The sequence below is a fragment of the Rhabdaerophilum sp. SD176 genome (assembly GCF_030143245.1).
Taxonomy (GTDB): Bacteria; Pseudomonadota; Alphaproteobacteria; order Rhizobiales; family Beijerinckiaceae; genus Rhabdaerophilum.
The window spans coordinates 172,008-286,004 of the sequence record NZ_JARJNS010000006.1 but is presented as its reverse complement, the minus strand read 5'-3'; the positions used below and the strand labels follow the sequence as shown (position 1 = coordinate 286,004).

Below are 113,997 nucleotides of genomic sequence, written 5' to 3'. Positions count from 1 at the left end.
AACAGCACCACGGCCACGACAGCAATTGCCTCCATCAGCACCGTTTTGAGGTTGCGGATAGAAGTCTCGATGAAATTCGCCTGCCGGAACAGGATATTGTCTACCTTTACACCCGTTGGCAGTGCTTTTGACAAATCACGCAACGCGGATTCAAGCTCCGCCGTCAGGCGCAAGGTATCCACATCCGGCTGCTTCTCGATGGAGAGCACCACGGCAGGCTTGCCCATAAAGCCGGCATCCCCGCGCTTGAGCCGCGCGCCATAGCCAACCTCGGCCACCTGATCGAGCCGGATGGGCGCATCGCGGCTGACCCCGACCACCAATGCGGCGAGATCCTCCAGCTTCAGCGTGCGGCCAACATTGCGGATCAGGAATTCGCGTGAATACTGGTCAGCGAAGCCGCCGCCAGTATTGGTGCCGAACGCCGCCAGCGACCGCTCGATCTGCTCCAGCGTGATGCCGAGGGCACGCATCGCGGCCGGGTTGGGTGCCACCCGGTACTGCCGCACCTCGCCACCCATCGGGATGACCTGCGCAACCCCGGGAATGGTCAATAGCCGTGGTCGGATATTGAATTCGGCGATTTCCCGCATCTCCATCGGCGAAACCGAATCCGGCCCGGTCAATGCGACCATCAGCACCTGCCCCATGATGGAGGAAATTGGCCCCATCTGTGGCGTAACATTCGCCGGGAGCCGATCCCGCACCAGCGCCAGCCGCTCGGAAATCTGCTGCCGGTTGCGGTAGATCTCGGTGCCCCAGTCAAATTCGACATAGACGATCGACAACCCAACGCCGGAAACCGAACGGACGCGCGTCACGCCCGGCACGCCGTTCATCTGCGTTTCGATCGGGAAGGTGACCAGTTGCTCGACCTCGGGTGGTGCGAGGCCCTCCGCCTCGGTCATGATCGTCACGGTCGGCTTGTTGAGGTCCGGCAGCACGTCGACCGGCAGCCGTGTCATGACGAATGCACCATAGAGCATCAGGACGCCGGCAAAGGCGAGGACGAGCAGGCGGTTCCGGAGCGATTGGGTGACGAGGAAGGAGAACATCGGCTCAACGCACCTGATGCAGCAATTCGGCGCCGGTCGTCACGATGCGCTTGCCCGGTTCCAGTCCGGACAGGACGATCACCCGCTCGGCATCCAGCGGCTCCACGCGCACCTCGCGCGGGACAAAGCGCTCCGGATTGGATTGCTCGTAGACCAGCATTGTGCCGTTGGCAGCCCGGATGACGCTGGCGCGCGGAACGGAAATCCCTTCCTGCTGCCGTCCGGTCGCCACGTTGACCGTGACCAGTTGGCCGAGCCGCAGCCCGGCTTCCCGGGCGAGGATCGAGAAATGGAGTGGCACGGCCTGGTTCCGATCGGACAGGCCGGCCCCCTCGAAGGCGAGGGAGAGGGCTCGCCCGTCCGGGAGGATAGCACTGCCGCGGTCCCCGGCCACAACGCCGGCGTAGCTCAACGCCTCGACCCACAGCCGATCGGGGTCGACGATCTGGAACAGGATCGAATTGGGATCGGCCATCTGCCCGGCCACGACATTCGCAGCGGCAAGCACGCCATCCACCGGCGCGACGAGCGGCTCGGGCTCGCGCTGGATGCGCTCCACAGCCTGACGGCGGGCCTGCAGCCCGGCCAGCTCAAGCTCGGCATCCTCGACCTGCGCCCGCGTCACCGTGCCGGCCGTGACCTGGCGAAAGCGCTCGAGCCGCCGGGAGACAAGTGTCACCTGCTGTTCCAGTTCGCGGATTTGCTGCGCCTGGCTGGCAAGATCTGCCGTTGAAATCGCAGGTTGGACGAAGGCCAGGACTTCGCCAGCCTTTACCGGCGTGCCAAGTCGCTTGAAGCCTCCGGGCGGCGCCGAGATCCGCCCCGCGACCGAGGCCTGGACAACGCCGCTTGCATTGGGATCCGGCACGATCCGCCCCGGCAGCGTGATAGCTTGGGGATGTGTGTCTTTTGTCATCTTCTGGTTGGCCAGCCCGAGAATGCGCTGGCTCGGCTTGGGCACGAAGACGGCGCCATCGGGCAGGCGCTGCGCGAGATCAGTCGCACCCGGCTTCGGCTTGCCAGGCTCATCGTTCGGAACCGAGAGCGCGGCCGTCAGAACATCAATTTCGCTGCCCACCGTGATGGTGGCGATCAGATCATGGCTGCCGGGCATGGCTGCGAACGGCGCCTCGATCTGATAGCTGCCTCCGCCCAGCCGCTGGGCCTTTTGCGGCCCGACGGGGGTATCAATCTCGATCTCGGCATCCGCCACAGGGCGGTTGCCGAGGAAACGGTCGAGATGCAGGGTGAGTTTGCCATCGCGCAGCACGCCCACCAGCTCAAACGCCTCGCTGGACGCCTCGAAACGCGGCGCGATGCTGGCTGAAACTGGCGGCGGGGGTGCACCATGGTCATGGCCTTCATGGGCTTGCGAAGCCTGCAACCACGCCACGGCCACTGCAAGGCCGAGCCCGATCCGCCAGAACCCACCTGCCATGCCCGTCACCAACCCGAAATGCCGCTTCATGCCTGTCGCTATGCAGGCTGGCTGGTTCAGGCGAATTGCGCGTTTGTTGCAGAATGTTTCAACGCCCCGACGTTGCGTGGCATGGTAAATCAACAGTTACCATCAGGCCGCCCTCAGGCCGGTTGGCGAGCGTAATCCGCCCGCCATGTCCTTCCACCACATCACGGGCGATGGACAGGCCCAGTCCAAATCCCCCGGTCTCGCGGGAGCGCGAGGTTTCCAGCCGCGCGAAGGGTTCGAACATGTCCGCCATCCGGTCCTCCGGTATGCCGGGGCCTGTATCAGCGATAAGGACCGTGACGGCATCCCCATGCGCATCGATCCTGATCTCCGCGAGGTCGCCATATTTGATGGCGTTGTCGATCAGGTTGCCGAAGGCGCGCTTGAGCGCCAGTGGCCGGCCCTCGATCACGGCCGATGGAGCAGGCCAGAGACGGGCCACTGCGCCCCGATCCGTCGCATCATCCGTCAGGGTTGCCAGCAGGGCAACAAGGTCAAGGGGCCGGGTCTCCTCATCCCGCCTGTCGCCACGCAGATGCGCCAGGGTCTGGTCCAGCATGCGTTCCATGTCATGGATATCCGCCACGAGCCCCTCGGCTTGCTGCCGGTCAGCCAGCACTTCCGCGCGGAGCCGCATGCGGGTCAACGGCGTCTTCAGGTCATGCGAAACCGCCGCAAGGGTCTGCGTCCGCGTTTCAACCAGCTTACGGATACGGGCCTGCATCTCATTGAACGCCACGGCGGCGTCGCGGATTTCCTGTGGTCCGGTTTCCGGCACCTCCACCCGGTCCGTGCCGTGATAAAGCTGGCGGGCCGCCGCCGCGAAGCGCCGCAGCGGCGTCGTCATCCAGCCAATCACCAGCACGGAAATCATCACCACGCCCAGCGCCATCAGGCTGGTGGAAACCCAGGTGCCATGGCTGGTCTGCGGTCGCGCATCCGGGGCAAATACCGTGATGTTGATCCAGCTGTCATCGGGAATTCTGAGCGAGATCAGCGCAAGATGCGGGTCTGTCTCCGACTTGCGGTTGGCACCAATCAATATGTCGCCATCCGTCAGATCAGGGCCCTGTTCGCGCAACCGCACCCGGAGGCCCTGCCAGACATCCGCGCCCGGCCCGCCCGGCCGAGCGTGCTCGGTCGCGCTCCAATGCGCCTCGACCGGCCCGCCGGATAGTTCATGTGCCACGCTTTCGCGCTCGCCCGGTGCAACCCGCATCACGGAACGGCGGATCGTCAAGAGCCTGTCCGCCAGCCGGCTTTCATTGGCCAGGCTCATCTCAAGATTGAGGGCATGCTGATAGGCATAAAGACTGGCGACATGGACAATCCCGACGCCGATCAGCATCAGCAACACGGTGCGAGCCGCGAGCGTATCGAGCCAGCGGATCATGCCCGCGTGACCTTGGGCACGAAGAGATAACCTGCACCGCGAACGGTCCGGATCATCGGATGGCTGGTCTCATCCGGTTCGATTTTCTTGCGCAGGCGGCTGACCTGCACATCAATCGCCCGATCGAATACCGCATCAGGCTGGCTGCGTGCTGCCTCGAGCAGTTGTTCTCGCGTCAGCACGCGGTTGGGTGCTTCGAGAAAGGCCAGCAGAAGGTCGAATTCACCCGTCGAGAGATCGACCATCACGCCTGCCGGGTCAGTCAGTTCGCGCCGGTCGAGTGAAAGGGTCCAGCCGTCAAACCGGTAGTTCCGGGTGGGTGCCGTGCCTCCGGCGACAACAGGGCCTGCGCCGGTCCGGCGCAGCACGGCCCTGATCCGGGCGAGCAATTCCCTGGGGTTGAACGGCTTGGTGACATAATCGTCGGCACCAATTTCCAGCCCGACAATCCGGTCGGTCTCGTCCGCCCGGGCCGTCAGCATGATGACCGGCATGGAAGAACGCTGCCGCAGCACCCGGCAAAGATCCAGCCCATCCTGCCCCGGCAGCATCAGGTCAAGAATGGCAAGGTTGTGCGGCCGCTGCTCGAGCTGGCGCTGCATCTCCACGCCGTCGCGCGCCGTGGTCACGGCAAAACCATGGCTCTGGAGAAACGTGGCCAGCAACGTACGAATGTCGCGGTCATCATCGACAATGAGGATCGACGCCAAACCTTTGTCCTGGTCCATCGAAACGAAGCTCCATCCCGGCCGGGCAATCCTTGTCCCTGATGTCTTGGCAGAAAGTGGCGGTACACGGCAAGAAACAGGGTGGCCCTGACGGACAACGCTTGCCATGGGCATTCTCAAAGGAAAACCGGCTTGGTGCTGATGGGGAAGGCGGCTGGCCGGACCGGATGAGCAACGCCCGCATTTTCCGCTACGTCAAGACAAGCCCGTAGAGCATCTGCCTCGCAGCAATCCGGAACTTCCCGTCATTCAACACGCCAGAGGGCAAGACTGCGAAGAGACTTTCTCGGATGACGGGGCATGGTCCGAGTTGGGGCCGATTATCTGCCCTCGGATTTGCCGTCGATGGTCCGGCAGATCGCGTTCAGGAACGGAATGCTCGGTCTCTGGAGTGGCAATCATTTTGTCATCTATTGTCGAGGCGGCCGCGTGCCGCAGCCCGGTATCGTGTCCTTGGGGCAGGTGCAGGGTGACATCTCGATTTTTGATCGCCCGGGACCTGTTACGATATGGATCGAATGCAGCGAGTAAACGCATTCCCAGCAGCACAGTTATCCATCCCCGATGGGCCTGGGAATTCATGCCGGGGACGGATATCCGCTTTCGGAGATCTTTATCCCAACGATGGATGACTGCTTTGGCGGCGCGAAGGGGTCGATAGCGAGGCTCTCTGACCGCTTGGACTCTGCCATCAACCAGAATTTGTCGCTGAAAGCTTGCTCACTGCCCGGCTCGCAGCCTCCAGGATGTCATCGGAAAGAGGTCCCTCAGGAACAGCCCGCGACAGCAGGATTCCGCCTGTGCCGAGCACGAGTAGGGTGATTGCCTGCTGCCGCCGCTCCTCGGCCGTGGGGCCGGGGCAGCCCTCGGACAAGGCCATGATCGCCGTTTCGACCTCGGCAGCATAGGCCGATCGTAACTCTTCATCGCTTCGCGCGACATCTGCACTGAGGCTCGGCAGAACGCATCCGTCGGCGACCTGATCCCGGTGCTGCTTGGACAAATACTGGAGGGCAAAGACACGAGCCCAACCGGGCCCGGTGGAGCGACAGCGCTCGATCCCTGCTTTCAAACGCGCCAGGCCAGCGCTCACCACGGCAGCGAAGACTTCGGCCTTCGATGAGAAATGAGCGTAGATCGCCCCCGATGTCTGTCCTGCCTCGCGCGCCAGGGCATCAATCCCCACGCCCGCCAGCCCATCGACCCTTAAACGTCGCCCGGCCGCATTCACGATCACGGCCCGCGCCGCCGCCCTCTGATCATCGGTCATCCGCATCGTCAACCTCCATCAAGAACGATCGTTATCTTTTCTCTTGATAGATAGCGATCGTTATTTATAATGGCGACACCCTCAAAGATGGAGCTCAACGATGTCGACTGCCCCAACTTATTTGCCCAGGCCGGTTTGGCGCGAGCCCGCTCTCGTTTTCGCTGCCGTCTCTGGCCTCGCGTTTGTCATCCTCGGCATGCGGGCTGTGCTGATCCCCATGACCACATCCAGCGGCTTCGGCCTGCCAGCACTTGGCGCGTATGATGCATTGTGGGTGCAGGTCTATGGCAGCCGGACGATGATGCTCGGCTTGCTGGCCATCACTCTTGCAGCACTTCGTGCTGTCGTTCCGCTGGTTTTCATGTTCACGATCGGGGCAACCTTGCCCTTCTTCGACATGGCCCTGATCACGAGCCAGAGCGGACCGGGCCCAATCCTCTTCCGCCATGCTGGCTTTGTCGTCTGGCTTGGCCTGGGCGCTTTTCTGCTCTGGCGTATGCAACGCCAGCGCCAGCGTCCTGCAGCGACCCGCTCGAATAAATCGTAACGAAAATTCTCTCCCGAAGGTTCCTCCGCTTCACGTGGAGCGCGGTCTTCGCACAAGAGGGCAAGCGTATTGTTCGCCGCGGTGCTTTGAACCTGCGCTTGCTCCTTTCACACATTTCGATCCCTTTTCCGGGAGCATGGAGCACTACGAAATGAATCGCCTGAATGGCCTGGACGCTCTGAGTGTCCGGTTTCGGCGGAGCTTACCAGGCATGCCAATAGCGGTTTTGGCGCCGCAAAGCCGGCGACCCGGGAACGAATTGGACAGGTGACGGCTGGCTTTCTGCAATGCCTGAATTTGATGTCCACAAAACCTGCAGCAAGCCAGAAAGCACCTCCCGGTCTGTTGACGCGGTATCTGCCGTCTTTCGGTATCGTTCAAGGCGCCAAATTGTGCTAACTCGCCGTCCAACAATCAAAGGAGTGCAACTGTGAGCGAGCCAACCGTGTCCGAGGCAACCGACAGGATCTATGCATCGCTCCAGTCAAACAATGCCGACATCGACCTTCATATTGCGACCCTCAAGGCAGCGCTAAAACGGGAGGGCGTGAAGGAGGCCGTGTTCGATCCGGCCAGGCTGGTTCAGAACAACCGTTCTGGCCGCAAGCTGATGCAGGCTTACTTTCGGCAGCGCGGTGTGAGCGTAACGTTTTCCGCCGAGTAGAGCTGCCCCGGTGCGGCCCTAGAGCTCACGCCCGCTTCTGGGCAATGGCCATTGTGACGCAAATGACCGCACTGGCGGGTGAAGCTGTCGTTCACAGACTGCCGGTCTGCTGCGTCGACTTGCCGATGAGATACGCGCGCACGGCCCCGTCCTCCGTCAAGCCGATGGCCCGCGAGAAGGCCGTTGCTGTGCCTTGCGGGTCGGCGCCCAGCTGCTGCAGCAATTGCGCCTTGAGGGCCCAGAATGGCTGGTACTCCATCGTCAACACTTCCGGCAGTTGAGCCAGTTCACGAAGGCCCGCTTCTGGGCCATGCACGTCGGCTGCGGCTGCTGCCAGCCCCACAAGATTGCCGATCGTGGGAGCCTTTTGCGCCAATAAACCATGCAGCGTCCATATCGGCAGCCGCAAATCCGCACCCGTCAGGCGCGATTGCACCAGCGCCGACTGGATCGCCGCCTCCAGCTGGAATCGCCCTGGCTGCTTGAGCCCGCCGGCCACGCGCAACCTGTCCTCTGCCTCGCGCGCCATCGACAGAGTCCAAAGTGCTGTATCCTGATCGGCCAGCGGCACATAGCGCCCGTCCACCCGCCGCGCGGCGCTGCGGCTTTCGCAAAACAGCATCAGCGCCAGAAGGCCCAGCGCCTCGGCGTCTGCTGGCCGCAGCTCTACCAGCACCCGCGCCAGCCAGATCGCTTCTTCGGTCAGCCCCTTGCGCGTGCGGTCATCGCTGCCTGTGCTGTCCCAGCCCTGCCCATACGCGGCGTAGATCGCCTCGAGCACATCGCCCATGCGCTCTTCGAGTTCGTTTTCTTCCGGCACCTCAAAGGCAATCCCGGTGTCCTTGATGCGCGCTTTGGCCCGGCTCAGCCGCCGTGCCATCGCGTCGGGCGAAACAAGGAATGACGAGGCGATCCGCTCCGCCGTCAGCCCCAGCACGGTTTGCAGCATCAGCGGCGTGCGGGCGGCAGGATCAATTGCCGGGTGGCCGCATACAAACATCAATTCCAGCCGCTTGTCGGCAATTGCGGGGGTTTCCTCGCTCTCGGTCGGTGCCAGCACCAGCAGGCTGCTCATCGTCTTCTCGCGGGTTTTCGACGCGCGTACGCCATCGCGCAGGCGGTTGCGCGCCGCGACCATCAGCCAGGCATCGGGGTTGGCTGGCACGCCTTGTACAGGCCAGATGTCGAGCGCCCGGGAAAACGCCTCGGCCAGAGCATCTTCGGCTGCGGCCACATCCCGCCATTGCCGGGCGAGATATGCGAGGAGGCGGCCATAGGAGGTGCGGGCCGCATTTTCCGCCGCCCGCTGACCCTGTTCGTGAAGACTGCCGTCCACCGTTTAGCGCTGGGTTGGCAAATGCAAAACGGGGCGCACTTCCACGGCCCCGTGGGAGGCGGCAGGGCAGCGCGCCGCCCACGACAATGCCGCATCAAGATCGGGGACATCGATCACGACATAACCGCCGAGCTGTTCCTTGGTCGCTGCCACCGGCCCATCCTGCACCATGCGTTTGCCGCCTTCCAGCCGCACCGTGGTTGCCGTTGCAGGCGGCATGAGCGGGTCCCCCTTGAGGACGATGCCGGACCCGTACAGGGCACCGACATAGGCGTTCCAGGCGTCCCAATAGGGGCCGGTACGTTCGACATGGTCGCGCTGGGCGGCGATTTCGGCCTCGTTCTCAAAAAACATGAGCATATACTGCATGTCGTTGTCCCTATCCTTTGTTGTCGAGGCGGCTCATCCGTCTCTGCAACACTGACGCGGCTAGAGTTGGCATTCGGACAGAGTTTAAAACATTTTCGGCGAACTGGCCTTTTGCCGGTTTTGTGGACACCCAGATTGGGGGCTATTTCACTCTCACCCAAGCCAACATTCAAGGAACATCGCGCCGCCGCACCCATCGGGTGGCGCCAGCTTTGCGCGGCCTGACCCATGCCGGGGTGGGGGACATTCCGAGACTTTTTTGGTGAGTCTGACAGCACCCTGAGGGGTTCACCTCGAAGCGCGCGACTCTCTACCCAATCGATAGCGATGGGGGCGTCGAAGCATGGACCGCAAGTTTTCCTCTGACAGTGCCATCGGCCGAGCCGCAAACTGAAGCGATCCCGAGGATTGATGCACTTGATACGACACGAGGCCGCCTCACGGCATCGTGCATGAGCTGCGATCCAGCATCGGCTGGCCAAATCAGCGCTGACGCACCATGCTTCTGATATCATGCGCCAGATTGTAATCGTCTCATGTCTTTGGGTGGCTCAGAGCCTTTCGCCCGCTCAAGCCGAGCCCGTCAATTTCGGCCCTCTTCTGGCGGGACAGGGTTGGAAGACCTTGAATTTCCGGGGGCTGAATCCGGTTGATTTTCGCGCCGAGGGGCCAGGCCGCCTTGCCATCCGCGCGGAAGGGGCCGCCAGTGTCATCTGGCGTGAACTGGATGAAAGCCTATGGGCCAAGAGGCAAGCAAAATGGCGCTGGAAGGTCGATCAATCCGTACCCGCGACGAATCTGGCAACCAAAGGCACAGACGATCGCGCTATCGCGCTCTATTTCGTATTTGCAAAGGACGAAGCCAGCGCGCGGAGCGCCAAGGGTGCGACTTCGCTCAGTTCGGCGATGTGGTGGTCATCCGGCGCGGCACTGGTCTACGTTTGGGGTGGTAGCGGAACGCGCGGACAGGTAGTCGCGAGCCCGCATATGGGCGCCTCGGGCAAGCTTGTCCTGCGACAGCCCGGCGGCATCACGAATTCCTCGTTCCTCTCTGAAACTGCTGATCTTGCTGCTGATTTTCGTCGCGCGTTCGGGCGGGATCCGGGGCCTCTGGTGGGCATAGCCGTTTCCTCCGATTCCGATGACACCAAGGGCATCAATCTTGCAGCCTTGGAGGCGCTCTCGATAGAGTGAGGTTTGCTGTCTGAATCGCCCACGGTTTTCTAGACCCGATGAATATCCAGTGTCGGTGTGTCTCCTCAAGACCGTGAATGTCCGGGATGGCGGCGCGAAGCGGCCAGCAACCCCGTTGGCGGTCGTACCGAGGCAGGAATCCACTTGGGAAAAGCCCCGGAACGGTGCAAACTAACCGGGCCAGCGCCGAAAGGGTGAAGGTCCTGGAACAAGAACCCGTATCGGCTGCGAAAACTGGCCGCCGGCCTCGCAAGCGTGGCAGGCCTCGAGAAGAAGCTGGCTCAAGCCGCGTTGGCTACGCTGTCCGGCCCTGAATCCGCGAATTGTGTCGCAATGCGCTCGAACTGGGGCTCAGCCATGAGGAAGGCTGCCACGACCTGCGGATCGAACTGGGACCCGGCGCCATCGACCAGGATCTTGCGGGCTTCCGCATGGGGCATTGCGGGCTTGTAGATCCGCTCACTGCGCAGCGCATCATAAACATCGGCAAGCGCCATGACACGCCCGGCGAGGGGAATTTCCGCGCCTTTCAGGCCGAATGGATAGCCCGCGCCATTCCAGTGTTCATGATGACCTGCAATGACATCGCGGGCGACGGCGAGAAAGGGCGTGACGCCGACATCAGCAATCACCTTGTCGATCACCGCAAGGCCGTGGCTGACATGGGTCTTCATGACCTCGTACTCTTCCGGCGTGAGGCGACCTGGCTTGTGCAGGATGGCATCCGACACCGCAACCTTGCCGATGTCGTGAAGGGGTGCCGCGCTGACGATATCGGCAATCGCGGAGGGTGTGAGCACCGCTGAGAATTCCGGATGCTGCGCCAATTGGCTGCACAGGGTGCCGACATAGCGCTGGGTGCGCTGAAGATGGGCACCGGTTTCGTTGTCGCGCGCCCCCGCAAGGCCGATCAGGGCCTTGATGATGGCGTCGTTGGTCCGCGTTGTCATGTCATGCGCCCTGTCGAGTTCATCGAGCAGGTAGTTGATCTCCGCCGAGACAAACCCGATCTCGTCCCGGGTGCCGATGCGGGCCCGGCGGCGTGCGCGGCCCTCCCGCGCGTCACCAAGGGTCTGCACCTGTTCGGAAACAGCCGTGGCAAGCAGTTTTTCGACGCCACGTGCCGAGTTGGCCACGTAGCAGGTGATGATAGCGAAAACGAAGGCGAATTCGATCGCCAGACGACGGAAGCCCTCGGCGTCGTTGACCGTGCCATCTTCAATCCCGCGCAGCACCAGCAAGGTGATGACGCCGATGATCAGGGCCGCGACGAGGCTGAAACTCAATCCAAGACGAACCGCGAAGGGCGAACGCGGCTTGCCCGAAAAGGATGGCATTCCACCTTCCTCGAAACGGATCCGTGTCTGGACGAAGGCCTGATCGACGCCGGCAAAAACGCCGATGGTCACGAAACCCAGCATGGCTTTAAGGCCGCTTCCCGCAGGGAAACCGTGCAAAACCGTATTGATGATGCCGATGACCGCGCCGCCGGCGATGAAAGCGCTCAGTTCTCCCGCAAAGGCGAGTTTTGGCCGCATTTCGGCCGGGCGCCTCGAGACATGCTCCGCAACGATGCAGCGGAGCCCCCATTGCCCGACCAGCACAGGCAGCAGGGTTGCCACCCATGCCGAGACCGCAAGGCCATTGATGAAATTGCAGACGCTATAGCCGTAAATTGTAATGAAGATCGCGGACAGGACATGATGAACCGCCGAGCGCGCAGCGCCAGGTCGCCTCCAAAATTCAGCCATGCTTCGTCCTCCTCACGTCAGGAATAGAGGCATCGAATTGAAGTCACATTAATGCGTTGTTCCGAGCGCCCGATCGGCGATGTCTGGACGTCACATTTCGGTGGCTGGCAGGAGGCCGCCTGTTTTCCCTGCCATCGCGGTGGCTGTCGCCCCTTCGAGGCGTCCGATCAGGGCGAGTTCTGACCTCAGCCTCTCCGGGCTCATCTCCTCGATCGGCAGGTTGACGAAAGCGGCGACGCGCGCACTCAACTGTCGGTAGGCATTGCGAAAGGCCTCCCGCCGCTCGGCCTCGCTTGTGCCTGCTTCCAGCGGGTCGGCGATACCCCAATGGGCAACAAGCGGGTGTCCGGGCCAGTTCGGGCATTTCTCGCCGGCGGCCGTGTCACAGACAGTGATGACGAAATCCATGCCGGGGGCTCCGGCCTCGGCGAAGACTTGCCACGTCTTCGAATGCAGGCCGGTCGTGTCATAGCCAAGACTCCCGAGAAGGCGAATCGCCTCGGGATCGACAATGCCCCTGGGCTGGGATCCGGCAGAATAGGCCCGGATGCGCCCTCGGCCCTCATGGTTGATCAGGGCCTCGGCCATGATGGAGCGGGCCGAATTGTGGGTGCACAGGACGAGGACCGAATATCGGGGTCCGCCATCTGCCCTTTCCCGGAGTGCAGGAACGGTCATGGACTGCCCCTGCACATCGACCGGGGCTAGGCATTTGCCCAACTCGGCAAGCATGCTCCCGGTTGCCGCGCGATCAATGGCATAGACGATCCGGCGTCCATCCTTCCGCGACCGGACGAGACCTGCACTTTCGAGTTGGGCCAGATGGGTCGAGAGCGTGTTGTGTGGAACCGCGATCAGCCTGGCGATATCTCCGGCGCCGAGACCAAAAGGCTCATGGCGCGCTAGCAGTCGAAGGACAGCGAAGCGGGATGGTTGGGCGACGGCCTGGAGTTTTTCGACAAGAAGGTCGGGGTCGAACGGTGCTGATGCCATGCCTCGAGCTATCTCCCTCGCTGCCGATCCGGTCAACCCTGCCTGGACAGAACAGGATCGAGCCTGAGCAGGCCGTTTGGATTCTATCATTTCGATCATCGTCGACAAATCGAAATATGTAATCTAGAAGTGGGACTGCAACGCTTGTGCGCGATGGGCGGGTGACCCCAAGGGTTCCGTCAGGGCAAGCGGCGACACGGACATGGACAGGGAAGGGGCTTCCGATGAGAGTAGGCATCAATGGCATGGGACGCATTGGCCGGCTGGCGCTCCGGGCAGCGTTCGGAAGTGCCCGCAGGCCGGCGGATGATCCGCGCAGGGCAAACCGGCTCGACATTGTTCATGTCAACGAGGTCAAGGGGGGCGTTGCAGCAACGGCCCACCTGCTTGAGTTCGATTCGATGCAAGGCCGCTGGCATGCCGGCATATCGGCAGATGGCGAGGCCTCTCTGCGCATCGAGGATCGGGCGGTCCGGTTCACCGAACACAAGACCTCGGCAGAGATTCCCTGGGGTGAACTGGGCGTGGACCTTGTGCTGGAATGCACCGGCAAGTTCCTCGACCGCAAGTCGATTGAGGGGCACCTCCAGCGCGGGGCCAAGCGGGTCATCGTCGCCGCGCCGGTCAAGGTGGACGGCGTCCTCAACATCGTCGTGGGGGTGAACGAGGGGCTCTATGATCCGGCCCGCCATGACATCGTGACCGCGGCCTCCTGCACGACGAATTGCCTGGCGCCGGTGGTGAAGGTGCTTCATGGGGAGATCGGCATCCGGCACGGGCAGATCACGACGATCCATGATCCCACCAACACCAATGTTGTCGTGGATGCGCCGCACAAGGATCTTCGCCGCGCGCGGTCGGCAATGCTGTCGCTCCAGCCCACGACCACGGGCAGTGCCACGGCCATCGGCCTGATTTACCCGGAACTCAAGGGCAAGCTTGACGGCCATGCCGTCCGGGCGCCCGTTCTCAATGCCTCGCTGACGGATTGCGTGTTCGAGATGGCACGCCCGGTCACGGCGGAAGAGGTGAACGCCCTGTTCCGCGCAGCCGCCGCCGGGCCGCTTGCCGGCATTCTCGGGTTCGAAGGCCGGCCGCTGGTGTCGATCGACTACCAGGGCGACACGCGATCGGCGATTGTCGATGGCCTGTCGACGCTGGTCACCAACGGGACCATGCTCAAGGTCTATGCCTGGTACGATAACGAGATGGGCTATGCCTGCCGGATGGTCGATCTCGCCTGTCATCTCGAAGCCACGGGGCTCTGAGATGCAATCGCCAGCGACCGCCCCGAAATCTGCCGGTTTGCGCAATTATGCCATCGTCACGGCAGCCTATTGGGGCTTCACGCTGACCGACGGTGCCTTGCGGATGCTGGTGCTGTTCACCTTCTTCAAGCTGGGATACTCGCCCTTCACGCTCGCCTTCCTGTTCCTGCTCTATGAGGCAGCAGGGATCCTTGCGAACATGATCGGCGGGTGGCTGGCTGCCCGATACGGCATCAAGCGGATGCTGGTCATCGGGCTGACGACCCAGATCCTTGGATTTCTGACGCTCTCCGCCATGCAGCCGGGCTGGACCTCGGCCTTCCTGGTGACATGGGTGGTTCTGGCGCAAGGAATCTGTGGGGTTGCGAAGGACCTGACCAAGACAGCCTCCAAATCCGCGATCAAGCTGACCGAGGCCGAAGCCAAGGGGCAGGGTGAGGGCCGGCTCTTCAAATGGGTGGCATGGTTCACCGGCTCCAAGAATGCCATGAAGGGCTTCGGCTTCTTCCTTGGCGGCGTGCTGCTGGAGGCGTTCGGCTTTTCGCCGGCGCTCTGGCTGATGTCGGGTGCCCTGGGGCTCATCCTCGCGGGCGTTGTGCTTTCGCTTCCCGCCTTGCAGGGCAAGGCCAAGGCGAGCAAGAGCGCCCGCGAATTGTTCGGCAAGAGCCGCGGCGTCAACCTGCTTGCCCTGGCCCGGATCGGCCTGTTCGGCGCCCGTGATGTCTGGTTCGTCGTCGGCGTGCCGGTTTTCCTCTATGCCAATGGCTGGACATTCCCGATGGTCGGGGCGTTCCTCGCGCTCTGGACGATCGGCTATGGCGTGGTTCAGGCGGCAGCGCCTGCCGTCGTCCGGCGTAGCCCGGACGGGCTTTCCCGCGAGGTCCCTGCCGCGCGGCTGTGGTCCTTCCTGCTCCTGCTGGTTCCCGCAGGCCTCACCGCCATCCTTGCGCTGGACCTTGCCCGGCCCGATCTCGTGCTGGTGGTGGGGCTCTGCCTGTTCGGCATGATTTTCGCCGTAAATTCGTCCGTTCACTCCTACCTCATCCTGGCCTATGCCGGATCGGAGAAGGCGGCAGAAGATGTCGGGTTCTACTATGCCGCCAATGCGTTGGGGCGCTTTCTTGGAACGTTGCTGTCGGGATTGCTCTACCAGTTTGGCGGCCTTACAGCCTGCCTGATCGGCTCGACGGTGATGCTGCTGACATGCTGGCTGGCGACCCAGGCTCTGCCCCGGGAGCGATAGAGCAACCGTATCGCATGATGGGCACGCGTCGGCAGCGGTCTCACCGGGCCTGACTAGGGGGAACTACCCGTGCCCATGTCACGGGATTGTCATCATACCTTTGTCTAGGTAACACTTCTTCCAAACGCCTCACAGGAGCCATTCATGAAATTGAACGTCAAAGCAGCTGTGTTTGCCATTTCGATGGTGATGACCAGCGGTGCCTTTGCCTTGGACGCCCGTTTCAAGGACACCGACGGTGACCTGCTGGCGGATATCCCCACGAACCCGGCGGAGCAGATCGACCCTGCAACCCTGATTTTTGCCTACACCCCCGTCGAAGACCCGGCCGTCTATGCCAAGGTCTGGGATGGCTTCCTCCGCCATATGGAGAAGGTGACGGGGAAGAAGGTCCAGTTCTTCCCGGTTCAGTCGAATGCAGCACAGCTTGAAGCCATGCGTGCCGGGCGCCTGCATGTGGCGGGCTTCAATACCGGCTCGAACCCGATCGCCGTGGCCTGTTCCGGGTTCCGGCCTTTCGCCATGATGGCGCGCGCCGACAATTCATTCGGCTACGAGATGGAAATCATCACCTATCCGGGCTCGGGCATCGAGAAGATCGAAGACATCAAGGGCAAGAAACTTGCCTTTACGTCAGAAACGTCCAACTCGGGCTTCAAGGCGCCATCCGCGCTTCTGAAAGCCGAGTTCAAGATGGCGGCGAAGGTCGATTTCGAGCCGGTCTTCTCGGGCAAGCATGACAACTCGATCCTTGGCGTGGCAAACAAGGATTATCCTGCGGCTGCCATCGCGAATTCCGTCATGAAGCGGATGATCCAGCGCAACGTCATCAAGGCCGATCAGGTCAAGACGATCTACAAGTCGCAAACGTTTCCGACCACCGGCTACGGTGTTGTCTATAACCTGAAGCCCGAGCTTCAGGCCAAGATCAAGGAAGCGTTCTTCTCCTTCCCGTGGGAAGGCTCCGATCTCCAGAAGGAATTCTCGAAATCTGGCGAAGCCAAGTTCATCGAGATTACCCACAAGAAGGATTGGGATGTCGTCCGGAAGATCGATGCCGCGCTTGGCGTCACCTATACCTGCAAGTAAGGCACTCCATGAACTGGCCCGCCCGGCGCTTCTGCCGGGCGGTTTTTTATGATGGGGCAGAACCGGACGTGCTGACGATCACCAATCTCGAAAAGCGCTACAAGGCCGGGGACCGAGCCCTCAAGGGCGTTTCGATGACGCTGGCGCCCGGCGATATCGTCGGGTTGATCGGACCTTCGGGGGCCGGAAAATCGACACTTATCCGCTGTGTGAACCGGCTGGTTGATCCGACGGCCGGCTCGATCCGTCTGGGGGACATCGATCTCACCACGCTGGACGGCCAGGCCCTTCGCAAGGCCCGCCGCCGGATCGGCATGATCTTTCAGGAATATGCGCTCGTCGAGCGCCTGACCGTCATGGAGAATGTTCTCTCCGGGCGGCTTGGCTATGTCGGTTTCTGGCAGAGCTGGTTCCGGCGTTTTCCGGAAGCCGATATCCAGCGTGCGTTTTCGCTGCTGGAGCGCGTCGGCCTGATCGACCATGTCGACAAGCGTGCCGATGCCCTGTCCGGCGGGCAGCGTCAGCGCGTCGGCATTGCCCGGGCGCTCGCCCAGGATCCGGAACTGCTGCTGATCGATGAGCCCACGGCCAGCCTTGATCCGAAGACGTCACGCCAGGTCATGCGGTTGATCCTCGAGCTCTGCACCGAGCGGAAGCTTGCGGCCATCGTCAACATCCATGACGTCGCTTTGGCCCAGATGTTTCTCCCGAGGATTGTCGGGCTCCGCGCCGGCGAGATCGTCTATGACGGCCCGGCCAGCGGGTTGAATGCCGAAGTGCTGACACGCATCTATGGCGAGGAAGACTGGACAAAGACGTCAAACAGCCAATCCGACGACCTGGACGATGGTTCATTGGCATCACCGGGGGCGTCGGGTCTTGCGGCAATGCCGGTGCCTGTGGCGGGAACGTGATGACCGCCACCACTGGCCCAGCGCGAATCTGGAAGCGCCCACGCCTGGTGGAACAGACCTGGCTGCGTTGGGCCATCATCCTTGCCGTGCTGCTCTATCTCGGGCTGGCTTTCGGCAGTATCGACGTGAACTGGACCCGCGTGTCGGAAGGGCTGGTTCGGGCAGCACGGTTGTTCTCTGGATTTCTCCAGCCTGATTTCACGTCACGATGGGGCGATATCCAGCAGGGCCTTATCGAGAGCCTGACCATGACGGTCTGTGCCACCGTGTTCGGCCTGGTTCTTGCCCTGCCGATCGGCCTCGGTGCCGCCCGCAATATTGCTCCTCTCTGGCTTTACGGACTTTGCCGGGCCATCATCGCTCTGGCGCGCGCCTTTCAGGAGATCATTGTCGCGATCCTGTTTGTCGCGATGTTCGGCTTCGGCACTTTTGCCGGTTTTCTGACGCTGTCTGTCTCCACGATCGGCTTTCTGTCGAAGCTGATTGCCGACGACATCGAGGAGATCGACCCTGCGCAGGTCGAGGCCATCCGGGCCACCGGTGGCGGCTTCTGGCAGGTGATGGATTACGCTGTCGCCTCGCAGGTCATGCCCCGCTTCGTCGGCCTGACCGCCTACAAGGTCGACATCAATTTCCGTGAAAGCTCGGTCATTGGAATCGTGGGCGCCGGCGGCATCGGCGCCACCCTGAACACGGCACTCGATCGCTATGAATTCGATAGCGCCGCCGCGATCCTGCTCATCATCATCGGGATTGTGATGCTCTGCGAATATGCCTCCGGCTGGATCAGGAAGGCGATGGCGTAATGGCGATCCTGATCAACCCCGACGGTACTCGCCATTGGCGCCTGCTGACCCCCGGCCAGCAGCGCTGGCGCTGGGCCGGGTGGCTGGCGCTTGTTGCGCTGACCGTCTTCTGCTGGCGCATCATGACAGCCGACACGATCTGGGCTTTCGTCACGGACGCGCCGCGTCAGGCCCAGGATATCTTCGGGCGGATGCTGCCGCCGCGCTGGATCTATATCAACCAGCTCTGGCAGGCGATCTGGGACACGATCAACATCGCAACCCTCGGTACGCTGATCGCAATCGTGCTGGCGACGCCGCTGGCATTTCTGGCCGCCCGCAACACGACGCCGAGCGTGCTCTTCATTCGCCCGGTCGCATTGTTCATCATCGTCGCGTCCCGCTCGATCAACGCGCTGATCTGGGGGCTGCTGCTGGTCGCGGTGCTGGGCCCCGGTGTCCTCGCCGGCATCATCGCGATTGCCCTGCGCTCGATCGGTTTCATCGGCAAGCTTCTCTATGAGGCCATCGAGGAAATCGACGAGACGCAGGTCGAGGCGATCCGGGCCACGGGCGCCAGCCAGGCGCAGGTCATGGGCTATGGCATCTGGCCGCAGATCCTGCCGGCTTTTGCCACGATCAGCGTGTTCCGCTGGGACATCAATATCCGGGAATCAACCGTCCTCGGCCTTGTCGGTGCGGGCGGGCTCGGGCTCGCCCTTGAGGGGGCGCTCAATACGCTGGCCTGGCCCCAGGTCTCGCTGATCCTGCTGATCATTCTCGTCACGGTCGTCATCAGCGAATGGATCACGGCCAAAGTGCGCAAGGTCATCATCTAGCGATGGTCGATAGCTTGCAGCCGGTTTCTCGGACAGCAGGCCATGATCGTGTTTGTTCCTTCGGGGGAGCATCACGCATCAGTGATGGGCTGATCGCTCTGGGTTACCTGATGCACTCTGGATGCAGCGCGCAGGCCGGTCTAACGTCACGCGCCGGCCATGCACAGCCGGATCGAGGTCCGGGTCAGATCAGGCCCCGCTCGTTGTATCGCCAACCCCCAAAACACGAGGAACTGCCCGTGCTCACCTTCTACTTCAATGGCTCGCCCAATCCGAGCAAGGTTGCCCTTTTCCTTGAGGAAGCCGGGCTTTCCTATGACGCGAAGCCGGTCGACACGCGGCGTGGCGACCAGTTCAAACCGGAATTCCTCGCGATCAACCCGAATGGCAAGGTGCCAGTCATTGTCGATGGCGATGTCACCGTCTTCGACAGCAATGCAATCCTGCTCTACCTCGCCGAGAAGACCGGGAAGTTCCTGCCGCCCGAGACCCCGGCCAATCGCGGGGCATTGCTCTCGTGGCTGATGTTCGTTGCGACCGGAGTCGGGCCCTTCTCTGGGCAGGCCGTTCATTTCAAGCATTTCGCGCCGGAGAAGGTGCCCTATGCGCATGATCGCTACCAATATGAAGCGATGCGGCATTACTCTGTGCTCGACCAGCATCTGGCCAGGCACCGCTATATGGTCGGCGACACCTATACCATCGTCGATATGGATATCTGGGGCTGGGCACGGATGATCCCGTTCATCCTCGGCGATGACGCCTGGGGCAAGTTGCCCAACCTCAAGCGGCTCTTCGACGAAATCGATGCGCGCCCGGCAGCCACAGTAGCGAAGGGGCTGAAGGATCGGCACGCGTTCAAGGCCGAAATGGACGAGGAAGCCCGCAAGATCATGTTCAAGCACCTTGCAAACTGAGATCCAAAGAGAAGCCGCCGGTTCGGCCGAGCGGCTTCCAGCCATTCCCGGCTCGAACTGTAACCGTGCGGGTCGGGCCTCATGTTGTGCTGGCCGGCGCGGACGATGGCGCCGTTGATGAAATCGATCTCCGCCAGCGCGCCTTTCTCAAGGCACTGAAGCATTGAGGCCTTGAATTCGGGCGACAGCCCGGATTGGGCACGATGCCGGACGAAAGACCGCAATCTTCAGCCCGGACATCGACCCGTTCGCCATTGTTCTCGGGGTCCCGCAACCAGCCGTCGAGGGAAAGTCTCCTCGCGTCGATCAGCTTGTGGCTGGTGTTTGCCCCCGGGAGGTCAGGCAGGAAGCCGCTGGTCGTATTCTGCCTTCAGGCGGCTCCAGCTATCCCAGAACGAGGTGACCTTGCGACCGTTGAGCCGCAGCACCAGCGCATCCAGATGCGCATGCCAGCCGGCGCTGACATTGAGCAGAATGGAGCGATCCGGTACGCGGCGGTGGGTCAGCGTCAGCAGGACATCGTCTCCCTGCGGCTCGAGATCGAATACGACGCCGCCCGTGCTGCCCCAGCTGATCGCCAATCGGTAAGGCGCGGCCAATTCGGTGATCGTGCCGGTCATCCGGTGTTCTTCCGAGGTACCATCCGGACGCTGCCCCGGCGGATCGCTCAGTTCCGCATTGCGCCAGATGAACTCGAAGGCGCCACCAGGTTTCAGATCCATATCACCCGACGCCAGCCACTGCTTCCGGAACTCGCTCTTGGTGAGATAATTCCAGATGCGTTCGGCCGGGCCAGGCAGCAATCGCCGGATCGTAAGCGTGGCGGGCTCGGTGAGCATGCCGTAATCGTCCAGAAGCGCGTTTTTGGTCATCTCGGATCTCCATCTCTGGTGTTGGTAACGTTGGCAGCGGCATCCTCTTCCCGCAGCAGGCGCTCGAGGGCATCGAGGCGGCTGGTCCAGAAGCGCTCGTAGAAGCCCAGCCACTGGTGGGCCTGGGCCAGAGGGCCCGGATCAAGACGGCACAGATGCGTGCGTCCCCGGACCTCGCGCCGGATCAGCCCCGCATTCTCCAGCGTCTTGATGTGCTTGGAAGCCGCAGCCAGTGACATGGCATAGGGCTCCGCCAATTGGCTGACCGTCCTTTCGCCATTGGCAAGATCGGCCAGCATGCGGCGGCGGGTTGCATCCCCGAGAGCGTGAAAGACGGCATCCATCGCGTGGCCTCAAAATTCAACTGATTGGTTGAATATCCCGCGGCTGAATAATAGTCAACCATCTGGTTGAGAATTGTGCTGGCACGGATGAGCGCTTGGCGGCACTGTCGAAGGAGAAAGGCGTTATCGGTGGCGTGCATGGCGGCCGGCCGGGCCGCATGAGCAGTGCCATTGTTTCCCGCTGTACCAATCCTTTGCTCGAGATCATGCGCCCTGATGCGACACATCGCGCCAGCGGATGCGAAAGTTTTTGTTCAGCTTGTCGGGCGATAAGCAGCACCGTTTTGATGAATCAAACGTAACAGCAACACCAATAGTTTTCCCTGATCGGGGGCGTGCCCATGGCCCCGGAGAGTATTGTCGATGCGCCTGCCTCGTGTTCCTGCCACCATCGCCCTGGCGAGCCTTGCGGCTTCAGCCTTGCCTGCCGTTGCGCAGCAGATTGACCTCAGAAGCCCCGAAGCGAGGAATGCTCCGCGCACCTGGAATGTCTCGCTTGGCCTCGGTGTCGGTGTGGCGCCGGCCTTTCTGGGCTCGAAGCGGGGGGCGGTCGCCTTCCGGCCGATCGTCTCGATCGGGCGTGGCCTTGGCAGTCGCTGGCTGTCGGTAGCCGATGACAATATCGGCATCGGCTTGATCGAGGGCGACAACTGGCGCGCCGGCGTGGCGGGCAAGCTCCTCTGGGAAAGGCGCGCGTCGGATCATTCCGAATTGCGCGGCCTCGGTAATGTGCGCTTCGGCGGGGAAATCGGCGGCTTCGCCGAATTCTACCCGCTGCCATGGCTGCGTGCCCGCGGCGAGATCCGCCAGGGGCTGTTCGCGCATGATGCGCTGATGGGCGATATCAAGCTCGATGCCTTCACCCGGCTTGGCGAACGCTGGATTGTCTCGGCCGGTCCGCGCATGTCCTTCGTCGGGCGCGATTTCACCCAGACCTATCTCGGGGTCACGGCGCAGCAATCGGCGCAATCGGGCCTGCCGGCTTTCAAGGCGGGCCATGGCCTGCTCTCCTATGGCGCGGCGGCGCAGGTCACCTATCAATGGACGCCCCGCATCGAGACCAGCGCCTTCGTCCAGGCCAGCAGGCTCGCCGGCGATGCTGCGAATTCGCCGCTGGTGAAACAGAAGGGCTCGGCGAACCAGTTCAGCCTTGGTACGAGCGTTCGCTGGACGTTTGATACCGGTTATTGAGGGTGGGCGCTCTGTGGGTTCGGGCAAGGGCGGGCTCTGGATGAAACGGCCGCCCCTCCGCTGTCCTAATGCCAGTGTAGGACGAAAATCGGCGTCCCGCCGATGGGGCAAGCGCCGCAACCTTCGATGACGTAGGGGGCGTTCCCGCGCTCCCCCAGCCTCCCTCGACCATGCAAAGTCCGTGCGCATTTTGTGAAATCTTTATGCATTTGCGTCACCGTTACGTCCTCATCCGGCGAATCTCTTTCCCCACCCGGCGGCCGCACTCATACGGACTGATGTCATGACTCCCGATCACAAGAAGACGGTTCCCTCCAGGAGCATCATGCGGCGCATCGTCCTGATGGCGTCTTTGGCCGTTTTTGTGGTCTTTGCCCTGTTCGCCACGATCATCCGCGAACGCCTTGCCCAGTCGATGCAATCCGAAATCACCCGCAACATCCAGACTGTCGGGGCCCAATCGGCGGAAACGGTGGAGCGCTGGGTCGATGGACGGCTGATCCTGCTCGGCAGCATGGTCGACATGCTCTCGAAAGGGGTCGTCGGCACGGAAGAAGTCCTCGCCAACAAGACCGTGATGAAGGAGTTTTTCCTCGCCTATTTCGGCACGGCCGAAGGGCAGTTCACCATTTCCCCGCCGCGGCAGATGCCTCCGGATTACGATCCGCGCAAGCGGCCGTGGTATGGCAAGGCTGTCGAGGTGCAGGCGCCGGTCGTGACCGAGCCCTATCTCAGCGCCTCCACCGGCAAGCTGATCGTCACCCTGGCTGAGCCCGTCCGGAAGGCTGATCGCATTTTCGGCGTGGCCGGCGGCGACCTTGAGGTCAGCGCGCTGGTCAAGATGATGGCCGATCTCGATTTCGGTGGCATGGGGCAGGGCTTCATCGTCAGCCGCGATGGCAAGATCCTGGTCCATCCCGAAGCGGCGCGCATCGGCAAGCCGGTTTCGGATATCATCACTGGCGATGTGAATGTCACGGCTGCGGGCGTGAAGGAGGCGATAATCGGCAAGGACCGCATGTTCGTCTCCTATCTGCCGATCCGCCTGCGCGACCGGACGGACTGGTATGTCGCAGTGGCCATCGATGCCGACAAGGCGCTTCGCAGCGTGCGCGAACTGCAATACATCGCCATGGGCGCTTCGCTCATTGCGGCGCTTGTCATGGTTGCGGTGCTGCTGGTGCTCCTCCGGCATACGGTGGCGCAGCCGATCCAGCGCATGACCGCCGCCATGGGCGATCTCGCCGCCGAGAAACTCGAGACGGCGGTGCCGGAACTCGGTCGTGCCGATGAGATCGGCGCGATGGCTGCGGCGGTTGAGGTCTTCAAGACCAATGCGCTGGAGCGCCGCGCGCTGGCGGAGGAGCGCAACCGCGAATTCGCGCAGCGCGAGCAGCGTCTTGACACGATGAACCGCCTGATTTCCGAATTCGAGCAGGGGCTGACACGGTCGATTTCCGCCGTCTCCGGCTCGGCCGGAACGCTGGCGGAAACGGCGCGGACGCTCAATGCCACAGCGGAGGAAAGCACGCTCAATGCAACCACAGTCGCAGCGGCTGCCGAGCAGGCTGCGGCCAATGTCCAGAGCGTGGCGCATGCCTCGGATACGCTGGCCGAGGCGATCGACCGCATCACCCGGATGGTCCTTGCCTCTCGCCAGGTCACGGAACGCGCGACCACCGCGGCTGCGGATACGGACGGCATGGTGCAGAGCCTTGCCGAGACGACCGGGAGCATCAGCCAGATCGTCGGCCTCATCAATTCGATCGCCGACCAGACCAATCTGCTGGCGCTCAACGCGACAATCGAGGCCGCCCGCGCCGGGGATGCCGGACGCGGGTTCGCCGTGGTCGCGACCGAGGTGAAGTCGCTGGCTGCCCAGACCGCGAAGGCGACCGAGGAGATCGCCGCGCAGATCGCCGAGATGCGCACCGCGTCGGATTCGGCGGTGGAGGCCATCCGCAGCATCGCGAGCATCATCGGCGAACTCGGGTCGATTTCGACCCAGATCTCGACTGCCGTGGAGCTTCAGGGCGGCTCGACACGGGAGATCGCGGTCAATGTCGCCGAAGCCGCCAAGGGCACCGACGATGTCTCGGTCAATGTCATGAGCGTGATGCAGGGCGCCGCTACCACGCGGGACAATGCCGCGAAGGTGCGGGGCTCGGCCGACGGGCTGCTCGAGGAGGCTGCTGCCTTGCGCGAGAATGTCGAGAGTTTCATCCGCCAGCTTCGCGCCGCCTAGTCAATCTCCGGGTCGGGAAATCCGGCCGGCGGGTTGGCTGGAGCCACCATGTGCAAGACGACTGTCTCCAGGCGCCTCCGCACGCTCGTCCAGTCCGTAATCCCGGATAACCTCGGCCACGCGCAGCCGGTAGTCCCGGAACACGCCGCTCCGGCCTCTGCCTTGCGTGATGCGATGGGCATGGCTGTTGCGCCATGCCGCCACTGCGGCCTCGTCGCGCCAGAAGGACAGAGAGAGGAGCTTGTCGGGTTCGCCCAGCGACTGGAAACGCTCGATCGTGAGGAAGCCGTCAACCTGGAAAAGCTCGTCGCGCAAGGCGGCGGCGAGATCAAGATAGGTCTGGCGCTCGCCTTCCGCCGGCCAAACCTCGAAGATCACGGCGATCATGGCCGGATCAAGCGCGCATGGGGTTCGGACACCCTTGTGAGGAAGATGCGGTCTTCCCGGCGGATAAATCCTTCCTTGCGTGCGAATTCAAAGGCTTCGCGGCCGGCATCGCTGGCTTTGAGCCGGGCGCGATAGGCCTCGTAGGCGGCGAGGCTTTCGAGGGAATAGACGCCGTAGGCGGTGGTCAGCGAGCCCTCGTGCGGGCCGAAATATCCGACGAGATCGGCTCCGCAGGCCGGGATCGCCTGTCCCCACATCCGGGCATACGTGGCGAACTCGGCCTGCCGGAAGGGCTCGATGTCATAGCGGATGAAGCAGGTTATCATGGCGGGCACTCCGTGTTTCGGGAGTGCCTTGGTAACGCTCTTCGCGGGCCCGATGTTTCGGCGAAGAATGAAGCATTGCTCCGTGCGGACGGGCTAGGATAGGCGCCATGAAGAACGGTCCCGATATCGCTGCCCTCGCGTCGCTGATCGGCGATCCCGCGCGCGCCAACATTCTTGCGGCTCTCATGGGCGGCAGGGCGTTGACAGCGGGGGAATGTGCCGCAGAGGCCGGCATTTCGCCGTCTGCGGCCTCCGGCCATCTGGCGAGGCTGCTCGAAGCGGGCTTGCTGGTCGTCCTCGTGCAAGGGCGTCACCGGTATTTCAACATCGCCGGTCCCGATGTGGCCGAAGCCGTAGAAACGCTGATGGGCCTCGCCGCGCGGGTCGGGCTCAAGCGAACACGCCCGGGCCCGCGTGAAGCCGCCATGCGCCGGGCGCGCTTCTGCTACGATCACCTCGCAGGGAATGCGGCGACCGCTCTTTTCGCGCGGCTGGTCGATCGCGGAATGCTCGTCGCACAAGCCGATGGCCTGGGTCTCTCCGCGAAGGGGCGCCTGCGCTTTCTGGCCGAAGGCATCGACATCGCCGCGCTCGAAGAAAAGCCAAGGCCGCTCTGCCGGGCCTGCCTCGATTGGTCCGAACGCCGGCCCCATCTCGCGGGGAGCCTTGGCGCGGCTATCGCAAGGTTGGCCATCGAAAGAGGCTGGTGTCGGCGCGAGGCCGCATCGCGTGCCGTACACTTCTCGCCCGATGGAGAACGGGCCCTGTTGGCCTTGGGCGCCACCGGCCAAGAAGAGGCCCTCGATGCCGAGGAGCGCGGTGCGGACAGGACACACCACCCGGCCAGGCGAGCATGAATTCGTCAGGCCGCTATTCCCCGTTCATATCCGCTCCGGTCGAATTGCCGGAGGAAATCCTGCACCATCCGGCGGCCTCCGGCGGTTCGCCTCGGCTCTTGAAGCGCACGCATCTGCACGTTCAGCGCCATCAGGTTCTTCGGGGCGATCTCGAGTGCGCGATCAGCATGCCTTGAAAGGGCGTGCCCGAGCGTGACACGAGCAGCGCCTTCAGGGCCTGCGCCGCGGCCTGCTTCGGCTCGAGCGCGAAGGAACGGTCAAGATCGGCGGAGGCCATCGCAGGCCTTGATATGCGCCGGCACATATCAAGTCCGCCCTGCTGGCATCTTCTGCCGGTTCGGATTGTCGGGTCCGGCATGGTCAGATCACTCCGAGGCGCTCTGCAAGACGGGCTGTGCAATGTCGCCTCCGACCGGCGCCTCGTCTGTTCTTGGCTTTCGCCTCGATGATCATTCCGGCAGAAGCGGCGCTCGTCACCTGTGCAGTTGCCGGGGAATGTCTGTCTTGCAAGGCCTGATCGATATCGGGGCAGGGCGCTTCCCGGAATGATCGGGGTCGTCTGACGGCACGCGTCGCTTCAGCGCATCAATGTGAGCAGTTCGTCCGTGGCTTCGCGGAGTTTCTCGAGCAGCAGGGCTTTGCGCGGCGGAGACACGCGCTCGCTGATGGCTGCTATCGAAAGTGCGGCCAGAGGCTGGATCATAGGGTCGCCGACAACCATGCCGAGTGCGCCCATGCCAGGGAGAATATCGCCGGGATTCTGCGCGTACCCGCTTTCGCGCGCTTCCTTCACCCGGCCCGTCAGCCATTCCGGAGAATAGACGGGGTAGGCGGCAAGCAAGCGCGCGTTCTTTGTCATGCTATCCTCGACCAGGGCATCTGGCAGAGCCGCGAGCAAGGCAAGACTGCCGGCGCCAATCCCCAGGGGGCGTCGAGAGCCGACATCCAGCGTGAGCGTGCGGATCGGAAACTCCCCCGTGGCCCGAGCAATGCAGACGGCGCTGAGCCCCTCCCGGATCGAGCAAAAGGCCGTATCTCCGGTCTGTTCGGCAAGTCGATCCAGAAGCGGCTGAACCCGAAACGCCAGTTCCTGCGTCCGGGCATGCTGTGCCATCAGGGTCAGCCTCGATCCAAGCCGGTAGCGGCGGTTTTCCGGATTCTGGAAAACAAACCCCACTTCCACCAGCGCCGCCAGCACGCGATGCGTGGTGCCTTTGCCAAATCCCGCCTGTCGGGCGATCTCGGTCAGCATCATGCCCATGGCTTCGCCGGCAGCGAGGATGGTCAGAAGGCGGGCGGCGCGGTCAATGGTCGTGATTGAGGCGTCCGACGCCGCCTCGTCGTCCTGTTGCTGCGCATCGCTCATCGCCCCGCATACCTCATCTGGCTCAGCGATCCACTCTTTCCTGTTCCTAGCATGGCAGGTCTCTCCTGTCAGGCCTCATGCCAGACACGCTGTTCCGTATTGCGATACAAAAGATTCTGATATACAGAACTTTTGTGAGCCTGATGTCCGCCCTCCGCTGAAACCAAGAGAGCGGCATTCCCCGCAGCTGCATGAGGAACCCGCCGGGACACAGCGACGAAGGCAGGCGTCCGGTGCCGCAAACCGTTCCGCAGCTGCCGGGCCAGGTGCTCGCAACCAGAAACGAACAGGAGGAAAAGACATGATGCGCGATCCATCGAAGACCGGACCAACCCTCGACAGGCGTTCCCTGCTTGGCCTTGCGGCTGCAGCGATTGCGGGCGGCAGCTTCAATGCGCGGGCGCAGGCCGGATATCCTTCCCGCACGCTCACCATCATTGTGCCTTTCGCCGCCGGTGGCGCCACCGACACCCTCGGACGCCTCATGGCCCAGCAACTGTCCTCACAGCTGGGCGTCAGCGTCATTATCGAGAACAAGCCGGGCGCCGGCGGGTCGATTGCGGCCGGCGCGCTGAAGCAGGCGGGGCCCGACGGGCACACCCTGTTTCTGGGAACGGTCAGCACGCACGGGATCAACCCGACCCTGTACAAGGCCTTGCCCTATGACGCCGTGAAGGATTTTGCGCCGATCAGCCGGATTGCCGGCGTGCCAAACGTGCTCGTGGTCTCGCCACGGCGGGTCAAGGCCACCACGGTTGCCGAGCTCGTGGCTGAAGGGAAGGCCCGCAAGGAAGGCCTCACTTTTGCCTCGTCGGGCAATGGCACCTCGGTGCATCTCAGTGGCGAGCTGTTCCGAAGCAAGAGCGGCATCACCATGACGCACGTGCCGTATCGCGGCTCCGGGCCTGCCATGGCGGACCTGGTGGGCGGCGCGGTCGATCTGATGTTCGACAACCTGCCATCCGCCCTTCCGCTCATCCAGTCCGGGACCTTGCGCGCGCTTGGCGTGACCTCTGATGAACGCGCTCCCCAATTGCCTGCGGTTCCGACCCTGCGCGAGGTGGGCTTCCCCGGAATGGGCGGGGAGAGCTGGTTTGCCCTGTTCGCCCTCGCCGGAACGCCGCCTGCGATCATCGAGCGCCTTGCCGGCGAGATCAACGACGCGTTGGCCAGGCCGGCGCTGAACGAACGCTTCGCGGCCCTTGGGATGACGCCGCGCCCGCTGGCCGGGCCAGCACTTCAGGCCTTCATCACCGAAGAGATCCGGCTCTGGGGCGAAGTCGTCCGCGCTTCCGGCGCCTCGGTGCAGTGAACCGAAGCCGCTCTTACCAATCCGGGGCCCATGCCCCCAACGTGATGGAACCTGTTGTGACTGATTTTTCCCCCACTAAAGTGATCCGCTCGATGCAGGGCGGCCGCGCCATTGGCGAAATGTTGAAGCTGCATGAAGTTGGACCGCTCTTCGGCATGGGCGGCTTCCAGTTGCTTCCCTTCTACGAGGCGTGCCGCGCGCTGAAGCTGAAGCATGCGCTCATCAACGATGAACGATGCGGCGCCTTCGCTGCGGATGCCTACGCGCGGGTCACCAACCGTCCGGGTGTCGTGGACGCAACCCTCGGGCCGGGCGCGACAAATCTCGTCACGGCACTGGCGGAATCGCTCAACGCCGGAATTCCGATCATCGCGATCACCGGCAATACCAATCGCGAACATTCCTGGAAGAACATGACCCAGGAGGCGCGTCAGGTCGATATCCTGCGGCCTGTCGTGAAGGAGGTGATCCGCGTCGAGCTGCCCCAGCGCATCCCCGAAGCGGTTCGCCGTGCCTATGCGGTGGCGACATCGGGGCGTCCCGGGCCGGTTCTGATCGATGTTCCGGAGGATGTGGCGCATGCTGAACATGATTACGATGCGGCGGATTTCTGGGTGGATGCCAGCGTTCTGAAGACGCAATCTCGCCGCTCCCTGCCGGATCCTGCGCAGATGGAACGTGCTGTCCAGCGGATGGCAAAAGCCAGCCGGCCACTTCTGCTGGTCGGCGGCGGCATTCACCTCTCGGATGCGCATGAAGCCCTGCGGGCCCTTGCGGAAGGGCAGGGTATCCCGGTCGCCCACACGATGTCAGGCAAGGGCGCCATTGCCTGCACGCATCCGCTTTCCGCCGGCGTGTTCGGTCGCTATTCCCGGATCGCGAATGAACTGGTTGAGAAGAGCGATTGCCTTGTTGTTGTGGGGTGCAAGCTCGGCGAGATTGCCACGCGCCGCTTCGCATTGATTGGTGCCGGGAAGCCGGTGATCCATGTCGATATTCTTGCCGAGGAAATCGGCCGGACAACCCGCACCGATGTGGCTTTGGTGGGCGATGCCCGACTCACTCTCGAGGCCTTCACCGCCGCCCTTGCCGATGGCGGCCAGCGGATGCGGTCTCGTGCCGCTTATGGCGCGGAGGTTCTGGAGCGCATGGCGGCCTGGCGGCAGGGTGCGGCGGATCGCCTCGAATCCGATGAGGCCCCCATCAATATCGGCCGTATTCTGGGCGAATTGAACCGCCTGATGCCGGAAGACGGCGTACTCGTTGCCGACGGTGGCTTCGCCGCCCATTGGGGCGCATTGCTCTTCGATACCAAGAAGGCCGGCCGGCATTTCGTGGCGGATCGCGGCTTTGCTTCGATCGGGTATGGCGTGCCCGGCGGTCTCGGGTGCCAACTTGGTGTCGGCCATCAACGCCGGGTCGTTTCGATGACCGGCGATGGTGGCTTCAACATGACGATGGGCGATCTCGAGACCGCGAAACGGTTGGGGGCCAACTTCGTCACCATTGTCTTCAACAATGCGGCTTCCGGCTATGTGAAGGCCCTGCAGCACGCTGTCTATGGCGAGGGGAATTATCAGTCCTCCGATCTCGTGGAAATGAACTATGCGAACATCGCCAATGCCATGGGTTGCCGGGGCATCCGCGTGGATGACCCCGCAGCCCTGGCCGCCGCCATCACCGAAGGGCTGAACAACATAACCAGCCCCACTGTGATCGATGTCGTCGTCACCCGAGATCCAGCGCGCATGTTGCCCGGTGTCGACAACCGCACATTGCGGGTGCAGGCGGGCGACAGACCGATCTGAACGCAATATCAGAGCGAAATCGGCTGGCCGCTGACGGATGCTGCTGGCAGGGCCATTCAGGGCGCATGCGGTACGGGCCTTCCGGCATCGACGGTGGCCTCTCAAAGAGGTGTTCGGGAAGATCAACGCTGGGCGGAAAGTCACTGCGGTTGCCGGTTCGATCCGCAGCCTTTTCAACTGGAAAAGTTACCGTTCTTCCCGGCCTGGATTCAGGGCTAGGCGGGCCGTCGCACGCGCTGGCTGGCGTGAACATTGCAAGGCCTGATCAATGTCGGGTTCGGGCGTTTTCCGAAGGGCCCTATGGATTTTGTATGATGGTCCCCCCCCGTGACAGTTTTGTCTTACGCAAATGATACCCGGATGTGCTTTATAGTTGAGTTCAAACGGTATCGACGATTGGAGAGACATGATGGCCTCAGCGCTTCCCGTGACACGGCCATGCAATGTTTTGCTGGTCTATCCGCGTTTTGCTGCGGCCTCTTTCTGGAATTTCAGGAAGACCTGCGAAGTCGTTGGTGCCCGTTATCCGGCCATCCCGCTCGGGCTTCTCACGGTGGCGGCGCTGCTGCCGCAGGATTGGACCATCCGCCTTGTTGACTGCAACACCGGCACGCTGACTGACAGCGACATCGATCATGCCGACCTTGTCATGACCGGTGGCATGCTGCCGCAGCAACCCGATACCCTTTCCATTATCAAGCGGTGCAAGGCCCGGGGCAGGCCTGTTGTGGTTGGCGGACCGGATGCAACCTCTTCACCGCAACATTACGGCGAAGCGGACTTTCTGGTGCTGGGTGAGGCGGAGCCTGTCATGGCGGATTTCGTTGCCGCCTGGAACTCGGGCGCCCGCCATGGCATTTTCGAAGCGCAGAAGTTCACCACCGATGTGACCACGAGCCCGGTGCCCCGGTTTGATCTCTTGAACTTTAAACACTATCTCTATGTCGGCGTCCAGTATTCCCGTGGATGTCCATTCAACTGCGAATTCTGTGACATCATCGAGTTGTTCGGGCGCGTCCCCCGCGCCAAGACAACAGAGCAGATGCTCGGCGAACTCGACCGTCTCTACGCGCTTGGCTATCGCGGTCAGGTCGATTTTGTTGATGACAACCTGATTGGCAATAAGAAAGCACTGAAGCTGTTTCTGCCACATTTGATTGAATGGCAAGAAAAGCACGGATTTCCATTCGAATTCTCGACCGAGGCCTCGGTCAACCTGGCTGATGATGATGTCCTGCTGGGTATGCTGCGCGACGCCGGTTTCTACCTGATCTTTGTCGGTATCGAGAGCCCGGATACGGAGACACTCGTCGCGATGCAGAAAAAGCAGAATACGCGTCGCAGCCTGACGGACAGCATCCACAAGATTTATGGCGCCGGGATTTCGGTCACCGCCGGCTTCATTCTTGGTTTCGATACCGAACGCAAAGGCGCTGCAGAGGGGATGATCGCCTGTATCGAGGATGCATCGATCCCTGTCTGCATGGTCGGGCTTCTTTACGCCTTGCCCAACACCCAGCTCACGCGTCGTCTGGAGCAGGAGGGCCGCCTCCATGCCGGGAACGATGTGGCTGTCGAGGACGATTATGGTGATCAGTGCACGTCGGGCCTGAATTTTGAAACCCTGCGCCCCCGCCGCGACATCCTCGTCGATTATCTCTCGGTTCTGGAGCGCATCTATACACCCAGGGCCTATTTCGGCCGCTTGCGTGTTGTAGGCCGCAAGCTGAGGCGGAAAGGATCGGTCCTGCCGCCTTCATTGCCAGCCGCGCTGGCGGATGTCTGGCGCGTGACGCGGATCATCTGGTTCATGACCGCCATGCGCCCCCGTTGGGCCATGCATGTCTGGTGGACCCTGGCGGATTGCGCCATACGGAACCCAACCGCCATCCGGAGCGTGATCTCGATCATGGCACTCTACCTGCACCTCGGCCCCTTTTCACGCGACGTCATGCAAAGCATCCGAGACCAGATCGCACGGATTGATCGCGGCGAGGAGGAAAAGCCTGCGCTTGTCGCGGTTCCCTCCGCGCCGCTGCCTGCCGCGATCCACAAGCCGGCGAAGAAAGTCGCTGCCGGGCATGCGGTGCACTAGCACGAAGGCCGCATCCGGCCCCCTTGCCCCGAGCTGAAAAGGCGAAGGGCGCCTTCCGGGATATTCGTTCCCTGAAGGCGCCCTCACATCTCTGCACAAAGCCGGTCGCAAGCCGCATGTCAGCGGAGGCCAGTGCCCCTCAATTGGCGGTGTAGACGAGTTCGCGCTCGGCACGCGGCGGCAGGAAGGCGCGCGAGAAGATCTCGTCCGGTTTCGGGGTGCGCGTCAGACCATAGCCTTCCACGACGATATCGATGGCGCGGGCCATGCGGTCATCCTTGATGTCGCCGATGCCGATTTCCTTCATTTCCGGGGAAACGATGAGGTTCGTGAAAGAATATTGCAGGCGGCGCTTCTCGATCGCCTCGTTGACGAGGTTGTCGAAATTCATCACGGCCTTCATCGCGACATTCTGGTCCTTCGCGATCTCGATCATCGCCTTGTTGGTGGCGCGGACCAGGCCGGCAACCGCCTTGGGATTTTCCTTGAGCAGCTTCTGGGAAACCATCATCCCGTTGGAATAGAGATCGAGGCCGAAATCGCTGAATGTCAGCCAGTTGAAGTCCTTGTCCGGATCCTGGCGGTTCAGCAGCAGGTTGAAATAGCCGGTGATGTTGAATACCAGGGCGCCGTCGATATCGCCCTTGATCAGCAGCGGCTCCTGCAGGTTGGGCGCCATGTTCGAGATGGCAATCTTGCTGACATCGACATTGTTCTTGCGGGCGAAAACCTGCAGCAGGCGTGTGGTCGGCGTGCCCTGCGCGCCGCCGAGCTTCTTGCCCTCGAGGTCGGACGGCTTGGTGATGCCAGCGGACTTCTTGGAGGAGATCGCGAAGGGCGGGCGGTTCCAAAGCATGTAGACCATCACCGGCGCCTCGCCCGGCTTGGCGGCGGCGTTCTGGATGATGGCATTCACATCGCCGAAGCCGGCATCATAGGCGCCGCCCATGATGCGTGTGATCGTCGCGCCGGAGCCTTCGCCCTGGTCGATCACCACATTCAGCCCCTCGGCCTTGAAGTAGCCCTTGTCGCGCGCAACAAAAAAGGCTGCGTCCGAGCCTTGCGTCTTCCAGCCGAGGGTGAAGCGAATGGTGGTCTCCTGCGCGCTGGCGGCATTGGTCAGGGCAAGGCCGGCAACGAGCAGGGCGGTAAGTGTTTTCATCATGGTCGGGGAACCTCCGGAGATGGGTTGGATCAGGCGGCGGCGAAATCATTCTTCCGGTTGGCCCAGCCGGTGACCCGGCTTTCGATCAACGAGAAGACGACGTAGAGGGCGATGCCCATCCCCGCGAGGATGAACAGCCCGGCGAAAACCATCGGGACATTGAAGTTGGACGAGGCCGTCATCATGACGTTGCCGATGCCGCGGTTCGAGGCGACGGTCTCTGAAAGAACTGTGCCGACAAAGGCATAGGTGACGGCGACCTTCAGCGACGCGAAGAAGAACGGCATCGTCCGGGGCAGGCCGACATTCCAGAGGATGTCCAGCTTGCTGGCGCCGAGCGCCTTCAGCACATCCTCCAGCTCCGGTTCGGTCGTGGCGAGCCCGGTGGCGATATTCACGACGATCGGGAAGAAGCAGATTGACAGGGCCGTCAGCACGGCAGGCACCGTTCCCGAGCCGAACCAGAGCACGAAGATCGGCACCACCGCGACCTTCGGAATGGAAGAAAAGCCGATCAGCAAGGGATAGGCTGTCTCATAGGCCGTGCGCGACACTCCGATCACCGCACCCAGCACAACACCGAGGGCCACGCCGAGGGCGAAACCGATCATGGTTGTCATGAGCGTCTGGAGAATATGCGGCCAGAGGATCGGCATCCGCTGGAACATGGTCGTGAAAACCTGGCTCGGCCGCGGCAGGATCAGGTCAGACATGCCGGAGACAAGGCATGCCACTTCCCACCCGACGAAGAACAGCGCGATGAGCCCGAAGGACCGCCTTCTCTGGCGGTTGATAATCTTCCTCATAGGGATTCTTCCGAAACTGTGGCGCCGCTGCGGGCCTCGACGATCAGGCTGCGCAGGCGCTGGTTGAGCGCCACGAAATCCGGCTCGAAGGTCATGGCAATCGTTCGCGGCCGTGCGAACGGCACGGGTGCGTCATCGACAATGCGGCCGGGCCGCGCGCTCATCACGCAGATGCGCGTACCCAGGAAGGCAGCCTCGCGCAGGTCATGTGTGACCAGCAGGACGGTTGGCTTATGGGCAAGCCACATTTTCTGCATGATCGCCCAGAGTTCCTCGCGCGTGAACTGGTCGAGCGCGCCGAACGGCTCGTCCAGCATCAGCATGCGCGGCTCATGAATCAACGCGCGGCAGAGATTGGCACGCTGAAGCATGCCTCCGGACAATTGCCACGGGAACTTGCCGGCGAAGCCCTTCAGCCCGACCTGCGCCAGCAGGTCATGGGCCTTGTCGCGAAAGGCGCCACGCTTTTCCTTCCGGAACTGCGACCGGAATGGCTCGACGATCTTGAGGGGCAGCATGATGTTCTGCTCGATCGTCAGCCAGGGCAGCATTGTCGGGTTCTGGAAGGCCATCCCGATCCGCAGAGCCCGCGCTGCCACCTCGCGCCCGCCAAGGATGACAACACCCTCCGTTGGCTGGATCAGCCCGCCGACCAGCCGCAGGATGGTCGACTTGCCACAGCCCGAGGGCCCGACCAGTGCGAGGAACTCGCCTTCATGGATGCGGAGGTTGGTTTCCGCGAGGGCGGCGACGCTGTCGCTGGCCTGCCCAAAAGTCACCGAAACCCGCGACAACTCGACAGCGGGGACAGGCCGACCAGCATGAGGATCCGTCAGGTCCTTGGCGGGCAGCACAGCAGGAGGGGCCATCGCGGCAATTATTGTCATGCCAAACTGCATGCAATCGGAATGCCAATCTGCATTCGTTCTGGAGCCTGGTTCAGCGGAAGGCTCCTGACGAAGCATGGATTGCATGCACTGCCCGGAGGAGAGTATGACGGGGCAAACAGAGGCATAGCATCGCCATGGCACCCACGAGGAACAGCAAGCCGGACAAGGCGGCCATCATCTGCCAGGCCTTGCGGCGCGCAATCATCGAACAGGCGCTGAAACCCGGTACGAAGCTGCCGGAAGATGCTCTGGGCGAGCGTTTCGGCGCCAGCCGCACCATCGCCCGCCATGCGCTCGGCCAATTGGCCGCCGAAGGGCTGGTCGAACTCCGGCGCAACCGTATTGCGGTGGTCGCCACGCCGAGCTGGCAAGAGGCGCGGGATACGTTCGACATCCGGATCGAGCTGGAGCGGCTGGTTGTCCGCCAGCTCGCAGGGCAGCTCGATGCCGGCCAGATCGCGCGGCTTCGTGCCCATGTCGATGCAGAGGATGGCGCGCGCGGCGGTCCGGATACGGTGTCGATCCGGCTCGCAACCGAGTTTCACATCCTCCTGGCGGAGATGACCGAGAGCCCGATCCTGATCCGCTATGTCAGCGAAATCTCGTATCGCTGCTGCCTGATCCTCGCCACGTTCAGCCGGCCCCATTCATCGGATTGTGCAATTTCCGAGCATCGTGCCCTGATTGATGCGCTGGAGGCCGGGCGGGTCGATGATGTCATGAACCTCATGCATCACCATCTCGAAGCCGTCGCGGACAGGGCGCTGGTGGCGCCTGCCAAGCCGAGAGGTCGGGACATCATGGATATCCTCGCACCCTATGCGGAGCCTGCTCCGGTTGCGCCGGCAGGCCAGCCGCGCGTGCGCGCCATCATGCGGTGATGTCCATCCGGACGAGGATCCGCTCGGCACTGTCATTCCAGACATCCATCTTCACGATCTGCCCGTCACGCACCACGAATCGATCAACATAGCGGTTGCCTTCAAAGGGTGTGCCGTCATGCCATTCGCCATAGAGCGTTCCGATGCTGTAGACGATTGTTTCCGCCTCGCCCGGGCAGACATCGAAACGGTCCATTCGCTTCTTCACCCAGCGATAGCGCATGGCATTGAAACTTGCCGGTTCGCGCGGGTGCGAGAATTCGCGCCCCCCGGTGAAGGTGATAAGGGTGCCCGGACGCATGAAGATCGCCGCTTTCTCCGGGTCGGGGATCATCGACGCCTCGAGATAGGCGCGGACGATCTCCGCAGGATCGGGTGGGGTCGAGGCAGCAGCGAGCGAAGTGGCGGGCATGGGGATCTCCTGTGAAACGATGCAGGGCGGCATGCAAAATGCATGCAATTCGTGCGGCTGCCTGTTTCAAACTGCATACAGATAAAGCACGCAATGACATCGATCGATAAACTCTTCCGCCATGCTTCCCTCGCGGGCCATGCCGAGCCCATGGATATCGCGGTATCCAGGGGGCAAATCATGGCTATCGAGCGCCGGATCGTCGCGGATGCCCCCGTTGTCGACTTGCAGGGATGCGCTGTCCTTCCTGGCTTTGTCGATACCCATATCCATCTCGACAAGGCCTGCCTGCTGGGGCGGTGCGCGCATATTCATGGCGGGTTGGATGTCGCGATCCGGGCTGTCAGCCAAATGAAGCGCGAGTTCACTCTCGAGGATGTCTATGCCCGTGGCGCGAACGTGCTGGAAAAGGCCATCCAGCATGGAACGACGCGCATGCGGACCCATGTCGAGGTTGACCCCCGGGCCGGCCTGCGGAGCTTCGAAGCCATCCGGGCCCTGAAGCGCGACTATGCCTGGGCGATTGATCTGTCGATTTGCGTTTTCCCCCAGGAGGGCCTCACCAACGATCCAGGAGCGGACGAGCTTCTGGTCGAGGCCCTTGAGAAGGGCGCGGACGCGCTTGGCGGATGCCCCTACACAGACAGTGACCCCGATGCGCAGATGACGCGGCTGTTCGATCTCGCCCGGCGCTTCGATGTCGATCTGGATTTCCACCTCGATTTCGATCTCGATCCGAGCTGGATGCACTTGCCAACGATCTGTCGCCTGACCGAGCGGCAGGGCTGGCAGGGGCGCGTGGCCGTTGGGCATGTGACAAAGCTCTCGATGATGCCCGAGGCCGAGCGCCAGGCTATGGCAAAACGGATGGCGGATTGCGGCGTCGCGCTCACTGTGCTGCCGGCCACGGATCTGTATCTCGCCAGCCAGAAGGGGGTAAACGCACCACCTCGGGGCCTCGCGCCAGCCCATACGCTGCTCGATCTCGGGGTGGTTTGCTCGGTGGCGACAAACAATGTGCTCAACCCTTTCACGCCCTTCGGCGATGTCTCGCTCCTCCGCATGGCGAATTTCTACGCCAATGTCGCGCAGGTGCCGCCGGCACAGTTCGGGCGCTGCATCGACATGGTGACGTCCTTGCCGGCGCAATTGATGAATCTCCCCGATTACGGGGTCGAAGTCGGCAACCCGGCGGATCTCGTCGTGCTCGATGCCCCTGACCTGACTACCGCTCTGGCCGAAATTGCGCCGGCATGGATGGGGTTCCGGCAGGGCCGGATGACCTTCGAGCGCCAGAGACCGCGCCTTTTTCGGCCGTCGTAGAGACGGGTCGCCCGGCCGCTGCCCTGTCGCAGGGAGGGTTCCCCTGCCGATGGCGTATCCCGCTCGGGCGAGGGACCGGGCCGTCATTGCATGACTGGCGCCCCCACCAGCCCATGCCATGTCTGGCACCTGTCTTTCTTTTCGAAAAGGAACGAATTTCTTGCTCTTGCCGCCCATCGCCGGGGCCCCATCTCGGGTCTAGTTGGCGTGGATTGTGCTTGGCTTCAGGGCCGACAGGGGAATTCCATGCTGAATACGCCACGTGCCCGCCGGGGGATGGTCACTTCCCCGCATCATCTCGCCTCCGAAGCCGGCCTGCGCATCCTGCGCGAGGGCGGAAACGCGATCGAGGCGACGATCGCCATGGCGGCTACATTGGCGGTGGTTTATCCGCACATGACCGCGATCGGCGGTGACGGTTTCTGGCTTGTCGCGCAGCCGGGCAAGGCGCCGGTGGCGATCGATGCCTGCGGTGGTGCTGCCGCCGCGGCCACGCCTGAACTCTATGCCGCAAATGGCTTCGATGCCGTGCCGTGGCGTGGCCCCATGGCGGCCAATACCGTGGCCGGCACGATTTCCGGCTGGGGCGAGGCCCATGCCATCTCGGGCGAATGGGGTGGCACGTTGCCGATGAGCCGGCTCGTGGAGGAGGCCGCCTGGCATGCCGAACATGGCTTTGCCGTGACGCGCAGCCAGGAGGAACTCACCGCCGCCAAAGCGCCGGAACTCCTGGCGTCACCGGGCTTTTCCAGCACGTTCATGCCGAGGGGCGCTCCGCCGCGCGAGGGCAGCCTGATGGCCTTCCCGGCGCTGGCGGCAACGTTGAAGCGCATCGGAACCGAAGGGCCGGACAGTTTCTATCGCGGCGCCCTCGCGCGCGATATTGCCGCCGATCTTGCCGCCGTGGGTGCGCCGGTTTCGGCGGAAGATCTCGCCCGCCACCGCGCCAGCCGGCGGGAGGCTCTTTCAGTGCCGGTCAAGGGGGCGTCGCTTTTCAATTTTCCGCCGCCGACTCAAGGGCTTGCCTCGCTGATGATCCTCGCTCTGTTCGACCGGCTGGGCGTGACGGAGGCCGAGGGCTTCGACCACATTCACGGCCTTGTCGAGGCGACGAAGCAGGCCTTCCTTGTGCGCGACCGCATCATCGGCGACCCCGGATCCATGGCCGAAGACCCGGCCCTCTGGCTGCAGGCGGACCGGCTCGATGCGCTGGCCGCACGCATTGACCGGCAGCGCGCTCTCGGCTGGCCGCGCCCGTCCGAGGCTGGCGATACGGTCTGGCTCGGCGCTATTGACGGGCAGGGCAATGCCGCGAGCTTCATCCAGAGCATCTATTTCGAATTCGGCTCGGGTTGCGTGATGCCGCAGACCGGCTTCGTCTGGCAGAATCGCGGCGCGAGCTTCCTGCTCAAGGGCGACGGGCCGCGCCGGATCGGTCCGGGCCGGAAACCCTTCCACACGCTGAACCCGGCCATGGCACGCCTCGATGACGGCCGGCTCATGGTCTACGGCACCATGGGAGGCGAGGGCCAGCCGCAGACACAGAGCGCCCTGTTCACGCGCTACGCGATGTTCGGCCAGGGCCTTCAGGCTGCGATCACCGCGCCGCGCTGGCTGCTCGGCAAGACCTGGGGCGAGAATTCGGTGACGCTGAAACTGGAAAGCCGGTTCGACCCGGATCTCGTCGCCCGGCTTCGCGCCGCCGGCCACGATATCGAATTGCTGGAGCCCTTCACCAGCACGATGGGCCATGCCGGAGCGATTGTCCGCCACCTGGATGGCGTGCTCGAAGGCGCGACCGATCCACGCAGCGATGGCGCAGCATCGGGGTTCTAGCCTCCGGTTGTCCTGCCTGTCTTTCGGCCTTTGGCGCGCCGTGCCGCTTTTTCAGCCATTCATGCTGCGGGAGAGGCAGTCGGGAGGTGGTTCTGCACGAACGGCAGCACAATCCCGCGCTCATTGCTCGATCCCGAGCGTTAGGGGCAGGAAGCGGGATAACAGTTCGGCCGCCTATCCCCCAAAAGCCCGGTTTTCCGCCGCCCAGCCTTGCACGCGGCCCCTTGGCTTTCGCCGCCATGGCGGGCTAGGTTTGGATATTGGGTGCGGACGCAGACGAGGGACGACCACGCATGTCCGGAAAGCATGACCACGATCATGATGATGGCCACCACCATCATGACCACCACCATCACCACGAGCATGGTTCGGAACTGACGCCGTTGGAATTGCGGGTCCGCGCACTGGAATCGCTGCTTGTCGAGAAGGGGTATGTCGATCCTTCCGCGCTCGATGCCATCGTCGAAACCTATGAAACCCGCGTCGGCCCCCGGAACGGCGCGCGGGTTGTCGCGAAAGCCTGGTCAGATCCGGATTATCGCGCGCGCCTTCTGGCGGATGGCACGGCGGCGATTGCCGAACTCGGCTATTCCGGCCGGGGCGGCGAGCATATGGTCGTGAAGGCGAACACCCCGGACGACCATCACATGATCGTCTGCACCTTGTGCTCGTGCTATCCGTGGCCGGTCCTCGGCCTGCCGCCCGTATGGTACAAATCGGCACCGTATCGCTCGCGTGCGGTGATCGATCCGCGCGGCGTGCTCTCGGATTTCGGGTTGAGCCTGCCGGAAGCCACGCGGATCCATGTCTGGGATTCCAACTCCGAACTGCGCTACATCGTGCTGCCGATGCGCCCCGAGGGCACGGACGGCTGGACCGAGGAGCAACTCGCCGGACTGGTCACGCGGGACAGCATGATCGGCACCGGCCTGCCGCTCTCGCCGGGGCTCCGCCCATGAATGGCGTGCATGATCTTGGCGGAATGGGCGGCTTCGGTCCGGTGAACCCGGAACGTGACGAGCCGGTCTTCCATGGAGACTGGGAGAAGCGTGTCCTGGCAATGAGCGTGGCTATGGGGGCGACCGGGGCCTGGAACATCGATATGTCCCGCTTCGCGCGGGAAGACCGCCCGCCCGGTGAATATCTCTCCCTGAGCTACTACGAGATCTGGCTCGCGGGGCTCGAGCGCCTTCTGGTCGAAAAAGGCCTCGCATCGCCGGAGGAAACACATTCCGGGCAGCTCTCTCAACCTGGAATGCCCCTGCCGCGCAAACTCGCGGCGAGCGATGTTGCCCCTGTCCTGCTCCGTGGCGCTCCTGCGGACAGGCCCGTCGCCGTTGCGCCCCGTTTCGCCTGCGGGGACCGGATTGTGACCAGTCTTGCCAATCCCCCGGGGCATACGCGGCTGCCGCGTTATGCACGCGGGCGGATCGGTACCATAACCGACCACCATGGCGCGCATGTCTTTCCCGATATCCGCGCCCATGGCGGCGAGGATGGCGCCATGCACATGTACACCGTCACCTTCGAGGCCAGCGATCTCTGGGGGGAAACAACCTCTGCCGCCACCGTCTCGCTGAATTGCTGGGAGAGTTATCTGGAGCTTGCGCCATGACGACCGCCAGATCGCTTACGCCTGAGGATGAGCCGGTCTTTTCCGCCCCGTGGCAGGCCCAGGCTTTCGCCATGACGCTGGCGCTTCACGAGCGTGGCGCCTTCACCTGGGACGAGTGGGCCACCCGTCTCGGCGCGACCCTTGCCAATGCCGGTCCTGCAGATGACGGCTCTCGCTACTACGAGCATTGGCTCGCCACATTGGAAACACTCGTGGCCGAAAAGGGCGTCGCATCCTGGGCGGAACTCGATGACCGTCGCGAAGCATGGGACCGCGCCGCGCGCGCAACGCCGCATGGCGAACCGATCGAGCTCGGTCGTGAGGCAAGAGACCACAGCGAGGCCTGATCCCCTTTGGACGGGCGTGCACTGACGCTTCGGCCTGGAAGGTAGCGGCTCTTCCCTTGACTGTGCCGAGCAACCCCTATCGGCACCGGTCGCGATCCATTTCAGCGCGCGTCATGCGGCAGGCAAAAGCATTCCGGAAATTTTCGATCCCCCGGAATCGGTCATGGATGAATTTCTGGAAATCGACGGGAAATAAATATTGCTCAGAATGAATGTAAAATCGCTTGTCACGGCCTGATAAAATCTGTAGGAGCGTTTATCGATATTTGCTCGGCCGGTCTTTGTTTTCTGCCGCTTCGGCGTGCTTCCGACGAACTCCTCCCTTTCGAAAATCGCACCCCGACGCACAATCGTGCGAGCGGAATTCTATTGCCAAGAAGGAGGGTTTCTCATGACCACCGGCACAGTGAAATGGTTCAATGCCACCAAGGGTTTCGGCTTCATCCAGCCGGATGATGGCAGCGCGGACGTGTTCGTCCATATTTCGGCAGTCGAACGCGCCGGCATGCATGGCCTAAACGAAGGCCAGAAGATTTCTTTCGAAACCATGCGTGACAATCGTTCGGGCAAGCTGGCGGCCGACCGCCTCGCCGCCGCCTAACGATTTCGTTCCCGCCGGCGCCCTTGGGGAGCTGGATCAGGAGCGAACGAATTTGAAGGCCGGGCACCAGCCCGGCCTTTTTGTTTCCCGCCGGCTTCGCATTGGCGCCCGGCTCACTGGACATTGGCCGGAATGCAGGCCGGTTTGCCCCTGCGGTGTTTTGACCGCACGGGCTTGATTGATGCCGCGCAGGTCGTACACTCGTCTCGCTCATGGAAATGACGATCCTTGGCAAACAGGGGCGCTTCATGGGTGGGGATGCTTCCATGGTCTTGCCTCCGTTCATCGCGGCAGAACTGCTCTCGGAAATCGATGTGCCGTCGACGCATGAGCGGCTGGCTTCGATCATTCACACCAACATCGTGCCGCGCCTGATCGAGCGGCATACCCGCCCTGCCGGGGGCGATACCGTTGCTGCGCGGAACCCCTCTGCCGGCGATATCGCAAAGCTGGCGCACCTTGTCCTGGATCCGAACATCCAGCTTTCATCGGATTTCATCCGCCATCTGGAGCAGGCAGGCCATTCGGTCGAAGACTTGTTCGTCACCTTGCTCGAGCCGGCCGCCCGTTGCCTCGGAACCATGTGGGACAATGACGAATGCAGCTTCGTCGACGTGACCTACGGTGTGGCGCGGTTGCAGCAATTGCTCGCCTTGGGCAGCCACTCCCATTCGGTTCCCGAGTTCAGCCAGAAGCGTACCGTGTTCATGGTCACGCTTGCCGATGAAAAGCATTCGCTCGGGATCACGATGGTTGAAACCTTCCTCCATGCGGGTGGATGGGCGGTTACCCCGCTCCATCGCGCGTCGGTCGAGCAGGTTGAGGCGATGGTTTCGCAAGAATGGTTCGCGGTTGCCGGCCTGACGATTGGCTCAACCAGCCAGCTTCCACAGCTGGTCTCCACAATCCGGGCGATCCGGTCGCAATCCTGCAACCCCGCCATCGGCATCATGGTCGGCGGTCCGCCCTTTGCGGGACATCCCGAAATCGTCGCTGAAGTCGGTGCTGATGCTACGGCAATCAATGCGCCGGCGGCCGTTCTCGTGGCGCAAAGGCTGTTCGACATTGGCGCCGCCCGCAACTGGCAGGCGCATTCCACCGGGGCCACCCGCCGGATGCAGCCAGCCTGATGTGACGCGCCAAGTTGGGGCCAACCTCCAGAGCGTCGCGTGCACGCGGCTTCGAAGGCTTTCCGGGCAGGGGCGAGAGCGGCGCTGGTCGCCTCGTGCAGATCAACACCGGGAGGGTGGTTCATGCCTGGGTTGAGCATCCACGCCCAAGCGTATATTCATGACGTGACGCGATTCATGAGTATATGTCCGAGCGCAGGCATGGAATGGGTGGGTACGCCAGGTGAAAAGCACAGACGTCAAAGTGCTCGAACCAACTCGGGGGGTGTTCCGGGTTCTGGGCGAAGCCTTTCCGCTGGGTATTCCTGTCGAGTTCTGGGATGGCAGCACGATCCTGCTCGGGCCGACTTTGCGCCATCCCACACTCCGTCTGCACCTGCGCGATCCCGGTTTTCTGCCAAGCCTGCTGCGCCGTCCGCGGCTCGATACGCTGCTCAAGGGCTATGCCATCGGTGCGGTTGATCTGAGCGGCGGTACCTTTATCGATCTCGCTGCCCTGCGGCCTTCGGAAAAGCCGAAGGCGGTCATCAGGCGTATGGGGCTGATGCGGTTGATCCGGGCCGCGCTGCCCCTTGCTTTCGGCAAGGGCATGCGGCCCGGCAGCGGGTTTGACGGACAGGGGCGCCCGTTGGCGCTGAACGCGGCGAAGGCGAATGCCGTCGACATTCCATTCCACTACGATCTGTCCAACGAATTCTATCAGCTCTTTCTCGATGAGCGAATGGTCTATACCTGCGCCTACTTCGCCGAATGGCACGACAATATCGAGCGGGCGCAGCTGGACAAGATCGACATGATTTGCCGCAAGCTGCGGCTCCGGCCCGGCGAGACGCTGCTCGATATCGGCTGCGGCTGGGGCGCCCTGTTGATTCACGCCGCGCGGGAATACGGCGTAAAGGGTCACGGCGTCACGCTCTCCCCGGCGCAGATCGAGGAAGGACGCCGGCGCGTCACTGCTGCCGGGCTGGACCACCTCGTCACGCTAGAACTGAAGCCTTACGAGGAGATGACCGGCAGTTTCGACAAGATTGCCTCGATCGGCATGTACGAGCATGTCGGGTTCAAGGCCCATGCGACCTATTTCAGCGCAGTCCATCGGCTGCTCAAGCCGGGGGGGCTCTATCTGCACCATGCGATTACCCGACGTGGGCGCCGGAGCGACCGTGCCTTCCACCGGATGCGGCCGGAATACAAGGCCATGACCTCCTACATCTTCCCCGGCGGTGAGGTTGATCATATCGGGCATTCGACGACGATGCTGGAAGCCCATGGCTTCGAAGTCCACGATATCGAGGGGTGGCGGCCGCATTATGCGCGCACCTGTGCCCTTTGGTGCCAGAGGCTGCATGCGCGGCGTGCCGAGGCCGAGGCGATGATCGGACCGGAGCGGACGCGGATCTGGCTGGCCTATCTCGCAGGGGTGAGCCTGGCGTTTTCCCGCGGGTCACTCAGCCTGTTCCAGACCCTGGCCTCGCGGAAGACGCGCGAAGGCGATACCCTGTCCATCAATGTGCCGCCCAGCCGGGCCGATCTCTATCGATGATGCCGGGACCATGAGCGCTCTGCGCGCGACGTACAAGTCCGCTTCGCGGCGGAGCCGCTTGACGGGTCGCCTTTCGGCCCGCATCGGGAAGGCATGAACACGCCCCCGACTATCCTCGTTTTCATCGATGCCGATGCCTGCCCGGTCAAGGACGAGGTCTACAAGGTCGCGGGCCGCCATGGCGTCAGGACATTCGTGGTCTCCAACAGCTACATGCAGCTTCCGCGTGATCCGCTCATCGAGCGGGTAGTCGTAGGCGCGGGGCTTGATGTCGCCGACGACTATATCGCCGAACGCGCCCGACGCGGCATTGTCGTGATCACGGCGGATGTTCCGCTGGCGGCGCGGTGCATCAAGGCCGGGGCGGATGTCATCGCGCCGAATGGCCGCGCCCATTCCGAGCAATCGATCAGGATGGCGCTGGCAACGCGCAACCTCATGGATGATTTGCGCTCCACCGGGCAGGTCACAGGCGGGCCGCGTCCCTTCTCGAAACAGGACCGCTCGACTTTCCTGTCCGCGCTTGATCTGGCGATCGTGCGGCTGAAGCGGGCCGGTCTGAAACCAGAGGCCTGAGCCGGGGCGCGACTGCGCGGGGGAGGGCAGTTGGCCAGGAATGGCTGGGCAAAGGCGTTGTAGCCCGGAATCGCCGTGATCGTTCGATCAGCAACGAGTTCACACTTGAATATATATAAAAACATGAATATGTATGTGACATCGACTGACCCCAAGGAGATTTCCATGCAGGTTGAAAACGCAGTCATGGCCTTTGCCGGCCTCATGATCATGGCTTCCGTCGCGCTGGCCCATTTCGTCTCGCCCTGGTTCTTGCTGTTGACCGTCTTTGTCGGCGCGAACCTGTTCCAGACGGCCTTTACCGGCTTCTGCCCGGCGGCGATCATCCTGAAGAAGCTTGGCTTGAAGGCCGGCAGCGTCTTCCGCTGAACAAGGATCAGGAGCACATGCCGGTCGGTCCTTTTCTCCTCCGTGTTTTGCTGTTCTGCCTCGCCGCGGCTCCCGCCATGGCGGCCGAGCTGGAACTGGCGCCTCAGCGCATCATCGAAACGAAAGCGGTGGTCGGGCGGATCGAGGCGCGGGACGTCATTCCGGCGCGCCCGCGCATCGGCGGAACTTTGGTGCTCCTGTCCGTCTCGGAAGGGGATCGCATTGTCGAGGGGCAATCCATCGCAACCGTGATCGATGACAAGCTGGCGCTGCAATTGCGCGCGGCCGAGGCTCGGATCCGCGCGCTTGCCTCCGAACAGGCCAATGTGCAGGCCGAATACGAGCGTGCCCGAACGTTGCTCGAGCGTGGCGCGGGCACGCAGCAGCGGGTCGATTCCCTGCGCACGCAGCAGGACATCATCCGGAACCAGATCACTGCGGCAGAGGCCGACAAGGCCGTCATCGTCCAGCAGGCCTCGGAGGGTGAGGTGCTCGCGCCTGTAGCCGGACGGGTGCTGAAAGTGCCCGTGACGCGCGGCGCCGTGGTGATGCCCGGCGAACAGGTGGCCCTGATCGCCGGCGGCGGCTTTTTCCTGCGGCTCGCCTTGCCTGAACGCCATGCCGCGCAATTGCGCCTTGGCGCTGCCGTGCCGATCACCCTCGAAGGCGGTTCCCGCACCGAGGGCAAGCTGGTCAAGATTTTCCCGCAGATCGAGAATGGCCGTGTGATCGCGGATGTGGAACTCGCAAGCATCGGGGACTTCTTTGTCGGCGCGCGCGTTCTGGCGGATGTGCCCGTCGGCGAGCGCATGGCGCTTCTGGTGCCCAGGGCCGCTGTGAATACCCGCTCTGGCCTTGACTTCATTTCTGTGAAGGGCCCGAACGGCCTGCGGCAGGTGCTGGTGGTTCTCGGGCAGGAAATCCCCGGCAGCCGCGTTGAGGTTCTGACAGGCCTGGAGGCCGGTGACCGGGTGGTGACGCCGTGACGCCCGCTTCTCCCGGCCTTGCAGGCTTTCTCACCCGCGCGTTCATCGCATCGCCGCTCACGCCACTTTTCCTGGTGGCGGCCCTGGCGCTGGGGCTCGTGGCATTGGGCGCTCTCCCGCGCGAGGAAGAGCCGCAGATCTCGGTGCCGATGGTGGATATCCATCTGCGCGCAGAAGGGCTTTCCGCAGAAGATGCCGTGAAGCTCGTGACGGAGCCGCTCGAAACCATCGTCAAGTCGATCGCCGGCGTGGAGCATGTCTACAGCCAGACCCGCGACAATGGCGCAATGGTCACGGCCCGCTTTCTCGTCGGAACGCCGTCGGATGCCGCGATCCTGCGGGTTCACGAAAAGATCCGCGCCAATATGGACCGGATTCCCGTTGGCATTCCCGAGCCATTGGTTGTCGGGCGGGGTATCGATGATGTGGCGATCGTGGTCCTCACGCTCACGCCGAAGCCCGAGGCCGCGCATCGCTGGACGCCGAATGACCTCTCGCGAGTGATGCGCGAGGTACGCGTGGAGATTGCCCGCGTCGAGAATGTCGGGCTCACCTATCTCGTGGGCGAACAGCCCGAGGAAATCCGCATCGCACCAGATCCGGAGCGGCTGGCGAAAGCAGGCCTGACCCTTCAGGCGCTGGCGGCAAAGATCGAAGGCGCGAACCGCGCCTTTCCCGCCGGGCAAATCCGCGACAAGGGCCAGCAGATCGCGCTGATGGCCGGGCAGACCCTCGCTTCGATCGAGGAGATCGGCAACCTCACCATCACGACCCGCGATGGCCGCCCGGTCTATCTGCGCGATGTCGCCGACGTTTCGCTCGCCACCGATACCAAGGAAGCGCGTGTAGCCCATCTCGCCCGGAAGGCCGATGGCAGCTTCGAGCGCGCGCCAGCCGTTTCGCTCGCCATTGCAAAGCGCGCGGGCGCCAATGCGGTGACGATCGCACATGCGGTGATTGCGTCCGCCGAAAAGCTGAAAGGCAATGTCATTCCGGCGGATCTTTCGCTCCATATCACGCGTGATTATGGCGAAACGGCCAAGGAGAAGGCCGATGAACTGCTCTTCCATCTCGGGCTCGCAACGCTCTCCATCGTTGCGCTCGTCTGGTTCGCCATCGGCCGGCGCGAGGCGATGGTCGTGGCGATCGTCATCCCGGTCACGATCCTGCTGACGCTCTTCGCTGCCTGGATCATGGGCTACACGCTGAACCGGGTGAGCCTGTTCGCGCTCATCTTCTCCATCGGCATCCTCGTTGATGACGCGATTGTCGTGATCGAGAATATCGCGCGCCACTGGGCGATGGGTGATGGCCGCTCCCGCGCGGAAGCGGCGGTGGATGCCGTGGCCGAGGTGGGCAATCCCACGATTGTCGCCACGCTGACCGTGGTTGCAGCGCTGCTGCCTATGCTCTTCGTGTCCGGGCTGATGGGCCCCTATATGAGCCCGATCCCTGCCAATGCCTCGGCGGCGATGATCTTCTCGTTCTTTGTCGCAGTGATGGTCACGCCATGGCTGATGATGAAGCTTGGCGCTTCCCATCATGCGCCCGCTGGCGAGGGCCATGCGGAGGGCGGCCGGCTGGGCGCGCTGTACACCGCAATGGCCACACCCATCCTGGCGACGAAACGCAAGGCGTGGATTTTCCTGCTGATGGTTGGTGTCGCGACCCTCGGTTCGCTGGCCTTGTTCTACACCCAGCATGTGACCGTGAAACTGCTGCCCTTCGACGACAAGCCCGAACTCGCCGTGCAGCTTGATCTGCCCCGCGGCGCCTCGGTGGAGGAGACGGACCGCGTTCTCCAGCGGATTGCCGAGGCCATCCGGCCGGTTGCCGAGGTGGAGAGCCTGCAAAGCCATGCCGGCACTGCCGCGCCCTTCAATTTCAACGGCCTCGTGCGCCATGCCTACCTGCGCACCGAGCCGCAGATGGGCGACCTTCAGGTGAACCTGAAGGCAAAATCCGCTCGCACCCGGGCTAGCCATGCCATTGCGCTTGAGCTGCGCCAGCGTCTTGCGCAGGCCGGCCTGCCGGATGGCGCGCGGGTCAAGGTGGTTGAACCCCCGCCCGGACCGCCGGTGCTCGCCACCCTGCTTGCCGAGATCTACGGCCCCGATCCCGAAACGCGCCGCGCCGTGGCCACCAAGCTGCGCGATATCTTCCGGAGCGTGCCCTTCATTGTCGATATCGATGACAGCTTCGGCATCCGCGCCGAGCAGAAGCGCCTTGCCATCGCGGAGGATCAGCTCGAATTCTTCAAGGTCGAGCAACGCGACATCTACGAAACCATCCGCCTGTATTTCGGCGGTCAGGTCGTGGGGTATTCCCATCGCGGGCAGGGCAGGCAGCCCATTCCGATCCGGCTCGGGTTATCGAAGGGAAGCATGGTGCTGGATGAGCGCGCGCTCGCCATTCCCGTGCCGGCGAACCTCCTGCCCGGTGATCGCTCGACCGTGGAACTCGGCGATGTCACGCGCATCGTGAGCGAGAAGGCCTCCTTCCCGATCTTCCGGCGCAATGGCCGCCCGGCCGAGATGGTAACAGCGGAACTCGCCGGCGCGTTCGAGGCCCCGCTCTATGGCATGCTTGCCGTGCAGCGGGCGATGGACAAGGCCGATTGGGGCACCCTGCCGAAACCGGTAATCCGCCTCAACGGCCAGCCGGATGACCTGTCGAAGACCACGCTCCTCTGGGAAGGCGAGTGGGAGGTCACCTGGGTGACGTTCCGCGACATGGGCGCGGCCTTCGCCGTGGCCTTGCTGGGCATCTATATTCTCGTGGTTGCCCAGTTCGGCTCCTTCAAGGTTCCGCTGGTGATCCTCACGCCGATCCCGCTGACCTTCATCGGCATTCTCTTTGGGCACTGGGCTTTCGGCGCACCGTTCTCGGCCACCTCGATGATCGGCTTCATCGCCCTGGCCGGGATTATCGTCCGGAACTCCATCCTGCTGGTGGATTTCATCCGCCACGCAAGACGTCCCGATACTCTGCTGGTGAAAACGCTGATCGAGGCCGGTGCAATCCGTTTCAAGCCGATCCTGCTTACCGCTCTGGCGGCGATGATCGGGGCGATCACCATCCTGACAGACCCGATCTTCCAGGGCCTTGCGATCTCGCTGCTCTTCGGGCTCGCCTCGTCGACCCTGCTGACGGTGCTGGTCATCCCCGCGATCTATCTCGTGCTGCGAGGCCCGAAAGCGGCCTGAGGGGAGCTTTCCACTCAAGGCGGTACAACCGGGCTGACCATGACGGGAGAACAAGACCGGCATGGTCCGCGTCCAAGTTCAAGAGTGGAGGGTGGCCTTTAGCTGAAGGGAAGACCCGCATACGGTGAGTTTGCCGCGATCTGCCATCGAGCGTAGCACACGATAGAGCGCTTCATGCGACAGCCCCATTTCTGACGCCCAGCTCTTTTTCGACTGGGACAGGATCAGCTCTCCGTGGATTCCCTCGGTCTCGATGAAATGGATGATCCGATCTTCGGCGGAACGGAGGGACAGGCGTTCGGCATGGGCGCGAACCCTCCGCAATTCCCGACCAAGATGCCGGATCCAGACAGTCTGAACCTCGGGCCGGGTGATCGCGGTGCGGAACAGGCCAATCGGTACTGCCTGAACGCGGGTGGTCATCGCAGCAACGCCGTCGCAATGATAGGCTTTCTGGTCATGGCTCGCTTCAGCCAGAAATCCGGACCGCGTGCGCTGGTAGACAATCTCGCTGCCCATGGACGATGTGCGGACAAGGCGTGCCTCGCCCGATTGCACCCAGAACATGAAACGCGGCGCGTCCCCGCGTGAAAAGAGCCGCTCGCCCTTGGCAAAGATCCGCTCAATGCCGTTCATCGTCGAGGTCTCGAGAATGGTGGTGAGCAGGCTGGCGGATTCCACGGACACTCCTATCCAATATGATCGGGATCATACTGACGAGCGGCGATCCTGGCTATTGACATGTGGCTTCATGGAGACTTGCCAATATGCGTCTGGGTTACGCTCTCGTCCTGTCCGGCCTTCTGATCGCGGGACCGACCGCCGGTCAGCCCGCTCATTCCGGCGCAAGCACCCACGGTCCGCCGGGCAAGGCAGCCGAGCCGATGGGCAGCTTTCAGGTCCGGGCCTATGGTGCGTTCCGACTCTTCATGCAGAAGCAGGACTATTCCCCCAAGGTCAGCCTCGGCGAGGCCAAGGCCATGGGCCTGACGGATGGCGTCGGCGCGGTTTCCGGGCTTCGTGGCGAGATCAGCCTTATCGATGGTCTCGCCATTGTGTCCTATGGCGGCGGCTGCAAGGGGCAATGCCCGCTACCCCATCTCGAGACGGCTGCCCTTCTTGGTACGGGGCAGGTCAGGAACTGGCACGCCCCGATCCGCTTCCCGGAGCGGATGGCCGGAAAATCGCTGGAGGAGTTCATCAGCACCCAAGCCAGGGCGAAGGGCATCGACCTGGACAAGCCCTTCCCGTTGCGCCTGAAGGGTATGCTTGTTGACGTTGCCATGCACGTGATCGAGGCGCCGAATGATGGCTTCACAGGGCATGGTTCGAAGGTCCACATGGCCAGGCAGGATGAGTTCAGCCATGCGCAGATTGCGGGTGATGTCGTCGGGATTTATGCGCCCTCGACGATGCATGGTGTTCTGACCCACCCCGGTGAATTGTTCCATTTCCATTGGATCGACGTGGCCCGCACCCGGACAGCCCATCTCGATGCCTTTGGCATGGAAAAGGGTGCAGAACTGCTCTTGCCCAAGGACTGACCTGTCCAATCCTCAACCGGGGCCGACCTCTCAGGGCACCCTGTTCGCGCAATGTCGACTGCTCCGCACAGGACTACGACCCTGACGACTGCCTGTTCGGATGGATCATCCGTGACCGGTTTCGTCGTCAGCTGCGTCCGACGCAATGGACTGTTGCGGAGCTGGTTTGGCACATTCCGGGCAGCACCAGCAGTAAATGCCCGGCTTTCAGCCAAGCCAGCCCTTGATGGAGGCGGTGATGGCCTCGGTGGAGATGCCATAGCGGTCATGCAGGGTCGGCAGCGCCCCCGCTCCGAGGAATTCGTCCGGCAGGGCGATATGGCGGAAGGTCGGGTGGATGCCCGACAGCATCAGGTCCCGCGCGATCGCTTCGCCGAGACCGCCGATCTCCGTATGGTTCTCGGCCACGACCACAAGGCGGCCGGACTTCGCGGCTTCGCGGCGGATTGTCTCGACATCCAGCGGCTTGATGGTCGGGCAATGCAGCACACCGAGGCTGATATTGTCGCTGTCGAGCAGCTTTGCGGCTTCCAGCGCCCGCATCGTGAGAATGCCGGAGGAAATCACAAGGACATCACGCCCTTCACGGATGACCTTGGCCTTGCCCAGTTCGAAGCGGTAATCGTACGCGTCCAGCACCAGCGGCACGTTCCCCCGCAGCAGGCGCATATAGGCCGGGCCCTTGTGGGCGGCGATGGCGGCGGTTGCCTGCTCGGTATCCAGGGCATCGCAGGGATCGACCACCACCATGTTCGGCATGGCCCGGAACAGGGCGAGGTCTTCGGCGGCCTGGTGGCTCGGTCCATAGCCGGAAGTGAGCCCGGGCAAGGCCGCGACGATCTTCACGTCGCGGTCTTCCTCGGCGATGGTCTGGTGGATGAAGTCATAGGCGCGGCGCGAGGCAAACACGGCATAGGTGGTCGCAAACGGCGTGAACCCTTCCGAGGCCAGCCCGCCGGCGGCACCGAAGAGCAGCTGTTCCGCCATGCCCATCTGGTAGAACCGGTCCGGATAGGCCTTCGCGAAAATATGCAGGTCCGTGTATTTGCCGAGATCGGCCGTCATCCCCACGATATCAGGGCGGGCTCCGGCGAGTTCGACCAGCGCATGCCCGAACGGGGCCGGCTTGGTGGCCTGGCCTTCGGCGGCAATCGAGGCGATCATTGCCGAGGTGGTCAGGCGCGGCTTGCCGGGTGCCGGGGGCGTGAATTTCGGTTTCATGCCGTCCTCCCGGCGTCCAGCGCCTGCAGGGCAAGTTGCCATTCATGGGGATCGACGCGGATGAAGTGGCTCTTGTCGCGCGTTTCGAGGAAGGGTACGCCCTTGCCCATCAGCGTATCTGCGATGATCATGCGGGGCTGCGGACCCTGATGGGCTTTCGCCGCGTCGAAGGCCGCCACCACCGCACCGAGATCATTCCCGTCAATCCGCTGGGTGAACCAGCCGAACGCCTCGAGCTTTTCCATGAGGGGCTCGAAACCCATCATCTGTGTCGAGGGACCGTCGGCCTGCATGTTGTTGATGTCGACAATCGCGATCAGGTTATCGAGCCTGTGATGGGCTGCCGACAGGATGGCCTCCCAGACCGAGCCCTCATCCAGTTCGCCATCCGAGAACAGGGTATAGACAAAGCTTGACGAGCCCTTGCGCTTAAGGCCCAGGCATTTCCCGACCGCTATGGACAGGCCGATGCCGAGCGAGCCGCCGGACATTTCCATGCCCGGTGTATATTGCGCCATGCCGCTCATTGGCAGGCGGCTGTCATCCGAGCCGTAGGTTTCCAGTTCGCTCTCGGGGATGATTCCGGCCTCGATCAATGCAGCGTAGAGCGCGATTGCATAATGGCCGTTGGACAGCAGGAAGCGGTCGCGCCCTTCCCATTCCGGTTCCTCCGGCCGATAGCGCATCGCATGAAAATAGGCGACGGCGAGCACATCCGCGATGTCCAGTGCCTGCGCGATATAGCCCTGACCCTGTACCTCGCCCATCAGCACCGCGTTGCGGCGGATGTGATAGGCCCGGTCGGCCAGCGACTTGTTGGGCAGCTCAGCCATGGATCACCTTGTCTGGGTTGGCATCGATGACCGTGCCGGTGACGGCGACGGAATGTCCATCAAGGTGCATGGTGCGTTTCCCTTGCCGATCCCGCTTCTGGCGCAGGATATCCTTGCCAGTCAGGAAACCGCGATTGGCCCGTCTTTACAAACGGTGATTTTTCATTTTGACATGAAAATCATTCAAGTATCTAGCGGAAGCTTCAGGAATTCTCTTCAAATATTAGGCCGGAAACGCCTGCTTTCCAATGGCTCTTCGGCATTCGGCCCAACACGTGAGCAGGGATCAATCGTGATGCTCAGCAGGATTTCACTTCCGGCCCTTCGCATCTTCGAGGCCGTTGCCCGTCGGGGATCCCACAAGGCCGCTGCGGCCGAGTTGAACCTGTCCCAGAGCGCCATTTCCCATGCGATCAAGTCTCTCGAACAGTCGATGAATGTCCAGCTTCTGGAAAAGGCGGGACGAAACGTTCGACTGACAGTGAGCGGCGAAGTCTTCATGCGCCACGTCATCGCGGCTTTCGACGAACTCAGGCGCGGGTTCGACATGGTCGCCACGCGACAGGGCAAGCGGGTCCTGCGCCTTCACTCGGCCCCGTCCATTGCCTATGCCTGGCTTGCGCCGCGGCTGCCGCAATTTCTGGCGGCGCATCCGGGCATCGAGGTCCGGTTGTCGGCCGGCGCCGATTATTCCCGCTTCACGACAGATGATTTCGATGCCGATATCGTCTACGGCCCGGTTCACGCGCCGGGCGTGGTCGCCATTCCGCTGGTGAGCGAGACTGTCACGCCGCTTTGTTCACCGGAAATCGCCAGCCGGATCAACGCGCCCCGTGATCTGCTGGAATGCAACCTCATCCTGAGTGACAACAAGCAGGTCCGTTGGCCGCATTGGTTTGATGCCAATGGCCTGAACCCGGCGCTGAATCACACGCTCCGGTTTGACAGGAGTTTCCTCGCGCTCGCCGTGGCCGCCGACGGGCTCGGCGTGGCCCTTGAATCGACCTTGCTGGCCAGCAGGGAACTGGCGAGCGGCCGCCTCGTCGCGCCTTTGGCCGGAAAATCCGTCGACATCACCTATGTCGGTCACACGCTCGTCTATCCACGCGAGACGCGGCAGGGCAGCCTGCTCAAGATCTTTTCGGGCTGGCTGGCAACCGAACTGGCGCTGCCCGGCTAGGGAGCACGGCGCCCGGCAGTCTCGCGGAAAGGTCGTTGGGTTGCCGGGCACCATGTCAGATCGGGCCCATGACCGAGCCGGACAGCGCGCGCCAGCCCAGCCCGATCGCCCCGCACAAGGCGAGCGTCGGGATCATCCCGAGCCTGAACCGGAACAGCGCGAGCATGGCAACCAAAGACACGAAGGCCGCGGCAGGATCGAGGCTGGCAGCCTCCGGCCAGGGCATGTCGAGCGGGCCGGCCCGGAGCGTTGCGACTTTCCCGAACAGGGTATGCAGCCCGAACCAGATCGCGAGATTGAGGATCACGCCGACGACCGCTGCGGTCACCGCACTCAGGGCACCGGAAAGGGCCCGGTTGCCGGCGAGGCGCTCGATATGGGGGGCGCCAAGGAAGATCCAGAGAAAGCAGGGCACAAAAGTGACCCAGGTCGTCAGCGTTGCTCCCATCACGCCTGCCATGAGCGGCGACAGCGTTCCGGGGTCGCGAAACGCTGCGAGAAAGCCGACATAGACGAGGACGAGGATCAACGGGCCCGGCGTCGTTTCCGCCAGCGCAAGCCCGTCCAGCATTTCGCCAGGCTTGAGCCATTGATAGGTCTCGACCGCCTGCTGTGCCACATAGGCCAGCACGGCATAGGCGCCGCCGAAGGTCACGACAGCCATGGTCGAGAAGAAGGTGGCGATCGGCGTGAAGACGGTCTTCCATCCCAGAATCAGGCCCAGCAGCAGGACCGGGGCAACCCAGAGCGCGCCGCAGAGGACGATCACCGTGAGGGCACGTTTCAGGCCGAGATCCGTCGCGGGTGCCCTCGCGGCGAGACCATCCACGATACCGCCATCGCTTTTGCCGCCATGGCCCTGCGCCATGAAGATGTCCGGGCGGAAGCGCGCGCCGAGCCAGCCCGCAAGCGCTGCTGCGGCGATAATGACCGGAAACGGCAAGCGGAAAGCAAAGATCGCCACGAAGGCAAGCACAGCGATCGCCAACATCACCCGATTTTTCAGAGCCCGCTTGCCGACCCGGATCACCGCCTCGATAACCACCGCCAGCACAGCGGCTTTCAGTCCGAAGAACAGCGCGCCGAGCCATGCAGTCTCCTGATAGAGCGCATAGGCCGTCGAAAGCGCAAGAATGACACAGAACCCGGGCAGGACGAACAGGGTTCCGGCGACGATGCCGCCACGCACGCCGTGCAGCAGCCAGCCGATATAAGTCGCCAGCTGCTGTGCCTCGGGCCCGGGCAACAACATGCAGTAGTTGAGTGCATGGAGAAAGCGGGCTTCCGAGATCCAACGCTTCTCCTCGACGAGCATGCGGTGCATCAGGGCGATCTGCCCGGCAGGGCCTCCGAAGCTCAACAGTCCGATCCTGATCCAGACAGCGAGTGCTTCATGGAACGTGGGGTGCCCTGCCGGCACCGGGTCAGAGGACGGATTGTTCATCGCTTCAGCCCTTCTTTGTCGGGTTTGACCAGTTATGGGTTTCCTCCACGCCATCCCTGCACCAGCGATAGAAGGCATCATAGAGCATCATCCCGGCCTCGAGTTGCCCGAGATCATCCTTGAACATGCGGGACAGGCCAAGCGATGCGGCAAGCAGGCCTTCCGCTTGCGGCGCCAGCGACGGCCGAGCGGTATCCGCTGCCCTTACAATCCGGGCGAGGTGAAGCAGCGCCGGGCTGTCGAGCCCGAACTCGCTGACCATCGTATCGAAGGTGCAGGTGTGATCCGGGGAGGTGATGTCGCCCCGGTGACTCCAGAAGACGTCGTCGATATCGAAGGGCATGGCACCGAACCGCTCGGCGACGGCGCGGAGCTCCGACGGCGCGACGAACAGGAACACCGCTTCAGGATCGATGAAGCGCCGGATCAGCCATGGGCAGGCGATGCGGTCGACCTTCGGCCGCGCCCGCGTTACCCAGATCGACCGGCCGCTGGCGTCACGGTTCGCGATCTTCGCCATGTCAACAAGCATTTCCCCGGCGTCGCGCCAGGCCTCGAACCCGCCTTCGAGCGATTGGGCATCGGCACCGGCATGGCGAAGCCAGGCTGCGGCACCCTGGCTGAGCTTCAGGCCCCGCTGGCAGGAAACCACGACCTTGCGGTCGCGAAACGCGCCGGCCCATGCCTCGACCAGACGATGGTCCCGCCGGAACGAGGCCGGGATCATGCGCGGATCAGCGGCGTGATCCTCGTCGATGCGGACATCGATCAGGATCGGCGCATGGGGCGTGCCCACGAGTCGGGCGAGTTGGGCGACAGAGATTTCGGTTGGAGACGGCATGCGTCCACCCCTTTGTTCGGGTTCATGGACGCGAATGTTGGGCCGGGGCCTCACGGGGCCTTCGCGGATCCGCCCCGTGTCATCCCGTCTAGGGAATGCGGCCCTGCCGGTCAAGTGACGTGTGGCCCTCATCCTTCGACGGGCTTCCACGGTACAGCACCCGGAGGCAGCAAGGGCGCGAGCCGGTCGATCAGCAACATCGCCATGCCGACCAGCACGATCGTCGCGATCCCGATGGCCGACGCTTCCGTTGTCTGCCCGGCTTCTTCCAGCCCGTACATGACGACACCAACGGTCCGGCTGCCGGCGCTCCAGAGCAGGGCGGAGACAGTCAGTTCCGTAAACGCCATCAGGAAAATCATCAGGATTCCGGCACCGACGGCCGGTATCAGGCTGGGCGCGACAAGATCGACCAGGCGTCGCCGGGCGCGGGCACCGCACAGCGCTCCGGCTTCCTCGATCGAGGCAGGCAGCATCGCCATTGAGGCCAGCGTCGGCTTCAGCGCCAGCGGCAGGAACCGGACCAGATAGGCGAGAAGGATGATCCACGGCGTCGCATAGAGGCTGAACCCGGCGAGCGGCAATGGCTTCAGGAAAACCAGGATCATCGCGATCGCCACCACGATGCCGGGCAGGGCATAGGGCAGGTCGGCAAGGAGCAGGAAGAAAGGGCGGAGCCGGCCGGCATAGCGATGGATCGCAAACGCCATGGGGATGGAGATGAGGCCGAGCAGCAATGCTGCGAGCCCGGCCAGCCGGAACGAGTTCAGGAAAGCCTCCCGGGTGGCCTGCTGGCGGAACAGGACCTCGGCATAGGCGTGCCCCGTGAGGGTTTGCGGCGTCAGGGGAACCCCGTAGCTGGGAACCAGCGAGGCGGCCAGCAACGAAAGGACAGGCAGGACCAGCGCGATCAGCAGCAGCGTCGACCCGAAGGCGAGCAGGACCGCTTTCGAGGCCGGGCTGGGCTGCCAGAAGGCCCGCAACGGCTGTTCCGCATCCGGTTGCATGGCGCCCCGGTTCTGGAACCGTCCGACCATCAGGAGGATCACGCCGGCGATCAGCATGGTCAGAAGCGCCAGTCCTGCAACGCCGGGCAGGACTGACGGGCCGAAGCTCGTGAGTTCGCGGTAGATCAGCGTCGGCAGGGTCAGGACGTTGACAGGCAGGCCGAGCAGCGCGGGAATTCCGAAATTGCCGAAAGCCGCCACGAAGGCCAGCAGGCCAGCCGCCAACCAATGGCCCGAGAGCAGGGGGAGGAGGATGTCCCGGAAGATGCCCCATGCCCGGGCGCCATCCATTTGGGCAGCCTCGACGAGTTGGTGCGGCACCTGGCGCATGCCGGCCAGCAGCGTCAGCATGACGATCGGGGCGTGGTGGAGGCCGAGCACCACCACGATCCCGCCGAGGCTGACCAGCGGATTGGCGCTGCCCGGCGGCGGCGCCAGACCAAGCGCCTGAAGCACGGGCGATGCAGGCCCCAGCAGGGTCTTGAAGGCCAATGCAACAACATGCGGGGCGATCAGCATCGACAGCGTGAACAGGAGCGCGAAGAGCCGCCGCCCGGGAAGCCTCGCCATACCGATCACCATGGCGGCCGTCCCGCCAACGAGAAGCGAGAGGATCATGGCGCCCCCGCTTGTCAGCAGGCTGTTCCGCACGGCGCGCATCGTGCCGGGGCGCGCCCATTCGTCGATCAGGGGTGTCAGACGCGGCGCGCCCTCGATGGAGAGGGCGACCCAAGCCAGCATGGCAAGGGGAAGGACCGTTACCAGCCCAACCCATCCGATGACCGGAATGAGCAGGCTGCGCCCCTCCTTCTCAAGGAAGGAGCGTCCGGTTGCCCGGCCCATTCCCGTCGTTTGGCCCATGCCACTTACTGGCCGAAGATATCGGCGAAGGTCTTGCGGATCCGGGTCTCCTCAGCCAGCGTCCGCGCCGGGTCGAACGGCATCAGACGGATGCCCTTGCGGTCGGGGAAGCCGGCCGGAACCGGCACATCGGGGTGGGCGGCCAGATAGCCTTGGCGGGCAGCAAGCATCTGCCCGTCACGGGAGAGGAGGAAATCAACGAACGCTTTTGCCGCTTTCTCGTTCTTCGTGTTCGCGAGGATGGCAACCGGTTCGCTGACGGCGGAAACCCCTTCCTTCGGGAAGACAAACTCTACCGGCGCGCCCTTGGCCTTCTCGCGGATCGGCATGAAATCGACGATCATCCCGACCAGCTTCTCGCCGCCGGCGACCTGACGAAGAACGTCGCCATTGGCGCCTCCGGCAAGGGCGTTGTTGGATTTCAACTGCTTGTAGAAATCCCAGCCGCCGGGGAGCGAACCGGTCAGGGTCGCGGCATGGATCAGCGCCGCACCGGAATTCAGCGGGCTCGGCATCACGAGCTGGCCGCGAAGTTCCGGCCGCAGCAGGTCCTGCCAGCTTTCGGGGCGGAAGGGAGCCTTGGTGTTGTAGATGATCCCGGTGGTGATCAGCTTGGTCGCGAACCAGAACTTCGCCGGGTCGTGGATACCGGCCGGATAGACCGAAACATCGGCCGACGGGTGGGCGAGCAGGCGCCCTTCGGCCTTCAGGCTTTCCATCGTGACGCTGTCCGCGATCAGAAGAAGGTCGGCTTGCGGCGCTCCCGCCTGGAATTCGGCCCGAAGCTTCGCCATCAGGCGAGGCGTTCCATCACGGACAAACGAGATCTCGACATCCGGATGCTTGGCCCGGAAAGCATCGATCGTCTGCTGCGCGTCCTGACTGGGTTGGCTGGTATAGAGCACGAGCTTCCCGTTTTGGGCGGCGGCGGGCGCGCCGGTCATGACCAGCGCGAGCAGGCAAAGGAAAAAGGTCCGGATGAGCATGGGTCTCTCCTGAAATTGAACTTTGTTCGGCCTGCCGCAGCATTGTCTCGGTTTGATGACAGTTGGCGCGTCCTGAGGCATCCCGCCAGAGCGCCCGCATCATTCGGCCTTCGTCCATGGCGTGGCTGGAATGATCGGCCATCGACCAGCCAAGATCAGGCTTCACTCATTCCAAGGAGCCTTTTCCTCATTCGGTTCCTTTGAAAGGATGATGAGAAGGGGATGCCGATGAGTCCGGTTGCCCAGGAGTGCATCGCTGACAACGATCTCGACCGGCTTGCTGCGCGTGACCAGCTCGACATGACAGCGCCCGGCATCGACAAGCGCGCCGCCGCGCGGTCCCGTTCGCTGTTCATGGGCCAAGCGCGAGGCTAGCCTGCATTTCGACACTGTTGCGGGCCTTCGTGACCGGAACGCCATGCGTCTCCTAGATGGCGCCTGGCAGGGTCAGGATGTCGCTGTCATCACCGACGATGAGGATCGACGCCGCGCCCCGGTCCCGGTCCATCGCCGCGTAATCTCTCACCATGCTTGCTGCCGCACGCCCCGTCTTGGCAGAGCCGTTGGGCAGGCGGCAAGGGCAGGCCGCCCCTGATCAGGGCCCGGGCGGGTAGGCCCCTTTGGCGATAACCGGCTGGTCGATCAGGTCGACCCCGAAAACAAGGAGACGGTGGGCATCGATCAGCATCACGCTGTAATTCGGGCCGCCCGCCTTCCACGCGCAATCGCGGGCGGCGGCATCGAACTGCATGTGATGATTGGCGCCACGCCCGGCATGGAAGGGCAGGCCACCCGGCAGCGTGCCGGAAATCGGCAGATGCACATGGCCGACCACGATCATCCGGACACCGCCGGGATGGGCCGAAAGGATCGCCATCAGCGGCGCCGGATCCTCCAGATTGATCTTCTCGAAATGGGTTACGCCGAGATCCGCCGGTGGATGATGCATGAAAACCGTCACCGGCGCGTCGGGGGCCTCCGCAAGGCGCGCTTCCAGCCAGGCTAGCCGGGCCGGGCAAAGGCGCCCGCCACTCCATCCCGCCTCGTTCGTGTCGAGGAAGACAAGGCGGCCAACCCCTTCAGGAAGGTCCATGATCGATTGGACAAAGCCGTTCGGATCAACCGGGTGATCGATGAACACATCGCGAAACGCCCGGCGGTCGTCATGGTTTCCAAGCAGAAGCCGCGCCGGCATAGGCAGCCTGGCAATCTCGTCCCGGAACAGGCGGAAAGCTTCCCGCTCGCCGCGATCCGTCAGGTCGCCGGTCACGACCACGAGGTCGGCATCGGCGTGGCAGAGCAGGATATCGTCGACGACCGCACGCAGCCTGGCGGCCGGGTCAAGCCCGTAGATCGTCTCGCCCGGGCGGACGAGATGGGTGTCGGTGATCTGGATGATCTTCATCGGCTCGGTCCTTGGAAAACGAAAGGCGGGCAGGCAATGCGGCGCATCGCCTGCCCGGGGAAGGGCTCAGGCGCCCTTCATCATGTCGCGCGTGGTCTTGACGATATCGGCGAGGCCCTGTTCCGGCGTCTTTTCGCCGCGCATGACCTGACCGACGATGTCACGCTGGGCACGCCAGATGCGCACGGTATTGCCGCCCGGATAGGCACCCCATGGGCCGGCACGGTCGATCTGCAGGATCGGCGTCTTGTAGTTCGGGTTCTTTTCATAGAACGGGCCGAGGAAGTCCGCGCCGGAGGCACGGGCATTGGTCGGCAGGTAGCCGGTCATCTCCACCACGATCTTCTGGGCTTCCGGGCCCGTCACGAACTTGATGAATTCCCAGGCAGCCTTCTGCTTGGCGGCATCCTGCGTCAGCATGACCACGGCATTGCCACCAGTCGGGATGTAGCCGTTCTTCGGGTCGTCCATCGGGAAGGTCGAGGTCTTCAGGTCGAACTTGTTGCCGACCAGCCCCGTCACCTGCGTCAGATGGGCCGGCGTCGAGAAGATGATGCCGATCTTGCCGGCACCGAACTGCTGGCGGCTCTGGTCCCAGTCGATCAGCTGCATCCCGCCCTCGGTCACAAAGCGGCGGAAGGTCTTCATGGCGTTCAGGCCTGCGGGGCCGTCAAAGGCGATATCGGTGCCCTCGGCATTGAGCAGGCGCCCGCCCGCCTGGCCGATCGCGGCCTCGAAGAGCCAGCTATCGGGCCAGCCATGGACATCATAGGCCATGCCATTGATGCCGTTGGCCGGATCGTTGATCTTCGCGGCAAGCTTGATGATGCCATCGAAGGTCTTGGGGAAGTTGTTCGGATCGCCGCCTGCCTTCTTCACGAGGTCGGCGTTGAAATAGACGATCGGGTTCGAGGCATTGAAGGCGATGCCATAGGTCTTCTTGTTGAAGACCGCGAGGGACATCAGGCTCTGCGGATAGTTGGTTTTGGCAAATTCGGCACCTTCGGCGGCGAGCATGCCATCAAGCACGGTGATCTGGCCGCGCGCGTCGAGGGTGCGGACCATTTCCGGCAGCAGGTGGAAGCCCGAATAGAAGATGTCCGGCAGTTGCCGCGTCAGGGCCGAGCGCAGGATCACCTGATGGCCATCATCATAGGTCGGCGACGGGGCCCGGAAGTTGATCTTGATGTTGGGGTTCTTCTTCATGAATTCGGCGGCAACCGGCTCATGGAAGCGCGCGAAGCTCGGAAAACAATAGAGCACGTCGAGCGTGATCTGCTGGGCATGCGCAGGCAGGATGGCGGCTGCGGAAAGGGCAGCGGCCAGCAGGCTTCGTTTGGTGAGGAACATGGAGACGCCTCCTGTTGGTGTCGGCTTCGGGTGCATTCGGGGAGACGGCTCCGTCCGGCGCACCCTGCCGGCCGGCGCCGGAAGGGCTACTTGATGCCGGTCATGGTGATGCCCTGCACGAAGCGGCGGCGTGCGAGCAGGAACACGAGGACCAGCGGGGCGGTGATGATCGTGGCCCCCGCCATGAGCACGCCATAGGAAGCGCCGGTCTCGGAATTGGCGAAGAACAGCATGCCCAGCGGCGGCGGGGCATAATCCATCCGCTGGATGACGATCATCGGCCAGTAGAGATCGTTCCAGTGGGCAACGATCGAGAAGATCGAAAAGGCAGCGATGGCTGGTAGAGCGCTCGGGACGACGATCCGCCAGAGGATCTCGAACTCGCCGAGGCCATCGACCCGCGCAGCCTGCAGGATCTCGTCCGGAAAGCCGCGGAAAGTCTGGCGGAACAGGAAGATGGCGAAAACCGAGAGGAAGAACGGCACCATCATCGCGAAATAGCTGTCCAGCAGCCCGAACTCGGCCAGCGCGAGATAAATGGGCAGGGCCGGCACCTGGATCGGGATGCAGAGCCCGCCGATCACCGCCGCGAAGAGCAGCCCCCGGCCCGGAAACCGCAGCTTCGCAAGGGCATAGGCAGCAGGAATGGCGACGATCAGCTGGATGATCAGGATCCCGCCGCAGATGATCACACCGTTGACCATGAAGCGGAGAAGAGGCGCCTGCTGAAGGGCCGCGCTGAAATTCTCGACAGCGTGGAAGCTGCGCGGGATCGGGTTCAGCCCGCCGGTCAGGATCTCGTCCGGCGCGCGGATCGCCGTCAGCAGCATCCAGATGAACGGCAGCAACATGAAGGCCGCGCCGACAAGCAGGACCGCGTGGGCACCTGCGAAGCGCAGGAGCCGCCCGGTCGGGAGGGGAAAGCGGGCGGCCTTCATCAGTAATGCACCCGGCGGTCGAGCTGGAAGGCCTGGAAGACCGAGAAGGCCAGCATGAAGGCGAGGAAGATGACCGTGAGGGCGGCGGAATAGCCGATCTTGAAATACTGGAACCCTTCCAGATAGATCGCGTAGAGCAGCACCTCCGAGCCGTCGCGGCCGCGCGTCAGCACGGCGACGGTGTCGAACACCTTGAATGCGGTGATCGAGGTGGTTACCGCAACGAACATCGTCGTGGGCGCGAGCTGGGGCCATGTGACGGTCAGGAAGCGGTCGATCGGCCCGCCGGCGCCGTCGATCTCGGCGGCGTCGTAGAGATCACGCGGGATCGCTGTCAGACCGGCCAGAAACAGGATCATGTTGAAGCCGATCAGGTTCCAGAGCCCGATCACCGCGAGTGTCGGAATCAGCAGCGACGGCTCAGAAATGAAGGCCATTTCGGGAAAACCTGCCGCTTTCAGCAGCCCATTGACCGGCCCCAGCTTCGGATGGAGCAGGAACTGCCATACGGCCGCCATGGCGATCAACGTGGCCGTGACGGGCAGGAAGTAGGCGACTTCGTAGAAAGCCCGCGAACGCGTCCGTCCGTGAACCAGCAGGGCCACGAGCAGGCCGAGGATGACCCCGCCGGGAAGGACGAGCGCCACATAAAGGAGGGTATTGCCCATGGCCCGCCGGAAAACCGGGTCGGACAGCGCTTTTTCGAAATTACCCAGCCCGAGCCACCGGATCTGCATGGCGCCGATTTCGTAGTCGGTCAGGCTGAGGATGAGGAGGCACAACAGCGGCGCGAGAATGATCGCCAGCAACAGCATTGTCGCCGGCACAACGAAGAGCGTTCCGGCCAGCCATTCCCGGACCGGTCGGGAACGCCGTGGCACCCGGCCGACAGCCGGCGCAAGGGCGAGGGTCGTCATGCCGCTGCCCCGATCCGGGCCGGAACGGTGCGGGTGGCCATCCGCAGGCCGGACGCGTCGAAAAGATGCGCCTTTTCCGGTGCAAACCCAATGCCATACGTCTCGCCAGGCTGAAACTGGCCTGTCTCATCCTGCGGGATCCGTACGATCAGTCCGGTCTGCCGGTCTTCGGCAAGGTCGAGATGCAGGAGGCGGTCTGCACCGTGATGCTCGCTGCGGCGAAGCGTGGCCATGGGCATGGCGCGGTCACAGGCTGCATGAAGCCGGATGTGCTCCGGGCGCAGGCCGAGCGAGACGGGGCCTGCCATGCCGTCAGGCACGACGAGCCCGGTCGGCAGGGTTCCGAGAATGACATGGCCCTGCGGATCGAGGCGGGCAGGCAGGACGTTGATGGCCGGCGAACCGATGAACCGGGCCACCGTCAATGAGGCCGGGCGCTCATAGAGATCAGCCGGGCTGCCGATTTGAGCCAGCCGGCCGCCATCGAGCATGGCGATGCGGGTAGACATCGTCATCGCTTCGATCTGGTCATGGGTCACGTAGATGAAGGTGGCGCCCAGGCGTCGATGCAGGTCGGTCAGCTCGTCGCGCATGTGGACGCGCAACTGCGCATCAAGATTGGAAAGTGGCTCGTCCATCAGGAACAGGCTCGGCTGGCGGACCATGGCGCGCGCCAGGGCCACGCGCTGGCGCTGGCCGCCGGAAAGCTGGCCGGGCTTGCGGGCCAGCAACGGTTCGATCTGCAGGGCTTCGGCCACCTTGCCGATTTCGCCGGAAATTGCGGCCTCGATCCGCTTCCGCCTTGGTGAGAGATGCCGGATGAGCGGCAGCCTTTCGAACAGCGAAAGCCGATCCACCATGAGCGGAAGCGCGATATTTTCTGCCGCGCTCATGTGGGGATAGAGCGCGTAGTTCTGAAAGACCATGGCGATGTTGCGCGCCCGCGGCGACAGCGCGTCCACGGTGCGGCCAGCGATGCGGACCTGCCCGGCATCCTGTCGTTCGAGCCCGGAAATGATGCGCAGCAGGGTCGATTTTCCGCAACCTGACGGGCCGACAAGCGAAAGGAATTCACCCGGCTGGACCGCAAGATCGATTTCGGAAAGCACGCCGGTTTTCCCGAATGCTTTCGAAATTTGTGCCAGTTCCAGGCTGTGTTCCACGCTCGGCCCTCCGCTCCGGCGGCTTAGGGCTTGGACTTGACGCTTGTGTGACGCAGCCGGCTCATCATCAGGCTTCGGACTATCAGGCGGCGGCCGATGCAGCCGTCCCGATCACCGGAATCTGCCGATTAAGCCGCTTGCCGGTGTTCAGGTCGAACAGATGGATGGCGTTTTCGGGAATCGTGATCGGGAGTTGGCCTTCCGCCTCGATCTGCGCGGCAGGCTGCAGGACTGTGAATTCCATGCCGCCCAGCCGGGTATGGAGGAGACGGCTTGACCCCATATCCTCCGTGAACTCGACTTCGAGTGCATGGGCGCCCTCGCTTCCCGGCCAGACGATCATGACATCCTCGGGCCGGATGCCGATCTCCACAGCCTGCCCGATCTCGACGATGAAGCGGGCCGGATCAAGGGCGATCTCCGTCCCGTCGGCCATGCGTGCGCGATCCTTCGCAATGATGGTCGCGGGCAAAAGGTTCATCGCCGGCGCTCCGAGGAAGGAAGCCACGAATCGTGTGGCGGGCTCGGCATAGAGCAGGCGGGGCGGCCCAGCCTGCTCGATCCGCCCCTGGTTCATCACGACGATCCTGTCGGCCAGAGACATGGCTTCGATCTGGTCATGGGTGACAAAGACCGAAGTCGCCTGCAGTCGCTGATGGAGGCGCCGGATTTCGAGCCGCATCTGCACGCGGAGCTTGGCATCGAGGTTCGACAGCGGCTCGTCGAACAGGAAGACTTTCGGCTCGCGGATCATCGCTCGCCCCATGGCCACGCGCTGACGCTGCCCGCCAGACAATTCGCTGGGCCGGCGGGCCAGAAACGCCTCCAGCCCGACAATCCGCGCGATCTCCGCGACGCGGCGCTCCCGCTCCGGCTTCGGCAGGCCCGCGACCTTGAGCGCATAGCCAATGTTTTCCCCAACCGTCATGTGCGGATAGAGCGCATAGTTCTGGAACACCATGGCGCAGCCGCGCTCACGGGGTTCCAGGGCGTTGACGACGCGGCCGGCAATGGCGATCTCGCCCCGGCTGATGCCTTCCAGCCCTGCGATCATCCGCAGCAAGGTAGATTTTCCGCACCCAGAAGGCCCGAGGATGACCAGGAATTCACCGTCCGCGATCTGCAGGTCGATGCCATGCAGGACGGCGGTCTTGCCGTAGGATTTCTCGACATTCCGGATCGCGATATCGGCCATGGAGAGCCTCCAGTTCGGGTTTACTTGTCAGTGGCGACGAGGCCGCGCACGAAGGCGCCCTGCATGAAAATGACAACGAGAAGCGGGGGCACCATCACGAGAAGCGTGGCGGCCATGGCCTCGTTCCAGACCGGCGGCTGCCCGAAAAGTGGGCCGGGCACGATCTTCTGCAATTGCATGGTCGCGGTGGCCATCCGGGCATCGGTGGTGATCAGCAAGGGCCAGAGATACTGGTTCCAGGCATAGACGAACATGATGGTTGCCAGCGCCGCCATGTTGTTGCGGGAGAGCGGGAGAAGATGCTCGCGGAAGAATCGCAGCGGTCCGGCGCCATCCATGCGGGCGGCCTCCACCAGCGTATCCGGGATCGTCAGAAAGAACTGGCGGTAGAGGAAGGTGCCCGTTGCCGTGGCGACCAGCGGCAGGATCAGGCCGGTATAGGTGTTCAGCAGGTTGATCGGAGCGATGCCAAGTTCGAACCCGAACAGCCAGACCAGCCAGCGCAGCGGCTCGGCCACATCGGCAGCAACGGCATAGGTCGGGACGATGCGCACTTCAAGCGGCAGCATGAGCGTGATGAAGATCGCCCAGAAGATCAGCATTCGCGCCCGATAGCGGAAGAAGACGATGGAGAAGGCGGTCAGGGCAGCAAGGGTGATCTTCCCGATCGTGACACCGGTAGCGACGATCAGCGAGTTGATCATCTTTGCGCCGAAATCAGACTTGTTCCACACCGTCGTGTAGTTCTGGACGAGATGTTCGCCCGGCCAGAGCGGCATGGGCACCCGGTTCACCGTCGGCAGGTCATGCGTCGAGGCGATGAAGACCACGTAGATCGGGAAGGCCGCGATCAGCAGCCCTGCGATCATGAGGACATGCGTCACCGCGTTCAGCAGAGGGGCGCGTTCGATCATGCCGGCATCACGCATAATGCACCCGTTTCTCGACATAGCGGAACTGGACGAAGGTCAGGCCGATCACGAGCAGCATCAGCACGATCGATTGCGCTGCTGCCATCGAGTAGTCGAGGCCCTTGAACCCGTCGGAATAGATCTTGAAGACCATCAGATCCGTGGCGCGGGCCGGCCCGCCGCCGGTGGTGATGTCAACAATGCCGAAGCTGTCGACGAAGCTTTCGGTGATGTTGATGACCAGCAGGAAGAACAGGGTTGGCGCAAGCAGCGGGATCTGGATGTCGCGCGCGCGGCGGAGGACGCCAGAGCCATCCATCGCCGCCGCCTCGACGAGGCTGCGCGGAATGCTCTGGAGCGCGGCGAGGAAGAAGATGAAATTATAGGCCATCATCTTCCAGGAATTGGCGATCACGATGAGGAGCATCGCATCCCAGCCCTTGAGAGCGGGGTTCCAGAGATTGGGAGCAAGCTGGTTGATGGCTGAAACGAACCCGGCATCCGGCGCAAAGATGAAGCGAAAGGCGAGCCCGACCGCAGGCGCGGCGATGGCATAGGGCCAGAAATAGACAAAGCGATAGGCCTTGTGCCCCGCAAGTTGCCTGTCGATCATCAGCGCGAGGAGCAGGGCCATGCCGATCGACAGGGCCGTCGAGAGGATCGCGAAGACGATAGAGACGCGGACCGAGTTCCAATACACGGCATCCGAAAAGATCTGCTCGAAATTCTGCCAGCCTACCCATTGGTTGGTTCCGCCAAATGGCGGCTGGGTCGAGAAGGCCCAATAGAGCGCCTGCATCGTCGGCCAGTAGAAGAACACGACAACCAGCAGGATCTGCGGAGCCACGAGGGCGCCGGCGAGCCAGAGATTGTCAAAGGTGGCGCGCCTGTCCATGCCGCTTCCCCGAAAAGAGAGGTCCCGGGCCGTATGGCCCGGGACAAGGGTTCAGAGGGCGGCGATCAGGGCAGCTGCTTGCCCTTGAAGGTCTGCTCGAACCGACGGAGGATCTGGTTCGAACGCTGGGCGGCATCATCCAGCGCGGTCTGGACGTCCTTCTTGCCGGTGAACGCGGCTTCGAGCTCCGAGCGGATCTCGGCGCGGATCTGCGTGAAGTTGCCGAGGCGGATTCCGCGCGACACGGCGGTCGGGGGCGTGAAGGTCAGCGACTCGATGGCGATTTCGCGGCCCTGGCGCTTGGGATCGGCATAGAACCCGGCATCCACCATCGCCTTGTAGCCCGCCTGGGTGACCGGGATGTAGCCGGTCACATCGGCAAACCACTGCTCTTCCTTCGGCTGGAGGAGGAACTGGATATAGGCAGCAGCCGCTTCGTATTGCGGCTTGGACTTGCCCTGGAGGATCCAGAGCGAGGCGCCGCCGACGAGGCTGTTATGACGCTTGAAGTCCTTGTAGACCGGCAGCTTGGCGACACCCCAGTTCAGGCCCGGCTTGGCGGTCGAACCCACGACACCATGGTTGGCGACCGAGCTCAGCATCGAGGCGCAGGAGCCGTCGGTGAAGGCCTGCAGGATGGTCTTGCCGGTCTGGGCGGTCTGGATCCGGGCAACGCCCTCGTCGAGCAGCTTCTTCCAGTCCTTCATGTAATCGGCGAACTTGGTCTTGTTGAACATGACTTCGGCATCGAGGCCGTCATAGCCGTTGTTCTTGGTCGCGATCGGCAGGTTGTGGATCGCCGAGAACTGTTCCAGCGGCATCCAGGTATCGTAATCGAAGGCAAAGCCGCACTCGACACCCGCCTTTTTCATGGCGCGGACATCGTCCCACCATTCCTCGATCGTCTCCGGCGCCTTGGTCTTGCCAATCTTCGCCCACGCATCCTTGTTCCAGTAGAGCAGGGCGGTCGAGGAATTGTAGGGGAACGACCACATCTGGCCCTTCGACGTGGCGTAATAGTTCGCGATGCCGGGGAAATAGCCCGACCAGTCGATCTTCATGTTGAAGTCGCGCGCGAGATCCGGCGCATTATAGGTCGCGCCGGAGAGCATGAAATTGACGGTGCCGGCATCATAGATCTGGACGAGCGTCGGGTGCTGCTTCGAGCGGAAGGCGGCAATCGTGTTCTGCTCGGCCTTGTCGTAGCCACCCTGGCCGACACACTTGGCCTCGTACTTGGTCTGGCTGTCATTGAAGCGCTTGCAATGCTCTTCCATGATCTCGCCGAGACGGCCGGTCAGGCCATACCAGAACTCGAACTGGATGCGCTGCTGGGCCTGGGCCGGACCGGCAAGCCCAAGGGTAGTGGCCGCAAGCGCTGCGGCGGCAAGAATGCGTCTGGACATCGGCTTCCCCGTGATGAGATCGCCCCAAGGGCGGGTGCTGTCGGCAACCGTTGATTGCCGATCTGTCGTTCCGCTAGCGACCGGCGATGACATGCCGGTGATGGCCTGATGTCACTTTGGCGTCGCGCCGGCTAACGCATCCTGCGCTGTCAGAGCAGCCGCTTGCGGACGCGGTTCGAGACCTGCTCGACCAGAACGACCAGCAGGAACACTGCGATGATGATTGTCGCCGCCGTGTCGTAGTCAAACAGGTCGAAGGCCACCTTGAGCTCGACGCCGATGCCGCCGGCCCCGACAAGCCCGAGGATCACAGAGCCGCGCACCGCCTTTTCGAGGCTGAACAGTGACGTGGCGATGAAAGAGGGCAGGGCCTGCGGCACGACGGCGGAGAAGATCAGCCCGGAACGCGTCGCGCCGATTGCTGCCAGCGCTTCCTGCGGACCCTTGTCGACTTCTTCCATCGCTTCCGCGAAGAAGCGCCCCGCAAAGCCGATCTTGTCGACCATGATTGCCATGACACCGGCTGCCGGCCCGAGCCCGACCGCGATCACGAAGAGCAGCGCCCAGACGAGGTCCGGCACGGTTCGGAAGAAGGCAATCAGCCCGCGTGCCAATTGCTTGATGACGGGATGGGGCGAGAGACCGTCGGCTGCAAGGATGGCCAGCGGGAATGCGAGGATCAGCCCGAGCACACAACCGACAAGCGCCATCTGGAATGTGATGAGCAAGGAACGCAGGATCTGTGGCAGCCGTTCGAGGTCCGGCGGAAACATCCGGTCGAGGATAGAACCCAGCGCCGGAAATCCACGCTGCATCCGCTCCCATGAAAGCCCGACATTCGAGAATGACCAGACAAGGAAGGCCAGGGCGAGGACGGTGAGAATGAAAGTGAGGGCATTTGGCCGGTCCCAGCGGGGCACGGCGACAGCCGGCGAAGGCAGGCTCATTCCTCGTGGTCCCGTCCGGTGAAGAATTGCCGGAGATGGCGCGGATCGGCTTGGCGCGAGGGCCTGTCCAGCGTGATGCGCCCGTCCGCGAGGCCGACGATCCGGTCCGAATAACGAATGGTATGTTCGAGCCGATGCGAAATCACGATCAATGTCAGGCCCTTGTCCTTGGCAAGCCGGTAGAGCAGGTCCATGATCTCCTCGCCCGAACGCGGATCGAGGCTGGCATCCGGTTCATCGGCAAGGATGAATTCCGGTCGCTGCATCAGCATGCGGGCGATTGCCACACGCTGGGATTGACCACCGGACAGGGAATCCGCGCGCTGGAGCGCGCGATCGGCGAGGCCGACCTCGGCGAGGCAGGCGAGAGCCTCGGCCCGGTCCGCAGCCGGTGCAAGCGCCTGAAGCCATGTCCGTGGGCCGCTTTTCCGCGCCTGCACGCCATGAAGGACATTGCTCAGAGCGGATAACCGCCCGACAAGGTTATGCCGCTGGAAGACGATGCCGACCCGGCGCCGGAACGTGCGGAGGGGACCGGGAGCCAGCTCCGTCACAGCTTCTCCGAGCAACGTCATCTGGCCGGCATCCGGTTCGATCAACCGCACCAGCATGCGCAGCAAGGTCGATTTACCCGCGCCGTTGGCCCCGATCAGGGCGACTGCGGTGCCCGGCTCGACCTCGAGATCCAGGCCGTCAAGAATTGTCCGGGCGCCGAATGCCTTGCGGAGCCCCTGGATCCGGAGCGCTGGAGTGAGCGCTTCGATCAGGGACTCGTCCGGCAAGGCAAGGGCTAGCGCCATGGTTCAGCCGCCGATGAACTTCGTGAATTCGCGCACGCCGACATTCACAAACATCTTGCGGACGAGGTCATAATCCTTGTCCTGCACATCCCAGAGGAACTTTCCGCCGACGAATTTGGCGTTCTCCTTGGTTGTCGTGATTGCGCCGAGCAGCATCGGGCCATGATCACGGAAGGCAGCGCGGAACTTCGCAACGGTTTCCGGCTTCACCTTCGACGAGACGACAATCAGGTCGTTCGGCAGGTTCGCGCCATCGCCGAGGGTGCGGAACTTCTGGTTCGGGAAGGCCTTGGTGATGCGCTCGAGATGCGTCTGGTTCATCCCGATCGCCGCGATATCATTCCGCAGCAACGCCTCGGCCGCCACGTTGAGCTTCAGGAAAACCGGCTCGTAATCCTTGCCATAGGCGAGGCCGCCATCGGCAAGAATGGTCGCCGGCGCGAGATGCTGGGAGGTCGAGCCGATCTCGCCGAACGAGACCTTCTTGCCCTTCAGGTCCGCGAGCGTCTTGATCGGGCTGTTGTCGGGAACCACGATCGACGAGCGATAGTTCGGCCGCTCCCACACAACGACCGGCTGCGCCTTCATGCGGGCGTTGAACACGACATATTCGGCCGGACCGGTCAGGACGAAATCAACCTGATCCGCCGCCATGGCTTCAACAGCGGCGGTGCGGCCCGATACGGCGAAGAAATCGACCTTCAGGCCCGAAACCTTCTCGAATGCGTCCTTGAACGGCCCGAATTCGCGCTGCAGGCTCTCGAGACCGTCGACATCGGTCACCGCGAAGCGGATCTTTTCCTGGGCGATGGCCGGAAGGCCGGCAGTCATGGCGATGGCGGCGGCAAGGAACAGACGGCGCAGGATCATTAGGGGCCCTCTTGGCGGGTTTGGGGTTCACTTTCGCGAGCGCTAGCGCAGCGTCACGACAGTCTGATGACACGGGGGCGCAGGCCGGCAGGAGCGGCACGGCCCCGTCTCCGGCACGATGAAGCCGGCCATCATCAGCCTGTCATGGAGAGGCGCCACGGAAACAGCCGAAGCTTGACCGGAGAACCACGATGACTGTTCCTGTTCCATCCTTGCCGCTCCTCGGGGCGGCCCTTAGCCGGCGCACGTTGCCGCTCCACCGGCAATGGCTCCTTGACCATCAGCGCGATCTCGAGATCCAGGATTTCATTGAGCACACTTTGCTCGATGGCGATGCCGAGGCGGTTGCGGATGAGATTGCCGGACTGCTCGACGGATATCACGGTCGCCTCGGGCTTCATGGTCCGTTCTGGGGTTTCCGGATTTCCACCGAGGATCCACTGGTTCGAGCGGTGGTCCAGAAGCGCTTCCTGCAGGCGCTGGTGATCGCGGAACGGCTCGGTGCCACGCAGATGGTGATCCATTCCCCGTTCACGACCTGGGATTACAACAATCTCGATGCTTTTCCGGGTGCCGAGCAGAAGATGGTCGGGCGTGTTGCGGAATGCCTTGCCCCGGTGATTGTCCGTGCTCGGGATATCGGCTGCGAACTTGTCATCGAGAATATCGAGGACAAGGACCCCTCGGCACGCGTCCGGCTGGCGGAGGCCCTCGGGGACCCTGTCCGCGTGTCAATCGATACGGGCCATGCCCATTATGCCCATGTCTCGACCGGCGCGCCGCCGGTCGATGTCTATGTCCACAAGGCAGGGTCGGCGCTGGCGCATGTCCACCTTCAGGATATGGATGGCTATGCTGACCGGCATTGGCACCCGGGCGAGGGCAGCGTGAACTGGCCTGCCATCTTTCGGGCGCTTGCTGTCGCCAGCCCGGCCGCGCGGCTGATCCTCGAGGTCAAGGATCAGGCGAACCTGATGAAGGGCGTCGACCATCTCGTGGCCCTCGGCCTTGCGCGCTGAGGGGCGGGGATCGTTCTAGCTGATCAGCCGGGCCAGCCCATACATGGCCAACCCGAAGACGGTATGGGCAAGCAGGTTGAGCCCCCGGATATGTACTGCATTGGGCCTTAGGCGCGCGGCGATGCCCGCGCCCATGCCCGGGGCAAGGACGAACCAGCCGAGCAGGACCGTGCCGAGCCCGATCGCCATCGCGGGAAGAAGTGTCGGGCTGGATGTCCAGCCCGGCCCGCCGAGAACCACGGTTGCGAGGCCGAAACTCGCGCCGACCGCATAATGGAAGGCCCAGCCCCAGACGCGTTCGTGCGCCACAGGTTCGGCGCGGGCAATATCCTCATGCAGGAACTGCCCGCGGAAAATGTGGCGGAACCAGCGGCCCACCATCGCCCAGTTCGGCAGCGGAATGCCGAAAAACCGGTTCAGGAGAAGGTTCCACAGATCGAAGACGATCGTGGCGCCGATCCCGATGATCAGGCCCTGAACCATGGTGAACCTCCCATTTGCCTGTGGCTGGCTTGCCCGGTTGCAGCGGTCAGAGCAAGACCCTTGGCAGCCAAAGCACCACCTCGGGGAACAGCGTGATCACGAACAGCACGAGGAAGCCGACGCCGAGGAATGGCATGACCTCGCGGACCACGCGTTCGATCTTCACCGATGCAAAGTTGCCGCAGATGTAAAGCAGGATCCCGACCGGAGGCGTCAGAAGGCCCAGCATCAGGTTGAACACCATGACCAGCCCGAAATGGACGAGATCGATTCCGGCGGCCTCCACGATCGGGATCAGCACCGGGATCAGGATGATCATGGCCGCGATCGCTTCCATGAAGCAGCCCACGACCAGCAGCAGGCCATTGATCAGCAGGAGGATGACGATCGGGTTGGACGAAACGCTGCCGATCCAGGCCGCGATTTCCCGTGGCAGGCCGGATACCGCCATCAGCCAGCCAAAAGCGCCGGCAAAGGCAATGATGATCATCACCACGGCGGAATCGATGCCCGATTGCACGTAGATCGCCCAGAGCTGCCTGACCGAGAGTTCCCGGTGGATCACCATCGACACGAAAAGCGCATACATCACGGCGAATGCAGCGCTTTCCGTTACCGTCACCACGCCGCCCGTCACGCCGAACAGGATGACGAAGGGCATCATCAGAGCCCAGATCGCCTTCGAGCCGGACTGGAGAACCTGCCGCATCGGCACGGCTTCATGCACCGGGTAGTTGCGCTTCCGCGCGATCAGATAGGTCACGGCCGCGAGTCCGAAGCCGAGCAGCAATCCGGGGATCACGCCGCCGAGGAACAGCGCTGCGACCGAAACCCCCTTGCCCACGGAGAGCCCGTAGATCACCAACGGGATGGAGGGCGGGATGATCGGCCCCATCACCGAGGCCGAGGCGGTGATCGAGGCCGCGAAGCCGGGCTCGTAGCCGGCCTTCTTCATGCCGGGAATGAGGACCTTGCCGAGAGCGGTTGCATCCGCAACCGCCGAACCGGACACGCCGGAAAAGACCATGCAGCTCATCACGGTTGTCAGGCCCAGCCCGCCAGCAAAGCGACCGACGCAGGCATTCGCGAAGTTGATGATCCGGGCAGTGATTCCGCCGACATTCATGATGTTGCCGGCGAGGATGAAGAACGGGATCGCAAGAAGCGAATAGCTGTCAGCGCCGATCAGGGCGCGCTGGATGAAGACAGAAAAGGGCAGCGAAGGATGATTGGCGATCGTGGCGACCGAGGCCAGCGCCATCGCAAAGGCGATCGGCAGGCCAATCGCCATCAGCATGATGAAGGAGAATATGAGAATGCTGGCCATGATGCATCCTCACAGATGGATTTCGCCGAGCGGCTCTCGCCGGGCGGGGTCGAACAGCTTCTCGACCCAGAACACCACGATCAGCAATCCGCAATAGGGCGCGGCGAAGTAGAAACTGGCAGGCGAGATTTCCAGCGCGCCGAACGTCTGGTCCAGCGTTCCGATCGAGATCTGCAGCCCGTAGACGAGCATCAGGATGCCCGTCAGCAGCATCAGGATTTGGTTGATCCAGCCCACGATCTTCTGAAGGCCGGGCGGCAGCATGACGACCATCATGTCGATGGCGATATGCAGCATCTGGCGATATAGGATCGCCGCGCCGGCGAAGACCGACCAGACGAACAGGATCCGGCACATCTGCTCTGTCCAGGAAAGCGGTGCGTTGAGCGCGTAACGATACCAGACCGAGAGGATCGTGATGCTGACGATCGCGAGGATCGCGCCGCCGACAATGAAGCGGCTCAGCGTTTCGGCAGCATCGCAGAGCCGCCGCCAGCCGAGAACGATTCCAGGGGATGCCGACATCGGGCCTCCGGGACAAGAATGAAAAGTGCCGGATCCCCGGGCGCGGGGATCCGGCGAGGGAGAGGCCGGTTTCAGGCGATGGTCTTGATCCGCTCCACCCACTTCTTCACATGGGTGAACTCGGCTTCCATGCCATCGATCGCCTTGCGGAAGGCGTCCTTGTCGACCTCGTTGATGGCGATGTTCTTGGCCTTGACCAGGTCAAGGATCCGGTTGTCATCCGCGATGACCTTCGGACGCAGGGCATCCTCCATGTCACGGGAGGCCTGCACGAGCGCCTTCCGCTGGTCCTCGTTGACGCGGCGATAGGTGGCTTCCGCGATGACGATCATGTTGTCCTGCATCATGTGCTCGGTCAGCGCGAAGTTCTTGTTCACGTCGAAAATGCCACCATTGTAGGTCAGTGCCATCGGGTTTTCCTGCCCCTCGATGATACCCGACTTCAACGCCTGGAACACTTCCGGCCAGGGCAGCGGCGTCGGTGAGGCGCCGAACCGCTCGAAGGTCCGGCGCCACATGGTGGTTTCGGGCACGCGGATCTTGAAGCCCTTCATATCGGCCGGGCTCTTGACCACGCGGTTCGAGGAGAGCATGCGCGGCATGCGGGGGATCGAGGCCATCGGACGGAGCTTGGCCTGCGCCCCGGCATCATCGCCATACTCGGTCATGACGCTCGTCATGACCTTGTCCTTGTGGGCCACGTTCTTGAACAGATAGGGGTAGGTCCAGACCTCTGCGGGCTTGTACCAGCCGCCGAGGATCGCCGCGCCTGGCGAGGCCACATGGATCGAGCCCTGAAGCAGCCCTTCGACATGCTCGCGCTCCCCGCCCAGCGATCCGGCATGGTGCGTGGCGATCTCGATCTGGCCCTTGGTCAGCTCCTTGACGCGGGCGGCAAAGAAATCGAGCCCCTGTGCGATGAAATCCGTCGGCGGGGTTGCGGAAGCCCCGATCCATTTCACGGTCTGGGCCCTAAGGATGGCGGGCATCGCCACCATTCCGGCAAGACCGGCCGTGCCCAGCAGGACGGTGCGGCGGCTGGCTGACATTTCGAACGGCTTTGTCATGTTTTCCTCCCTGGAAAGATGCTGGCCCGTTTCGGGCTCTGGCGGTTGAAACCGGAGACGGTTCTGTCTCCGGCATGTCGTTGGACTTTCAGCTCGAGAACAGGGCTTCCATCTCGCGGCGAACCTTGATGGCGGCATCGTTGGGGTCGAATTCGACATCCGACCATTTCAGGCGGGCTCCCTGCGGAATGTCGCGCTTGAGCTTGATCTTGTGCGCGAGCCCGAGCGGCAGGTAGCCTTCGGCCAGCGAGGCCTTGGCCGGGGTCTGCTTGCCCCAGACGCAGAAGCCGCCTTCGCCGTCGAGCATCTCGCCGGCCTTGAGATCGCGCTTAGCTGTGGCCACGACATCGGCATTGAAGCAGACCGGCGCCCCTGTTGGCTCCTTGCGGAGCGCCGCCGAGGCCACCGAGATCCCCAGTTCGAGGCCGATCATGTGCGTTGGCCGGTACAGGCAGGAATACTTGCCGGATCTGTCTTGCAGCATCGAGTATTCGCGGAAGCATTCCTCGGAATAGGCGCTGTCCGTCTCGAAGACGACATAGGTGCCCATCACCAGCGAATGCGGCACATCGCTGCCGTCGCGATAGACCGAGGATGTCACCTCCGTCACGCCCTTGCGTTCCAGCACGCCGCCATCGGATTTCGGCTTGCAGATCTCGGCATGCTCGAACCGGGTCGCCGGCGGGAAGGAAAGCCCTTCGGTCTGGCTTTCCAGCCCGGTCGCGTTGCACACCGCCGTCATTTCGATGCCGGATTTGGTGCCGTCGACAAAGGAATTGAACATCTTCGGGTTGATGGAATTCCGGTCGCGGATCTTCATGTACTTGTCGAGAATGTCCCACACCGTATCCGGCGTCGACTGGTGATAGGTCGGGTGGTAGCGCGTGCCCTTGCCGGCAGCGACCACCCGGAATCCCGCTGCGCGCGCCCAGTCGACATGGTCGGCGATCAGCGCCGGCTGATCGCCCCAGGCCAGCGAATACACCACGCCGGCCTGCTTCGCCTTGCGGGCGAGCAACGGGCCCGCCACGGCATCGGCCTCGACATTGACCATGATGATGTGCTTGCCGTTCTCGATCGCCTTCAGCGCGAAGCGGATGCCCGCGCCGGGATCGCCGGTCGCCTCGATGATCACCTCGATGCCGGGATGGGCGACGAGGCTGTCACCATTCTCGGTGACCAGCGTCGCGCCGTTCATCAGCGCGTCGTCGAGCGAAGTCGCGGCATATTGCTCTTCCGGCCAGCAGGCCAGCTTGAGCTGGGAGCGCGCCCGCGTCGTATTGAGATCGGCCACCGCCACGACATGCATCCCGGCTGTCTGGCGGGCCTGCGACAGGAACATCGTTCCGAATTTCCCCGCGCCGATGATCCCGATGGTGATCGGCTTTCCGGCAGACTGGCGTTCCAGCAGCATGCGGTGAAGATTCATGGGGCCTGGCCTTCCTTTCCTGTCGGCGCGTGGCCGAACCGATCCACATCATGGCCGGAAGGAAGCGCGCAGAAAGGCAGCCGGAATCCCGTGGTTCCGTCATGCCGCGTCCTGGCGATCGTTTCTTCCCGGCCGGATGCTGCTTCGTGTCTCATGAGCAGCATTCCTCAAAGCAGACGCTAACATGTTTCTCCCGTGCGAAAAGCGAATTAGGATGCGGAAAAAGATGAGGAGTATTCATCAATGCTGGGCAATATGCCTCCGCTTCAGTGGTTGGCGACCTTTCAGGCTGTCATCGAATCCGGCAGTTTCGCCGGAGCCGCCAAGTCGCTGGGCCTGACGCCCTCCGCCATCAGCCACCAGATGCGGGCGCTGGAGGGCATGCTCGGCCAGCGCCTCTTCCTGCGTGACAAGCGGCAGGTGACACCGACCGAGGAGGCACTGGCCTATGCCACGACGATCTCGGAAAGCTTCGCCCGCCTGATCGCGGCGACCAACCGGCTCGCGACCGGGGCGGGCGCGCGTCGCCTGCCGATCCATTGTTCGCCGAGCTTTGCGACTCTCTGGCTGGTGCCGCGGTTGAAGGATTTCATGCGCGAGCACCCGGCCATCGATATAGCGCTCTTCGCCAGCCATGAGCCTGCCCGGCTCGGGCAGGACGGGATCCTGATCGACATTCAGTATGCGCGTCCGGTGCCTGAAACCTGCGAGGCGATCGTCCTCGCGGACGAGACGATCGTCCCCATGGCGAGCCCCGCCTTCGTGGCCGAGCACCATATCGGTGCCTTCGCGGATATCGGTCGCGTGCCGCTGCTGCATTCCCTTCGCTGCGTTGTGCAATGGCCGCAATGGTCAGCCCGTTTCGCGCCGGGCCTGACGCTCAACCCGCGCGGCTTCCAGTTCGACCGGGCACATCTTGCCCTTGCTTCCGCCGCTGACGGCCTCGGGATCGTGCTCGAATCGACATTGCAGGCCAAGGGCTATCTCGATCAGCGCCGGCTCATTTTGCCGTTCGGCGAGGTCGGAATTCCCGTGGTGGCGCATCGGTTGATCTTCCGGCGGGAGGATGACGGTCATCCGGACGTATTGGCCTTCGTCGAATGGATCACCAGGGCGTTCCGCAGCGACCGTGGGAAGCCAGGCACGCGGTAGCCCGATCCGATAGCGGCGTACAGACCCAGAGAAGAGGGGATTGGCTATTTGACATACCAACCGGTTGGTATCTATCTTCGCGCTCAAAGGATGTCTTTCCATGAGCCGCTCGGTCAACGCCCGCGAGAAACTGCTTGAAGCCGCCGTAAAGGTCGTCCGGTCGAAAGGGTTTGCCGCGACAAGCGTGGATGATCTCTGCGTTGAAGCCGGCGTGACAAAGGGGGCCTTCTTCCACCATTTCGCCAGCAAGGAAGCGTTGGGGATCGCGGCGGCCGAGTATTGGTCGAAGATGACGGGCGCCCTTTTTGCTGCCGCGCCTTACCAGCAGGTCGAGGATCCTCTGGAAAGACTGCTGGCCTATCTCCGGTTCCGGCGGGACATCCTTGGCGGTGAATTATGCGAGTTCACCTGCCTTGCAGGCACGATGCTCCAGGAAGTCTATGCCCAGCATCCTGCGATCGCTGCGGCCTGCCAGGAATCGATCGCCAGCCACGCAGCAACGCTCGAGCCCATGATCTCTGCCGCCATGCTGGCGCGCGGGCTTGACCCCGAAGGCGCGTCGACAGGCTGGACGGCGTCCGGGCTGGCTCTTCACAGCCAGGTTGTCCTGCAGGGCGCCTTCATCCTCGCCAAGGGGAGCGGTGGCCCGGCAATCGCGCGGGACAGCGTCGATCATCTCACGCGGTACATCCGCCTGCTCTTCACGTCGGCAGGCGCCAATCCCGATCCCAGTCCCTGACACGGAGAACCTGTATGCCCGGAACCGTTCGCCTACATCGCGTCTTCGCCACAAGCCCGGACAGGCTCTATCGTGCCTTTCTCGAGCCGGACGCCCTTGCAAGCTGGCTGCCACCGAATGGCTATCTGTGTACGGTGCACGCCCTCGAGCCGAAGGTCGGCGGGACCTTCAGGATGTCGTTCCGGGATTTCGCGAATGGCCATGTCCACAGCTTCGGCGGCGAGTTTCTCGAACTCGTGCCATCCGAGCGGCTCGTCTACACGGACCGCTTCGATGATCCCGGCCTGCCGGGCGAAATCCGCGTTGTGGTTGGCCTCAGGGCGGTTTCCTGCGGCACCGAGCTGACGATCGAGCAGAGTGGCATCCCGGATGCAATCCCGCCGGAGAGTTGTTACCTGGGCTGGCAGGATTCCCTTCACAAGCTGGAGCGCCTTGTCACGGCCCCGTCCGGGCCGTCGGACCCGGCCTGACCGACGCGCGGAACCGCCTTTTCCAGACAATTCAAAGGATCCTTCCATGGAGACAGTGACGCCTTGCCTCTGGTTCGACGGCGCAGCGCAGGAGGCAGCGGAATTCTACGCGTCCCTGCTTCCCGACAGCCGGGTCGATGCCATCCACCACGCGCCGGACGATTTCCCCTCGGGCAAGGCCGGTTCGGTCCTGACAGTTGAATTCACGCTGATGGGGAGGCGCTTCGTGGGCCTGAACGGAGGACCGCATTTCCGGTTCAACGAGGCCGTTTCCCTGATGGTCCCTGCCGAGACGCAAGGCGAGATCGAGCGTCTCTCCGATGCCTTGTCCGCCCATCCCGAAGCCGAGCAATGCGGCTGGGTGAAGGATCGTTACGGTCTTTCCTGGCAGATCATTCCGTCGCGCCTGCTGCACCTCATCGCCGATCCTGATCGGGAAAGGGCAGGGCGCGTGTTCCGGGCCATGATGGAAATGAAACGGATCAACATCGCCGCCATTGAAAACGCAGCCGCCTGACAGGCCGAGAGGAGAAGCAAATGTCTTATATCGATGGGTTCGTTGCCGCGGTGCCGACCGCAAATCGTGAAGCCTACCTGGAGCATGCAACGCTCATGGCCGGGATCATGAAGGAGTTCGGGGCAATCCGGTCCGTTGAATGCTGGGGTGATGATGTTCCCGATGGCAAGCTGACCTCGTTTCCGATGGCCGTGAAGGCAGAGCCGGGCGAGACGGTGGTTTTCGCCTGGCTCGTCTGGCCCTCGAAGGCCGTCCGGGATTCCGGCTGGGCGCGCATGATGCAGGATCCGCGCATGCAGCCAGGCGCGAACCCGATGCCGTTCGACGGCAAGCGCCTGATCTATGGCGGATTCGAAATGGCATTGGACCTTTAAGGTTTCGCCCCGGAACTGGGGGTTCCGTTCGTTGGCTTGATGCAGATTCTGCATCGGGTTGGCGGTCGGCATCCTCCCGCCGGGTTCATCGGGCGCGCCGGCACGCATGATCCGTTGCGTTCTTTGCATTGGCTCCTGTGTCGCGGATTTGTTTCACTGGCCATACCGGATCGAAAGGGCGGGAACATCCTGGCCCGGAGCCGGAAACGGCTGTGAAAGCAGCTGGGAGAAGGCCGGAAAGGCCTCGCGAGACACCCGGGCCGCGAGGTCCGGGCCGGATCCATGCTCCTGCGGGAGCGACGTGCTGCAAACGGGAGAACCTCGATGAAACTGTTCGGAATTGCCGTAGCGCTTCTGGCGCTGCCAGGACTTGCCTCTGCCCAGGACCTTACGGGCACGCTGAAGAAGATCAAGGAAACCGGGGCGATCACCCTCGGCCATCGCGAGAGTTCGGTCCCGTTCTCGTATATCGACAACAATGCCAAGGTTGTCGGCTACTCGATGGATATCTGCGGCAAGATCGTTGAAGCCGTCAAAGCCGAACTGAAGATGGACAAGCTGGATGTCCGGCTCCTGCCGGTTACGCCCTCGACGCGGATTCCGCTGATGGCGAACGGCACGATCGATCTCGAATGCGGCTCGACCACCAACAATGCCGAGCGCCAGAAGCAGGTCGCCTATACCAACACCCATTTCCTGACCGCATCTGCTTTCGTGTCCAAGAAGGCGAAGAACCTGAAGAAGATCGAGGATCTCAAGGGCAAGACCGTCGTTTCGACCGCGGGAACGACCAACATGAAGCAGGTTGTCGAGGCCAATGCCGCGAAGAATCTCGGCCTGACCGTCCTGCCGGCCAAGGACCATGCGGCAGCGTTCCTGCTGGTCGAACTCGATCGTGCGGAAGCCTTCATCATGGACGATATCCTGCTGGCGAGCCTCGTGGCCTCGTCGAAGGATCCGGGTCTTTACCAGTTGTCGGACGAGGCCTTCTCGTTGCCCGAACCCTACGGGATCATGCTCCGCAAGGATGATGCGCAGTTCAAGGCGCTGGCGGACCGGACCACCGCGGCCTTGTTCAAGAGCCCGGAGGGCGAGGCCCTGTACAGGAAATGGTTCCTCAGCCCCATTCCCCCGAACGGGATCAATCTCAACGTGCCGCTGAATGCGATGCTCAGGAAAATGCTCGAGAAGCCGACGGACTCGGCTGATCCTGCCGCCTATTGAACATCGCAGGGCAAGGGCGTGCGTCTCCCCGCATGCCCTTGCCCCATTCGCAGGGGCTGGACATGAGCTACAACTGGAACTGGGGTATCTTCTGGGAGCTCAATCCCGAAGGCACCGGCACCTATCTCGACATGCTGCTGATGGGCCTGCGCTGGACGCTGGCAGCAGCAGCCCTCGCTGCGGTGATCGCGCTTGTTTTCGGTTCGATCATCGGGGTGATCCGCACCCTGCAGCATCGGGGTCTGGTTCTCGCCGGCGATGCCTGGGTTGAGTTCTTCCGCAACATCCCGCTGCTGGTGCAGCTTTTTCTCTGGTATTTCGTGCTGCCCGAGCTCTTGCCCAAGGCAGCCGGCATGTGGCTGAAGACCCTGCCCAACGCGTCCTTCTGGACGGGGGCGATCGGGGTCGGGCTGTTCATGTCGTCCCGCGTTGCCGAACAGGTCAAGGCGGGCATCCGATCCTTGCCGCGCGGCCAGTCCATGGCGGGCACGGCACTTGGCCTGACCACCGCGCAGACCTACCGCTACGTCCTCCTGCCGATGGCGTTCCGCATCATCCTGCCGCCGCTCACCTCTGAATTGCTGAACACCGTCAAGAACACCTCGGTGGCGCTGACCATCGGCCTGATGGAACTCACCGCGCGCACGCGGGCGATGCAGGAATATTCCTTCCAGGTGTTCGAGGCCTTCACCGCGGCGACGCTGATCTACCTCGCGCTCAATGCCACCCTGACGTTTCTGATGCGAAGGCTCGAACGGGCAGTGTCCGTTCCGGGCTATGTCACCGGGAAATGACCGATGTTCCAGTTTGATTTCGACATCATTCTCAAGACATTGCCCTACCTATTGAAGGAAGGCATGGCCTTCACGCTGACGCTGACCGCGCTTGCGGCCTTCGGCGGGCTTGTGCTCGGCACGCTTCTGGCGCTGATGCGCCTTTCCACCCTTCCCGGCCTCGCCTTGGCGGCTACCGGCTATGTGAACCTGATGCGTTCGCTGCCGCTCGTGCTGGTGATCTTCTGGTTCTATTTCCTCGTGCCGTATATCGGCCAGGCAATCCTGCGCACGGAGCGCCCGGTGGAAGTGGGCGCCTTTGCCTCGGCGCTGATCACCTTCACCCTGTTCGAGGCCGCCTATTTCTCCGAGATCATGCGCGCCGGCATCCAGTCCGTGCCGAAGGGACAGCTCTCGGCCGGCTATGCGCTCGGGCTGAACTACCGGCAGGTAATGAGCTATGTCGTCGTGCCGCAGGCCCTGCGCAACATGCTGCCGGTCATCCTGACGCAGACCATCGTGCTGTTTCAGGATACCTCGCTCGTCTACGTCATCTCGATCACGGATTTCCTCGGCGCAGCCTCGAAAGTGGCGCAGCGCGATGGCCGCCTGATCGAAATGTATCTCTTTGCTGCGCTTGTCTATTTCCTGATTTCGTTCCTGGCCTCGCTGCTGGTCCGGCGGCTTCAGGCCCGGACCGCGATCATCCGTTGAGGAACCAACATGTCGAACTCCGCCGCGCCCATGATCGAAATGGCTGCCGTTTCCAAATGGTATTCGCCGCAATTCCAGGTTCTGAAGGACTGCACGACCTCCGTCGACCGGGGCGAGGTCGTCGTGGTCTGCGGCCCCTCCGGCTCCGGGAAGTCGACGCTGATCAAATGCGTCAATGCGCTCGAACCCTTCCAGTCCGGAACGATCCGGGTGGATGGCATCAACCTGTCCGATCCCGGAACGAACCTGCCGAAGCTGCGCGCCCGGATCGGCATGGTGTTCCAGCATTTCGAGCTGTTTCCCCATCTGAAGATCACCGAGAATCTGTGCCTCGCGCAGGAAAAGGTGCTCGGCCGAAGCCGGGAGGAGGCCATGGCCAAGGGCAGGGCGCTGCTTGACCGGGTCGGCCTCAGTGAACATGCCGAGAAATTTCCCGGCCAGCTCTCCGGCGGCCAGCAACAGCGCGTGGCCATCGCCCGGGCCCTGGCGATGGATCCGATCGCGATGCTGTTCGACGAACCGACCTCCGCTCTCGACCCGGAAATGATCACGGAAGTGCTGGATGTCATGGTCGAACTCGCCCGGGAAGGCATGACCATGATGGTTGTCACCCATGAAATGGGCTTCGCCCGCAAGGTGGCCCATCGTGTGGTTTTCATGGATCGCGGCGAGATCATCGAGGACCGCAGCAAGGACGAGTTCTTCGGCTCGCCCCGCTCTGACCGGGCACAGCTCTTCCTGTCGAAGATCCTGGCACACTAGGCCTGCTTCGCATCCGGAATTACGAATTCCTGCCCGTCCGGTACCCGGCTTCCCCGGTTTCTGAGGAAAAGGGCCGCCTGCCGTTGCGGGAATCGGGGGACGATGGCCTTGTGGCAACAGCCCCCGCCGGAAGGCGCAAGAGGGCATAGAACCCGAGGCCAGTCTCCATGTCCCTCCCGACTCTCTGCCGCACCGAAACCGATCTGCTCGGCCCGCGTGATATCCCCGCAGAGACCTATTTTGGCATCCATACCCTGCGGGCGGTCGAGAATTTCCCGATAACCGGCACGCCGATCTCGATCTATCCGGACCTGATCCGCGCATTGGCAGTCATCAAGCAGGCTGCCGCTCTGGCCAATGCCGAGCTCGGTTTGCTCTCGGCCCAGCGTGCCGAAGCCATCGCCATGGCCTGCCGGGAGATCCGGGAGGGCCGGTTGCACGAATTCTTCGTCGTTGATGTCATCCAGGGTGGCGCCGGCACCTCGACCAACATGAATGCCAACGAGGTCATCGCCAACCGGGCGCTCGAGCTGATGGGCTACCCCAAAGGCGACTACAAGGCACTGCATCCCAACGAGCATGTCAATCTGAGCCAGAGCACCAACGACGTCTATCCGACAGCCCTGAAGATCGCGGCCTATGCCGGCGTGATGCGCCTGATCGACGCGATGGCCCATCTGCGCCACGCTTTCGAGGAGAAAGTCGTCGAGTTCCGCGAGATCATCAAGATGGGGCGCACGCAGCTCCAGGATGCCGTACCGATGACGCTCGGCCAGGAATTCTCGACCTATGCCGTCATGCTCGGCGAGGACGAACAGCGCCTGCGTGAGGCCACCAGCCTGATCTGCGAGATCAATATGGGCGCGACAGCCATCGGCACCGGGCTCAATGCGCCGCCCGGCTATGCCGCATGCGTGTGCCGGCACCTTGTCGAGCTCACCGGCATTCCGCTGCAGACAGCGGTAAACCTTGTCGAGGCGACGCAGGATTGCGGCAGCTTCGTCCAGCTTTCGGGCGTGTTGAAACGCGTGGCGGTCAAGCTCTCGAAAACCTGCAACGATCTTCGCCTTCTGTCATCCGGCCCCCGGGCGGGCTTCAACGAGATCAATCTTCCACCGATGCAGGCGGGCTCCTCGATCATGCCCGGCAAGGTCAATCCGGTGATCCCCGAAGTCGTCAACCAGGTGGCTTTCGAGGTGATTGGCAATGACATGACGATCAGTTTTGCGGCCGAAGCCGGGCAGTTGCAGCTCAACGCTTTCGAGCCGGTCATCGCGCACAGCCTGTTCAAGAGTGTCAATCACCTCGAGGCCGCCTGCCGTGTCCTCGCGGATCGCTGTGTCACCGGCATAACGGCCAATGCTGCGCGGCTCCGGGGCATGGTTGAGAACTCGATCGGAATCGTGACGGCGCTCAACCCGCATATCGGCTATGTCAACGCGACGACGATCGCCAAGGAAGCTCTGGAAACCGGAGCGAGTGTGTATGATCTCGTGATCAAGCGCGGCCTTCTCGACAAGGCACGCCTCGATGAAATCCTGGCGCCGGCAGCACTGACCGGCGGCACTTGAAGCGGGCGCCGGCGCGCCGCATGATGCCGGGCCGATCCGGTGCAGGGGAGGAGCTCGCATGCGCATCTTCGGGAGAACAGGCTTGCGGCCGCTTGCCTGGATGCTGGCCGCGCAGGCCTTCGCCTTGATCCTGGCAGCTGACATGGCCCGGGCACAGACAGCCGAACCTGGCCGGATCCTGATCGAATATACCGCGCCGACGGACCCGAAACACCAGCCGATCCTCGACCTGCTCCGCCAGAAGCAGGTGCTCGAACGGATCCAGACCCTGCTATCGCCCTTCCGCCTGCCGCGACCGCTGACCTTCCGGACCTCTGGCTGCGACGGTGAGGTCAATGCCTGGTTCGAAAGCGATGCCGTGACCATCTGCTACGAATATATCGAATATGTCATGGAAAGCGCGGCCAGCCGGCGGCGCCCGGAATGGGTGAGCGAGCATCACGCCATTGCCGGCGCGTTGATGGATGTGTTCCTGCACGAGGGCGCCCACGCCCTGTTCGCCTATCTCGACATTCCGCTGCTCGGGCGCGAGGAGGATGCGGCTGACCAGGTCGCGGCTTATATGCTGCTGAGCCTCGGCCGTCAGGATACGCCGAATCTCGTGGCCGGGATCGTCTATATCTACCTCAACGAGGCGGGAATCCGCGATTTTCCGTCGCTGCGTCGCCGGCGCCTCAAGATCGTTGATCACAAGCATTACGCCGACGTGCACAGCACGCCACTCCAGCGCATGTTCAACACATTGTGTCTCGCCTATGGCGCCAGCCCGGAACTGTTTGGCCCCGCAATCCAGCGCGGCGCTCTGCCGGCTGACCGGGCGGAGGGCTGCGCGGATGAGTTCGGGCAAGTCGACAGGGCCTTCCGCCGGCTCCTGCTGCCGCATATCGACCTGTCCGTACTCCAGCGCGTCCTCGCACGCGATACGCTCTCCCTCGGCCGGCCCTGAAACAGGGCCCGCGCCTGCGCACCCTTTGCTGCGTAGTCTTCCGGTAGACACGGATACATGAACCCGCTCTCATGACACCGGTTCACCACAATGAAGGAATCACGATGCGCCTCTGGCTTCTTGCGCTTGCCTTGTTCTGTCTCGGGCAGGCGCCCGCCATGGCCCAACGCACGTTGATTGTACTTGATGCCTCCGGTTCGATGTGGGGCCAGATCGAAGGCAAGCCCAAGTTGCAGATCGCGCGGGATGCCCTGCGCTCGGTGCTGGCGGGCACGCCGGCCGATGCCGAGATCGGCTTGCTGGCCTATGGCCATCGCGAGAAAGGCAACTGCGCCGATATCGAGCTTGTCGTGCCGCCCGGCAAGGGAAAGGCGGCGGCCGTGTCGGAAGCCGCTGCCCGCCTGAAATTCCTGGGCAAGACTCCGTTGACCGAGGCAGTCCGGCAGGCGGCGGTTTCTTTGCGCTATACCGAGGAGAAGGCCACGGTCATCCTCATCACCGATGGCGTCGAGACCTGCCAGGCCGATCCCTGCGCCCTTGCCGAGGAACTTGCGAAAGCGGGTGTCGGGTTCACCGCCCATGTCGTCGGGTTCGGCCTGTCGCGCGAGGAGGGGCGCAAGGTTGCCTGCCTCGCGGAGAAAACCGGTGGCCGGTACATTCCCGCCGGCAATGCCGGCGACTTGCAGGATGCCCTCCGCCGGACGGTGAGCGTGCCGCCTCGCCCTGAAGCCGCGCCGCCCGTGAAGCTCCCGGCGGCCACCATCGCCACAAAGGCGAAGCCGGTCATTGGCCAGGGCTTTGCCGTGGACTGGACGGGCCCCGCCGCGAAACTGGACTATATTGATATTGTTCCGGTGGGCTGGAAAGCCGTCGATGGCGAACTGTCGTATGTCTATATCGAGAAGGGCAAGCCGACGCTTGTTCGGGCGCCGGGAAAGCCGGGCACCTACGACATGCGGTATGTGTGGGCAGGCCCCGATCGACGCCATGTGCTGGCAACAACGCGCGTGACAGTCGGGGATACGCCCATTGCGCTGGACGCGCCGGCCAGCGTTCCTGCCGGCACTGCCTTTTCGGTTGCGTGGAAGGGGCCCGGCAGGCCGGGCGACTATGTCGATCTCGTCCGCCAGGGCAGCAAGGACGTCTCCGGGGAACTGTCCTACGCCTATGTCGAGAGCGGCAACCCTGTGCAGTTGAAAGCCCCGGGTGACGCGGGGCGTTATGACCTCCGATATGTCCTCGAAGCGCCGGACGGACGGAAGGTTCTGGTCACCGTTCCGATCGAGGTTACGCCCTCCGTGGCGAGCCTGGCCTTTCCGCCCAATGCGGTGGCCGGTGGCGAGGTCACGGTCCATTGGCGCGGCCCGGCCGCAGCCGGCGATTATCTCGACATCGTTCCCGATGGCCAGAAGGAGGCCGCGGGTGAATTGTCCTATGCCTATGTCGAGCAATCCCCGGATGGCGAGACATCGACGTTGCGCGTTCCCGGCGAGGCCGGGCGCTATCGCATCCGGTACATTCTCGAGGCCGCCGGCGGCCGCAAGATCCTGGCCGACCAGCTGCTGGTCGTCGCCGCCGCGCAGGCGACCGTGTCGGCGCCGGCCAGCGTGCAGCGGGGTACGGCCATCCCCGTGAGTTGGACCGGGCCGAATGGCGGACAGGATTACATCGATCTCGTACCACAGGGTTCACAGGAGACCAGTGGTGAGCTGACCTATTTCTACACGGCGAATGCCGGTCAATCTCCGGCGACCCTGCAGGCGCCGGATCGCGCAGGGCGATACGAGATCCGCTATATCCTCGAGGCACCGGATGGAAGGCGGATCCTTGCACGGACTCCGGTCGAGATTCGCTGAAGGGTTCGGGCAGCAGGCACTTGCTCGTCCTTCCCGAGGCATGCATCCTGCGACCGCTGTCCCCATGGAGCATGAGCCGATGCGAATGATGCGGATCGCGGCGGGTTCGACTTTGGCAGGCTTGCTGCTGGCCTTGTCCGGCTTGCCGACCTATGCCCAGGCCATTCCGCCGGGCGCCAAACGGTGCAGTTTTGAAGCCTGGACCGTGGATCGACAGGGCAGGACGAATGTGCGGGCTGCGCCTTCAATCAGGGCGGCCATTCTCGGCACGGTTCCTTCCGCCAGCCGGCGGATCGCAAGCCCCGAAGAGGGCGCCGGCGTTTCGGTGATCGCGAGCATGAACGGCTTCTTTCTTGTCGGCAGCATCGATGTTGACGATATCGAGACCGCCACTCCCGATCGGAAGCTTGGCAAAGTGTTTCGCGGGTCCGGGTGGATCCATGGTAGCCAGCTGGCTTTCCACATCCAGAGCGGAGACGGGTTGCGCGCCACGCCCTCGCGCGACGCACCGGTCTCGGTCCGCTTCCGGCAGGCCGGTCCGGATGGCATCGGTGATCCGGATGCGGTCGTCCTTCAGATGCATGGCTGCAGCGGGCGCAATGTCGAGGCCACTTTGACAACCATGGATGGCAAGGAGATCGGCCGGGGCTGGCTGGTTCGCGATGCCGAAGAGGGGCAGGCGCCGCCTGTTATGACCTGCCCGCTTCAATTGACAACCTGCACCTGACAGTTGCCCGCCGTCTGGCATGATTTCTCTGGCACCCGCCCGGTCCGCGCAGGCGGAAGGCGAGCGAGGTGAGACAAGCCGTCGCATGCCCGCGCCCGGATCGACCATGCCACAACCTTCGCCCCGGGGTGGCAGTGGGCGCCCCGCTGGCAAGGTTTCCGGGTGCGGGGGTCCGGCATGCTCCAAGTCGTCTGGTTCAAGCGCGATCTTCGGATCGTCGATCACGCGCCATTGGTCGCGGCCGCGCAGAACGGACCGGTGCTGCCGATTTATGTCGCCGAGCCGGGCTATTGGGCCCTGCGGGATACATCTGGCCGGCAATGGGAGGTCTTCCGCGACGGGCTGGTCGATCTGCGCGCTGCGCTGGCTCGGCTCGGGCAGCCGCTGGTGATCCGCCAGGGCGAGGCGGTCAAGCTGTTCCGTCGCCTCCATGCCCGCCATGGGATCGCGCATCTCTGGTCGCATGAGGAAACCGGCAACAGCTGGACCTATGCCCGCGACAGGGCCGTCGGGGCCTTCTGCCGCGAAGCCGGAATTCCGTGGACAGAGTTGCCACAATTTGGCGTTGTCCGCCGGCTGAAGTCCCGCGATCAATGGTCCCGGGCCTTCGAGGACTTCATGCGGCGCCCTTGCTTGGCTCCGCCCCGCCAGTTGCCGCCGGTCGAGGGGATCGAGCCCGGTCCTGTGCCGGAAGCGACCGAGCTGGGGCTGGCGGAGGATCCGTGCCCCGGCCGTCAGCCCGGGGGAAGGAAGGCGGCCCTGATCCTGCTGGACAGCTTCTTTGCGGGGCGCGGCCGGCGCTATACCAGCGAGATGTCGAGCCCGCTGGCCGGCGAACGGAGCTGCTCGCGCCTGTCGGTGCATCTCGCAACGGGGTCGATCTCGTTGCGCGAAACCCTCCAGCGGGCTTTGCGCGAGCGGTCGGTCCTGAACGGGATGCCGCCGGAAATGCGCCCCATCGAACTGCGTTCGGTCGATTCCCTGATCGCGCGGCTGCATTGGCACTGCCATTTCATCCAGAAGCTCGAAAGCGAGCCTTCGCTGGAATTCCGGTCCCAGCACCGGCTGCACGAAGCGAATCGCCAGCCGACTCCGCCGGATCACCCCCATCTTCTGGCCTGGGACGAGGGGCGGACCGGCTTTCCCTTCCTCGATGCCTGCATGCGCGCGCTGGCGGCGACGGGCTGGTTGAATTTCCGCATGCGCGCGATGGTGCAGGCCTTCGCGAGCTATCATCTCGCGCTCGACTGGTCCGAGACAGGGCACCATCTGGCACGCTCCTTCACGGATTACGAGCCTGGCATCCACTGGCCGCAGGTCCAGATGCAATCTGGCCATACAGGCATCAACACGCCGCGGATCTACAACCCCGTCAAGCAGGGCCTCGATCAGGATCCCGACGGTGTCTTCACCCGGAAATGGGTGCCCGAACTCGCCGAGGTACCGCTGGCCCTCCTGCAGGAACCGTGGCGGATGGATGCGGCGGAGCAGGCAGCCAGCCGGTGCCGGATCGGGCAGGATTATCCGCTCCGCATCGTCGACCACGAGGTTGCCGCACGCGAGGCCCGCGCCCGGCTTGGCGTCTTGCGCCGCATGGATGGATATGGCGGGGAAGCCCGGCGCGTTTATCAGCGCCACGGCAGCCGGAAGCGGCATCCCTCAGATGCCCGGGCTATGGAGAACACGACCCGCGCCCGCAGTGAGATGCCGGAACTGCCCCCCGACCAGCTTGACCTCGATATCTGAGCGTCGGCCGCCGAGCGGTCAGTCGTAGCGCAATTCGCGCGCCTTGCCCCGGAACACATAATAGCTGAATGCCGTGTAGCCGGCGATAAAGGGCAGCACGAAAACGGCGCCGAGCAGGATGATCCAGAGGCTCTCCGTGGCGCTCGCAGCGGCGCGGATCGTCAGCTTTTCCGGCACGATATAGGGGTAGAAGGAATAGGCGAGGCCGAGAAAGCCAAGCGTGAACAGCGCCATTGCCCCCAGGAAGGGCACAAGGTCAAGGCTGTGATCCGCGCGCGGCATGCGGCGCAGGAAAATCCACAGCGAGAGGAACAGGGCGCCGGTCATCAACGGAATCGAGGCGAGGCCGATAATGTTCGGGAAGCTGAACCAGCGATCGAAAATGCGCGGGGAAACCAGTGGCGTTGCAAGCGACACGGCAATCATCCCGATCAGCGTCAGCAGCAGGCTCGCCCGCGCCCAGCCCACGGCCCGCGCCTGCAATTCGCCCTCGGTCTTGGCGATCAGCCAGGTCGAGCCCACAAACGTATAGGCCGCTGCGAGCCCGAAACCGGCTGCGAGCGCGAAGGCCTCCTGCCAGAGCCCGTTCTGGAATCCCATGATGTAACGCCCGAGCATATAGCCCTGCGTCAGTGCGGCCAGCAGCGACCCGCCGATAAAGGCCCGATCCCACGCATTCTGGAACCGCACCTGCGCCTTGACGCGGAACTCGAAGGCCACGCCTCGCAGCGTCAGGCCCAGCAGCATCAGCGCGACGGGCAGGTAAAGTTCCGTCAGGATCATCCCATGTGCAGCGGGGAAGGCAACAAGCAGCAGGCCGATGCCCAGCACGAGCCAGGTTTCGTTCGCATCCCAGAACGGACCGATCGTCGCGATCATCCGGTCGCGCTCGCTCCGGTCGCCCCGGGCCATCAGCAACCCGATGCCGAGATCGTAGCCGTCGAGGATGACATAGGCGAGGATCGAGATGGCCATCAGGCCGGCAAACACGATGGGCAGGTTGTTCGAGATCAGGTCCATCTCCGGTCACTCCGCAGGCTGGAGGCGCGGCGCATAGGCCTGCGGGGGTGAAGAGCCCGCACCACTCGCTTTCCGGGCGAGGTGGAACAGCACCGAGATATAGGCCGCCATCAGCAAGGCATAGATGGCGAGATAGAGCGCGAGCGTCGTTCCGATCATGCCTGCGGGCACGGCCGAGGCCGCCTGCGCCGTCGTCAAGACGCCGGTCACCAGCCAGGGCTGGCGGCCGATCTCGGTCACATACCAGCCGGCCAAAGTCGCCACCCAGCCAGAGAAGGTCATCGCGACGAAGCCCCAGGCGATCAACTTCGGGATTTCGCCCTTCCGCCAGAGCAGGAATGCTCCGAGCCAGCTCAGCGCGAGCATGGCCATACCCATCCCGACCATGATGCGGAAGGCATAGAACACCGGCGCAACCGGCGGGTGCTTGCCGATATGGTCGTTGAGCCCCGGCACGACGCCATCGGCCTTGTGCTTCAGGATCAGGCTCGCCCCGTTCGGAACTTCGATCGCGTAGTCATTCCGGCGCTCGCGCTCGTTCGGGATGGCGAAGAGCACAAGAGGCACGTTACCACGCGTCTCCCAGTTGCCTTCCATCGCCGCCACCTTGGCGGGCTGATGCTCGAGCGTGTTGAGGCCATGCAGGTCACCCACGAGGATCTGCACCGGGATCAGCGCGGCCGCCAGAAAGACCCCGGCACGCAGGGCAAGGCGCACATCTTCGCCGCGATCCTGCCGCAGCCAGCGCCAGGCCGAGAGACCCGCGATCAGGAAAGCACAGGTCAGGCCCGAGGCGAGCAGCATATGGCCCAGACGGTACGGCATGGAGGGGTTGAAAATGATCGCCATCCAGTCCGTCGCATGGGCCACACCCTCGCGCATCTCGAACCCGGCCGGCGTATGCATCCAGGAATTGAGGACAAGGATCCAGAAGGCCGACATGGTGGTGCCGAAGGCGACGAGGAAAGTCGCCAGGGTATGCGCCCAGCCGGGTACACGGCGGAAGCCGAAAAGCATGATGCCGAGGAAGGTCGCCTCGAGGAAGAAGGCCGTCAGCACCTCATAGGCCAGTAGCGGGCCGGCAATATTGCCGACGCGCTCCATGAAGCCCGGCCAGTTGGTGCCGAACTGGAAGCTCATCGTGATTCCCGAGACGACGCCCAGCGCGAAGGACAGCGCAAACACCTTCACCCAGAAGCGATACGCATTCATCCAAGCTTCGTTGCCCGTGGCATTGAAGCGCAACTTGAAGAACAACAGCACCCAGCCCAGCGCGATCGTGATCGTCGGGAAAAGGATGTGGAACGAGATATTCGCGCCGAACTGGATGCGGGCGAGGAGGATCGGATCCATCGGTCAGTTTCCTTTGTCGGGATTGGCGCTCCGCTTCCCGCCCGGCAGGGCGAAAAGCCGGTCCTTCATGTCCAGGACCTTCACGATCCGCGAGCCGAGGCTCAGGAGCTGGATCAGGCGTTCGGTCTCAAGCTTCTGCACATCGGCATACCAGCTGGTCAGCAACTCGATGAGGTCGTGCATCTCGCGCATGCGCTCCTGCGCATGACGCTCGCTCTCGCTTTCCGGCGAGCGCATCAGCAACTCGCGCAGCACCGAGAGGGTCGGGTCGATTTCCCGCTTTTTCCGCTCGTCCACCAGAGTGCGCACGATGGCATAGATGTCATCCGGGGTGTGGAAGAATTCCCGCCGGTCGCCGGAAATCGAGCGCTGACGCAGAAGGTTCCAGCTTTGAAGCTCCTTCAGGCCCATCGAGACATTGGACCGCGAGATGCCGAGCCGTTCAACGATGTCGTCGGCGCAGAGCGGTCGCTCTGCGATGAAAAGTACGGCATAGATCTGCCCGACCGTCCGGTTGATGCCCCAACGACTTCCCATTTCACCGAAGTGAAGGACAAAAGCTTCGCAGACAGGGGGCACGGACATCGACGCAATCCTGGATTTTCAGATATTTCTGAAATTACAGAAGGCGCCGGATTTGCCAAGTGACAGAGTGTCGCGAGGCGCCGTTCAGGCCGCCATGGCCCATTGATCCGGATTATCGGCATGGCCGATCAGGGCCAGCCCCTGCGCGATGGATTCGAACTGGTCAGCCGCTGTCAGCTTGGCCTCGCCGAACCGCCGCGCGAAAAGCTGCTGCACAGCCGGCACAAAGGACGTGCCGCCTGTCAGGAAGACCCGCTCGATCGCCTCCGGCGCGAGCCCGGCTTCGGCCATCACCTGATCGACGGTCCGGTCCAGCTTGCCGAGATCCTCGGCGATCCATTGCTCGAAATCCGCCCGGTGGATCGTTGAGGCGAGTTCGAGATCTCCATCGGCAAAGTGGAACTCGACCGCTTCCTCGCGCGAAAGGCCGACCTTGGCAGCAGAAACAGCCCGATACAGCGCGAAACCGAGATCATTCTCGACAAGCGAGATGAAATCCTCCAGCGGCCCGGGTTCGAGCGCCGCGCGGGCCAGCTCATGCAACTCGCGCAGATCCGCGCTGCCCTTCATCAGGGCCAGCTCGTTCCAGCGCGCCAGCGTGCCGTAATAATGGACCGGGATGGGTAGGATCTTGCCGAAGGAGCGATAGCGCCCGCCCTTGCCCAGCCGCGGCGAGACGACATGGTCGACGATCCGTGCATCGAACGTGTCGCCGGCAATGCCGATACCGGCATGGCCCAGCGGCTCGGCCCGCAGCAGGCCCGCCTCGCGGCTGAAGCGCATGATCGAGAAATCGCTGGTGCCGCCCCCGAAATCCGCGACCAGCACGGTCGCGTCGCGATCGAGGCTCCGGGCGAAGGAAAAGGCCGCGCCGACTGGCTCGTAGATATAGCGCGGCGATGTTGCACCGAGGCGGCCGAACGCCTCGCCATAGCGCTGCATCGCCAGCCCGTCATCGGCATGGCTGCCCGCGAACCGCACGGGGCGGCCGATCTGGACTCGCGCCGCGCCAAGATCGAGATCGGGCCCGGCATGCCGGGCAAGCGTCCGAAGGAACGTCGCCAGCAAATCCTCGAACCGGTAGCGCTGGCGGAAGATGGTCGTGTGCTGGAAGGTGCGGCTGGCGGCGAAGGTCTTGAAGGACTGGATGAAGCGAAGCGCCGTGAGGCTTTCGCGCATCTGTTCCAGTGCCCAGGGGCCACCCTCGATCTTTGCCGGCACGCTGCTGCCCGGCCTGTCCTGCCAGAAGCAAAGGGCCGAGGCATAGACATCGTGATCCTTACCGTCATGATGGAAGCGCAAGGTGCGGACGGAATGGTCCGCTCCGGCGAGAGCCACGACGGTGTTGGACGTGCCGAAATCGATGCCGATCGAGACGGCGGGCTTGTCGCTCGGCATGGGATTTCCGGTTTGTTTCTGAGGTTGGAGGCGCTGTCTATCGGCCCGGAGCCCGTCTGACAAGAGGAAGCCGGCCCGGCTTCACCCCTGGCGCTTCCCCTTGCGATGCGGCTTGCGATCCGGTTTGCGGTCAGGTTTGGCGCGGGCAGGCTCAGGCGCCCGGTCGCGGGGCGGTGGCCTGCGCTTCTGGCGCGGCGCCGGTTCGGCAAGCGGGCGGATGGCCACCTCGTCAGGCTTGCCATTCGCCATGCGCCGCTCGAATTTCTCGGCTGCCTCGGCGCTGATCTCGACTTCGGTCGTCCGGTCATGGATGCGGATCGCGCCGATCATGTGCCGTTCGAGATTGCCCCGCCGTGTCAGCATCTTGAGGATGCCCTTTGGCTCGGCCTTGTTCGCCCGTCCGATCGACAGTTCGAACCAGCGGCCGGCCATCGGCCCGGTCGGGCCTGGCCCCGGCTTGCTCTTGCCGATGGCGCGCGGCTCCTCGACAGGGAGGGGGTCTATCTCCTCCGGTTCGGGCAGGCGCTGGCGGAAGACACGGGCGAGGGCGGCGGCAATTTCCTTCGGCGATCGTTTCGACAGGTATGTCGAAGCCATTTCCCAGTCGAACTCGCTGAGATCCTGGAAAGGGCTTTCGTCGAGCAACATGCGTTCCCGGTCGAGCTGGCGGATCTCGTCCGCCCCCGGCAGCGCAACCCAGCGCGGCTGGATGCCCCCTTCGGCAAAGAGTCGCTCAGCCTTCCGCCGCTTGCTGGGCGGGATGAGCATGACGCTGACGCCCTTGCGACCCGCCCGGCCCGTCCGGCCGGAGCGATGCTGCAGCACTTCGGAATCATGCGGCAGGTCGGCATGGATGACGAGGCCGAGATGCGGCAGGTCGATGCCGCGCGCCGCCACATCGGTGGCGATGCAGACGCGGGCCCGGCCATCACGCAGGGCCTGCAGGGCCTGGTTCCGCTCGTTCTGGCCGAGCTCGCCCGACAGCGTGACGGCGGCAAATCCGCGCTCGGTGAGCGTCGCGTGGAGATGCCGCACGGCCTCGCGGGTGTTGCAGAAGACAAGGGTAGCCGGCGAGTCGCTCTGGCGCAGCAGGTTCACGACGCCATGCTCGACCGCATGCGGCCGGACCATGGCCGCGCGATGCTCGATATCGGCATGGCCGGATACGTCGCTGGCCACCTCGATCCGCGCGGCATCGCGCTGGAAGCGTGTGGCGAGCGCGACGATGCCCTTCGGCAGGGTCGCCGAGAACAGCAATGTCCGCCGCCTCTCCGGCGTTGCGGCCAGGATTGTTTCGAGATCCTCGCGGAAGCCGAGATCGAGCATCTCGTCGGCCTCGTCGAGAACGATGGCGGCAAGGACACCGAGATCAAGCGCGCCGCGGGTCAGATGGTCGACCAGCCGCCCGGGCGTGCCGACGACGATATGCACGCCGCGTTCGAGATGCTTGCGCTCCGCCCGGGAATCCATGCCGCCGACACAGGACGTGATGATCGCGCCCGCATCCTCGTAGAGCCAGCGAAGTTCGCGCTGCACCTGCAGGGCAAGTTCGCGCGTCGGCGCAATGACAAGCGCCAGCGGCTTGCCGGCCGGGGGGAGAGCGTCCTTCAGCAGGGCCGGCGCGATGCCGAGCCCGTAGGCGACCGTCTTGCCGGATCCGGTCCGCGACGAAACGAGCAGATCACGATGGGCCAAAGCCGGATCGGCAACGGCAGATTGTACGGGGGTCAGGCTGTCATAGCCCTTCCGTGCGAGGGACGCAGCCAGAAACGGATGCAGCGCGGAGGGCAGGATGGAGGAAACGGACATTCGGGAGGGCATTCTTGGTTCGCGGCGCGTGAATCGCGCAACCGGCTCGGCGCCAGGATGGTCCCCTTAGCAGGTCTCGTTCCTTCATGGCAGGGGTCTTTTCCAATGGCTGCGTTGCGGAAACCGGGCAGGGCACCAGAGAGTGCCGCGCCGCGCCCACAACTTGGGTGCATCAACCCGCCACGCGGGACGTACAAACGCCCGCACGCTCGAGATGGCGCGCGACGCGGAGCACCACGTCATCCCGCCCTGCTGCTGCAATCACCTGCACGCCGATTGGCATGCCTTCCGCTGGCCAGACCGGAACCGCCGCAACCGGGAGCCCGATAAAGGAGATCGGCTGCGTGAAGATGCCGAGATTGGCCCGGACGGGCAGGTCCTGCCCATCGACGGTGAAGACCCGCTGGTCGACAAGCGGCGCGGAAACCGGCGTGGCCGGCGCGATCAGCACATCGACCTGCCGGAAGAGCTCGGCTACCGCCTCCTTGTACCAGGCTCGGAACACCTGCGCGCGGTGATACCAGGCACCGGGCAGCATCGCCCCTGCGAGCAGCCGGTCGCGGACTTCCGGGTCGAAATCGGCGATCCGCTGCCGCAACCGCTCCTGGTGCAGGGCAGCGCCTTCGGTCATCGTCATCACGAATGCGGCGGCGCGCGCGCGCTCGGCCTCCGGAATTTCCGCCACCTGGAAGGCCCCGAGCGCGCCGGCAACCGTCTCAACGGCTTCAAGGGCCTGCGGTGAAGCCAGCCGCGTGAAATAGCCTCCCGCGCGGGCGATGCGGAGGCCGCCAATGCCGGTCTCGATCTGCGGTGCAAGCGGCTCCACCGGGCCGCCCCAGCAGGCAGGGTCACGCGGGTCGCGGCCGCGCATCGCATCATGGACCCGCGCGAGATCCTCGACACTGCGCGCCAGCGGCCCGACATGGTCCAGGCTGGTGACGAAGGGGAAACTCCCGCCGCGGGAAAGGGCGCCATAGGTCGGCTTCAGGCCGAACAGGCCGCAGAGCGAAGCAGGCACCCGGATGGAGCCATTCGTGTCGGAGCCGAGCGCAACGGGAACCATACCTGCCGCGACACAGCCGCCCGATCCACCGGACGAGCCGCCTGTCATCCGTTCGGGATCATGCGGGTTCCTGGAGTGACCATCGTGGGCATTTCGCCCAGTGAAATCATAGGCATATTCGCCCATGTTCACACCGCCGATGAGGATGGCGCCTGCCGCTTCCAGCCGGGAGATGGCGGTGGCATCGCTTTCGCTCGATGGCCGGTCGCGGTTGATCTTCGATCCGGCTCGGGTTGGCAGCCCGGCAATGTCGAACAGGTTCTTCACGGCGAAGGGCATCCCCGCCAGCGGCGGCAGGGCCTCGCCGCGCCGGCGGCGCGCATCGATCCGCTCGGCATTTGCAAGAGCCCGGCCAGCCGTCACATCGGTGAAAGCCTTGAGCAGCGGATTGCGCGCCTCGATCACATCAAGATGCCGCTCCACGACCGAACGGGCGGTGACATCGCCGGCTTGGACCGCCGCGGCGATGCGGGCCCCGCTTTCATGCGTCCAGTCCGTCATGGGGCTGCCACGGGGTTGGCACGCGGATCGAAGATGGCTGCGGGTTCGAGCGTGTCCGGCAGCGGGAAATCGAGGAAGGCAGGCGCGAGGCGATAGGCCAGCGCCAGGTTCATGGCCACGCCTGGCAGCGTCTCCTCCGTGACCGGCAAGGCCAGCGCGCGGGCGAGCGCGCTGGCAAGGGCCTCGAAATCGGGCGGGTCGGACGCGGGCATTCGGCACTCCAGAAGGCGGCTGCGAAGAGACTTGCATGGATCAGCAATCGGCATGCCATGGGCGCGCATGCGACACGACAGAGCCTCGGCATCGTCGGACAAGGGAACCTTTCGAGGCTGGCCTTCCGATACCGGAGCCGGGTGCCGCAAGCAACGCCATGTCTGTCTATTTCTTGGGCGATCCTGCTGTATTGTATGCAGTGACGTTCCGCGAAACCTCGGCGCGGCCGGTGGTATCGCATGGCACGGGCGTTGCTTGAACCGCTCCTGCACCTGTCCGGTCAGGTCCGTCATCCAGCTTCAGGAGCCCAGCATGACCTTCGATCTTCTTTCCCGCCGCTCCCTGCTGAAGGGCACCGCCGCCGGCATTGGCGCCGCCTCGTTCGGTTTCCCGGGTATGCTGCGTGCCGCAACGAACGTGACCATCGGCATTGTCTATGTCGGCCCGAAGGATGATTTCGGCTGGAACCAGGCCCATGCGGTTTCGATCGGCGCGCTGAAGGCCACGCCGGGCGTCAAGATCATCGAGGAAGAGAATGTCCCCGAGACCGCAGCTGTTGCCAAGTCTATGGAATCCATGATCAATCTCGAAGGCGCGAACCTGATCCTCGCCACCTCCTTCGGCTATTTCAACCCCTTCATGGTCGATGTTGCCAAGAAGTACCCCAAGGTCACGCTCCGCCATGCCGCGCCGCTCTGGGAAAAGGGCAAGCATCCGGACAATGCCGGCAGTTATTTCGGCTATCTCGATCAGGCGCATTACGTGAATGGCGTTGCGGCCGGCCTTTCCACCAAGTCGAACAAGATCGGCTTCGTTGCCGCCAAACCGATTTCCAGCGTCCTGCGCAACATCAATTCGGTGCTCTGGGGCGCCCGTTCGGTCAATCCGAATGCCACCCTCCAGGTGATCTTCACCGGTGACTGGGCATTGCCGGTTCGCGAGGCGGAAGCCGCCAATGCGCTGATCGGCGCCGGTTGCGACATCCTCACCTGCCATGTCGACAGCCCGAAAGTGGTGATCGAGACGGCCGAACGCCGTGGCATCAAGAGCCTCGGCCATAATGCCAGCCAGGCCTCGCTGGCGCCGAAGGGCTTCATCACTGGCGCTGAATACAAGTGGGAGACGATCTACAAGATCTTCGCCGATGCTATCGCCAAGGGGCAGCCGGTGCCGAATGTGGTCTTCGGCGGCTATGACAAGGACATGGTCCGAAATACCGCCTTCGGCGCCGGGGCCGAGGAGCCCGCCCGCAAGGCGGCAATGGCGGCCATGGCCGATCTGAAGGCCAACAAGCCGATCCTCAAAGGTCCCGTGAAGGATAACAAGGGCAATGTGGTGCTGCCCAATGCCAGCTATGACAATTTCGACCGCGTGCTCGACGGGATGAATTTCCTCGCCGAGGGTGTCGTCGGCTCCATCACCTGAATTCCAGCAGGGGAGGCCCGGTCGTTTCGGCGGCCGGGTCCATCATGATGGCGGCTGACCCGGTTTCCCTTCCCACCGCTCCGACGGCCGGGGCTTCCCGCGCCCGGACCCTGCTCTGGCTTGGCTATGCCGAGGCTCTGGCCATTCCGTTGCTGGCGCTGCTTGTTTCGGCCTTGCTGTTCTCGGTTTTCCTGCTGGCGCTCGGGAAATCGCCGGTCCAGTTCTTCCAGCTCGTCTGGCTCGGCGGGTTCGGCACGGCCTTTTCGTGGTCGAACACCCTGCTGCGCGCCGCCCCTTTGATGCTCACCGCCCTGGCCGTGGCCATTCCGGCCCGCCTCGGCATGACGATGATCGGCGCGGAAGGGGCGCTCGTCCTTGGTGGTTTCTCGGCGGCGGCGATTGCCTTGCCGATGATCGGCACAGTCAATCCCTGGTTCATGAATGCGGCGATGCTGCTGGCGGCAGTCATGGTCGGCGGGCTCTGGACTGGCCTGGCCGGCAGCCTGCGGCGGTATCGCGGCGTCAACGAGACGATCTCGACATTGTTGCTTTCCTATATCGCCATCGCGATCATGAACTTCTTCGTCGAGGGCGCCTTGCGCGATCCGGCGGATCCGAACAAGCCCTCGACCCGGAACATCGGTGCCGAGGCAATGATCGGCAAGATCCCCGGCATCGATGTCCATTGGGGCCTCGCCTTCGCCATCGGCGCCTGCATCCTGCTCTATGTGCTGATGCTCCGCACCACCTTCGGCTTTGCTTGCGCCGTGGCCGGCGGCAATCCCCGCGCCGCTTTGGCGCAGGGCCTGCCGGTCGGGCGGCTCGTGGTCATCGCCTCGATGATTGCCGGGGCCTGTGCCGGCCTTGCCGGGTTCTTCGAGGTTGCCGCCGTGCATGGCAAGGCCAATGCCTCGCTGGCCGCCGGCTATGGCTTTACCGGCATCCTCGTTGCCTTCCTCGCACGCCACCATCCGCTGGCCATCATCCCGGTCGCGATCCTCTTTGGCGGGATCGCGGCAGCAGGCGGCATCATCCAGCGCCGGATGGGCCTCCCGGATGCCTCCGTCCTGCTGCTGCAAGGGCTGTGCTTTGTTGTGCTGCTGGCCAGCGAGACCCTCTATGGCCGGCTGCGTCTCTTCAACCCCGCCTTGCGAACGGAGCGCACCTGATGGAACCGGGTTCCGCCTTCTTCATGGTGCTGATGGCGATGATCGGCGGGGCGATCCGCGTCTCGACGCCCTTCCTGTTCGTCGCGCTCGGCGAGATGATCACCGAGCGGGCAGGGCGGATCAATCTCGGCCTCGAGGGCACGCTCGTCCTTGGTGCGATGAGCGGCTATGCCACCTCCTACCAGACCGGCTCGCCTTGGCTCGGCGTGCTGGTCGCCGGGTTGGCTGGCTGCTGCATGGGCATGCTCCACGCCACGATCTGCCGGCTGCCGAAGGTCAATGACATCGCCGTTGGCATTGCGCTGATGTTGTTCGGCACAGGCATCGCGTTCTTCTTCGGCAAGCCCTACATCCAGCCGAGTGCCCCGCGCCTGCCTTCCATTCCGCTGGGGGGCTGGTCGGATAACCCGCAGGTTGTCGAGGCGCTCAAGATCAACCCGCTCTTCATCATCGGCATCGCGCTCGCCTTCTTCCTCGCCTGGGCCCTGAAGAACACGCGCGCTGGCCTGATCCTCCGCGTGACGGGCGACAGCGAGGTCGCGGCCCGCGCGCTCGGCCATTCGGTGGCGCTGGTGCGCCTCGCCGCAACCGGGTTCGGTGGGTTTCTGGCCGGCATCGGCGGAGCCTTCCTCTCGCTCTACTATCCCGGCAGCTGGAACGAGGGCCTGTCTTCCGGGCAGGGTCTGATGGCGGTGGCCCTCGTGATCTTCGCCCGCTGGCACCCGATCCGCTGCATGCTTGCCGCGTTGCTGTTCGGCGCGGCCGGTGCCCTCGGCCCGGCCCTGCAATCGATCGGGATCACGCAGGGCTATTACTTCTTCAACGCCGCGCCCTACATCCTCACGCTGTTCCTGATGATCGGCTCTGCCGGTTCGAAGAAGGCGTTGCGGGATGCGCCGGGCGAATTGTCGCTCACCCGCTAGGGCATTGCAGGAGCATTCATGCCCACCATCGCCGCCGATCCCTATGCCTGGCCTTATGATGGCCGGCTTATGCCAGCGAATACGGCTCTGGTGATCATCGACATGCAGACCGATTTCTGCGGCAAGGGCGGCTATGTCGACGCTATGGGCTATGATCTCTCGCTCACGCGCGCGCCGATCGAACCGATCCGTCGCGTTCTCGCAGCCATGCGTGGTGCAGGGTACACGATCATCCATACGCGTGAGGGCCACCGGCCCGACCTCTCGGATCTGCCGGCCAACAAGCGCTGGCGCTCGCAGCGTATCGGCGCGGGTATCGGCGATGCCGGCCCCTGCGGCCGCATCCTCGTGCGCGGCGAGCCCGGCTGGGAGATCATCGATGAACTTGCCCCGCTGCCAGGCGAGATCATCATCGACAAGCCGGGCAAGGGTTCGTTCTGCGCCACCGATCTCGAACTGATCCTGCGCCAGCGCCGGATCGACAATCTCGTCCTGACCGGCATCACCACCGATGTCTGCGTGCATACGACCATGCGCGAGGCCAATGATCGTGGCTTCGAATGCCTGCTGCTCGAGGATTGCTGCGGCGCGACCGATCGCGGAAACCATGAGGCCGCGATCAAGATGGTGAAGATGCAAGGCGGGGTTTTCGGCGCCGTGAGTTCATCCGGCGCCCTGCTGGCTGGGTTGCCGGCATGAGGCAGGCGCGGATCCATCGCCTGCTTGTCGCAGGGCCGAACGATACGGTGCCGCTGGTCGATGCCGTCGCCCGGGGGCAGATCGATCCGGCCGCGGTTATCGGCATTGTTGGCAAGACCGAGGGCAATGGCTGCGTCAATGATTTCACCCGCGCTTTCGCGGTGGCCGCGCTGAAGGCCGCACTCGGCCGGTATCTCCCTGCGGAAGCGGTTGATCGCATCACCATGGTCATGTCCGGCGGAACGGAAGGCGCGCTCTCGCCGCATCTGCTTGTCTTCGAGCGGATTGACGCGGCCGCCGCAGCTCCGGCCGGGCCGGCCCTCGCCATCGGCGCAGCCCATAGCCGGGCGCTGCTGCCGGAGGAGATCGGCACGCCGGCCCAGATCCACGCCGTGGCGGAAGGCGTTGCTGCCGCGATGGCCGATGCCGGCATCGAAACGGCTGAGGATGTCCATTTCGTCCAGATCAAATGCCCGCTGCTCACGGCGGATCGCGTGGCCGAGGCGGCGGCGCGGGGTGCCAGGACGACCACCCGCGACACGCTGAAATCCATGGGCTTGTCCCGTGCGGCCTCTGCGCTGGGCGTGGCCCTCGCGCTCGGGGAAGTCCCGGCTGAAAGGCTTGTGGAAGGCGTGATCGGCACGGATCCCGCGCTCTGGTCGGGCCGGGCCAGCACGTCGGCCGGGATCGAGCTGATGAACCACGAGATTCTCGTGCTCGGCATGAGCGCCGGATGGGCGGGAGACCTCGTAATCGATCACGCCGTCATGGCGGATCAGATCGATATCGAGCCCGTCCGCGCCGGGCTGAAGAGGCTCGGATTCACGGTAGAGGGCCAGTTGCCGGCCGCCGAGCGCAGCCGCCTTGTCGCGTTGCTGGCCAAGGCCGAGGCCGGCCAGTCCGGCCGCCTGCGCGGCGCTCGGCATACCATGCTTGACGATTCCGATATTTCTGCCACCCGCCACGCGCGTGCTTTCGTAGCCGGCGCGCTGGCGGGGCTTGTCGGCCATGCCGAGATCTTTGTGTCCGGCGGGGCGGAACATCAGGGGCCGGATGGTGGCGGACCCGTCGCCCTGATCGCGAGGAGGGCTGCCTCATGAGCACGATGCGGGCCATTGGACTCGATGTCATCGGCATGTCCAAGCGCTTTGGCGCGCTGGCGGCCCTCGACAATGTTTCGCTGAAAGTGCCGGCCGGAACCTTCCACGCGCTGCTGGGCGAGAACGGCGCCGGCAAATCGACCCTCGTCAAATGCATCATGGGCTTCTACCAGCCGGATGCCGGGCAGGTTCTGGTCGATGGGCAGGCCCGCGCCATCCGGAACCCGCGCGAGGCTGCCGAAGCCGGCATCGGCATGGTCTACCAGCATTTCACGCTGGTGCCCTCGCTGACCGGCGCGGAAAACCTCGTCCTCGCCAAACCGCAGGGCGATGCCGTGATCGACTGGCGCAAGGAAAACGCCGCGCTCGATGCCTTCCTCGCCCGCATGCCGTTCCGGGTGCCGCTCGATCGACCTGTCGCCCAGCTTTCCGCCGGCGAGAAACAGAAGCTGGAAATCCTCAAGCAACTTTATCTCGACCAGCGCTTCATCATCCTCGACGAGCCGACCTCCGTGCTCACCCCGGCCGAGGCGGACGAGGTTCTCGGCCTCATGCGCGACATGACGCGCCGGGGCGAAGTGACCGTGCTGATGATCAGCCACAAGTTCCGCGAGGTCACCGCCTTCGCCGATGATCTGACGGTCCTGCGCAAGGGGGCCTGGGTCGGCTCCGGCCGGGTGGCCGAGACGGGCCATGAGGCGATGGCGGCGATGATGATCGGCGATACGCCCATCCGCGAGCGGGCGGACCGCGTGCCGCGCGTCGATGCGCCGGTCGTGCTCGATCTCGCCGGCCTCTTCGCCGATGCCGATGATGGCCGCCCCGCGATCGAGGCAATCAATCTCAAGGTCCATGCCGGCGAGATTGTCGGTATTGCGGGGGTCTCGGGCAATGGCCAGAGCGCGCTGGTGGAGGTGCTCTCGGGCCAGCGGCCGATGCGCCTCGGCCAGATGTTTATCCATGGCGAGGACTTCATGCCGAACCGCCACGATATGGCACGGTTCAAGGTCTTCGGCCTGCCCGAAGAGCCGCTGAAGAATGCGACCGTGCCCGGCATGTCGGTAGCCGAGAACATCGCCTTCCGCACCTTCGACCGCCCGCCCATCGCCCGGCTCGGCTGGTGGCTCTCGCAGGCGCCGCTCCGGGCGCAGGCCGAGGCGCTGATCACGCGTTACCGCGTCAAGACTGCCGGGCCGCAAGCCCCGATCGCGACGCTGTCGGGCGGGAATGTCCAGCGCGCCATTCTTGCCCGCGAATTGTCCGGCGAGGTGGATGTGCTGGTTGTGGCCAATCCCTGCTTCGGGCTGGACTTTGCCTCCGTGGCCGAGATCCGCGCCCAGATCATGGACCAGCGCAACCGCGGTGCGGCGATCCTGCTCGTCTCGGAAGATCTCGACGAGATCCTGAGCCTCTCCGATCGGGTCGCAGTCATGAGCGGCGGCAGGATCACCTATGTCGAGGCGATCGAGAAAACCGACCGCGCCACGATCGGCAGCCATATGGCAGGAGGTGGACATTGAGCGACAGCCTGGCCATTCCGGCCCAGCCCTATCCGTTTCCATTGCCGCCGGGCCGCACGGCGCTTGTGGTGATTGATATGCAGCGCGACTTCATTGAGCCCGGCGGCTTCGGCGCGGCGCTCGGCAATGATGTTTCCACCCTTGTGCCTGCCATCGAGCCTGTCGCGCGGCTGCTCGCGCTGTTCCGCAAGCGCGGCTGGCTGGTCATCCATACGCGGGAATCCCACCGGCCCGACCTGTCGGATTGCCCGCCGGCAAAGCGCCTGCGTGGCAAGCCCGGCCTCCGCATCGGAGAGGATGGGCCGATGGGACGCATCCTCGTCCAGAGTGAGGCCGGCAATGCCATCCTCCCGGCCTGCGCGCCCCTTCCGGGTGAGATCGAAATCGACAAACCCGGCAAGGGCGCCTTTTACCGCACTGATCTGCAGGCGCTCCTCGAGGCGCGCGGTATCACGCATCTCGTCTTTGCCGGCGTCACGACGGAGGTCTGCGTCCAGACTTCGATGCGGGAAGCCAATGACCGTGGTTATGAATGCCTGCTCATAGAGGAAGCAACGGAGAGCTATTTCCCCGCCTTCAAGGCTGCCACGCTGGAGATGATCCGCGCCCAGGGTGGCATTGTCGGCTGGACCGCCCGGCTGGCGGATTTCGAAACGGCTTTGGGGTAAGCGCCTGTACGCCTTTGGCCGACACTTACGGACGCGCGCGAAGCAGCAACAGCAGCAGGAAGGCCATCAGGCCGAGGCCCGTTGTCAGCCAGATCGCCTGCGCGCCGGAATGCTCCAGAAGGATCCCGAACAGCAGCGGCGCAATCGCCTGCAACACCCGGGCCGGGGCCGAGAGCAGGCCCTGCCGCAGACCGTAGCCGCCCGGGCCGAACAACGCGAGAGGCAGGGTTCCCTTGGCGATGGTCAGCACGCCGTTGCCAGCCCCGTGAAGCAGGGCGAATGCCGCCGCGGCAGGTCCGCCGGCGATCATCAGCAGGCCGGCCGCGACGGGATGGGCCAGCGTGGCAAGGCGGGCCGAGAGCAGCGGGTGGACGCGGTTCAGGAACACGAATTCCAGCACCCGGGCGGCTACCTGGGCGGGCCCGATCAGCGCGCCGGCCGCCACGGCAGCGACTGGCGTAGCTCCGGCTGCCTCGAGCATCCGCGGCAGATGGGCGGCCATGGCCGTGCTGGTGAACCAGGTGACGGCAAAGACAAAGGCGAGGATCGCCATGTCTCGCGTTCTCGCCTCGGTCGGGACCGCGATGGCCTCGCCCGGCACTGCGGTAACGGACTGGCTTTCCCCGCCGGCGGGCAGGATCAGGTGGAGCGGCAGGGCGAGGCCGAGATGGATCGCCATCCACCCGAAGCAGGCCACCCGCCAGCCGAATTGGGCTTCGAGCCAGGCCGAGAGTGGCCAGCCCACGGTACTGGCAAAACCGGCGATAAGCGTGATTCCGGTGATCGCAGACCGGGCATCGCGTCCGTAGATCTTGGCGAGCGCCGCAAAAGCCGAGTCATATAGCCCGATCCCCATCCCGATCCCCATGAGGATCCACCCCGCGATCAGCCAGGGTAGGGCGGTGCTGGCCGCCATGAGGCCGAGGCCGGCAGCAAAGATCAGGTTGCTGGCAATCAGGATGCCCCGGCCGCCGAGCCTGTCGATGCGGGCGCCAGCCCAAGGGCCGAGCAGGGCGGAGACGATCATCGCGGCGGAGAAGGCCGCGAAGATCCAGACCGGTGACACCGCGAACGAGGCCGCCATGGGCGTGGCCAGCACGGCGGGCAGGTAATAGCTGGAGGCATAGCCGACCGTCTGGCCGATGCCGAGCGCGGCAATGATGCTCTTGCGGTTTTCCGGCGCCAGACGCATCAGCGGGGCAACCACATGCGGGAAATCGGCAGAAAGGGCAAAAGGCCGGTCATGGCTGCGGGCCGGCTTCGTCGGCCTCGGCGCAGCACTGATCCATCAGCGAGTCGGCGACATCGCGGATCATCGGGTAGTTGGCCCGGCAGATCAGCATGGTCGAGCGCCGCTCCTGCGTGACAAGCCCGACCTGGATGAGCTTCCCGCAATGATGGGTGAGGGTGGAGGCCGCAATCCCGATCCGCTCCTGCAGCCGGCCGACTGGCAGACCGCCTTCCCCCGCGCGGACCAGCACACGGATGATGCGCAGGCGGGTCGGGTTTCCGAGCGCTTCAAGGCGGAGGGCGACGTCATCCAGTTCCATGCCCCTCGATTGCCCGCAGCAATCACGCCGTCAAGCGGTATTTCCGGAAATATCGAATTATGATCATCCCGGTTGCAGGCCTGCCACGTCCGGGTATGGCGGATTCCGGCTTTACCTTTCGGGCAGGGAGCTTATCTCCGCAGCGGAGTCCCCTTTGATCCGGAAAAGCCATGACGAACCCGACTGCGCAAACCCTTTCTGCCGTCACCGCGACGGATGGGCTCGAACGCCTTGTCCGCGCCCGTTATCGGGATGGGCAGCACCCGGCGCATCTCCCCTGGAACGCCACGCTGGCTGTGCTGGCCGCCCACCGTTCGGTGCGGAGCTACAAGCCGGATTCGCTGCCCGAAGGCACGCTGGAAACCCTGGTGCTGGCAGCCCAGTCTGCCGCAACCTCGTCCAACCTGCAGACCTGGAGCGTGGTGGCGGTCACCGATCCAGCCCGCAAGGCCGTGCTGGCCGAGATTGCCGGCGGCCAGAAGCATATCGTTCAGGCCCCGCTCATGCTGGTCTGGCTGGCCGATCTCTCGCGCCTCAAGGCCATGGCCGACAGGCGCAAGCAGGCGGCTGAAGGCCTCGACTATCTGGAGATGGCCACCGTCGCGATCGTCGATGCTGCGCTGGCGGCTCAGAATGCCGTGATCGCCGCCGAGAGCCTTGGCCTCGGCACGGTCTATATCGGCGCGTTGCGCAATGATCCCGGCCGTGTCGCAGCCTTGCTCGGCCTGCCGAAAATGGCGTTTGCCGTCTTCGGGCTCTGCGTCGGCCATGCTGCTGAAGAGGTTGTCACTGGCGTCAAGCCGCGCCTCGCCCCCGAGGTCGTGCTCCATCGGGAGACCTATGGGCAATCGGCCGATCCCGAGGCCATCGCCCGGTATGATACGGCCATGCAGGAATTCCAGGGCGAGCAGGCGATGCGGCGCCAGCCCTGGTCGGACCAGGCGCTGGCCCGTGTTGCCGATGCCCGGGCCCTCAGCGGCCGCGACGTGTTGGCCGAGGTCCTGGCCGAGCGTGGCTTCCGGCTGCGCTGAGGTCGGGAGCCTGCCTCAATACAGGCCCTTTGTGAGGAAGCCGCGGCCCTTGCCCGGCTTTCGCGGCTTGCCGGGATAACGATCCTGCCCGCTGGCTCCCTCTGTCTTGCGAGGGGCCATCTGGCTCTTCGGATCGATACGCCGGCCTTCGCCGCCACGGCCCGTTCCGGCGGGCTGCCAGTTCGGCACGAGATGGGCCTTGCCCGGCCCGATCAGGTCCGCACGGCCCATCTCCTTGAGCGCCTCACGCAGGAGCGGCCAGTTTTCCGGATCGTGATAGCGCAGGAAGGCCTTGTGCAGGCGGCGCTGGCGCAGCCCGCGCACGGTTTCCACCGGGTCGGAGGCATTGCGCCGGACCGGGCGCAGCGGGTTCACGCCGGTATGATACATCGCGGTCGAAAGCGCCATCGGCGAGGGAAGGAAAGTCTGAACCTGATCCGCGCGATAGCCGTTTTTCTTCAACCAAAGCGCGAGGTTCACCATATCTTCGTCCGTGGTGCCGGGATGCGCCGCGATGAAATACGGGATCAGGAAATATTTCTTGCCCGCCTTCTTCGCGGCCTCGTCGAACAGCTTCTTGAACGCATCATAGGTGCCGATGCCCGGCTTCATCATCTTGTTGAGCGGGCCATCCTCGGTGTGCTCGGGCGCGATCTTGAGATAGCCGCCGACATGGTGCTCGACCAGCTCCTTCACATATTCCGGGCTCTCCACCGCGAGGTCATAGCGGACACCGGAGGCGACATTGACCTTCTTCACGCCCGGGATCGCCCGCGCCTTGCGGTAGAGCTGGATCAGCGATTCATGGCTGGTGTTGAGGTTCTTGCAGATATCCGGGAAGACGCAGGAGGGGCGCCGGCAGACCGCCTCGATCGCCTTGTCCTTGCAGCCGATGCGATACATGTTCGCGGTCGGCCCGCCAATATCCGAGATCACGCCGGTGAACTTGTCGTCCTTGTCGCGGATTGTCTCGATTTCCTTGAGGATCGAGCCTTCCGAGCGCGACTGGATAATGCGCCCCTCATGCTCGGTGATCGAGCAGAAGGAACAACCGCCGAAACAGCCCCGCATGATCGTCACCGAATGGCGGATCATCTCCCAGGCGGGGATTTTCGCATCGCCATAGGAAGGATGCGGCGCCCGCGCAAAGGGCAGTTCGTAGACGGCATCCATCTCGGTCGTGGTGAGCGGAACAGGCGGTGCCGTGAGCCAGACATCGCGGTCGCCATGGCGCTGCGTCAGCGGCCAGGCATTGCCGGGATTGCTTTCCTTGTGCAGCACGCGGGAGGCGCGGGCATAGGCCTCCTTGTCATTGACCACCACATCATAGGCGGGGAGGCGGATGACGCCTTGCAGATGGCGGGACTTCTCGTCATTGCGGAGCTTGCCCTCGTCGCCATCCTCGAGATCATCGGCATGGGCCTCGAACCAGCCTTCCGGCGTGCCGGAACGGGCAAATGCGATGCCGCGGATATCCGAGAAATCCTGCGCGATCCCGCCCTTGGCGATCCGGTGCGCCACCTCGACCAGGGCCCGCTCGGCATTGCCGTAGAGCAGCAGGTCGGCCTTCGCGTCGAAGAGCACCGAGCGGCGCACCTTGTCCGACCAGTAATCGTAATGGGCGATCCGTCGCAGCGAGGCCTCGATGCCGCCGATGACGATCGGCACGCCCGAATAGGCCTCGCGGCAGCGATGCGAATAGACGTTCACCGCCCGGTCGGGCCGCTTTCCGCCGGCCCCGCCGGGCGTGTAATTGTCGTTGTGGCGGAGCCGCCGGTCCGAGGTGTAGCGGTTCACCATGGAATCCATGTTGCCGCTGGTCACGCCGAAGAACAGGTTCGGCTTGCCGAGCGCCTTGAACGGCGCGGCGCTCTGCCAGTCCGGCTGGGAAATGATGCCGACGCGGAATCCCTGCGCCTCAAGCAAGCGGCCGATGATGGCCATGCCGAAGCTGGGATGATCGACATAGGCATCCCCGGTGACGAGGATGATGTCGCAGGAATCCCAGCCGAGTTCGTCCATTTCCTCGCGCGACATGGGCAGGAACGGGGCGGGGCCGAACCGTTCCGCCCAGTATTTGCGGTAGGAGAAAAGCGGTTTGGCGCTGGGAAGCTCAGCGACGAGAGAGGCCATTCTGGTCCCCGGATTGTGAAATTGGCATCGTTGCCGCTCCCATACAGCATATTCGGGTTGATGCGGAGTGTTTTTCTGTCGCTTCACGAACGGCCAGCCGCTATGTCAGCCGCAACCATCGTAACAGGCCATTCCCCATGATCCGCGTCGAAAGCGTTTCCAAGCGAAACAGCAGCCAGTTGTTGTTTGTCGAGGCCTCCGCCACGCTGTTGCGCGGCGAGAAGATCGGCCTTGTCGGCCCGAATGGCGCCGGCAAATCCACTCTGTTCCGCATGATTACCGGGCAGGATGGCCCGGATGAAGGCCAGATCTCCGTCGATCGCGGCACGATCATCGGTTATTTCAGTCAGGATGTCGGCGAGATGGCGGGTCGTTCCGCTGTGGCCGAGGTGATGGAGGGCGCCGGCCCTGTCAGCGCCGTGGCGGCCGAGATGGCGGCGCTTGAGGCCGATATGGTTGATCCCGGCAAGGGCAACCAGCTCGAGGAGATCATCGCGCGCTACGGCGAGGTGCAGGCCCGGTTCGAGGAACTGGATGGCTATGCGCTCGATGGCCGCGCCCGCGAGGTGCTCGACGGTTTGGGCTTCAGCCAGGACATGATGGATGGTGATGTCGGCAAGCTTTCCGGCGGCTGGAAGATGCGCGTGGCGCTGGCCCGTATCCTGCTGATGCGCCCGGATGTGATGCTGCTGGACGAGCCCTCGAACCATCTCGACCTCGAAAGCCTGATCTGGCTCGAGCAATTCCTCAAGGGCTATGAGGGCGCCCTGATGATGACCTCGCATGACCGCGAGTTCATGAACCGCATCGTCACCAAGATCGTCGAGATCGATGGCGGATCGCTGACCACCTATTCGGGCAATTACGAATTCTATGTCGAGCAGCGCGCCTTGGCCGAGAAGCAGCAGCAGGCGCAGTTCGAACGCCAGAAGGCGATGCTCGCCAAGGAGATCGCCTTCATCGAGCGGTTCAAGGCCCGCGCCAGCCATGCCGCTCAGGTGCAAAGCCGGGTGAAGAAGCTCGACAAGATCGAGAAGGTCGAGCCGCCCCGCCGGCGCCAGACCATCGCCTTCGAGTTCCAGCCCGCGCCCCGTTCGGGCGATGATGTGATCAGCGTCAAGGGCCTCCACAAGCGCTATGGCAGCCGCGTGATCTATGCCGGGCTCGATTTCCATGTCCGCCGCAAGGAGCGCTGGTGCGTGATGGGCATCAACGGGGCAGGCAAATCCACCCTGCTCAAGCTGGTGGCAGGCGATACCACGCCCGATTCCGGCACGGTGCAGATCGGTGTCGGCGTGAAGATGGGCTATTTCTCCCAGCACGCGATGGACATTCTCGAGGGCGATCTCACGATCTTCCAGATGCTGGAGCAGAAATTCCCGCAGGCCGG

107 protein-coding genes and 2 pseudogenes (2 of these 109 running past the window's edge) are annotated in these 113,997 nt (G+C 63.6%); 56 read left to right on the top strand and 53 right to left on the bottom strand.

From position 1 onward, the window contains the following. The 5 genes from P0652_RS15810 to P0652_RS15790 all read right to left on the bottom strand — a co-directional run. Positions 1-1,055 carry the 5' end (the start) of an efflux RND transporter permease subunit gene (locus P0652_RS15810; RefSeq protein ID WP_284179825.1) on the bottom strand. It extends 2,101 nt beyond the left edge of the window, so only the first 1,055 of its 3,156 coding nucleotides appear in the window; it begins with the start codon at positions 1,053-1,055; its stop codon lies beyond the left edge, outside the window. Between the two features lie 4 nt (positions 1,056-1,059). Continuing rightward, on the bottom strand, positions 1,060-2,523 hold the full coding sequence (locus P0652_RS15805) for an efflux RND transporter periplasmic adaptor subunit (RefSeq protein ID WP_284179824.1): 1,464 nt from the start codon (positions 2,521-2,523) through the stop codon (positions 1,060-1,062). Positions 2,524-2,581: 58 nt separating this feature from the next. Next, positions 2,582-3,916, bottom strand: coding sequence for an ATP-binding protein (locus P0652_RS15800; protein ID WP_284179823.1), 1,335 nt, complete (start codon positions 3,914-3,916; stop codon positions 2,582-2,584). Next, on the bottom strand, positions 3,913-4,644 hold the full coding sequence (locus tag P0652_RS15795) for a response regulator (RefSeq protein ID WP_284179822.1): 732 nt from the start codon (positions 4,642-4,644) through the stop codon (positions 3,913-3,915). Before P0652_RS15795 ends, P0652_RS15800 begins: the two co-directional genes overlap by 4 nt. Positions 4,645-5,335: 691 nt before the next feature. Next, entirely contained in the window at positions 5,336-5,920 is a 585-nt protein-coding gene (locus P0652_RS15790; RefSeq protein ID WP_284179821.1) for a TetR/AcrR family transcriptional regulator, read from the bottom strand. Positions 5,921-6,014: 94 nt separating this feature from the next. Between P0652_RS15790 and P0652_RS15785 the strand changes: the two genes are divergently transcribed. Together P0652_RS15785 and P0652_RS15780 are read left to right on the top strand one after the other, a co-directional pair. After that, positions 6,015-6,461, top strand: a complete 447-nt coding sequence (locus tag P0652_RS15785) for a DUF4267 domain-containing protein (protein WP_284179820.1) — start codon at positions 6,015-6,017, stop codon at positions 6,459-6,461. A gap of 430 nt (positions 6,462-6,891) precedes the next feature. After that, entirely contained in the window at positions 6,892-7,125 is a 234-nt protein-coding gene (locus tag P0652_RS15780) for a hypothetical protein (RefSeq protein WP_284179819.1), read from the top strand. Positions 7,126-7,216: 91 nt separating this feature from the next. Here P0652_RS15780 and P0652_RS15775 read toward each other — a convergent pair whose 3' ends face one another. Both P0652_RS15775 and P0652_RS15770 read right to left on the bottom strand, forming a co-directional pair. Beyond that, positions 7,217-8,461, bottom strand: a complete 1,245-nt coding sequence (locus tag P0652_RS15775; protein ID WP_284179818.1) for an RNA polymerase sigma factor — start codon at positions 8,459-8,461, stop codon at positions 7,217-7,219. Positions 8,462-8,464: 3 nt separating this feature from the next. After that, complete coding sequence (locus P0652_RS15770; protein ID WP_284179817.1) at positions 8,465-8,830, bottom strand: YciI family protein; 366 nt, start codon at positions 8,828-8,830, stop codon at positions 8,465-8,467. Positions 8,831-9,343: 513 nt separating this feature from the next. Between P0652_RS15770 and P0652_RS15765 the strand changes: the two genes are divergently transcribed. Next, a complete protein-coding gene (locus P0652_RS15765; RefSeq protein ID WP_284179816.1) occupies positions 9,344-10,024 on the top strand; it encodes a DUF3047 domain-containing protein in 681 nt (226 codons plus the stop codon). Between the two features lie 281 nt (positions 10,025-10,305). Here the strand turns inward: P0652_RS15765 and P0652_RS15760 are convergent, their stop codons facing one another. Then, complete coding sequence (locus P0652_RS15760) at positions 10,306-11,775, bottom strand: HD-GYP domain-containing protein (protein WP_284179815.1); 1,470 nt, start codon at positions 11,773-11,775, stop codon at positions 10,306-10,308. Between the two features lie 90 nt (positions 11,776-11,865). Then, positions 11,866-12,768 (bottom strand): metalloregulator ArsR/SmtB family transcription factor, encoded by a 903-nt coding sequence (locus tag P0652_RS15755; RefSeq protein ID WP_284179814.1) that lies wholly within the window; start codon positions 12,766-12,768, stop codon positions 11,866-11,868. A gap of 224 nt (positions 12,769-12,992) precedes the next feature. Between P0652_RS15755 and P0652_RS15750 the strand changes: the two genes are divergently transcribed. The 7 genes from P0652_RS15750 (at position 12,993) to P0652_RS15720 (ending at position 19,823) form a co-directional block, all read left to right on the top strand. Then, on the top strand, positions 12,993-14,036 hold the full coding sequence (locus P0652_RS15750) for an ArsJ-associated glyceraldehyde-3-phosphate dehydrogenase (protein WP_284179813.1): 1,044 nt from the start codon (positions 12,993-12,995) through the stop codon (positions 14,034-14,036). Between the two features lies 1 nt (position 14,037). Next, positions 14,038-15,279 (top strand): organoarsenical effux MFS transporter ArsJ, encoded by a 1,242-nt coding sequence (arsJ, locus tag P0652_RS15745; protein ID WP_284179812.1) that lies wholly within the window; start codon positions 14,038-14,040, stop codon positions 15,277-15,279. Between the two features lie 144 nt (positions 15,280-15,423). Beyond that, positions 15,424-16,368: a phosphate/phosphite/phosphonate ABC transporter substrate-binding protein gene (gene phnD / locus P0652_RS15740; protein WP_284179811.1), complete on the top strand. Its 945-nt coding sequence runs from the start codon at positions 15,424-15,426 to the stop codon at positions 16,366-16,368. A 68-nt stretch (positions 16,369-16,436) separates the two neighbouring features. Beyond that, positions 16,437-17,282 (top strand): phosphonate ABC transporter ATP-binding protein, encoded by an 846-nt coding sequence (phnC, locus tag P0652_RS15735; RefSeq protein ID WP_284179912.1) that lies wholly within the window; start codon positions 16,437-16,439, stop codon positions 17,280-17,282. Beyond that, the gene (gene phnE, locus P0652_RS15730; RefSeq protein WP_284179810.1) at positions 17,282-18,088 is read left to right on the top strand and encodes a phosphonate ABC transporter, permease protein PhnE; all 807 of its coding nucleotides are present in this window, start codon (positions 17,282-17,284) and stop codon (positions 18,086-18,088) included. The genes phnC and phnE (P0652_RS15730) overlap by 1 nt, the downstream gene beginning before the upstream one ends. After that, positions 18,088-18,906, top strand: a complete 819-nt coding sequence (gene phnE, locus P0652_RS15725; protein ID WP_284179809.1) for a phosphonate ABC transporter, permease protein PhnE — start codon at positions 18,088-18,090, stop codon at positions 18,904-18,906. Before phnE (P0652_RS15730) ends, phnE (P0652_RS15725) begins: the two co-directional genes overlap by 1 nt. A gap of 239 nt (positions 18,907-19,145) precedes the next feature. Continuing rightward, the gene (locus tag P0652_RS15720; protein ID WP_284179808.1) at positions 19,146-19,823 is read left to right on the top strand and encodes a glutathione S-transferase family protein; all 678 of its coding nucleotides are present in this window, start codon (positions 19,146-19,148) and stop codon (positions 19,821-19,823) included. Between the two features lie 95 nt (positions 19,824-19,918). Here the strand turns inward: P0652_RS15720 and P0652_RS15715 are convergent. The 3 genes and pseudogenes from P0652_RS15715 to P0652_RS15705 all read right to left on the bottom strand — a co-directional run. After that, positions 19,919-20,047 (bottom strand): annotated as a pseudogene (locus P0652_RS15715) (ketopantoate reductase C-terminal domain-containing protein); the annotation flags it as partial. A 114-nt stretch (positions 20,048-20,161) separates the two neighbouring features. Further along, on the bottom strand, positions 20,162-20,695 hold the full coding sequence (locus P0652_RS15710) for an SRPBCC family protein (protein WP_284179807.1): 534 nt from the start codon (positions 20,693-20,695) through the stop codon (positions 20,162-20,164). Next, a complete protein-coding gene (locus P0652_RS15705) occupies positions 20,692-21,039 on the bottom strand; it encodes an ArsR/SmtB family transcription factor (protein WP_284179805.1) in 348 nt (115 codons plus the stop codon). The genes P0652_RS15710 and P0652_RS15705 overlap by 4 nt, the downstream gene beginning before the upstream one ends. 363 nt (positions 21,040-21,402) lie before the next feature. Here P0652_RS15705 and P0652_RS15700 point away from each other — a divergent pair, with 363 nt between their 5' ends. Continuing rightward, a complete protein-coding gene (locus tag P0652_RS15700) occupies positions 21,403-22,230 on the top strand; it encodes a MipA/OmpV family protein (RefSeq protein ID WP_284179804.1) in 828 nt (275 codons plus the stop codon). Between the two features lie 325 nt (positions 22,231-22,555). After that, the gene (locus P0652_RS15695; protein WP_284179803.1) at positions 22,556-24,475 is read left to right on the top strand and encodes a methyl-accepting chemotaxis protein; all 1,920 of its coding nucleotides are present in this window, start codon (positions 22,556-22,558) and stop codon (positions 24,473-24,475) included. Here P0652_RS15695 and P0652_RS15690 read toward each other — a convergent pair whose 3' ends face one another. Further along, a complete protein-coding gene (locus P0652_RS15690; RefSeq protein WP_284179802.1) occupies positions 24,476-24,862 on the bottom strand; it encodes an antibiotic biosynthesis monooxygenase family protein in 387 nt (128 codons plus the stop codon). It abuts the gene before it with no gap. Further along, positions 24,859-25,188, bottom strand: a complete 330-nt coding sequence (locus tag P0652_RS15685) for an NIPSNAP family protein (RefSeq protein ID WP_284179801.1) — start codon at positions 25,186-25,188, stop codon at positions 24,859-24,861. The genes P0652_RS15690 and P0652_RS15685 overlap by 4 nt, the downstream gene beginning before the upstream one ends. 107 nt (positions 25,189-25,295) lie before the next feature. On the opposite strand from P0652_RS15685, the gene P0652_RS15680 reads away from it, so the two are divergent. Next, a complete protein-coding gene (locus tag P0652_RS15680; protein ID WP_284179800.1) occupies positions 25,296-26,045 on the top strand; it encodes an ArsR/SmtB family transcription factor in 750 nt (249 codons plus the stop codon). A 577-nt stretch (positions 26,046-26,622) separates the two neighbouring features. On the opposite strand, the gene P0652_RS15675 is transcribed toward P0652_RS15680, so the two are convergent. Next, positions 26,623-27,411 carry an IclR family transcriptional regulator gene (locus P0652_RS15675; RefSeq protein ID WP_284179799.1) on the bottom strand — a complete coding sequence of 263 codons (789 nt, stop codon included), beginning with the start codon at positions 27,409-27,411 and terminating at the stop codon, positions 26,623-26,625. Positions 27,412-27,712: 301 nt separating this feature from the next. On the opposite strand from P0652_RS15675, the gene P0652_RS15670 reads away from it, so the two are divergent. From P0652_RS15670 to P0652_RS15660, 3 genes are all read left to right on the top strand, one after another. Next, entirely contained in the window at positions 27,713-28,723 is a 1,011-nt protein-coding gene (locus tag P0652_RS15670; protein WP_284179798.1) for a Bug family tripartite tricarboxylate transporter substrate binding protein, read from the top strand. A gap of 56 nt (positions 28,724-28,779) precedes the next feature. Beyond that, entirely contained in the window at positions 28,780-30,531 is a 1,752-nt protein-coding gene (locus P0652_RS15665) for a thiamine pyrophosphate-binding protein (RefSeq protein ID WP_284179797.1), read from the top strand. A gap of 409 nt (positions 30,532-30,940) precedes the next feature. Then, positions 30,941-32,626, top strand: a complete 1,686-nt coding sequence (locus P0652_RS15660; RefSeq protein ID WP_284179796.1) for a B12-binding domain-containing radical SAM protein — start codon at positions 30,941-30,943, stop codon at positions 32,624-32,626. A 139-nt stretch (positions 32,627-32,765) separates the two neighbouring features. Here the strand turns inward: P0652_RS15660 and P0652_RS15655 are convergent, their stop codons facing one another. From P0652_RS15655 to P0652_RS15645, 3 genes are read right to left on the bottom strand one after another with little or no spacing between them, the layout of a single operon-like run. Then, on the bottom strand, positions 32,766-33,791 hold the full coding sequence (locus P0652_RS15655; protein WP_284179795.1) for an ABC transporter substrate-binding protein: 1,026 nt from the start codon (positions 33,789-33,791) through the stop codon (positions 32,766-32,768). A 29-nt stretch (positions 33,792-33,820) separates the two neighbouring features. Then, positions 33,821-34,597 carry an ABC transporter permease gene (locus P0652_RS15650; RefSeq protein WP_284179794.1) on the bottom strand — a complete coding sequence of 259 codons (777 nt, stop codon included), beginning with the start codon at positions 34,595-34,597 and terminating at the stop codon, positions 33,821-33,823. Further along, on the bottom strand, positions 34,594-35,466 hold the full coding sequence (locus P0652_RS15645) for an ABC transporter ATP-binding protein (protein ID WP_284179793.1): 873 nt from the start codon (positions 35,464-35,466) through the stop codon (positions 34,594-34,596). Before P0652_RS15645 ends, P0652_RS15650 begins: the two co-directional genes overlap by 4 nt. Before the next feature lie 155 nt (positions 35,467-35,621). Between P0652_RS15645 and P0652_RS15640 the strand changes: the two genes are divergently transcribed. Then, positions 35,622-36,368, top strand: coding sequence for a GntR family transcriptional regulator (locus tag P0652_RS15640; RefSeq protein WP_284179792.1), 747 nt, complete (start codon positions 35,622-35,624; stop codon positions 36,366-36,368). Here P0652_RS15640 and P0652_RS15635 read toward each other — a convergent pair. Continuing rightward, the gene (locus tag P0652_RS15635) at positions 36,358-36,780 is read right to left on the bottom strand and encodes a nuclear transport factor 2 family protein (protein ID WP_284179791.1); all 423 of its coding nucleotides are present in this window, start codon (positions 36,778-36,780) and stop codon (positions 36,358-36,360) included. The two genes, P0652_RS15640 and P0652_RS15635, sit on opposite strands and share 11 nt — an antisense overlap. A 93-nt stretch (positions 36,781-36,873) precedes the next feature. Here P0652_RS15635 and P0652_RS15630 point away from each other — a divergent pair, with 93 nt between their 5' ends. The 12 genes from P0652_RS15630 (at position 36,874) to P0652_RS15575 (ending at position 50,312) form a co-directional block, all read left to right on the top strand. Then, positions 36,874-38,103, top strand: a complete 1,230-nt coding sequence (locus tag P0652_RS15630) for an amidohydrolase family protein (RefSeq protein ID WP_284179790.1) — start codon at positions 36,874-36,876, stop codon at positions 38,101-38,103. Between the two features lie 246 nt (positions 38,104-38,349). Further along, the gene (locus P0652_RS15625; RefSeq protein ID WP_284179789.1) at positions 38,350-39,939 is read left to right on the top strand and encodes a gamma-glutamyltransferase family protein; all 1,590 of its coding nucleotides are present in this window, start codon (positions 38,350-38,352) and stop codon (positions 39,937-39,939) included. A gap of 293 nt (positions 39,940-40,232) precedes the next feature. After that, positions 40,233-40,898 carry a nitrile hydratase subunit alpha gene (nthA, locus tag P0652_RS15620; RefSeq protein ID WP_284179788.1) on the top strand — a complete coding sequence of 222 codons (666 nt, stop codon included), beginning with the start codon at positions 40,233-40,235 and terminating at the stop codon, positions 40,896-40,898. Continuing rightward, positions 40,895-41,554: a nitrile hydratase subunit beta gene (nthB, locus tag P0652_RS15615; protein WP_284179787.1), complete on the top strand. Its 660-nt coding sequence runs from the start codon at positions 40,895-40,897 to the stop codon at positions 41,552-41,554. Before nthA ends, nthB begins: the two co-directional genes overlap by 4 nt. Further along, a complete protein-coding gene (locus tag P0652_RS15610; RefSeq protein WP_284179786.1) occupies positions 41,551-41,901 on the top strand; it encodes a nitrile hydratase accessory protein in 351 nt (116 codons plus the stop codon). The genes nthB and P0652_RS15610 overlap by 4 nt, the downstream gene beginning before the upstream one ends. Positions 41,902-42,292: 391 nt before the next feature. Further along, entirely contained in the window at positions 42,293-42,502 is a 210-nt protein-coding gene (locus tag P0652_RS15605; protein WP_284179785.1) for a cold-shock protein, read from the top strand. Between the two features lie 266 nt (positions 42,503-42,768). Continuing rightward, positions 42,769-43,632, top strand: a complete 864-nt coding sequence (locus P0652_RS15600) for a cobalamin B12-binding domain-containing protein (protein ID WP_284179784.1) — start codon at positions 42,769-42,771, stop codon at positions 43,630-43,632. A 244-nt stretch (positions 43,633-43,876) separates the two neighbouring features. Next, positions 43,877-45,175 carry an SAM-dependent methyltransferase gene (locus P0652_RS15595; protein WP_284179783.1) on the top strand — a complete coding sequence of 433 codons (1,299 nt, stop codon included), beginning with the start codon at positions 43,877-43,879 and terminating at the stop codon, positions 45,173-45,175. A gap of 93 nt (positions 45,176-45,268) precedes the next feature. After that, positions 45,269-45,751, top strand: coding sequence for a YaiI/YqxD family protein (locus P0652_RS15590; protein ID WP_284179782.1), 483 nt, complete (start codon positions 45,269-45,271; stop codon positions 45,749-45,751). Between the two features lie 165 nt (positions 45,752-45,916). Next, complete coding sequence (locus P0652_RS15585; RefSeq protein ID WP_284179781.1) at positions 45,917-46,120, top strand: YgaP family membrane protein; 204 nt, start codon at positions 45,917-45,919, stop codon at positions 46,118-46,120. A 17-nt stretch (positions 46,121-46,137) separates the two neighbouring features. Continuing rightward, the gene (locus tag P0652_RS15580) at positions 46,138-47,106 is read left to right on the top strand and encodes an efflux RND transporter periplasmic adaptor subunit (protein WP_284179780.1); all 969 of its coding nucleotides are present in this window, start codon (positions 46,138-46,140) and stop codon (positions 47,104-47,106) included. Continuing rightward, positions 47,103-50,312, top strand: coding sequence for an efflux RND transporter permease subunit (locus P0652_RS15575; RefSeq protein WP_284179779.1), 3,210 nt, complete (start codon positions 47,103-47,105; stop codon positions 50,310-50,312). Before P0652_RS15580 ends, P0652_RS15575 begins: the two co-directional genes overlap by 4 nt. Positions 50,313-50,390: 78 nt before the next feature. On the opposite strand, the gene P0652_RS15570 is transcribed toward P0652_RS15575, so the two are convergent. Then, the gene (locus P0652_RS15570; protein ID WP_284179778.1) at positions 50,391-50,993 is read right to left on the bottom strand and encodes a Crp/Fnr family transcriptional regulator; all 603 of its coding nucleotides are present in this window, start codon (positions 50,991-50,993) and stop codon (positions 50,391-50,393) included. 86 nt (positions 50,994-51,079) lie between these two features. Here P0652_RS15570 and P0652_RS15565 point away from each other — a divergent pair, with 86 nt between their 5' ends. Beyond that, positions 51,080-51,856 (top strand): acetolactate decarboxylase, encoded by a 777-nt coding sequence (locus P0652_RS15565; protein ID WP_284179777.1) that lies wholly within the window; start codon positions 51,080-51,082, stop codon positions 51,854-51,856. 207 nt (positions 51,857-52,063) lie between these two features. Here the strand turns inward: P0652_RS15565 and P0652_RS15560 are convergent, their stop codons facing one another. Together P0652_RS15560 and P0652_RS15555 are read right to left on the bottom strand one after the other, a co-directional pair. Next, complete coding sequence (locus P0652_RS15560; protein WP_284179776.1) at positions 52,064-53,077, bottom strand: transketolase family protein; 1,014 nt, start codon at positions 53,075-53,077, stop codon at positions 52,064-52,066. Then, positions 53,074-53,910 carry a transketolase gene (locus P0652_RS15555; protein ID WP_284179775.1) on the bottom strand — a complete coding sequence of 279 codons (837 nt, stop codon included), beginning with the start codon at positions 53,908-53,910 and terminating at the stop codon, positions 53,074-53,076. Before P0652_RS15555 ends, P0652_RS15560 begins: the two co-directional genes overlap by 4 nt. A gap of 295 nt (positions 53,911-54,205) precedes the next feature. Here P0652_RS15555 and P0652_RS15550 point away from each other — a divergent pair, with 295 nt between their 5' ends. Continuing rightward, the gene (locus P0652_RS15550) at positions 54,206-55,090 is read left to right on the top strand and encodes a LysR substrate-binding domain-containing protein (RefSeq protein WP_284179774.1); all 885 of its coding nucleotides are present in this window, start codon (positions 54,206-54,208) and stop codon (positions 55,088-55,090) included. A gap of 55 nt (positions 55,091-55,145) precedes the next feature. Here P0652_RS15550 and chrA read toward each other — a convergent pair whose 3' ends face one another. From chrA to P0652_RS15530, 4 genes are all read right to left on the bottom strand, one after another. After that, positions 55,146-56,534: a chromate efflux transporter gene (gene chrA / locus P0652_RS15545; protein ID WP_284179773.1), complete on the bottom strand. Its 1,389-nt coding sequence runs from the start codon at positions 56,532-56,534 to the stop codon at positions 55,146-55,148. A gap of 4 nt (positions 56,535-56,538) precedes the next feature. Further along, positions 56,539-57,375, bottom strand: coding sequence for a chromate resistance protein ChrB domain-containing protein (locus P0652_RS15540; protein ID WP_284179772.1), 837 nt, complete (start codon positions 57,373-57,375; stop codon positions 56,539-56,541). A 128-nt stretch (positions 57,376-57,503) separates the two neighbouring features. Then, positions 57,504-59,243 carry an ABC transporter permease gene (locus P0652_RS15535; protein WP_284179770.1) on the bottom strand — a complete coding sequence of 580 codons (1,740 nt, stop codon included), beginning with the start codon at positions 59,241-59,243 and terminating at the stop codon, positions 57,504-57,506. 5 nt (positions 59,244-59,248) lie between these two features. After that, positions 59,249-60,223: an ABC transporter substrate-binding protein gene (locus tag P0652_RS15530; RefSeq protein WP_502947539.1), complete on the bottom strand. Its 975-nt coding sequence runs from the start codon at positions 60,221-60,223 to the stop codon at positions 59,249-59,251. Between the two features lie 234 nt (positions 60,224-60,457). On the opposite strand from P0652_RS15530, the gene P0652_RS15525 reads away from it, so the two are divergent. After that, the gene (locus P0652_RS15525; protein ID WP_284179768.1) at positions 60,458-60,604 is read left to right on the top strand and encodes a hypothetical protein; all 147 of its coding nucleotides are present in this window, start codon (positions 60,458-60,460) and stop codon (positions 60,602-60,604) included. 220 nt (positions 60,605-60,824) lie between these two features. Here the strand turns inward: P0652_RS15525 and P0652_RS15520 are convergent, their stop codons facing one another. The 12 genes from P0652_RS15520 to phnD (P0652_RS15465) all read right to left on the bottom strand — a co-directional run bounded on the left by P0652_RS15520 (position 60,825) and on the right by phnD (P0652_RS15465) (position 73,026). Continuing rightward, the gene (locus P0652_RS15520; protein WP_284179767.1) at positions 60,825-61,634 is read right to left on the bottom strand and encodes a phosphodiesterase; all 810 of its coding nucleotides are present in this window, start codon (positions 61,632-61,634) and stop codon (positions 60,825-60,827) included. Between the two features lie 66 nt (positions 61,635-61,700). Continuing rightward, positions 61,701-62,984, bottom strand: coding sequence for an ABC transporter substrate-binding protein (locus P0652_RS15515; protein ID WP_284179766.1), 1,284 nt, complete (start codon positions 62,982-62,984; stop codon positions 61,701-61,703). A gap of 86 nt (positions 62,985-63,070) precedes the next feature. Beyond that, positions 63,071-63,922, bottom strand: a complete 852-nt coding sequence (locus tag P0652_RS15510; protein ID WP_284179765.1) for a carbohydrate ABC transporter permease — start codon at positions 63,920-63,922, stop codon at positions 63,071-63,073. Further along, positions 63,922-64,839, bottom strand: a complete 918-nt coding sequence (locus P0652_RS15505) for a carbohydrate ABC transporter permease (protein ID WP_284179764.1) — start codon at positions 64,837-64,839, stop codon at positions 63,922-63,924. Before P0652_RS15505 ends, P0652_RS15510 begins: the two co-directional genes overlap by 1 nt. Then, complete coding sequence (locus P0652_RS15500) at positions 64,836-65,948, bottom strand: ABC transporter ATP-binding protein (protein ID WP_284179763.1); 1,113 nt, start codon at positions 65,946-65,948, stop codon at positions 64,836-64,838. Before P0652_RS15500 ends, P0652_RS15505 begins: the two co-directional genes overlap by 4 nt. A gap of 136 nt (positions 65,949-66,084) precedes the next feature. Continuing rightward, the gene (locus P0652_RS15495; protein ID WP_284179762.1) at positions 66,085-67,197 is read right to left on the bottom strand and encodes an ABC transporter ATP-binding protein; all 1,113 of its coding nucleotides are present in this window, start codon (positions 67,195-67,197) and stop codon (positions 66,085-66,087) included. A 20-nt stretch (positions 67,198-67,217) separates the two neighbouring features. Further along, the gene (locus P0652_RS15490) at positions 67,218-68,111 is read right to left on the bottom strand and encodes an ABC transporter permease subunit (protein WP_284179761.1); all 894 of its coding nucleotides are present in this window, start codon (positions 68,109-68,111) and stop codon (positions 67,218-67,220) included. A 7-nt stretch (positions 68,112-68,118) separates the two neighbouring features. After that, complete coding sequence (locus P0652_RS15485; RefSeq protein ID WP_284179760.1) at positions 68,119-69,003, bottom strand: carbohydrate ABC transporter permease; 885 nt, start codon at positions 69,001-69,003, stop codon at positions 68,119-68,121. 65 nt (positions 69,004-69,068) lie between these two features. Further along, on the bottom strand, positions 69,069-70,409 hold the full coding sequence (locus P0652_RS15480; protein WP_284179759.1) for an extracellular solute-binding protein: 1,341 nt from the start codon (positions 70,407-70,409) through the stop codon (positions 69,069-69,071). Between the two features lie 149 nt (positions 70,410-70,558). After that, positions 70,559-71,356, bottom strand: coding sequence for a phosphonate ABC transporter, permease protein PhnE (gene phnE / locus P0652_RS15475; RefSeq protein WP_284179758.1), 798 nt, complete (start codon positions 71,354-71,356; stop codon positions 70,559-70,561). Continuing rightward, complete coding sequence (locus P0652_RS15470; protein ID WP_284179757.1) at positions 71,353-72,156, bottom strand: phosphonate ABC transporter ATP-binding protein; 804 nt, start codon at positions 72,154-72,156, stop codon at positions 71,353-71,355. The genes phnE (P0652_RS15475) and P0652_RS15470 overlap by 4 nt, the downstream gene beginning before the upstream one ends. A gap of 3 nt (positions 72,157-72,159) precedes the next feature. Continuing rightward, a complete protein-coding gene (gene phnD / locus P0652_RS15465) occupies positions 72,160-73,026 on the bottom strand; it encodes a phosphate/phosphite/phosphonate ABC transporter substrate-binding protein (protein ID WP_284179756.1) in 867 nt (288 codons plus the stop codon). Between the two features lie 191 nt (positions 73,027-73,217). Here phnD (P0652_RS15465) and P0652_RS15460 point away from each other — a divergent pair, with 191 nt between their 5' ends. Further along, positions 73,218-74,045, top strand: a complete 828-nt coding sequence (locus P0652_RS15460) for a sugar phosphate isomerase/epimerase family protein (protein ID WP_284179755.1) — start codon at positions 73,218-73,220, stop codon at positions 74,043-74,045. Between the two features lie 15 nt (positions 74,046-74,060). Here P0652_RS15460 and P0652_RS15455 read toward each other — a convergent pair whose 3' ends face one another. From P0652_RS15455 to P0652_RS15435, 5 genes are all read right to left on the bottom strand, one after another. Then, the gene (locus tag P0652_RS15455) at positions 74,061-74,528 is read right to left on the bottom strand and encodes a DUF2938 domain-containing protein (protein ID WP_284179754.1); all 468 of its coding nucleotides are present in this window, start codon (positions 74,526-74,528) and stop codon (positions 74,061-74,063) included. A 46-nt stretch (positions 74,529-74,574) separates the two neighbouring features. After that, entirely contained in the window at positions 74,575-75,855 is a 1,281-nt protein-coding gene (locus P0652_RS15450; protein ID WP_284179753.1) for a TRAP transporter large permease, read from the bottom strand. A 9-nt stretch (positions 75,856-75,864) separates the two neighbouring features. Continuing rightward, positions 75,865-76,380: a TRAP transporter small permease gene (locus tag P0652_RS15445; protein WP_284179752.1), complete on the bottom strand. Its 516-nt coding sequence runs from the start codon at positions 76,378-76,380 to the stop codon at positions 75,865-75,867. A 71-nt stretch (positions 76,381-76,451) separates the two neighbouring features. Next, positions 76,452-77,447, bottom strand: coding sequence for a TRAP transporter substrate-binding protein (locus P0652_RS15440; RefSeq protein ID WP_284179751.1), 996 nt, complete (start codon positions 77,445-77,447; stop codon positions 76,452-76,454). A gap of 88 nt (positions 77,448-77,535) precedes the next feature. Then, a complete protein-coding gene (locus P0652_RS15435) occupies positions 77,536-78,876 on the bottom strand; it encodes an NAD(P)H-dependent oxidoreductase (protein WP_284179750.1) in 1,341 nt (446 codons plus the stop codon). 243 nt (positions 78,877-79,119) lie between these two features. Here P0652_RS15435 and P0652_RS15430 point away from each other — a divergent pair, with 243 nt between their 5' ends. From P0652_RS15430 to P0652_RS15365, 14 genes are all read left to right on the top strand, one after another. Continuing rightward, positions 79,120-80,028 (top strand): LysR substrate-binding domain-containing protein, encoded by a 909-nt coding sequence (locus P0652_RS15430; protein ID WP_284179749.1) that lies wholly within the window; start codon positions 79,120-79,122, stop codon positions 80,026-80,028. Between the two features lie 100 nt (positions 80,029-80,128). Beyond that, positions 80,129-80,767: a TetR/AcrR family transcriptional regulator gene (locus P0652_RS15425; RefSeq protein ID WP_284179748.1), complete on the top strand. Its 639-nt coding sequence runs from the start codon at positions 80,129-80,131 to the stop codon at positions 80,765-80,767. 14 nt (positions 80,768-80,781) lie between these two features. Next, positions 80,782-81,237: an SRPBCC family protein gene (locus tag P0652_RS15420; RefSeq protein ID WP_284179747.1), complete on the top strand. Its 456-nt coding sequence runs from the start codon at positions 80,782-80,784 to the stop codon at positions 81,235-81,237. A gap of 46 nt (positions 81,238-81,283) precedes the next feature. Continuing rightward, positions 81,284-81,754: a VOC family protein gene (locus P0652_RS15415; RefSeq protein WP_284179746.1), complete on the top strand. Its 471-nt coding sequence runs from the start codon at positions 81,284-81,286 to the stop codon at positions 81,752-81,754. Between the two features lie 20 nt (positions 81,755-81,774). Further along, complete coding sequence (locus P0652_RS15410; RefSeq protein WP_284179744.1) at positions 81,775-82,128, top strand: DUF1428 domain-containing protein; 354 nt, start codon at positions 81,775-81,777, stop codon at positions 82,126-82,128. Between the two features lie 324 nt (positions 82,129-82,452). Next, positions 82,453-83,352 carry an amino acid ABC transporter substrate-binding protein gene (locus tag P0652_RS15405; protein ID WP_284179743.1) on the top strand — a complete coding sequence of 300 codons (900 nt, stop codon included), beginning with the start codon at positions 82,453-82,455 and terminating at the stop codon, positions 83,350-83,352. 62 nt (positions 83,353-83,414) lie between these two features. Continuing rightward, the gene (locus P0652_RS15400) at positions 83,415-84,146 is read left to right on the top strand and encodes an amino acid ABC transporter permease (RefSeq protein ID WP_284179911.1); all 732 of its coding nucleotides are present in this window, start codon (positions 83,415-83,417) and stop codon (positions 84,144-84,146) included. A gap of 3 nt (positions 84,147-84,149) precedes the next feature. After that, on the top strand, positions 84,150-84,839 hold the full coding sequence (locus tag P0652_RS15395) for an amino acid ABC transporter permease (RefSeq protein WP_284179742.1): 690 nt from the start codon (positions 84,150-84,152) through the stop codon (positions 84,837-84,839). Positions 84,840-84,869: 30 nt separating this feature from the next. After that, complete coding sequence (locus P0652_RS15390) at positions 84,870-85,601, top strand: amino acid ABC transporter ATP-binding protein (protein WP_284179910.1); 732 nt, start codon at positions 84,870-84,872, stop codon at positions 85,599-85,601. A gap of 167 nt (positions 85,602-85,768) precedes the next feature. Beyond that, positions 85,769-87,172: an aspartate ammonia-lyase gene (aspA, locus tag P0652_RS15385; RefSeq protein ID WP_284179741.1), complete on the top strand. Its 1,404-nt coding sequence runs from the start codon at positions 85,769-85,771 to the stop codon at positions 87,170-87,172. Positions 87,173-87,230: 58 nt separating this feature from the next. Then, a complete protein-coding gene (locus P0652_RS15380; RefSeq protein WP_284179740.1) occupies positions 87,231-88,118 on the top strand; it encodes a DUF4344 domain-containing metallopeptidase in 888 nt (295 codons plus the stop codon). Between the two features lie 104 nt (positions 88,119-88,222). Then, the gene (locus tag P0652_RS15375; protein WP_284179739.1) at positions 88,223-89,974 is read left to right on the top strand and encodes a VWA domain-containing protein; all 1,752 of its coding nucleotides are present in this window, start codon (positions 88,223-88,225) and stop codon (positions 89,972-89,974) included. A gap of 79 nt (positions 89,975-90,053) precedes the next feature. Continuing rightward, positions 90,054-90,701, top strand: coding sequence for an SH3 domain-containing protein (locus P0652_RS15370; protein ID WP_284179738.1), 648 nt, complete (start codon positions 90,054-90,056; stop codon positions 90,699-90,701). A 177-nt stretch (positions 90,702-90,878) separates the two neighbouring features. Then, the gene (locus P0652_RS15365) at positions 90,879-92,447 is read left to right on the top strand and encodes an FAD-binding domain-containing protein (protein WP_284179737.1); all 1,569 of its coding nucleotides are present in this window, start codon (positions 90,879-90,881) and stop codon (positions 92,445-92,447) included. Positions 92,448-92,465: 18 nt separating this feature from the next. On the opposite strand, the gene P0652_RS15360 is transcribed toward P0652_RS15365, so the two are convergent. From P0652_RS15360 to P0652_RS15330, 7 genes are all read right to left on the bottom strand, one after another. Continuing rightward, entirely contained in the window at positions 92,466-93,467 is a 1,002-nt protein-coding gene (locus tag P0652_RS15360) for a cytochrome d ubiquinol oxidase subunit II (RefSeq protein WP_284179735.1), read from the bottom strand. A 6-nt stretch (positions 93,468-93,473) separates the two neighbouring features. Beyond that, complete coding sequence (locus P0652_RS15355; RefSeq protein WP_284179734.1) at positions 93,474-94,820, bottom strand: cytochrome ubiquinol oxidase subunit I; 1,347 nt, start codon at positions 94,818-94,820, stop codon at positions 93,474-93,476. A gap of 3 nt (positions 94,821-94,823) precedes the next feature. Then, a complete protein-coding gene (locus P0652_RS15350; RefSeq protein ID WP_284179733.1) occupies positions 94,824-95,405 on the bottom strand; it encodes a GbsR/MarR family transcriptional regulator in 582 nt (193 codons plus the stop codon). Positions 95,406-95,489: 84 nt separating this feature from the next. After that, positions 95,490-96,803 (bottom strand): Hsp70 family protein, encoded by a 1,314-nt coding sequence (locus P0652_RS15345; RefSeq protein ID WP_284179732.1) that lies wholly within the window; start codon positions 96,801-96,803, stop codon positions 95,490-95,492. Positions 96,804-96,884: 81 nt separating this feature from the next. Next, on the bottom strand, positions 96,885-98,612 hold the full coding sequence (locus tag P0652_RS15340; RefSeq protein WP_284179731.1) for a DEAD/DEAH box helicase: 1,728 nt from the start codon (positions 98,610-98,612) through the stop codon (positions 96,885-96,887). A 172-nt stretch (positions 98,613-98,784) separates the two neighbouring features. Continuing rightward, positions 98,785-100,176 carry an AtzE family amidohydrolase gene (locus tag P0652_RS15335; RefSeq protein WP_284179730.1) on the bottom strand — a complete coding sequence of 464 codons (1,392 nt, stop codon included), beginning with the start codon at positions 100,174-100,176 and terminating at the stop codon, positions 98,785-98,787. Beyond that, positions 100,173-100,388, bottom strand: a complete 216-nt coding sequence (locus P0652_RS15330; protein ID WP_284179729.1) for an AtzG-like protein — start codon at positions 100,386-100,388, stop codon at positions 100,173-100,175. Before P0652_RS15330 ends, P0652_RS15335 begins: the two co-directional genes overlap by 4 nt. 313 nt (positions 100,389-100,701) lie before the next feature. Here P0652_RS15330 and P0652_RS15325 point away from each other — a divergent pair, with 313 nt between their 5' ends. The 7 genes from P0652_RS15325 to P0652_RS15295 are packed head-to-tail and all read left to right on the top strand — an operon-like array spanning position 100,702 to position 107,893. Then, the gene (locus P0652_RS15325) at positions 100,702-101,814 is read left to right on the top strand and encodes a BMP family ABC transporter substrate-binding protein (RefSeq protein WP_284179728.1); all 1,113 of its coding nucleotides are present in this window, start codon (positions 100,702-100,704) and stop codon (positions 101,812-101,814) included. Positions 101,815-101,861: 47 nt separating this feature from the next. Further along, positions 101,862-102,983: an ABC transporter permease gene (locus P0652_RS15320; protein ID WP_502947538.1), complete on the top strand. Its 1,122-nt coding sequence runs from the start codon at positions 101,862-101,864 to the stop codon at positions 102,981-102,983. Then, the gene (locus P0652_RS15315; RefSeq protein ID WP_284179726.1) at positions 102,983-103,906 is read left to right on the top strand and encodes an ABC transporter permease; all 924 of its coding nucleotides are present in this window, start codon (positions 102,983-102,985) and stop codon (positions 103,904-103,906) included. Before P0652_RS15320 ends, P0652_RS15315 begins: the two co-directional genes overlap by 1 nt. Positions 103,907-103,924: 18 nt before the next feature. Beyond that, positions 103,925-104,605 (top strand): biuret amidohydrolase, encoded by a 681-nt coding sequence (gene biuH, locus P0652_RS15310; protein WP_284179725.1) that lies wholly within the window; start codon positions 103,925-103,927, stop codon positions 104,603-104,605. Next, a complete protein-coding gene (gene atzD, locus P0652_RS15305; RefSeq protein ID WP_284179724.1) occupies positions 104,602-105,705 on the top strand; it encodes a cyanuric acid amidohydrolase in 1,104 nt (367 codons plus the stop codon). Before biuH ends, atzD begins: the two co-directional genes overlap by 4 nt. Then, entirely contained in the window at positions 105,702-107,225 is a 1,524-nt protein-coding gene (locus P0652_RS15300) for an ABC transporter ATP-binding protein (protein ID WP_284179723.1), read from the top strand. Before atzD ends, P0652_RS15300 begins: the two co-directional genes overlap by 4 nt. Continuing rightward, complete coding sequence (locus P0652_RS15295; RefSeq protein ID WP_284179722.1) at positions 107,222-107,893, top strand: cysteine hydrolase family protein; 672 nt, start codon at positions 107,222-107,224, stop codon at positions 107,891-107,893. The genes P0652_RS15300 and P0652_RS15295 overlap by 4 nt, the downstream gene beginning before the upstream one ends. Before the next feature lie 25 nt (positions 107,894-107,918). On the opposite strand, the gene P0652_RS15290 is transcribed toward P0652_RS15295, so the two are convergent. Both P0652_RS15290 and P0652_RS15285 read right to left on the bottom strand, forming a co-directional pair. Continuing rightward, positions 107,919-109,085, bottom strand: coding sequence for an MFS transporter (locus P0652_RS15290; RefSeq protein ID WP_284179721.1), 1,167 nt, complete (start codon positions 109,083-109,085; stop codon positions 107,919-107,921). A gap of 49 nt (positions 109,086-109,134) precedes the next feature. After that, entirely contained in the window at positions 109,135-109,443 is a 309-nt protein-coding gene (locus P0652_RS15285; RefSeq protein ID WP_284179720.1) for an ArsR/SmtB family transcription factor, read from the bottom strand. Positions 109,444-109,613: 170 nt separating this feature from the next. Here P0652_RS15285 and P0652_RS15280 point away from each other — a divergent pair, with 170 nt between their 5' ends. Beyond that, the gene (locus P0652_RS15280) at positions 109,614-110,474 is read left to right on the top strand and encodes an NADPH-dependent oxidoreductase (RefSeq protein WP_284179719.1); all 861 of its coding nucleotides are present in this window, start codon (positions 109,614-109,616) and stop codon (positions 110,472-110,474) included. 15 nt (positions 110,475-110,489) lie between these two features. Here the strand turns inward: P0652_RS15280 and P0652_RS15275 are convergent. After that, positions 110,490-112,535 (bottom strand): annotated as a pseudogene (locus P0652_RS15275) (YgiQ family radical SAM protein); the annotation flags it as partial. Between the two features lie 209 nt (positions 112,536-112,744). Between P0652_RS15275 and abc-f the strand changes: the two are divergent. Continuing rightward, positions 112,745-113,997, top strand: partial view of a ribosomal protection-like ABC-F family protein gene (gene abc-f, locus P0652_RS15270; protein WP_284179718.1) — the 5' portion only. Its footprint extends 370 nt past the window's final position; the window shows 1,253 of its 1,623 coding nt (coding positions 1-1,253); the start codon lies at positions 112,745-112,747; its stop codon lies off the right edge, out of view.

Bases quoted from the DNA above. Each gene is read 5' to 3' on its own strand.
- P0652_RS15805 (WP_284179824.1), bottom strand. From the start codon at position 2,523: ATGAAGCGGCATTTCGGGTTGGTGACGGGCATGGCAGGTGGGTTCTGG.
- P0652_RS15800 (WP_284179823.1), bottom strand. From the start codon at position 3,916: ATGATCCGCTGGCTCGATACGCTCGCGGCTCGCACCGTGTTGCTGATG.
- P0652_RS15795 (WP_284179822.1), bottom strand. From the start codon at position 4,644: ATGGACCAGGACAAAGGTTTGGCGTCGATCCTCATTGTCGATGATGAC.
- P0652_RS15790 (WP_284179821.1), bottom strand. From the start codon at position 5,920: ATGCGGATGACCGATGATCAGAGGGCGGCGGCGCGGGCCGTGATCGTG.
- P0652_RS15785 (WP_284179820.1), top strand. From the start codon at position 6,015: ATGTCGACTGCCCCAACTTATTTGCCCAGGCCGGTTTGGCGCGAGCCC.
- P0652_RS15770 (WP_284179817.1), bottom strand. From the start codon at position 8,830: ATGCAGTATATGCTCATGTTTTTTGAGAACGAGGCCGAAATCGCCGCC.
- P0652_RS15765 (WP_284179816.1), top strand. From the start codon at position 9,344: ATGCGCCAGATTGTAATCGTCTCATGTCTTTGGGTGGCTCAGAGCCTT.
- P0652_RS15760 (WP_284179815.1), bottom strand. From the start codon at position 11,775: ATGGCTGAATTTTGGAGGCGACCTGGCGCTGCGCGCTCGGCGGTTCAT.
- P0652_RS15755 (WP_284179814.1), bottom strand. From the start codon at position 12,768: ATGGCATCAGCACCGTTCGACCCCGACCTTCTTGTCGAAAAACTCCAG.
- P0652_RS15750 (WP_284179813.1), top strand. From the start codon at position 12,993: ATGAGAGTAGGCATCAATGGCATGGGACGCATTGGCCGGCTGGCGCTC.
- arsJ (WP_284179812.1), top strand. From the start codon at position 14,038: ATGCAATCGCCAGCGACCGCCCCGAAATCTGCCGGTTTGCGCAATTAT.
- phnD (WP_284179811.1), top strand. From the start codon at position 15,424: ATGAAATTGAACGTCAAAGCAGCTGTGTTTGCCATTTCGATGGTGATG.
- phnE (WP_284179810.1), top strand. From the start codon at position 17,282: ATGACCGCCACCACTGGCCCAGCGCGAATCTGGAAGCGCCCACGCCTG.
- phnE (WP_284179809.1), top strand. From the start codon at position 18,088: ATGGCGATCCTGATCAACCCCGACGGTACTCGCCATTGGCGCCTGCTG.
- P0652_RS15710 (WP_284179807.1), bottom strand. From the start codon at position 20,695: ATGACCAAAAACGCGCTTCTGGACGATTACGGCATGCTCACCGAGCCC.
- P0652_RS15705 (WP_284179805.1), bottom strand. From the start codon at position 21,039: ATGGATGCCGTCTTTCACGCTCTCGGGGATGCAACCCGCCGCCGCATG.
- P0652_RS15700 (WP_284179804.1), top strand. From the start codon at position 21,403: ATGCGCCTGCCTCGTGTTCCTGCCACCATCGCCCTGGCGAGCCTTGCG.
- P0652_RS15695 (WP_284179803.1), top strand. From the start codon at position 22,556: ATGCGGCGCATCGTCCTGATGGCGTCTTTGGCCGTTTTTGTGGTCTTT.
- P0652_RS15690 (WP_284179802.1), bottom strand. From the start codon at position 24,862: ATGATCGCCGTGATCTTCGAGGTTTGGCCGGCGGAAGGCGAGCGCCAG.
- P0652_RS15685 (WP_284179801.1), bottom strand. From the start codon at position 25,188: ATGATAACCTGCTTCATCCGCTATGACATCGAGCCCTTCCGGCAGGCC.
- P0652_RS15680 (WP_284179800.1), top strand. From the start codon at position 25,296: ATGAAGAACGGTCCCGATATCGCTGCCCTCGCGTCGCTGATCGGCGAT.
- P0652_RS15675 (WP_284179799.1), bottom strand. From the start codon at position 27,411: ATGAGCGATGCGCAGCAACAGGACGACGAGGCGGCGTCGGACGCCTCA.
- P0652_RS15670 (WP_284179798.1), top strand. From the start codon at position 27,713: ATGATGCGCGATCCATCGAAGACCGGACCAACCCTCGACAGGCGTTCC.
- P0652_RS15660 (WP_284179796.1), top strand. From the start codon at position 30,941: ATGGCCTCAGCGCTTCCCGTGACACGGCCATGCAATGTTTTGCTGGTC.
- P0652_RS15655 (WP_284179795.1), bottom strand. From the start codon at position 33,791: ATGATGAAAACACTTACCGCCCTGCTCGTTGCCGGCCTTGCCCTGACC.
- P0652_RS15650 (WP_284179794.1), bottom strand. From the start codon at position 34,597: ATGAGGAAGATTATCAACCGCCAGAGAAGGCGGTCCTTCGGGCTCATC.
- P0652_RS15645 (WP_284179793.1), bottom strand. From the start codon at position 35,466: ATGGCCCCTCCTGCTGTGCTGCCCGCCAAGGACCTGACGGATCCTCAT.
- P0652_RS15640 (WP_284179792.1), top strand. From the start codon at position 35,622: ATGGCACCCACGAGGAACAGCAAGCCGGACAAGGCGGCCATCATCTGC.
- P0652_RS15635 (WP_284179791.1), bottom strand. From the start codon at position 36,780: ATGCCCGCCACTTCGCTCGCTGCTGCCTCGACCCCACCCGATCCTGCG.
- P0652_RS15630 (WP_284179790.1), top strand. From the start codon at position 36,874: ATGACATCGATCGATAAACTCTTCCGCCATGCTTCCCTCGCGGGCCAT.
- P0652_RS15625 (WP_284179789.1), top strand. From the start codon at position 38,350: ATGCTGAATACGCCACGTGCCCGCCGGGGGATGGTCACTTCCCCGCAT.
- nthA (WP_284179788.1), top strand. From the start codon at position 40,233: ATGTCCGGAAAGCATGACCACGATCATGATGATGGCCACCACCATCAT.
- nthB (WP_284179787.1), top strand. From the start codon at position 40,895: ATGAATGGCGTGCATGATCTTGGCGGAATGGGCGGCTTCGGTCCGGTG.
- P0652_RS15610 (WP_284179786.1), top strand. From the start codon at position 41,551: ATGACGACCGCCAGATCGCTTACGCCTGAGGATGAGCCGGTCTTTTCC.
- P0652_RS15605 (WP_284179785.1), top strand. From the start codon at position 42,293: ATGACCACCGGCACAGTGAAATGGTTCAATGCCACCAAGGGTTTCGGC.
- P0652_RS15600 (WP_284179784.1), top strand. From the start codon at position 42,769: ATGGTCTTGCCTCCGTTCATCGCGGCAGAACTGCTCTCGGAAATCGAT.
- P0652_RS15590 (WP_284179782.1), top strand. From the start codon at position 45,269: ATGAACACGCCCCCGACTATCCTCGTTTTCATCGATGCCGATGCCTGC.
- P0652_RS15585 (WP_284179781.1), top strand. From the start codon at position 45,917: ATGCAGGTTGAAAACGCAGTCATGGCCTTTGCCGGCCTCATGATCATG.
- P0652_RS15580 (WP_284179780.1), top strand. From the start codon at position 46,138: ATGCCGGTCGGTCCTTTTCTCCTCCGTGTTTTGCTGTTCTGCCTCGCC.
- P0652_RS15565 (WP_284179777.1), top strand. From the start codon at position 51,080: ATGCGTCTGGGTTACGCTCTCGTCCTGTCCGGCCTTCTGATCGCGGGA.
- P0652_RS15560 (WP_284179776.1), bottom strand. From the start codon at position 53,077: ATGAAACCGAAATTCACGCCCCCGGCACCCGGCAAGCCGCGCCTGACC.
- P0652_RS15555 (WP_284179775.1), bottom strand. From the start codon at position 53,910: ATGGCTGAGCTGCCCAACAAGTCGCTGGCCGACCGGGCCTATCACATC.
- P0652_RS15550 (WP_284179774.1), top strand. From the start codon at position 54,206: ATGCTCAGCAGGATTTCACTTCCGGCCCTTCGCATCTTCGAGGCCGTT.
- chrA (WP_284179773.1), bottom strand. From the start codon at position 56,534: ATGAACAATCCGTCCTCTGACCCGGTGCCGGCAGGGCACCCCACGTTC.
- P0652_RS15540 (WP_284179772.1), bottom strand. From the start codon at position 57,375: ATGCCGTCTCCAACCGAAATCTCTGTCGCCCAACTCGCCCGACTCGTG.
- P0652_RS15535 (WP_284179770.1), bottom strand. From the start codon at position 59,243: ATGGGCCAAACGACGGGAATGGGCCGGGCAACCGGACGCTCCTTCCTT.
- P0652_RS15525 (WP_284179768.1), top strand. From the start codon at position 60,458: ATGAGTCCGGTTGCCCAGGAGTGCATCGCTGACAACGATCTCGACCGG.
- P0652_RS15520 (WP_284179767.1), bottom strand. From the start codon at position 61,634: ATGAAGATCATCCAGATCACCGACACCCATCTCGTCCGCCCGGGCGAG.
- P0652_RS15515 (WP_284179766.1), bottom strand. From the start codon at position 62,984: ATGTTCCTCACCAAACGAAGCCTGCTGGCCGCTGCCCTTTCCGCAGCC.
- P0652_RS15510 (WP_284179765.1), bottom strand. From the start codon at position 63,922: ATGAAGGCCGCCCGCTTTCCCCTCCCGACCGGGCGGCTCCTGCGCTTC.
- P0652_RS15505 (WP_284179764.1), bottom strand. From the start codon at position 64,839: ATGACGACCCTCGCCCTTGCGCCGGCTGTCGGCCGGGTGCCACGGCGT.
- P0652_RS15495 (WP_284179762.1), bottom strand. From the start codon at position 67,197: ATGGCCGATATCGCGATCCGGAATGTCGAGAAATCCTACGGCAAGACC.
- P0652_RS15490 (WP_284179761.1), bottom strand. From the start codon at position 68,111: ATGATCGAACGCGCCCCTCTGCTGAACGCGGTGACGCATGTCCTCATG.
- P0652_RS15485 (WP_284179760.1), bottom strand. From the start codon at position 69,003: ATGGACAGGCGCGCCACCTTTGACAATCTCTGGCTCGCCGGCGCCCTC.
- P0652_RS15480 (WP_284179759.1), bottom strand. From the start codon at position 70,409: ATGTCCAGACGCATTCTTGCCGCCGCAGCGCTTGCGGCCACTACCCTT.
- phnE (WP_284179758.1), bottom strand. From the start codon at position 71,356: ATGAGCCTGCCTTCGCCGGCTGTCGCCGTGCCCCGCTGGGACCGGCCA.
- P0652_RS15470 (WP_284179757.1), bottom strand. From the start codon at position 72,156: ATGGCGCTAGCCCTTGCCTTGCCGGACGAGTCCCTGATCGAAGCGCTC.
- phnD (WP_284179756.1), bottom strand. From the start codon at position 73,026: ATGATCCTGCGCCGTCTGTTCCTTGCCGCCGCCATCGCCATGACTGCC.
- P0652_RS15460 (WP_284179755.1), top strand. From the start codon at position 73,218: ATGACTGTTCCTGTTCCATCCTTGCCGCTCCTCGGGGCGGCCCTTAGC.
- P0652_RS15455 (WP_284179754.1), bottom strand. From the start codon at position 74,528: ATGGTTCAGGGCCTGATCATCGGGATCGGCGCCACGATCGTCTTCGAT.
- P0652_RS15450 (WP_284179753.1), bottom strand. From the start codon at position 75,855: ATGGCCAGCATTCTCATATTCTCCTTCATCATGCTGATGGCGATTGGC.
- P0652_RS15445 (WP_284179752.1), bottom strand. From the start codon at position 76,380: ATGTCGGCATCCCCTGGAATCGTTCTCGGCTGGCGGCGGCTCTGCGAT.
- P0652_RS15440 (WP_284179751.1), bottom strand. From the start codon at position 77,447: ATGACAAAGCCGTTCGAAATGTCAGCCAGCCGCCGCACCGTCCTGCTG.
- P0652_RS15435 (WP_284179750.1), bottom strand. From the start codon at position 78,876: ATGAATCTTCACCGCATGCTGCTGGAACGCCAGTCTGCCGGAAAGCCG.
- P0652_RS15430 (WP_284179749.1), top strand. From the start codon at position 79,120: ATGCTGGGCAATATGCCTCCGCTTCAGTGGTTGGCGACCTTTCAGGCT.
- P0652_RS15425 (WP_284179748.1), top strand. From the start codon at position 80,129: ATGAGCCGCTCGGTCAACGCCCGCGAGAAACTGCTTGAAGCCGCCGTA.
- P0652_RS15420 (WP_284179747.1), top strand. From the start codon at position 80,782: ATGCCCGGAACCGTTCGCCTACATCGCGTCTTCGCCACAAGCCCGGAC.
- P0652_RS15415 (WP_284179746.1), top strand. From the start codon at position 81,284: ATGGAGACAGTGACGCCTTGCCTCTGGTTCGACGGCGCAGCGCAGGAG.
- P0652_RS15410 (WP_284179744.1), top strand. From the start codon at position 81,775: ATGTCTTATATCGATGGGTTCGTTGCCGCGGTGCCGACCGCAAATCGT.
- P0652_RS15405 (WP_284179743.1), top strand. From the start codon at position 82,453: ATGAAACTGTTCGGAATTGCCGTAGCGCTTCTGGCGCTGCCAGGACTT.
- P0652_RS15400 (WP_284179911.1), top strand. From the start codon at position 83,415: ATGAGCTACAACTGGAACTGGGGTATCTTCTGGGAGCTCAATCCCGAA.
- P0652_RS15395 (WP_284179742.1), top strand. From the start codon at position 84,150: ATGTTCCAGTTTGATTTCGACATCATTCTCAAGACATTGCCCTACCTA.
- P0652_RS15390 (WP_284179910.1), top strand. From the start codon at position 84,870: ATGATCGAAATGGCTGCCGTTTCCAAATGGTATTCGCCGCAATTCCAG.
- aspA (WP_284179741.1), top strand. From the start codon at position 85,769: ATGTCCCTCCCGACTCTCTGCCGCACCGAAACCGATCTGCTCGGCCCG.
- P0652_RS15380 (WP_284179740.1), top strand. From the start codon at position 87,231: ATGCGCATCTTCGGGAGAACAGGCTTGCGGCCGCTTGCCTGGATGCTG.
- P0652_RS15375 (WP_284179739.1), top strand. From the start codon at position 88,223: ATGCGCCTCTGGCTTCTTGCGCTTGCCTTGTTCTGTCTCGGGCAGGCG.
- P0652_RS15370 (WP_284179738.1), top strand. From the start codon at position 90,054: ATGCGAATGATGCGGATCGCGGCGGGTTCGACTTTGGCAGGCTTGCTG.
- P0652_RS15365 (WP_284179737.1), top strand. From the start codon at position 90,879: ATGCTCCAAGTCGTCTGGTTCAAGCGCGATCTTCGGATCGTCGATCAC.
- P0652_RS15360 (WP_284179735.1), bottom strand. From the start codon at position 93,467: ATGGACCTGATCTCGAACAACCTGCCCATCGTGTTTGCCGGCCTGATG.
- P0652_RS15355 (WP_284179734.1), bottom strand. From the start codon at position 94,820: ATGGATCCGATCCTCCTCGCCCGCATCCAGTTCGGCGCGAATATCTCG.
- P0652_RS15350 (WP_284179733.1), bottom strand. From the start codon at position 95,405: ATGTCCGTGCCCCCTGTCTGCGAAGCTTTTGTCCTTCACTTCGGTGAA.
- P0652_RS15345 (WP_284179732.1), bottom strand. From the start codon at position 96,803: ATGCCGAGCGACAAGCCCGCCGTCTCGATCGGCATCGATTTCGGCACG.
- P0652_RS15340 (WP_284179731.1), bottom strand. From the start codon at position 98,612: ATGTCCGTTTCCTCCATCCTGCCCTCCGCGCTGCATCCGTTTCTGGCT.
- P0652_RS15335 (WP_284179730.1), bottom strand. From the start codon at position 100,176: ATGACGGACTGGACGCATGAAAGCGGGGCCCGCATCGCCGCGGCGGTC.
- P0652_RS15330 (WP_284179729.1), bottom strand. From the start codon at position 100,388: ATGCCCGCGTCCGACCCGCCCGATTTCGAGGCCCTTGCCAGCGCGCTC.
- P0652_RS15325 (WP_284179728.1), top strand. From the start codon at position 100,702: ATGACCTTCGATCTTCTTTCCCGCCGCTCCCTGCTGAAGGGCACCGCC.
- P0652_RS15320 (WP_502947538.1), top strand. From the start codon at position 101,862: ATGGCGGCTGACCCGGTTTCCCTTCCCACCGCTCCGACGGCCGGGGCT.
- P0652_RS15315 (WP_284179726.1), top strand. From the start codon at position 102,983: ATGGAACCGGGTTCCGCCTTCTTCATGGTGCTGATGGCGATGATCGGC.
- biuH (WP_284179725.1), top strand. From the start codon at position 103,925: ATGCCCACCATCGCCGCCGATCCCTATGCCTGGCCTTATGATGGCCGG.
- atzD (WP_284179724.1), top strand. From the start codon at position 104,602: ATGAGGCAGGCGCGGATCCATCGCCTGCTTGTCGCAGGGCCGAACGAT.
- P0652_RS15300 (WP_284179723.1), top strand. From the start codon at position 105,702: ATGAGCACGATGCGGGCCATTGGACTCGATGTCATCGGCATGTCCAAG.
- P0652_RS15290 (WP_284179721.1), bottom strand. From the start codon at position 109,085: ATGCGTCTGGCGCCGGAAAACCGCAAGAGCATCATTGCCGCGCTCGGC.
- P0652_RS15285 (WP_284179720.1), bottom strand. From the start codon at position 109,443: ATGGAACTGGATGACGTCGCCCTCCGCCTTGAAGCGCTCGGAAACCCG.
- P0652_RS15280 (WP_284179719.1), top strand. From the start codon at position 109,614: ATGACGAACCCGACTGCGCAAACCCTTTCTGCCGTCACCGCGACGGAT.